Below are 108,837 nucleotides of genomic sequence, written 5' to 3'. Positions count from 1 at the left end.
AATGTTCAGGTGGCTGTTCCTGTGACGGTTCCGGTGAATGTTTCCGGGAACGCGGTGGGTGTTGTGGGTAATGCGGTTTCCTCGGGCTCCGAGGCCACGAACACCACGGTCATACCTCCGGTTCAGCAGTCCTCCAACCATGGTTCCAACCAGGGATCTGCCGGTGACGGTGGCCTCTTGGGTGGTTTGTTGGGCAACGTTCTGGAGAATGTTCAGGTGGCTGCTCCTGTGACGGTTCCGGTGAATGTTTCCGGGAACGCGGTGGGTGTTGTGGGTAATGCGGTTTCCTCGGGCTCCGAGGCCACTAACACCACTGTGGTACCTGCGGTTCAGCAGGCTTCCAACCAGGGTTCCAATCAGGGCTCTGCCGGCAACGGTGGCCTCCTTGGAGGCATTGTTGGTAACGTTCTTGACAATGTTCAGGTGGCTGTTCCTGTGACGGTTCCGGTGAATGTTTCCGGGAACGCGGTGGGTGTTGTGGGTAATGCGGTTTCCTCGGGCTCCGAGGCAACGAACACCGTGACTCCAGAACTCCCGGTTACGCCGGTTACCCCGGTTACCCCTGTTACGCCTGTTACCCCTGTTACGCCGGTTACCCCGGTTACCCAGGTTACCCCGGTTACCCCTGTTACACCTGTTACGCCGGTTACGCCGGTTACCCCGGTTACACCAGCCACATCAACTCCCGAAACGACGGCTAACTCCGCCGTTCAGCTAACGATTGCCAGTCACATCCAGCCGGAGAGCTCCAATGTTCAGGCATGGGGAGAAGCCGCACCTGCTCAGCTGGCCTACACCGGCACCGGTCTGTGGCCCATCTACCCTGCAACTGCCATTCTGTTGGCCGGTGTTGGGCTGCTCCTGTTGGTGATGCGCCGGGTGAACCCCGGGGTCTAGCGAGCAGTTGCCAGGAAAACGCGACTAGATCCGCGAACTGACCCGTGAGATATGGCGGCTTTGAAGCCTCAAAGCCGCCATATCTCACGGCTCGTTTGCAGCGATGAGCCGAAGACTCCGGCTAGCGTCCGGGCACAGCCTTTTTCAAGCAGAACCACCCCAACCGGTTCAGGCCGGAGGGGACAGCCTGCGCACGGCCAATGCAAGCCACAGTTGCACACGATCCGGCGTCAGCGCGGGGTCGTATCCAGTCAACTCAGTGATTTGCGTGAGCCTGTAGCGTACGGTGTTGCGGTGCAGGGCAAGAGCATCGGCAACAGCTGCCACAGAACCGTTGAGTCTTAGATAGCTTTCCAAGGTATCTACAAGTTCGGCCCCGTGGGCAGCATCGAACGCGGCGAGCGGTCCCAGCGCTTCAGCGGCCATATCTGCCATCGGTACGTCTTCGCTGGCAAGCAGGAGGGAGGTCAGGCTCAGCCGTTCCGGAACGTTGACCTCTAAGCCGCGTGTGGCTGCTTCACGTGCTTCAAAATAGCTCCAACGCAGTCCATTCGCTTGGGAGTATGCGCCGCCAATTCCCACCGGAGCCGTGATCTTGATGTTGTGCATTTGGTGACTTAACGCCCGGCCCAATGCGGCAGGATCACCGGCCTGTGTGGGGACCACCAGCAGCAATTCCTGTTTGCCTTCGGAGCTGATGGTTGCTGCAACAGCACTTTCCAGACCTGCTGGCAGCGTGATGGTTGCAAGAGTGGGGAATTTGTTCGTCTCGGTGCTCACTAGCAGAACAAAGTTCTTACTGGCGGGGGCGATACCCAGATTTTCAAGACGGGCAGCCGAATCTGCCGCTTCAAGGGTTCCCCGGACTATGTCGGAAATGACCTGTCCGGCGATCTGCCGCGCACTTTGGCGCCGCTGCACCAAGTTATTCAGCTCAATACTGATCAACCCGCGGGCGTAGTCAACAATCCCGTCGTCGTGAAAGGGGCGGCGGAGCCACAGCGTGCTGGAATCGCGCTTTCCAGTGGATAGCGCCACGGCATGCCAGGCGTCGTCGTCAGGGGCGGCGCCGGCAGATGTTGCGGCCACTTCCCCGCCGTACTGAGTAATAACCAAATCGGCTGCCACCATGGACGAGAGTTTCATGAGCAAGGCCGGGAGCCCACCGCCCGTCAGTAGCGCGCGTGCCAGCACCTGGTGTTCCCGAAGGAGCCGCTCCAATTTTATGTAGTGATCGGAGGAGCGCGCATCCGCAACCAGCTTTCCGATGGCGATGAAAGGAGTGCTGTAGGGAACCTCAACTACCGGAACCGCCCAACGGTTTGCCTCGGCAAGTAGGGCAGCCGGCACAGAATCATGCTCAAATCCGATGCCAAAACCAATTCCGACGGCGCCCGCCTGCTTGATCTGGCGAACAAAGGAACGCTGGGCATCGGCAGTGCCCTGCCGGGCACCCGTGGTGAGGACCAGTTCACCTCCACTGAGGAACCCCTGTGGATTTTCCAGCTCTGTCACCGCAACCCAGTCGATCGCAGAGGTGAGCGGGGTTCGCACTGAACCCAAGTTTTTTAGGTGCAGGCCGGGTGTGCCCAAAAGGTCTGCCAAGGAAAGTGCCATGCAATAACTATACAAACGCACTACAGCTAATGCCCACAGTGGTGCAGTTGGCTATTCGCTTGAATGTGGTTTCGGGCTTAGGATTTCGCATATGCGGTGTGTGTAGGCCGCGATTTCCCTTCCGAGCTAAAACTCCCACACCAAGCTAAAGAGGTTGAACACTGTGGTCCAGACCTTGCAGAACTTCATCAATGGAGAATTTGTGCCCGTCACCGGCACGGACGCCCTCAACATTGTCAATCCCACTAACGGCGAGGTTGTGGCCAAGGCTCCCATCTCCAGCCAGGCAGATATTGATGCGGCCATGGAAGCAGCAGCGGCAGCGTTCAAAACGTGGAAGCGCGCCACTCCGGGTGAGCGCCAGCGTGTATTGCTCAAGCTCGCCGACGCCGTTGAGGCTCGTAGTGAGGAAATCGTTGAGGCTCAGCACCGCAACACCGGTCAGGTTAAGACGATGATCGCAGATGAGGAAGTAGCTGCCGGAGCCGATCAGCTGCGCTTCTTTGCTGGTGCAACACGCCTCCTGGAAGGCCGTTCCGCTGGCGAATATATGGAAAACTTCACCTCGTATGTGCGCCGCGAACCTGTTGGCGTGATTGCCCAAGTAACTCCTTGGAACTACCCGTTCCTCATGCTCATTTGGAAGATTGGCCCCGCTCTGGCCGCCGGTAACACCGTGGTACTCAAGCCCAGTGACACCACACCTGAAAGCACGCTGGTCTTCGCCGACATTGCCAAAGACATTGTCCCCGCCGGCGTTCTGAACTTTATCTTGGGCAACGGGGCAACAGGCGCCGCCATGGTTGACCACAAGATCCCCTCCATGGTTTCCATCACTGGTTCAGTGCGGGCCGGCATTGCCGTAGCCAAGGGAGCCGCGGAAGGTCTCAAACGTGCGCACTTGGAACTGGGTGGAAAGGCCCCGGCCATCGTTTTCGCTGACGCCAACTTGGGTAAGACGGCGCAGGAAATTGCCGAGTACGCTTTCTTCAACGCCGGCCAGGACTGCACGGCCATCACCCGCGTGCTGGTTGAAGAGTCAGCTCACAAGGAATTTGTGGCAGCACTGGCAACAGCGTCCGAGGGTTTGGAAACCGGCAACGCCGACGACTCCAAGAACTACTTTGGACCGCTGAATAACATCAACCACTTCAACGCCGTGGTCAAGGTAGTGGCGAACATCCCCGAGTACGCCACTGTTGTCACCGGTGGCAAGCAGGTGGGCGAGAAGGGCTTCTACTTCGCTCCAACCGTGGTGGACGGCGTCAAGCAGAGCGATGACATTGTGCAGCAGGAAACCTTTGGCCCTGTCATCACCGTCCAGACCTTCAAAACGGAGGAAGAGGCGCTCGAGATGGCAAACGACGTCGACTTTGCCCTGGCCTCCAGCGTCTGGACCTCCAACCATGGCGTGGCCATGCGCCTCTCCCGCGATCTGGACTTTGGGGTGGTGTGGATTAACACCCACGTCATGCTCACGGCCGAAATGCCGCACGGCGGTTTCAAGCAGTCCGGCTACGGCAAGGATCTCTCGATCTACGGCGTGGAAGATTACACGCGCATCAAGCACGTCATGAGCAACCTGGACGCGTAGTCCAACAATGTTTAGGCGCGGCCACAGTCCCGCCAGCACCAAATTGAAAGGAATTTTCCATGAGTGATATTCAGTACCGCCTTGCCCAAAAACGCGAGATCCTCGGCGCCTTCCCCGGCCCCAAGTCACAGGCACTTAACGAACGCCGCAAGTCAGTTGTTGCTGGCGGAGTGGCTTCCACGGTGCCGGTTTATGTGGCAGACGCCGACGGCGGCATTCTCACCGATGTTGACGGCAACTCCTTCATTGACTTGGGTTCCGGCATCGCCGTAACCTCCGTTGGAGCCTCTGACGCCAACGTTGTTGAAGCGGTTCGGGAGCAGGTGGGCCACTTCACGCACACCTGCTTCATGGTGACCCCCTACGAAAGCTACATTCAGGTTGCCGAAGAACTCAATGCTCTGACCCCCGGCACCCACGAGAAGCGCACCGTGCTGTTCAATTCCGGTGCCGAAGCCGTGGAAAACGCCGTCAAGGTGGCCCGCCTAGCTACGGGCCGCGACGCCATTGTGGCCTTCGACCACGCCTACCACGGCCGCACCAACCTGACCATGGCCCTGACCGCCAAGGCCATGCCGTACAAAACGAACTTCGGCCCGTTCGCGCCGGAAATCTACCGCGTCCCCATGAGCTACCCGTACCGCGAAGAGAGCGACATCAAGGGTGAAGAGGCCGCGCGACGCGCCATCACCATGATCGAGAAGCAGATCGGCGCCTCCAGTGTTGCTGCGATCTTGATCGAACCGATCCAGGGCGAGGGCGGCTTCATTGTCCCCGCCGACGGCTTCCTGCCCACCCTGGCCGCCTGGGCCAAGGACAACGGCGTTGTCTTCATCGCTGACGAAGTTCAGTCCGGTTTCTGCCGCACCGGTGAATGGTTCGCCACGGTGCACGAAGGCGTTGTTCCGGACATCATCACCATGGCTAAGGGAATCGCTGGGGGCCTGCCGCTGTCCGCCATCACGGGCCGCGCCGATCTCATGGATGCCGTCCACCCCGGCGGCCTCGGCGGCACCTACGGCGGAAACCCTATTGCCTGCGCCGCCGCTTTGGCAGCGATCAAGACCATGAAGGAGCACGACCTCAACGGCCGTGCCGCCAACATTGAACGCATCGTCACTGACCGGTTTACGGCTCTGGTTCAGGAGCTTGGCGCCAACAACATCATCGGTGAAATCCGTGGCCGAGGCGCCATGATGGCCATTGAATTGGTTCAGCCCGGCACAGGCACAACAACCAAGGAAGTCAACGCTGAAGCAGCCAAGGCCATCGCCGGCGCCTGCCTGGCAGCCGGTGTCATCATCTTGACCTGCGGCACTTATGGCAACGTGATCCGTCTGCTCCCGCCGCTGGTCATCAGCGATGAGTTGCTCAACGACGGTCTCGACGTCCTATGCGACGCCATCCGCGCGGCGCTCTAGCAAAAAATCAGAATAAGCCCACACACGCAAGGATCCCCGGCTAAGAGAATGACTCTGGGGAGCGGGTAGGGAACAAACGACGGCGGCACTCAAGCCGAGCCTTTTTGGCTCGCCTCGAGTGCCGTTTTTGTTGGGGAGCGGGGAGCGCAGCCAGGTCCAAGCCCGCCAGCATGTCTGTGTCTTACCACTACGACTGCGTCTTGTTGGCGTGCGGAAGCAGGCGATGGGTAGGGTGGAGAGAATATTTTCGTCTCCGTACCGGCGTAGTGGAGTGGCATGGCAGCTAAGAACTTTGATGAACGATATCCGGCCATATTTCAGCCCGGTAACGAGGATTTGCCTGCCAGTATGCACTGGCCCGCGCCAGACGCCACTGTCCCTTCTAAGCTTGTCCCTTCTATGCCTGCAGCCACCGTGCCAGCCAAACTCGTCCAAGGGCCAGAGGCCGGCCACGATCCGTTGCCTGAACCTGTGGGAAAAATAGCGCCGCAAGACGATGTTGCCAGCTCATCAATCGTTGAAACGCCCACCGGCTCCACGGAGGGAGCTTCCACGGCGCAGCGTTCCTGGCGGCTTTGGGGGATGCCGGCGGTTGCCGGTGCGCTGCTGCTGGCGCTGGGTGTCATTGCTCCACTGGTGCCAGTGTGGATGACAGCTGCCGAAGGGGATGACTCCGCTATCGTGTCGGACCAAATGTGGACCTACCTCACGGCACAGTTGGCGGCGCCGATGATCGCAGGAGGGCTGGGAGTCCTTGCAACATTGCTCTTTCTCTACTCCCAGCAACACCCAACCCGCCGCACCGGGTTGCGGCGGGTTTTCGCCTTGGCGGCAGCCGCCGTGGTGGCGGGGGAGCTTATGCCCAGTTCTCGGTATACCTGATTCCGCCGGTAATTCACGTAGATACCAGTACCGACACTGGGTTTACACATAGCTATTCGAGGGCACCGGACATTGCTATCATCTTGGAAAGCATGGCGTTCGGCCCGTTGCTGGTGGGGTTGTTGATGTTTGCCGCGCTGGCCATTAGCCATAATTTCTCAAGTCGTCGACTCTATACTGTTGGCCTGCTTTTACTGGCTGCCGCAGTTTTTGCGCAGTATGCCCAACTCTTGTTCCCCCAGGTCTCAACTACCCAAGGATTCCAGGGCGCCTACCCCAGCATGCCGGCGTGGACAATCTTGGCTCCCATGCTGGCGCCAGCCTTGGTGGCGGCTGCCGGCTTGGTCATGGCTGGTGCCTTGTTGTACCCGGTTCTGAAGGAGAGCTGCCAGGGGTGCGGGACCGCGGCCAAAACGCAGGAGGAGGCCGGCGCCGTCGAGCCTTAGCAAAAGTGGAGCCCTAGTAAAAGCTGTCCACGCTACGCTCATGGAGTGCCTCCGTCCCCATGTCATGGTGCTGTGCTGAAGCGGGTGGTAGGTAGGCTGAGGCAGAATATTCTCTGTCCGGATCAGCGTAGTGGAGTGCAGTGGCATGGCGGGTAACAACTTTGATGAACGGTACCTGGCTATGTTCCAGCCCGGAGGCGAGGATCATGGCCCCATATTTGGGATCACGGAAGCGCCACAGAAAAGTGCGCCGGTGCCCGGTGACAAAGGGCAACAGCCCATGAAGGCCTTCTCGCCGGAGACTGAACCTGTTCCTGTTCCCGAACCTAAAGCCGCCAGCCCGGTTCTGGCCGAAACGGACGCTCCGGAGACAGATGCTAGCGACGCTGGGCTTGGTGCGGACATTGAAGGTACCGTCTCGGAGTCACGTTGGACTGCGAGGACCTGGGCAGTTGGGCTTGGCGCCATTGCCATAACTTTTGCTGCGGCCGCTTTCTGCCTGGTGGCAGTGGTACTGATTCCATCGGCCAGCAGCGTTGATCCGAGCACCTCTCATGGCATCATGGTGATCGCGTGGGGGTATGCCATCATCCCAGGTGCCCCGGCTCTTTTAGCGGCCGCACTTGCCCTGCTGGCGGGCATGCTTTTTCTCGGTTCCAGGCAGCACCGGCGCCAAGCTATCCCGCTGTGGGCCGGTGGGGCAATTGTGGGGCTAGTGGCTTTGAGCATCGGAATTTTTGCCCTCTTTGGTGCCACCTTGATGCCTGAAATATATTATGATCCGAGCCGGTGGAACAACCCCCGGGCTATCCCATGGCCAGCGGCTCTGCAACAGGCTACTGCCGCCTTCATTGTCCTTGGACTCATCATCCTTGCCAGCGCAGCCGTGGCGCCTCCCCGACGCAATGGCACGCCCGGTATTCCCTCCGGCAAACGTGCCGTGGTGGTGGGTGTGTTTTTGACAGCGGCAGGAGTATGGTCCTGGTTTGCTTCGCAGCTATACCCACTTGCGTTGGGTCAGGAAATCCAGATCATCGGCGGGCAGGAGTATTCGCAAACTCCCTGGCCCATGACCGTTGCGGAGACAGGTGGCTCTCTGGTGATGGTGGGTGCTGGTGTCTTATTGTGGGGTGTGCTGCTGCTGGCCCTGCGGAGCCCGCTAGAGCAGGATGCGCTGGAAGCTGCAAGCTCCCTCGAATAAGCACCCGCGAATAGGTGCCCTCGAATAAGGGCACAGCAGCTTGGTGCAAAAGCTGTTCGCCGGATGCTCTGCAATGTACAGTCGAGGCTACAAACCTCTGCGGGAACAAAGAAGTCTCCGGGGCCCCTCGAAAGGCGTGGCATGAAATATGTAGTGGGATACAGGCCTGATGAGCGGGGCGCGGATGCCATTGCGCTTGCCGGGGTCATCGCCAGGACACAGGGGGCACAACTGCACCTGGTCTACGTGGTCAACAGCGCCAAGGCACCAGGGCAGGACGTTCAGAAGCGTGCTCTGGCATTGGTGCCGGATGACGTCGAGGCGAGCTTTTCCTTGCGTGTTGCCGATTCCTTTGTCCACGGTCTCATTGACGCCGCCAAGGAGGACAACGCCGCCCTGATCATTGTGGGAGCCGCCAGTAACGGGTTGTTTAAACGCTTCACAGTGGGCTCGGTGGCCAACGGTCTCCTACACGCCTCACCCGTCCCCGTGGCGCTGGCCCCGCGTGGCTACAACCGCAGAGACCCGCTCACCCGGCTGACCGTCATGACGGGCATGCGGACGGGTTGGCAAGCCGTGCTCGACGTCGGAACTATCGCCGCAGGGCGCCGTCACGTCCCGCTGCGGCTGGTTTCCGTAGTTGAAATCGACCAGAACACGCAGTCCAGCTTTGACCAAGACAATGCGCTGAGCCCGGCCAAGCAGCATGTCAATACCGTCCTCGCCCAGGCTGCCGCCACACTGCCCAACAACAAGGTCACGCTCACGCTTGCCCACGGACGCAACATTGAAGAAGCCATTGACGGCATCGGCTGGAAATCAGGTGAGCTGGTCATTGTTGGTTCCAGCAGGCTGGCCGAGAGCCACAAGATCTTCCTCGGATCTACCGCGAACAAGATTCTGCGCTCGCTGCCGGTGCCCATGGTGGTTGTCCCGCGGGACTTCCAATCTCAGGGGATTTAGCGCAGCCGCACGGTGCGGCGGTAACTGATGAGCATGTCGGTGATCAGGATGGCCAAGGCAATCCACACAATGGCAAAACCAATCCAGCGTTCGGTACTCATGGGTTCGCCAAGGATGGTGATGGCGATGACGAATTGGACCAGCGGGGTCATGAATTGCAACAGCCCGATCCCTGTCATGGACAAGCGGCTGGCCGAGGCTCCAAAGAACAGCAACGGGACCGCCGTGATGATGCCGGAGGAGGCCATGAGCCAAAAGTGTCCGGGGCCCATCCCTGTCAGGGTTGCCTGGCCCACGAGCGTCAGAATGACCATGGCGGCAATGGCAAAGGGGGCCAAGACAGCGGTTTCAATGCTGAGGCTCGTGACGGCGTCGACCCTTCCGCCAACCCGGTTCTTGACGAATCCATAGGTGCCGAAGCTAAAGGCCAGCAGCAGGGCAATCCAGGGAAGCTTGCCATAACTAAATGTCAGCACCACAACGGCGGCGAAGCCCACACCCACGGCCAACCATTGCATAGGCCGGAGCTTTTCCTTGAGCACCAGGACTCCGATCAACACCGAGACCAGGGGGTTGATGAAGTAGCCCAGAGAGGCTTGAACCGCGCTGCCACTGGTCACCGCATAAACGTACGTGAGCCAGTTGATCAGGATCAGGACCCCAGCCACGGAGAGGGTGCCCATGATGCGCTTGTTTTTCAGGGCGGCGGCAATTTTTCCCCAGCCGCGGCTGACGGTAATGATGAGGGCGCAGAAAATAACTGACCAAAGAACACGGTTGGCCACAATTTCAATGCTGTTGGCGGGCACAAGCAAGATGAAATAAATGGGCAACAAACCCCAGAGGCCGTAGGCTCCAACGCCGTACAACACTCCCGTGGCAGCTTCGGATCGTACGGGCCTGCCTGCCTTTTTGTTGGTGCGCGATGTGTTCTCAAGTGGGGGTTCGCTTACTGTCACAAACTCCATAAGAACACCGATACGGCAGAAATGCCACGTCAGCCCGCCCACAGGTGGCAGAGAGCGTGCCTTAGTGAGGGTTTGCTCACTTTGCCCTGTTAGGTATATGCGAACACAATTAGACTGAAAAAGCGGCGCGCAATGTGCGCTTCCATATGCAACAGTTGCTTTAGGGATGTTGCGATTCACGGTTCGGAGGGACTTCTTTCTTGGCAAACTTCAGTGTCACCCGCCCATTCCGCGTTGCTGTCGTCGGCTCGGGTCCTGCGGGCGTCTATGCCGCGGATATTCTCACGAAGTCCCAGGAAGTTACTGACGGCGACGTGCAGCTGAGCATCGACCTCTTTGAATCGCAGCCGGCCCCTTACGGTCTGATCCGTTACGGCGTGGCCCCCGATCACCCCCGCATCAAGGGCATCATGAACGCCCTGCACAAAGTTTTGGACCGGGGTGACATCCGATTCTTTGGCAACGTCATGTATGGGCGGGACCTGTCCCTGGCCGAGTTGCGAAGCCACTATGACGCCGTCATCTTCGCAACAGGTGCCACCAAGGACGCCATGCTGGACATCCCCGGGGTGGACTTTGAAGGCTCCTACGGCGGCGCGGACTTTGTCTCCTGGTATGACGGGCATCCCGATGTGCCGCGCGAATGGCCCTTGAATGCCAAGGAAATTGCCGTCATTGGCAATGGCAATGTGGCCCTGGACGTGGCACGGGTCCTCTCCAAACACGCAGATGACATGCTCGTCACCGAGATCCCGGACAACGTCTACGAGGGGCTGAAAGCTTCCCCTGTCACGGATGTGCACATTTTTGGCCGCCGCGGCCCCGCTCAAGTGAAGTTCACGCCGCTGGAATTGCGTGAACTCAGCCACTCCCGCGATGTGGACATTGTCCTCTACGAGGAAGACTTCGACTTTGATACGGCCTCCGATGCCGCTATCAAGAGCAATAATCAGGTCAAGATCATGGTCAATACCCTCACTAACTGGTTAGCTGAGGAACACGACGAAACCCGCGTTCCGGCCTCACGCCGCCTGCACTTGCACTTCCTGCACACTCCGGTGGAGATCCTTGGAGCGCAGGGGCACGTGACCGGCATGCGGTTTGAGCGCAATGAGCTTGATGGTACGGGTAACGTGCGGGGCACCGGCGAGTTCATCGATTACCCGTTCCAGGCCGTGTACCGCGCGGTGGGCTACTTCGGTTCCGAGCTGCCCGAGGTGGACTTTGATTCCCGCCGCGGCGTAATCCCGAACGACGGCGGACGTGTGTTGGCAGCCGACGGCAGTCACGTGCCTGGTCTCTACGCGACAGGGTGGATTAAGCGTGGCCCGGTAGGGCTGATCGGCAGCACCAAGGGTGATGCCTTGGAAACCGTTGGTTGCCTGCTTGAGGACAGGCTCAACCTGCCCGTTGTGGAGCACCCAGGTGAAGAAGAGATAGTGAAGTTGCTGGAGTCCCGCGGTGTTGAATACACAACGTGGGAAGGGTGGAACAAGCTTGACGCCCACGAGAAGCACCTCGGCGAAAGCTACACCCACCCCGCCGGCCTCGAAGTGTCACGCGAACGTGTCAAGGTAGTTGACCGTGAACACATGGTGAACATTTCCAAGAAGTAACATCACGGGCGCCATGGTTGGGGATTGCGCCGATCAATATACCTGCCACTGCGAGCACAGAGCTGACCGCGGCCAGGGCTAAAGAAGGGTTCTGCAATGGTCTTTGGCCGCGGCATCAAAGATATAGCGCCCGAAGCAATTATGTTGGCTGGTGCGGGCCGGGCCATCCTTTTACAACTTGCCAATCCGGCCATTGGTTACGGAGTAGCACGGCATTCCAGCTTTGCCCTCGATCCGCTCAAGCGATTCCACGGCACACTGGCCTACATTTACGCCATAACAAACGGGACCCCGCAACAACGAGCCTCCATGGTGTCCCAAGTGCATAGAGCCCACCGCCCCGTAAGCTCTGCCGGTAGTGATTCTCCACATCACTACCATGCCCAGGACGGCGAACTTCAGTTATGGGTTGCGGCAACCCTGTATGACTCCGGGATGCAGATCTATAACAAAATCTTCCCGGCTTTGGCTGAAGAGGATGCACAAGCTATCTACCGGGACTACGGTTCGCTCGGTACGGCTCTGGGCATGCCCGCGAAAGCGTGGCCCGCCACCACAGAAGACTTCAAGAGCTATTGGGATGAACAGCTGGCGCGTCTGGGCGTGGATGAGACCACCCAAAATGTGGCAGCACAATTACTTGCGGCCCGGAGCGCGCCGCTGTGGATTCGAGCGGCCATGCCACTGGCCAGGTTTCTTACGGCAGGGCTGTTGCCGGCCACGGTCAGAGAGATGTTTGATTTGCCGTGGTCGGTTGCCCGGGAGCGGTGGTTAAACAGTGGCCTTGGGCTGATGCGCGTGCTGATTCCCTTCACCCCGCAGTGGATCCGGCACGCTCCCATGCGTTACTACCTCAAGCGGATCCCCGGATAACTTTTAGGGAGCGCCGGAAACAGTGGGCGTCGAAGAGCCGGAGCTCGGGGTAATCGTCTAAGGTGCGGCATGGCGGACCACCCAGTCAATGAGAGGCCGGAGCTGTTCCAAATACTCGGTAATGCGTTCTGCTGCTCCGTTGTTTTCTAGCCATTCGGGCTGACCAAGATCCAGCGTGGCGTTGAGGCTCTTGTGCTGCAGTAGTCCAGGACGGGGATGGTCCTTGGGGAAGCCTCGGGGCACAGTTTTCAGTTTTTGACCTCCAATTGTGAAACCGGCTGCCACTAACTGCTCAACGATCCCCACGAGGCTCGTGCCGCTGGCCGAGGCATCCACGGCTGCCCGGTACCGGGAGAGTTGGGCCGCAGAGGCAGAAGTGTAGCCGCCAGCCAAGGTCAGCCCCGAGGAGCTGAGATGGAGGTAGTACCCCACGTCTTCAAAGTGTGAGAGGAACATGCCTTGGGCGGTTTTATAAGGCTCTTTAGTGCGTGAAAACCTCATGTCCTGATGCGGGCGGAAGATCCTACCGGGCCCAAACCTAGGTTCCAGAGACCTGCTAAGCGCCAACAGCGGTGCCAGCACATCGGCGTCGTACTTGTCTTTGTTCTCAAGCCACCACTGAGCGTTGTTGTTACTTTCCAACGCGGCATAAAAACCAAGCGCGGCCTCGGGGATTCCGGTGAAAGTGTCCATGGTTTGAGCGTAGGGAGGCAGCGGTGCCAGTGCCAGAGCAGGACCGTAGGGCGTGGATAGCTCGCCACCTAGCGGCACCTGTGAGGGATTAGATCCAACACCTTAGGTCGGCCTAACTGGACTGAGTCCAGAACAGAGAGCATGATTGACACATGGTCACCAAAGAGCAGTCGGAAGAGATGTTACGGGCAGCGTCGCTGCGTGTGACTCGAGTCCGCCTCGCTGTTTTGGAAGCAGTCAGCTCCAATCCGCATGCCGATGCCGACACCATTATTGGTGAAGTTCGGAATGAATTGGGCAGTGTTTCCAAACAGGCCGTCTATGACGTCTTGGCAGTTCTGGTGGAGACAAACCTGGTGCACCGCATTGAACCAGCAGGGTCACCGGCACGTTTTGAAACGCGGGTGGGGGATAACCACCACCACGTTGTGTGCCGATCCTGTGGGGACATCGCCGATGTCGACTGCGCTGTTGGCCACGCACCTTGTTTGCACGCCTCCAATAACCATGGTTTCAGCATTGATGAAGCCGAGGTCATCTATTGGGGCACTTGTCCGGACTGCGCAAGTAAACGACTTCGCATTGAAAACGATCTCACGAGTACTAGGAGTGAATAGCAAAAATGACTATTGAAAATACCGCGCCACTGACAACTGCCGCAGGCGCGCCGGTTGCCAACAACCAAGACAGCCTCACCGCCGGCCCCCGCGGTCCCTTGCTGCTGCAGGACGTTTGGTTCCTTGAGAAGCTGGCCCACTTCAGCCGCGAGGTCATCCCGGAGCGTCGCATGCACGCCAAGGGTTCAGGCGCCTTCGGTACCTTCACGGTCACCAATGACATCTCCAAGTACTCCAAGGCGAGCATCTTCTCCGAGGTTGGCAAGCAGACTGAAATGTTCGCTCGCTTCTCCACCGTTGCCGGTGAGCGTGGCGCTGCCGATGCTGAGCGTGACATCCGCGGCTTCTCGCTGAAGTTCTACACGGACGAGGGAAACTGGGACCTGGTGGGCAACAACACCCCCGTGTTCTTCTTCCGCGATCCCCTGAAGTTCCCTGACCTGAACCGCGCCGTCAAGCGCGATCCGCGCACCAACATGCGCAGCGCCGAGAATAACTGGGATTTCTGGACCAACCTGCCCGAGTCCTTGCACCAGGTCACGATCGTCATGTCCGAGCGCGGCATCCCGGCTAGCTACCGCCACATGCACGGCTTCGGCTCGCACACCTTCTCCCTGATCAACGCCGAAGGCGAGCGATTCTGGGTCAAGTTCCACCACATCACCCAGCAGGGCATCAAGAACCTGACGGATGAAGAAGCCGGTGCGCTGGTTGCTGCCGACCGCGAGTCCAGCCAGCGCGACCTCTTCGACTCGATCGAGAACGGTGACTTCCCCAAGTGGAAGCTCATGGTTCAGATCATGCCTGAAGCCGATGCAGAGACCTACAAGTACCACCCGTTTGACCTCACCAAGGTCTGGTCCAAGAAGGACTACCCGCTGATCGAGGTCGGCGAGTGGGAACTGAACCGCAACGCTGAGAACTACCACGCCGATGTTGAGCAGGCAGCCTTCGCTCCGGCCAACGTTGTCCCCGGCATTAGCTTCTCCCCGGACCGCATGCTCCAGGGCCGTCTGTTCTCCTACGGTGACGCACAGCGCTACCGCCTCGGTGTGAATCACCACCAGATCCCCGTAAACGCACCGAAGAACGCCACGGCCAACACATACCACCGTGACGGTCAGGGCCGTGTAGATGGTAACCAGGGCCGCACCCCCGGCATCGAGCCGAACTCCTACGGCCGCTGGCCGGAACAGCCCGCATATGCCGATCCCGCACAGGCTATCGGCGCTACCGCAGACCGCTTCAACTTCCGCGAAGATGATGCCAACTACTTCGAGCAGCCCGGTATTTTGTTCCGCGAGAAGATGAACGAAGAGCAGCGCCAGGTGCTCTTCGAGAACACCGCCCGCGCCATCGACGGTGCCTCACAGGCCACCATCGAGCGCCACATCTACAACTGCACCCAGGCCGATCCGGCTTACGGTGAGGGTGTTCGCAAGGCAATCGAAGCCCACCAGGCTTCCAAGTAACACCTGCATAAAGCACCACAGCGGCATCTACCATTCGCATTCAGCGGAAGGTAGGTGCCGCTGTTGTTAGTTAACGGGAGGGGCTACCCCGTTGATCGAGCTTGTCCCTCTTCGGGTTCCGGCGGTTTTCGCGCCCGTTCCCCACAAATGCGCCCTGTAGACCGGGCGCAGATTTGGGAGGCGGGCGCGGTTTATGTGAAGGGGTGGGGACGGGGCGCGGCTGGTTAGCCCAGGAGGTGTTCGCGGCCGAACATTGCGGCGGTGGCGCGTGCCGAGGGGGTTCCGGCGTCGAGGTCTGCACCGGCGGATACTAAAAGGCCCACCACGGCGTCCTCGCCCTTGAACAAGGCGCCTGCCAGTGGTGATTGATCACGATTATTGCGGATGTCTACGTTGGCACCGCGGCCAATCAGCAAGGACACCGTCTCGCTGGCGCCTTTATATGCTGCCAGCATCAACAAAGTGTTGCCGTCCGGGTCTTGGACATCAATGGAGAGTCCATGGTCAAGGAATTCGGCCAGTTCAGCATTTTTGCCCTCACGGGCCAGGTCCATGGCGATGGATATCAGCTGTGCAGTCTGTTCTTCGTTGAAGGAAGGGTTGTTGGTCATTTATCCACAATATGCGATGAACCCCTGATCTTCCCCAGCAATAAGAGACGACAATTTTAAGACGCAACGGGGGGAACTCGTAGCCCTGTTAAGACATGCCGGTTAAGACATGGTGGTTATGGCATGTCTGTTGGAAGCTCAAGTCCGCCGCGGGTGACGAATTCAGAAAGCAGCGAAGGTGCGCCACCATGCTGGCGGCCAAAGAGGTGGATGGTTGATGGTGCGGGCGAGCTCCACACATCCGTGGCCCAGAAGGTCATGCCTTGAAAAGGTGGCTGTGAGTTGGTTCCCAGCCCTGTCATGGTCTCTGCCAAGACCACTAAGGAGTCCGGACCTAAAGTGTCTAATGGCCCAGCGCTGAAGCGAGGTACCGCCGTCCAGTGCCCTCCGCGAAAGGGCAGACCAGGACCAGGATGGGCCGGTTCCACGTGAAAGGGTCGCTCCGCCCAGCCTTCCGGCTCCCATGAGTGAGCCGCCTCAGATAGTGATTCATTGGCAAGGGGGGCATGAGTCAGCACGCTCGGGGACTCAACGGGGGCAGCTGGGGGCGCTTGGAGCCGGCCATCGCGCCAGTCCCGGAGCTGGTCATCAAGTTCGCGGTTATTGCTGACAGCGGACCGTTCATGGGCGGGCAGGGCCAGTACGGCAGAGGCAGCCCGGCTTCCCGGCCACGCGAAGAAGGTGTGCAGCGTAGGGGTGGAAGTTTCCGCCAGTGGTTCGCCAATGGCGTTGCCCACCGGCTGCCAATTCAAAGACAGGTGCAGTTGGGCGGCAGTTGCGCCGGTGAGTTCGGTTAGTGCGCGGCGCAAATGCCCATAACAGTGCAGTAAATCTGTGGCAGATTGGTGATCAAAGGGTATGGCCGGGTCATTTAGACGCAGCAGAAAGTGTCCGGGTGTCAGGGCGAATTTGGGCCGGCGAATGCCCCAAATTGTTGACGCAAGCAATTGTTCCCGTGCTGTTGGCACCTGGCCTCCCTGACCATAGGCATGTACAGAAAGCGTAGCCCAGCTACGGCGGGGATAAGCTGAACCCGTGCCAAAACTCCTTGCGGACATTACTCCGTTGCGTGAAAGCCGCCCGTTTCTGCGGCTATGGATCGGCAACGGCCTCTCCTCAATTGGTACGCAGTTGACAGTGGTTGCCGTCAGCCTCGAGGTGTACAACCTCACCGGATCCACTCTCGCTGTGGGGATGCTGGGACTGGTGGCATTGGTCCCTCTCGTGATTGCCGGGCTCTACGGAGGAGCCGTGGCCGATACCCATGACCGCCGCAAAGTGGCGCTGGCCTCTTCTACCGTGTTGTGGCTGGTGACGATCGGCATTGCCGCTCAGGCATGGCTGGGGCTGGGCAATGTGGGCCTACTGTACGGGTTCATTGCTATCCAATCGGCCGCGGCAGGGATGAATGGGGCTGCCCGCAGTGCCATTGTCCCGCGCCTGGTGCGGTTGGAACTCCTGCCCGCCGCCAACGCGTTGAGCATGATCGTGATGGGTTTGGGAACCACGGTGGGTCCCTTATTGGCGGGGGTGCTGGTAGCCAATGTGGGGTACGCCTGGACCTATTCAGTGGATGTGTTGACTTTCACCGCCTCCTTGTGGGCCCTGTTCCGGCTCCCTCCATTGCCTCCGCTGCCCCTGGCGGATGGTGGCACCGTGCAGCGAGCCGGAGTGCGGTCCGTCCTAGAAGGGTTTTCCTTTCTGGGCAGCCGAAAGAATGTGCGCATGACATTTTTGGTGGACATGTGCGCCATGGTCTTTGCCCTGCCCCGTGCACTATTACCGGCTATCGGAGCAGTGTGGCTAGGCGGCGCAGACCAGACCGCGGGCCTGCTGCTGGCGGCCATTGCCGCCGGCTCTTTCTTGGCAGCCCTGTTCTCCGGACCGTTAGGGCACGTACGCCGTCAAGGGTTAGCGGTGGTGTGGTCCATCACCGTCTGGGGCGGGGCGGTGGCGTGCTTAGGCGGTGCTGTTTTGGCGGGAGGGCACACGCACGACGGCGTCATCTCGCCTTGGCTTGTTGCCGCTGTGGCGGCGCTGGTGGTGGCCGGTGTAGCTGACTCCGTCAGTTCGGTTTTTCGATCCACTATTTTGCAAGCCGCCACACCCGATCACTTGCGAGGCCGGCTGCAAGGAATTTTTGTTGTGGTGGTGACGGGCGGGCCGCGCATGGGTGATGTATTCTCGGGGGCCACCGGATCCGCACTAGGCGAGGGATGGGCGGCAGTCATGGGTGGTCTGCTGTGCATCATAACCGTGTGGTTGCTGGCTATTTGGCAGCCCGGATTTGTCCGTTACGACGCCCGCCACCCAGAACCCTGAACTAGCTGCGCTAAGAGTTCCACAGTGAGTTCCGCTGAGAGCCGCACGCCTTCGCGGGGGAGAACTCAGTGCAGCAATTAGGACAGAATAGGAACATGCGACTGATTTTGATTAGGCACGGACAAACTCCCAACAATGTGCGCAGCCTGCTAGACACTGCTGTTCCTGGGCCTGGCCTGACACAGCTGGGGGAGCTGCAGGCGGCAGCCGTTCCGGAGGCGGTGGCCAAACACAATATTGACGCCCTCTACATTTCCAATCTGACCCGTACGGCCCTGACAGCGGCCCCGCTCGCTGCAGTTCGGCGCCTCTCCCCGGTGGTGCGTGACGGGTTGCGGGAAATCAGTGCGGGAAACCTGGAAATGAAGGGTGACAAGGCGTCGGTTGAAGCGTATCTGAGTGCTCTGAAGTCTTGGTTGAGCGGAGATCTCTCCGTCCGGATGCCCGGCGCAGACACCGGCTTTGATGTTCTTGAGCGCTTCGACGCAGTGGTTGAGGAAGCGGCAGCAGCTCACCAGAGCGTTGCCATGGTCAGCCACGGTGCCATGATTCGTTTTTGGGCAGGGCACCGCGGTGTGAACTTGGATTGGTCAGACCCCAAATATTACGATCTTTCCAACACGGGCATAGTCACGCTGGACGGTGAACCAACGGGCAGCACCGCTCCTGGCGGATGGCGGCTTGCGTCCTGGCACGGCGCACCGGCAGGCGGCCTGAACGGCTTGGATACTGACGGACCCACTGCTGAACTCACCACGGAGAATATAGACGCCGGGCATGAAAACAACTAAGAACTCTGATCCGGCCAAGATTTCCGCGAACAAGCACGCAACTGGGCCAGTAGCAACAGCTCATCAGGCGGGCTCCGGCACGGAAGCGCTCACACCCTTTAACACGGTGAACCTTTGGCGGATGCGGGGGATCAGCTGGGTGTGGCTAGGAACTGCGGTTATCTGTATAGCCCTGCTTGCTGTTGGAGCGCCGCTGAACAGAAGTTTGTACCACATGGCGCTGCCCTTCGCGCTGGGCATGGCCATCTTGCATTCGGCTTCGCTGGGATTGACTGCGGCACGTCCGGTGGCTGGTGTCATTGTGTCGCTGGTGCCCATGATTGTTATGCCCTTGGTGTCCAACCCGGTGGGTGCAACACCCATGCCTTTTAGCGTGGTTGCCATGATCACCCAAGTCTTGGTGATTGTTGTTGCCGGGTTGCGCACGCATTGGATGGTTGCCTCGGCCGCGTGGCTGGCCAGCGTGGGCGTGGGTGTCATTTCCAACTATCTGACCATGCCCCTTAGCCAGTCAGAAGGTGCCCAAAACAATGTGGTCATCTTCGCTGGGGTATCCGGTGGACTTATGGTGGCCGCCGTAGTTGCCCAGCAATGGCAGCATCTGGGTACGGAGCTGGCCGCTGAGCGCACAGTCAGTGCTGATGAACAGTCCCGGCGACGGCTGGCTGAAGAACGTACACGCATAGCCCGGGAACTTCATGATGTGGTGGCGCACGGGATGTCTGTTGTGGTGGTGCAGGCAACTACGGCCAGCTACCGGCACCCCGGGCTCAGCGACGAACTCAAGCAAGAATTTGATGATATCGCGGCGAATTCCCGGCGTGCCATGACCGAAATGCGCAGCATGCTTGGTTCACTGCGTAACTCTGAAGCGGGCCGCGTCCTGGGGCCCCAACCCACACTCTCGGACCTACCTCAACTCTTCGCATCGGTGAGGTCCGCAGGAATTCAGATCGCTGAACCTGAGCTTTCTGACGTGGAAACTTATGACATTGGTGAAGTCATCGCCTTAACTGCCTACAGAATTGTGCAGGAAGCGCTGAGCAACGTCATCAGGCACGCTCCCGGGGCCAGCGTAAAAACAAATTTCGTGGTGAAGGGTGGTGCGCTGCTAATTTCCGTAGTCAACTCGAGCTCGGATGTAGGGGCAGTCATGGCGCAGCTGGATAAAGGCGGCCATGTGGGTCAGGGGTTGATTGGAATGCGAGAACGGGCTGACATTGTGGGTGGCTCTGTTACGTGCCTACCAACACCCGCCGGCGGCTTCTCCGTCACAGCAAAACTCCCCTTGAGCGCCGCGGGTGCCAAGGGCACAAACAGCAGCAAGGGAAACGCACAGCCATGACCATCAGGGTGTTAGTAGTAGATGACCAAGCCATGGTCCGAGAAGGATTTGCCGCTCTGCTCGGTGCTCAGGATGATATTGCTGTGGTGGGCCAGGCCGAGAACGGCGCCATTGCCGTGGAGATGGCGGCCATCCACCGCCCCGATGTTGTTCTGATGGACGTGCGCATGCCCGTCATGGACGGCTTAGAAGCTGCGCGCAGGATCCTGGCCGATGCCAGCCCGGCTAGGCTCGGTGATCCCGCCGCCCTCGGTGATCCCACCGCGGCCCACGATCCCGCCGCGGCCGGGCCTGGCCCAGATGGCACAGATATCTCCAGTGCTCCGGCCGGGCCTGGCCCAGATGGCACAGATATCTCCAGTGCTCCGGCCGGGCCTGGCCCAGATGGCACAGATATCTCCAGCGCTCCGGCCGGGGTGACGCATGTGTTGATGCTGACAACCTTTGATGTGGATGACTACGTCTACGATGCGCTCCGGCTGGGGGCCAGCGGCTTTCTTCTCAAGGATGCGCTCGCGGAGGAGTTGGTGGCTGCTGTGCGCATTGTGGCCTCCGGGGAGGCGCTGCTGGCACCATCAGTGACGAAGCGTTTGATTGAGCAATTCGCGCTCTCACGTGCCCGGCCACAGCTCTCCCGGGAACGTCTTGACGGGCTCACCGAACGGGAACTCGAGGTGATGACATTGTTGGGGCGAGGATGGTCCAATCAGGAAATAGCTGCCGAACTTTTCATTGCACAACAAACAGTCAAAACCCATGTCAGTAAGATCCTGGCCAAACTTGAGCTCAGGGACCGGGTGCAAGCGGTAGTGCTGGCCTATGACACTGGCTTGGTGCAACCCGGGAGTTGAGGCAGCGGCTCTCACCGTAGAACCCGAACAGGCTACCGGCGTGCCCTGTCCTTTTGGGTAATTTGGCGCTGCAGATAGGCCAAAAGGTTCAATAGCTTTGTTATGCATAACTAAATTCGAAATTTTGCTCGCAGTGACCTTTCTAAGGTGTTACTTTCTTCACAGCCGCTGAGTAGTCAGCAGCTGTGGGCGGTGTCCTTGCGCCCGCGATAGAGGCCATGTCCTTCCTTGGACGGTGTGCCTTCGGGCCACAACTTTCTACGCCGGGTGCAATGCCGGAAGGCATTGAGCACCCCTGACACCTAGGAACTCAGTGAAGAGAACCTCGCCATCTAATGGCACTAAGCGAAAAATTTCAGCAGTGGCCGGAGCGGTCCTGGCTGTGGCGGTTGTAACGGGAGGAGCCATTACAGTTCCAGCCGTGGGGGCGCCGTCCATCCCACTTGACGCATCCGCTTCTGTACTCGCCGCCGGAACGGCGGAGCTGAACATCAGTGGCATCACCGTCACCGGCCAGCTAGGTGATGTCACCCGTGATGTCCTTCGCAACCCTTACGCGGTGGGGGAGCAGATTCCCTACCATTTCAAGGTCAAAAACAACCGGGCCCAGAGTGCAACAGTGGTGCCCATTTCCGGCAAATTTGTCCCATTCATCCCCGCCCATGGTGCTGGAAACTGCCGTTGGATGAACCTGAACGCAGGGGCAGAGTATGCCTGTAAAGCCCCCAAACATACCGTGACGGAAGCGGACCTTGCCGCCGGATTCTTTGCCGCGGCAACAACATGGCAGGTTGGTTCTGAAACCAAGGAACTGGCCAGCCCGCCCGTTGCCCTGAGAGCAGGTGTGCCAACAAAGGTGGGCGCGCTGAGTATTTCTGGCACTCCCAGCGATCCGCAACGTGACACTGCGGCAAATCCGTATGAGGTAGGTGAGGCACTTTCCTACAGCTTCACCGTTACCAACACGGGCGCCACAGCAGTAGACGCCGTTCCGGAATCCGGCGCATTCACCCCCTTCACCGGATCTGACGGCGCAGAGAATTGCCGTCGGCTCAACCTTGCTGCCGGTGCCGGCTACACGTGCACCACGCCCCAGCACACCGTGACGCAGGAAGAACGCGATGCAGGCTACTTCCTGCCGCGAACCACCTGGAGTGCCGGTGGAATGCAAGAAACAATTGCAACAGACCCCGTCAAACTGGGAACACCACTGGCGGACCCCTTCGCCGGCTATCTTGATGGTCCCGGCCCCGACAAGGGGGTGGGCTTCCATGATGTGGACAAGAATGGGGCACCGAGAGCTATCCGCAATGACCTCTCTGCGGGTGAGCTCGCGGGCATGGTGGAATTCGCGCAAACCCACACCATCAACCCTGCCGGCAATGACGCCGTGGACATGCCTGATCTTGTCGCAGAACGTGCGGCCCTGCTGCTGTTCACCCCTTCCGCGGCAACTACCAAGGTCAGCGTCACGGCGAAGATCAAGGGCGTTGCCGCGGGCCAGTTTGAGATGAAAAAACCTGAGGAACTACCGGATACAGACGCCACTTTTCCAGCCAATCGCCTCGCAGTCGTCTACTCAAAGCGTGCCTGGAGCGTGGAACTGCCGTGGAATGTGGTTCGCCCCGGGCTTGAACTGACGTTCAGCAACGCCAACAGCGCAACCGGGACCCTGCCGGCGTCGAACATCACCATGGCACCGGCCACGGAACTGGTCATCAACAATATTGAGTTGGGCATGCTGACAACCCCCAATATGAATGGGGATCATGCGTTTATCAACCAGCCGGCGCAATCGGCTGCGGACTATTTCCAGACCGTCCCTGTCTCAAAGTTGATCATGGCGAAGTATGAGAGTGTGCAGTTGGAGAAGGTGATCGTGGCCAATGGCAACATATATACGCCGGAAAGCCCGTCTGTCACCACGGGGGACGTCTATTCGGGGGATATGCGCGAAAGTGTGGGCAAGGCTCAGGTTTCCACAGGCATTAACCTAGCGAACTTTGGCATGACATCCGCTCTCATGAACCAGAACCAGCCGGGCCTGTTCAACCAGCGGATCATCCACCACTCGGCGGGACTGTACGCCAATGGACGGGCCGAACATGGGCTGTCCGGCGGCAACGGCATGGCTACCATCTATTCCTCCAGCGGCAACGAACTCAGCCACGAGTTGGGGCATTCCTACGGGTTGGGTCACTACCCCGGGCAGAATGGGTCCCTGCCAGGGGATGCGGCAACCATCAACGCCACACACCATGCTGATTCGGGCTGGGGATGGAATGCCTACCGTGATGCCATGCGCACAAATCTGCAGATGGGAACGTACCGGCCGGAGGGCGTGGACCTGAACGGTCTGGCATTCAAACAGACCTTCGGGGGCTCCTACAACTATTTGGTGGATGCCATGTCCGGTGGGTGGGTTGAATCAAACTACTCGAAGTACACCTTCCACACCGGCTACAGTGCCGATCGTATTCAGGAATACTTGACCTCCGTGGTTCCTGACCTGTCCTACCCCAGCGGCTACCGGGCCTGGGATGCCGGGGCTCAGGGCTATGTTGATGCGAAGGCGGCCAACGCCTCCTTTAACTACCTGCGGCCAAAGGCTACGGGTGTGCCCGTGGTGACATTGCTGGGCGGCTATGTGCCGGCCAATCCTGCCAAGGCTGTTTTGTACCCGGCTTTCCGCTCCAACTGGGGTAACACCTTTGACTACCCGGCCCCGGCTCAGAACGCACCCGCAACCACCCGGGTTTGCTGGATGGATGTGGACTTTCAGGACGGAACGGCCAAGACATTTGCACTCAGTGGGGGTATGGCAGGGGCTTCGGCCACAACGGCACTGCAATTCAATATCAACATTGCCCAGGCTGATAAGCCCACTGGCGCTGACTTGTTCTGCAAGACCGACGGCGTGAGCCGCCAGTACGGCAACCACATAGAGATTGCCACTGATTTGCCGGCCATGCCTGCTGCCGTGACCATTGGCCAGGACGCTGGTTACACAGCGGTGCGTGAGGCCGAGCTGCCGGCTCTGCAAACTGAGTTGGAAGGATTGGCCGGCAGCGATCTGCCCCGGCTAAGTGCCGCAGCCACCGTTACCCTCAACACGTGGAAGGCGGACCTGACGGAGCTAAGCCCCGTAGCAAAGGCCGTTGCCGAGAAGATCCTGGCCAGTGGCACGGCGGCAAAAAATGCTGACAAGTTCCTGCGCTACTACGCAGACACACTCGGTACGGTGGCTACACAGAACCGTTTCAAGGAGCTCTTGCACAGCACCGGGCTGGTCCCGGAGGCGGGCACTGCGGTGATTCCCGCCGGTGCAGGGATCAAGGTCGACGCCGGCAACAGCGGAATCGCTGCTGGCTACTGCCTAAAGCTTTACACCAACGCTGACGGTTCGCTGGAAGCCCGGGTGCCCACAGCATCCACGGTCAGCACCGAATGTGCCGGGGCGAGCAATGAGAAGTGGGTCATGGATGCCCGCGGGGCGGTACATAACGCAGCCCGGCCCGATCTGTGCCTGACCAGCAGAAACCCCAGCAGGCCCACCAACTGTGATGCCACGAGCGTGGCGCAACAGTGGGTTTATCAGGCTGATGGGCATTTGAACTCGGTGGCGTCCCCTGGCAATTCACTCGATTTGAACAGGGACTCCCGTCTGCCGATCCTCTACCAGAACAATGGTGGCGGGAACCAGAAATGGGTGGGCCTGAGCAAAAGCGGTGTACCCGCGCTGGCCTTACTTGATGCCTCATCCTTGAAGGTGTTGGGCGGCTTGGGGCTCTAACTTTCCGCCGCGCAACGGGCCCGCAGTAACCGTTGAGAATCTACGATTTCTAGTGAATTCTCAACGGTTACTGTGGGCCATCTTGTTTTTACCCGGATCAGCTTTGACAGGATCAGCTCAGTGGCTGGACCAGCTTGAACATGGCACCGGTGCAATCGGTGAGCCCGGCAATCCTTCCAAAGGGGGAGTCCTCGGCCGGATTAACTATGGTGCCACCCAAGGAAAGGGCCAGCGCGATGGCGGCATCGGCGTTGTCCGTCTGGAAGTACACGTGCCAGCTTGACGGGACCTCATCCGGGAGGAAGCCCGAGGCGTCCATAATGCCGGCAAGGGGCTGCTCACCGCTGACGATGTTGGTATAGCGAAATTCGGGGGTATCGCTCATGACGGAGGTCTGCACGCCAAAAATATCGCGGTAGAACGCTACAGCGGCGGGGTAGTCCTTGCTGTGCAGTTCATGCCAAGCCGCAGCGCCAGCAACTTCGTGGGCCTGAAAGCCCGTGTGCCCGCCAAACTCCCACAGCCCGATCGACGCTCCCGAGGGGTCACCGAGCATAGCCATTTTCCCCTGCTCCGGCACGTCCATGGCTTCCATATAGATCAGTGCGCCAGCGTTCTTGGCGGCATCCATGGTTGCTCCAATGTCATCCACGCGCAGGTAGGTGGCCCACATATCGGGGTAGCCCTCGCCGTCCTCGCGGCTCTGCATGAGGCCGGCAACGCTCCTGCCATCCTTGAAGGCCGTGGCGTAGCCGCCGTACTTTTCTTCATCCCCCACCTCGTAGCTCCAGCCGAACAAAGCGGTATAGAAATCTCTCGACCTGGCGATGTCTGAGGTCATCAAATCAATCCAGCACGGCGCTCCTGCGGGGAACCTTTGAGGGTTCATGGCGACTCCAAACGTCGGTTGATCTTGTGAGGTTACCCGAACACTATGCCTGACCCGTCATGCGGGCAAGGGAAAAAGCGCTCACCGTCTGAAAGTTTTCCGCAGATTTGCGGAGAGTTTAGCGATGAGCGCTTTTTAGTGCAACCGTGCTTTAAGCGGTGGCCGCAGAGGGGGAGTTCGGCTTAGCGCATGTTGACGAACTGCAGGTCCGCGTCCTCGAACTTGCGCAGCATTGCCATGACTTCCTGAAGATCATCACGGCTCTTTGAGCTCACCCGCAGTTCATCGCCCTGAATGGTGGACTTGACACCCTTGGGCCCTTCGTCGCGGATCAGCTTGTTGATCTTCTTGGCAATGTCTTGGGCAATGCCTTCCTTGATCTCGGCTTCCAGACGGTACTCCTTACCGGAGGCGTAGGGCTCGCCGGCGTCAAGGGACTTCAAGGAGATGCCGCGCTTGATCAGCTTGGACTCGAAGACATCCATGACGGCCATGACGCGCTCTTCGGAGTTGGCCTTGATCATAATTTTCTCGCCGCTAAAATCGATTTCGGCACCGACGCCCTTGAAGTCATAGCGCTGCACTACTTCCTTCTGGGACTGGTGCAAGGCGTTGGCGACCTCTTGCTTGTCGACCTTGCTGACGACGTCGAACGTTGACTCACTGGCCATGATTCCTCCGCATACCTAAAAAGCTGAATGGTTGATTTGAATCTAAGCCTAGCGCCCGAGGGGCCCAAAGCGTACGAAGTGGGGTTTGGGAGGGCGGTGGGCGCTAGCGCCCGAGGGGCCCAAAGCGTACGAAGTGGGGTTTGGGAGGGCGGTGGGCGCTAGCGCCCGAGGGGCCCAAAGCGTACGAAGTGGGGTTTGGGAGGGCGGTGGGCGCTCACAGTGTCCTTCAAGGGTTTGTTGGGTATGTGCACATTTGTTCTAGGCAAACTGGAAGTTGTTGAGAGAACCAGCATCAGGAGGATCCATGGCCACGGTTGGAAACGCGATTCCGGTTGCCGGCGCAGACGGCAGTGCAAAGGCCGGTATGAACGTGGATGCAAACGTGGGCAGGGGTGCTGTGGCGCATCGTTCTGGCACCAAACCTGCAGCGGGCCGGAAGAAGACTGTGGGGACCGCCGTCGCGGCCGTCACGTTAGCTGCAGTGACTGTCTTGAGTGGTCCGGCCCTTGTTGGTGGATCTATGGCAGCTTTTGAACCGGGCAGCATTATCGGCTCACCGCCCAATTCTGCGTCCTCGAGGATCGCCGGTGTTCACGAAGACATGGCCAGGGCGGTCCAGTTGCAACAGCTGACCCCCGAACAGGCCGCCTTCATGGAGAGCCAATTGGTCAAGAGGATCCATGGCGACGCCTGACAGTGCACTGAGAGTAGGCAGAAGCGCGTAATTTTAGGAAATTTTGACCAATTTTGGTGATTTGGCACTCTCGATTCGATTCTTGAGCAAATTCCTTGTATTGTTTTACTGCTTCCACTTCTTGGGAGCGAAAGTCAGACCTGTTGTTTGGGTATGGCTGGCCTTGGCAGATTACCCGAGTGGCCAAAGGGGGCTGACTGTAAATCAGCTGGCAACGCCTTCACTGGTTCGAATCCAGTATCTGCCACCAAACGGGAAACCCGGAACATCGCACTGAGTGCGAGGTTCCGGGTTTTTTGCTGTTGTACGTCGCGGGCGAACTACAGTTAAGTCATGGAATACGTCGTGCCCTTGATCATCTTGTTAGTTGTTGTCATTGTTGTGGTTGTGGGTGCCCGGCTCATAGGAAGCCGAAGCCGGCCAGAGCAGGACTCCACGCTGAACGGATCCTCGGCAGAGCCTAGCGCCAAGGGGCCCGCCGCCAAGGATCCCGGCGTCAAGAAAACGAGGCATGGGCGCGATATCACCCGAGAGGATGCGCAGGAAGCCAGTGCGCGGCTGACTCCGGAGACTCACCGGCGTGTGTACTCGTTGATAGCCCAGCACCAAGTACTCAATGCGGTGAAGGAATATCGCAAGGCAACGCGCACCGGACTCGGAGAAGCCGCGGCTGCCGTTGCGGCCCTGGCTCAATTCCCACAGCCTACTCCTGAACCAGCTTCCAAAGACCAAGGAATAATCAACCAGGCTCCAAGCCCCACTGCAACGGGAGGACCGCTGACCGTGGCGGACATCATCAACGCTGGACCGGCGGCTGAGGACCCCATGGAGGCGCCTAAACCTGACAGTCCCTCCGGGGAACTGGCCGCGGACTTACAAATGAAGCCGGCTGCCGCCAAGGGCCAATACCGCTACCGGGCCATCGTCTCCCAAGGCGATGAGGTGCGGGAGGTGGCCAGTACCCGGCTCAACGCGGAGATTTATGCTCAGATTCGCCAGTTGGCGCTCTCCGGAAATTACGACGGCGCAGCCCACCTTCTGCGGGACCACGCAGAAATCGGGGTGACGGACGCTCAAGAGTTTGTCTCTATGATCAGTCCGGAAGACTAGGCTCAAGCACACAGCTGCAGCCTGAGCCGTGCGGCCACGGCCGTCATATTCTCGTCAGGTGCTACAAACCTCTCAAAGTCTCGATATGCTTCGCCAGTCAACTTTGTGTCCGGATGGTGAGTCCGGCTAGTGCCCTTGGGGGAGTGCTTGAACTTTTCTATGCGCCTCGGCTCGCGTAAGCCGCGTTATTTTCTGATTGTGATTTTTGCGGTCTTAGCCTTGTTGCTTCCTTTGCTGGTGGCTCCTACCTCTGCTCAGGCTGCCGCCTCTACTGCCACTCGCATTACCAAATTTGTGGTGGGGCCAGCCACCGTGACCAAAGGGAAAACACTCAGCTATTCCGGCCAAGTGCAGCAGGCCAAGGGGAGCTCTTGGGCCAACACGGGCGCAATCACGGTCAAGATTTACTTCGATCCGGATGGTTCGGCGCCGAAGACTTTGGTGAGAACCTTGAAAACCAACTCAGCGGGTGCCTTCAAGGCGAGTGCTGCGGCGAGTGTTTCAGGCAAGTGGACTGCGCTGGTGCCCGCTCAGGGGCAATACAAGGCGTCATCCACAGGGGTAATAAACAACAAGGTTGTGGCTGCCGCCAAACCCACCTCATCCAAGCCATCCAGCAAGTGGAACTGCCCATCATGGGCGCCGATCAAGGGCAACGCACCCAGTAAGATCTACCACCTCAAGAATCAGAAGTTCTATACAAAGACCACGCCTGAGATCTGCTTCAGCACCGAGACTGCTGCCAAGAATGCCGGATACCGCAAGTCCAAAGTTTAGGACTGCGTGCTTGCTGGTTTTGCCTGCAGAATCACTGATGGAGCAGGCAGAATCAGTTTGACTGTTGGTCGTTTTCCAAAACGAAGCCGTCCTGATGGTGGATCAGCTGGCGGCCCATGCCGGAGTCCAGTTGGATCCATAGGCACTGGCGGTCGCTGGAAAGCGTCTCCACACGGCCTGCGAGGCGCCAGCCGCGGTTGTTGACAAGAGTTATTGGCTCATTGTGGGTCAGGGTCGGCCACACCTCGTTATTTTCGGGATCAATAAAAGCTCGGTGATGAAGTGGGCGTGTCATGGGATCTCCTGGTGTGAAAGTCATCGCTGCTTCCTTGTCTGCTAACTCAACATCGCCAGCCTGCGTGCTCAAGGTGAATTCTCTGTTAACTTGGTGTGTCTTTGCTCCTAAATTTCAGAGAATAAGGAGAGGTCTCCACTGTCTTTGTGCAGGCGGTCCGCACCATGGGCGCAGCAAAGGCGCAGGCGCCCTTCCTCACGCGGTGAGCGAAACCTTGGGCATGAGTGTGGGCTATCCCGTACGGTTAAGGCATGGCTACAGTTGAAATCACCACGGAAAATTTTGGTCCCACCATTGAAGGCAACGACATTGTGATTGTTGACTTCTGGGCTAGCTGGTGCCAGCCCTGCGTGCGCTTCGCACCGACCTTCGAGGCTGCTTCCGAGAAGCACAGCGACGTTGTGTTCGCCAAGGTAGACACCGAAGCCCAGCAGCAGCTTGCCGCAGAAGCAAATATCACCTCCATCCCGACGCTGATGGCGTTCCGTGAAAAGGTGCTGGTGTTTGCACAGCCCGGCGCCCTGAACGGAACACAGCTTGATTCTGTCATTGACGCCGTTAAGGCCCTTGACATGAGCGAAGTTCATGCAACTGTTGCCGCTAAGCAAGACGAATCCAGCGCCGCGGAGTAACTACCTCAAACGAGAAAGGGGGCACCTCACCGAAGTTGGTGTGGTGCCCCCTTTTCTTTTTTGTTTAGGATCGTTCCAGTTTCACGGGCTCAGCCAGCAGTGCGCTCAGGGATTCGTTGAGATCCTGCACAGCGATTCCCTTGCTGTGTTTGACGAGGTCCTCGTCTGAAGCCCACTGCTCTGTCAATACGATCTTTTCCTCGGAGTCCTCAGTGATTTCGTACTGGATGCAGCCGGCTTCTTCAACGACCTGCTCGATGGCGATCTCGAGGGCGAGCTTCACACGGAAGTACTCGTCCTCATTGGGAATGAAGGTGGCTTTTAGGTTGATAATCTCGCTCATAAAAACAGCCTAGGCGATCTTGCCTCAGGGAAGAGAAGCGGTTCCGCACTGTGAACCTCGCTTAGCCACCTGACAGGGTACCGTTCAGTGCCTGCGGTTCAGTGCCCGCGGTGGTCCTGGATGCTCATGCGTGGCCCTAAGGTTGGTTTGCGAAAGCCGCTCAGTTGCAGCATCCGCACCACGCGCTGGCGGTGACCTCGCCACGGTTCAAGCAATTCCAGCATCGTGGCGTCATCCACAGGTTTTCCCGCCAGCGCCCAGCCAACATAAGCGGCCAGATGGTAATCACCTACGGCTACATGGTCAGGAGATCCGTGGGTTCGTTGGGTGACTTCTGCCGCAGTCCACTGGCCAATTCCGGGGATGCTTTGCAACTTAATCCCCGCCTCGTCTGCGGGCAGCTGGCTCAACCGTTCCACGCCCGACGCCGAACGTAACACCCGCTGCACAGTTGCCGAACGCTGCGGTCCAACGCCCGCCTGATGCCATTCCCAAGAGGGGATGGCGGCCCATTGCTCCGGGGTGGGGGCAACCCTGAGATCAGCCGGGACATTTGGGTCAATACCCGCACCAGGAGCCGCAGAACCAAACTTTCGCAGTAGCGTGGAGTAGCCGCGCCGGGCTTCTAGGGCGGTGACTTTTTGTTCCAAAATAGCGGGTACCAAGGCATCAATCATCCGCCCGGTGGAAGGCAGGCGCACGGCCGGGTTGCGACGTCGTGCTTCTTTGACACGCGATGGCAGGGTGGCAGCAAACGTGGGGGAGTCAAACGCTGACCAGTCATCGTGGCGTCCCAGCAATGCGGCAGCCCCAGCCAAGGCATCCTCTGCCCCTGGGCCCCAGGCTCGGACGTGCAGTTCAGCGCCGTGCGTGGTGACGCCCAGCGTGGCTGCGCCAGCAGGGGTATTGAAGGCAAGCCACGCAGCGTGCGGTGTGAGCCGGACGGTGGTGTCGCCTGGGCCGCGGGCCAGGATGCCTAGCGTCTGCGGCAGGGAGTACGGGCCAGCCACATCCCACACCCCAGGGGGTGCGGAGTCGGCTGGGGTTTTCATGATTCCATGGTTGCACGGGAGTCTGACAGCAGGGTGTGCTTCCCCAAAAACGCTCCCGCAGATTCGGGGTATTTTAAGACAACGCTGCTGCAGCAGTGCGGGAGGGTTTGTTAAAAAAATGAACTCGTTCTGCAGGAGCGTTGGTAGTGAGGGTCAGCCGGGCATTCCTGAGGAGAGCCACAAAGCCAATACTGCAGCGGGGATCAGCGGTAGCAACAGGACAGCGCCGGCCAGTGCGTACCCAGTCCAAGAAATGTTGATTCCCATCGATTTGAGCCTGCCGTGCCACAACAGGGTAGCCAATGAGGCCCAGGGCGAGACAAGCGGGCCTAGGTTAACGCCAATCAATACGGCAGCCAGCCGCACGGCGGAGCCGGCCGTTGGCTCAAGCGCCAGATACGCAGGGAGGTTGTTGAACCCGTTAGCGCTTGCCATTCCCAACCCGGCGAGTTGCAGCAGGCTCAGATAGTCATTTCCTGAGCCGGAGATGCGGGCTAAGGCTGCACCCAAGCCATGGTCGTGGAGGGCTGCAACCAGCATAAATAACCCCATCGTCAGCAGCAGAGGCTGGAACGGAATCATGCGCAAGCGCAAAGCAGAACGCCGTCGAAAAATAAACACGGCCACCAGGAAACACGCAGCAATACTGGCAGGGATAGCAACGGGAACGCCTGAGACTAGTGCTGGCAGCAGAAGTGCAACTGTTGCCCCGCTGATTAGCAGCAGTGGCTTGTCTGTCTCTGCAGGAATCTCGGGCGCGGTATACGAGCCTTTAAAATCCTTCCGAAACCAAACGAGTAGGAACGCCAACGGTGCCACAATACCAACCAGCGCCGGCGCCCACATCAACTGCAGAAATCCCGCTGGACCAATATCAAGTTGCTGACGGGCCAGCAAGTTGGTCAGGTTCGAGACAGGCAGAAAAAGCGAAGCCGTATTGGCCAGCCACACTGTTGTCAGTGCGAACGGCAACGGGTGAATACGGGCATGCCGGGCCAGCGTGACCACCACCGGGGTGACCAGCACGGCAGTTGTGTCCAGAGAGAGGAATACCGTACTCAATGCGGCCAAAACAACTACAAGCAGCCACAGTGTCATGACCCGGCCAGAGAGTGAGCGCTGCGCTTGTGATCGGCCACGGCCACGGCAGGTACCAAGGCGTGCCAACCAGGCGGTGATGATGCGAAACAGTCCAGCGTTATCGGCTAGCTCCGTGACAATAGTCATGGCCGCAACAAATAACAGGATTGGTACCGTGCGTTCGAAAAGCTCTCCTGCAGATCCCCGGCTCAGAGTCCCATTGGCAATCAGGATTAGCCCAGCGGTAAACAGGGCGGGCGGCACAATGGCGCTCGCCAGCTTTTTTATGACTGCGCCGGACATTCTCTAATGGTTGCACGGGGGTTGAACGTGAGGCGGGTGCAACGCCCTCTCGATATTGCCGGAGCGAGCTGTTCCGCCTTCTCAGCAAGATTCAACAAGACGCTGCAGAGCTCATTTGATGCAGGAGAGCTCGGGTATCCACTGCTGAGTCGACAAATTAGAACGAACCCTTGCACAGGAGTTGGGACGTAATGCGGCCCCTGCTAATTTGAAAAATACGGAGCCTGTCCCGTCTCGGTCAATCCAGCAGACGCCTTGGCTCAAGATAATGGGTAGTTTCCTCTTCACCGAGAGCTAGTGCGGTCTCGGTGAGAATTTCCCGGCACGCCATAATGGCTGGGCGCAGCCGGCTGGCCAGCCGGGCGGAGGTAAACACTGTGCGCCGTGGCAGATCCGGCAGATCCAGCAGAGTCAGTGCTGGCGGGCGTCCGGTCCACATAAGATCTGGCATGAGACCCACAGCATTCCCGGATTCGATGAGCCGGATCTGGGCTTGGAGATCGGCGGTTTCAAAGCGGACATCGGGCTCAAATCCGGCCTGCCGGCAGGTTTGCTCGGCCCAGTGGCGCGATGCGGCGCCGTGCGGTTCCATGACCCAGGGCAGGCGGGCCGTGTCTGCAATGCCTGTGATGGGCCCCGTGAGTAGGCGGGACATGCCTCCTGCAACCCCCTCGTGCGGCACGGCAAGGCGGATGGCATCGGTGGTGAGCGTGACGCGGTCCAGCTCGGGGTGGAGCGGGGCGGCGTGGCCGGGATATTGCTCCGCGACCACCAAGTCAAAGTCCCGCGCCCACGTCTCATACAGCGCCGTCTCGGGTTCGCGCTGAACCACTTCAAGGCGCACCTCCGGATAGGCCTGCGCCATGGCGGTGAGCATGTTCGGCAGCAGCGCCAGGGCTGCAGATTGAAACACGGCCAGCCTCACGGTCCCTGTCACGGTGGACAGGGACGCTGAGAGAAAAGCCTCGGCGCGTTCCAGAGTCTCCAATATTTCGGCGGTGTGTGCCACGAGAATCTCTGCCTGCGGGGTTAACTGCACGCGCCGGCCCACCTTGCGCAGCAATTTTGCCCCAGCTTCCTTCTCCAAGAGAGCCAACTGCTGGGAGACTGCGGACGGGCTGTACGCCAACGCCGCGGCAACGTCAGCGAGGGTTCCGCGAAGGTGCAATTCGCGCAGCATGCGCAGCCGTTTGAGGTCCAACACGGACGCCTCCAAATAGTTTAGTAGAAATGATTAATATTCATCATAAATCACCACTTTTGCTAAATGAACATTCGCTCCATACTGGTGGTGAGAACCATTATTTCAGGACATCCCAAACAACAGAAAAGAACGCACCAGCAGCCATGACACGTTCCACCACCGCCGGCTCCGACGAGGCCACATCAGGTAACTACGCCTCCGCAATAGGGGCGCATTCCGCCGCAATCCCAGTCCCCAGTGATGCACTGGCACAGGAAACCGTTGCACTGGTCCGCCGCTGGCTCACCGAGGCCGCCAAGTTCCCCGCTGACGTCTCCGCCCAGCGCCTGGCCGGTGTGCTGAAGGACCCGAACGGGCTGGACTTCACGGTGGGATTCGTTGACGGCGTGATCCGCCCCGAAGATCTGGCTGTGGCCGGACGGAACCTGGCTATGCTGGCCCCCAAGGTCCCCGCATTTTTACCCTGGTACATGCGCGCCGCGGTTCGTCTGGGCGGGCTCATGGCACCAGTGCTGCCACAGCTTGTCATTCCCATCGCCCGCAGGGTGTTGCGTGAGATGGTGGGCCACCTGATTGTGGACGCCACCGACGCCAAGCTGGGCCCGGCCATCGCGAAGATCCGCGATGGCGGGGTGGACCTGAACCTCAACTTGCTTGGCGAGGCCGTACTGGGCGAAAAGGAAGCCAGCCGCCGCCTAACGGGGACCCTGGACCTGCTGGCGAGGGACGACGTGGAGTACGTCTCCATCAAGGAATCTTCCACGGTGGCCCCGCATTCGCCCTGGGCGTTCGAGGACGCCGTCAACCATGTGGTGGAAAAACTCACGCCCCTGTACACGCTGGCCGCCTCCTTCCCCAAGCCTAAGTTCATCAACCTGGACATGGAGGAATACAAGGATCTGGGCATGACCATCGCCGTGTTCAAACGCATCCTGAACAAGCCTGAGTTCAAGAACCTGGAGGCCGGGATTGTGCTTCAGGCCTACCTGCCGGACACCTTGGCCGCCATGATCGACCTGCAGGAGTGGGCTGCTGCGCGAAGGGCCGATGGCGGCGCTCCTGTGAAGGTGCGGATCGTCAAGGGGGCAAACCTGCCCATGGAACAGGTGCAGGCATCCGTCAACGGCTGGCCGCTGGCCACGTGGGGCAGCAAGCTGGATTCCGATACCAACTACAAGCGCATTGTGAACTACGCGCTCACCCCCGAACACATTAACAACGTCCACATTGGCGTGGCCGGACACAACTTGTTTGATGTTGCCCACGCCTGGCTGCTCGCCCAGCAGCGCGGCATCAGCGCCACCTCCGGTCAGCTCGAATTTGAGATGCTGCTGGGCATGGCTACAGGCCAGGCTGAGGCCGTGCGCCGCGACGTTGGCTCGCTGCTGCTGTACACGCCCGTAGTCCATCCCGGCGAGTTTGACGTTGCTATCGCCTACCTGATCCGCCGCCTCGAAGAAGGTGCCAGCCAGGAAAACTTCATGTCCGCCGTGTTTGAACTCTCCGAAAATGAAGGGCTGCTTCAACGCGAGCAGGAGCGTTTCCTGGCCTCCCTCGCAGAGTTGGATGACTCCGTGCCGCCCACCAACCGGGTGCAGGACCGCACCCAGCCCGCAGCCGTAGCCGCTACTGACCACTTCGCCAACACCCCTGACACCGACCCCGCACTGGCACCCAACCGTGTCTGGGGACGGGAGATCCTGGCCCGCATCCCGTCCTCCACGCTTGGCAACGAGCTCGTCGCGGACACCACCGTGACGGAACTTCACGAGCTGAACACCATCGTGGACACCGCCGTCGAACATTCCGGCGAATGGGCCGCACTGGGCGGGTCCGGGCGTGCCGCCATCTTGCACCGGGCAGGGGATATGCTCAACTCCCGCCGCGCCGAGCTCCTTGAGGTTATGGCCGCCGAAACCGGCAAGACGCTTGACCAGGGCGATCCGGAGGTTAGCGAGGCCGTGGACTTCGCCCACTACTACGCCGAGCGCGCCAAGGATCTGGAAACGGTGGACGGTGCCACATTCGTCCCCGCCAAGCTCACCGTTGTGACCCCGCCATGGAACTTCCCCGTCGCCATCCCGGCAGGCTCCACACTCTCGGCATTGGCGGCGGGATCCGCCGTTGTCATCAAGCCGGCACCCCAGGCACAGCGCTGCGGCTCCATCATGGTCCAGGCATTGTGGGACGCTGGCGTGCCGCGCGAGGTCCTGGCGCTGGTCCAGCTTGGCGAAAACGAGCTCGGAAAGGCGCTCGTGGCGCACCCGTCCGTTGACCGGCTGATCCTGACCGGCGGTTATGAAACGGCCGAGCTGTTCCGCAGCTTCCGCACCGACCTGCCCTTGCTGGCGGAAACCTCTGGCAAGAACGCGCTGATCGTCACGCCCAGCGCCGATTTTGACCTGGCGGCGAAGGACGTGGTGCAGTCAGCCTTTGGCCACGCAGGGCAGAAGTGCTCCGCCGCATCCTTGGTCATCATGGTCGGTTCCGTGGCGAAGTCGCCGCGCTTCCGCAACCAGCTCCTGGACGCTGCTGCCAGCCTGAATGTGGGCTACCCCGGCGTTGCCACCTCCCAGATGGGGCCGGTCATTGAGCCTGCCGCAGGTAAATTGCTCGGTGCACTGACCACACTGGACGCCGGCGAAGCGTGGGCCCTGGAGCCGCGCCAGCTCGATTCCACCGGCCGGCTCTGGTCGCCGGGCGTGCGCACCGGCGTTGCGGCAGGATCGAACTTCCACCTGACCGAATTCTTCGGCCCGGTCCTAGGAGTCATGACGGCCGAGACCTTGGAGGAGGCCATCGCCATGGTCAACGCGATTGACTACGGGCTCACCTCCGGGCTGCACTCGCTGGACCCCGCGGAGATTGAGCTCTGGCTGGATACCGTGCAAGCCGGAAACCTATACGTGAACCGCGGTATCACCGGTGCTATTGTGCAGCGTCAGCCCTTCGGTGGCTGGAAGAAATCGGCTGTGGGTGCTGGCACCAAGGCGGGCGGTCCCAGCTACCTCATGAGTCTGGGATCCTGGGTTCCTGCCGAAGCGAGTGCCACCGCGCCGCTGAGTGACGCGGCCCGCAAGGTCCTCGCCGCCGCGTCCTCATTGCCGGCCGAGGAGCAGGCGTTCCTGATCCGCTCGCTGCACAGCGACGCCGCTGCCTGGGCCGCCGAGTTTGGCGCCGCCCGCGACGTCTCGGCGCTGACCGCCGAGCGCAACGTGTTCCGCTACCTGCCACTGAACCCGCTGGTCCGCCTCGCCGAGGGGGAGTCCCTCTCGAAGCTGCTGCGCGTGCTCGCGGCAGGGATCCTGGCCGGGGCAACTCCGGAAGTCTCCTGCGCTGACGCGCTTCCCAGTGAGGTGGCGGCACTGCTGCTCAGCCTGCGGATTCCGGTGACTGTGGAGAACGACGCCGATTGGCTCACCACCGCGCGCCGCTTCGGAGCGGGCCGTATCCGCCTCATTAGAGAAGATTCAAGCGCCGTTTATGAGGCAACGGGCGGGCGCCCGGATCTGGCAATTTATCACGGTGCGGTGACTGAGGCCGGGCGCGTGGAGATGCTGGTGTTCCTCCACGAGCAGGCCGTCAGCATAACGGCACACCGCTTCGGCACACCAAACCACCTCTCGGACGGGCTGATCTAGACACCCGCAGCCACCGGCGAAAATGCGCGCCCGCCTCCCACATATGCGCCCCGTCTACGGGGCGCATATGTGGGAGGCGGGCGCGGAACTGGATAGATTGCTACTTTTGCGGGATGCCAGCTTGACGAAGCAGCCGTTCGAAGCCCCGGAGGTCCATCATTTCCCGCCACGTCCATCGGAAGAAGCCGGCACTCTGAGCCCGGATCTGGTCCTCACGGTTCTTTTCATCGAGGATTCGCTCTTCGAGGGACTTTCCGCCGGCCCAGTCTTGCCGCAAGTACTTGGCCCGGCCGTCAAATTCCCCGGCTTTTCGCTGCTTCTCGAACCAGAAATCAACATATGCTTCCCTGCCATCACGCAGGGTGAAAGGATGTTGCAGCTCCGGGGCAACAAACCCCAGTTGGGCCATCCGCACCCGGCTAAGAGACTCGCCGGCAGAACCGGAAAGCCCGGATGCGAACTCAATCACAGCCACGGCCCTGTTGAACGCCGATCGAGACGGCAAGGATTCAGCAGCAGTCAGAAGGTCGGATTTCAGCAGGGGAGGGCCTTGCGGTTCGTTGAGGTTCCACACGGGATCATGATCGCCGGCCGGCACGTCAGCAGGCAGAAAAATATTGCCGGGTTTGGGGTATCTGGGCAGGTGCAGGCTTGAATCACATACCGCCACAGCCTGCTCAAATTTCAGTGCGGTGATCAGCTCCAGTGTGGTGGTGAGTTTGTCCGTCAGCAGCAACGGGCCGCAGCGCACTACTGCCTCGTCCAGCCGACCCAAATGCCGTGTAATGTCCCCTCGACTGCGGCCGCCACCGGCCTGTTCCGTCACAACGTGCAGATTCGTCTGTGTTCCGGTGATCCACAAACCCCAAAGAAGCGCAGCCGTGGAGGAGCAAAACACCGGAGGCGCTTTGGTGGTCAGCGTGAACGCCGCAGCGCGCAAGCCGTATTGGGCGAACTCATCCAGCGCATGCCACTCGGCTGCTTCGGTGTAGACGCTGCGGCGGACACGAAAATACCTGCCGTTGTTGCAGAGCCTGGTGAGAAGGCGGGAATCCTGGCCGGCCAGCTCCAGATCGGAAGGGAGGATCAAGCGTGGTGTGCTCATACATTCAAGGGTTCCAGAGCGGGGCACCACATGTAAGTGGGGAGACGCTGACCTGTGGATAACTTTGACTGTGATGGCACTATGATCCGCGGCGACCGGCCGTGCAACCTCCGCGCCCGCCTCCCACATATGCGCCCCGTAGACCGGGCGCATATGTGGGAGACGGGCGCGGATTGTGTTGAAGAGCCTTGGCGGATCAGGCTTGGGCGACGCGGACCGTGTTGCCGGAGGGGTCACGGAAGGCGCAATCGCGGGGACCCCACGGCTGTTCGACGGGTTCCTGGAGCACTTCTGCCCCGGCAGCCGCTGCCTTCTCAAAAGTTGCGTTCAGATCGCTTGCGCTGAAGTTGAGCATGGGCAGCACACCCTTGGCGAGCAGGCGAGCCATGGCATCGCCGTCTTCCTGGGACCGTCCGGCATGCGGTTCGGAGAGCACAATGCCCAGGCCCGGCTGTGTACTGGTACCCATGGTGACCCAACGGAAATCGCCGTTGCTGACATCGTTCTGGACTTTAAGGCCCAGGGCGTCGCGGTAGAAGGCGATGGCCGCATCGGGGTTGTGAACGGTCAAATGTGTGAACTGAAGTGAAATGGTCATGGCACCTACGTTAGGCGTTTGCCGGGGGCCGGGCTTCTTCATTTCTGCTCGACTGGATAGCAGGTTGAGCAAGGGCATGGGCAGCACTTTGCGGTGCGCCGTGAGAGTCACCGTCCGTGCCACTGTTCCGAGCTGGGCGGGTGGCCACCCTCATGAAGCAGGGCGGCAAGGCTTCGATGGCGCTGTGGTCGCGGGACTTATAACTGCTGGGCGTCTCGCCCATGACCTCTGTGAATCGGGAACTGAATGAACCCAATGAGGTGGCACCCACGGCCATGCACGCATCCGTGACCGAAACGCCCGCACGGAGCAGCGCCGAAGCCCGCTCAATACGCCGGGTCATGAGATATGAATAGGGGCTCTCGCCGTACGCCGCCCGGAATTTGCGGGAAAAGTGTGCGGGTGACATGAACGCCTTCGCCGCGATCGTGGGCACATCCAGCGGCTGGGCGTAGTCCCTATCAATCAGATCCCGGGCCCGGCGCAGCAGTGTCAGCGTGGTGATCTCATCCCGGCTCACTCCAGGTGGTGAGGGGGCGCCTGCGGTGGAGAGCATAGTGCCAAGTTTATTATCCAAAATGCCCCCGGGAGTAATGTTCCTTGGCCGCTTCCTCCCGCGGGGTCTACGTTGGAGCTATGAAGTACGCGAACTCTGTCCTTGACCTGATTGGCAACACCCCGCTGGTAAAACTGAACAAGGTGACAGCGGGGCTGGAGGCCACAGTGTTGGTCAAGCTGGAATACCTGAATCCAGGCGGCTCGGCCAAGGATCGCATTGCCGTGAAAATGCTGGATGAGGCTGCGCGGGAAGGCAAAATCAAGCCCGGCGGTACCGTGGTGGAGCCCACCAGCGGCAACACGGGCGTGGCCATGGCAATGGTGGCGCAGCAGCGCGGCTACAAGTGCGTTTTTGTAGTCCCGGACAAGGTGGGCGTGGACAAACGCGCAGTCTTGGCGGCCTATGGGGCGGAGGTGGTGGTGACACCTACTGCGGTGGCGGCCGATTCCCCGCAGTCCTACTACGGCGTCTCCGACCGTTTGGTGACGGAAATCCCGGGAGCCTACAAACCTGACCAGTTCTCCAACCCCAACGGCCCGTTGAGTCACTATGAAACCACCGGCCCGGAGGTTTGGCGCGACACCGAAGGCAAGCTCACCCACTTTGTGGCCGGCGTGGGTACCGGCGGCACCATCACCGGAACGGGCCGCTTTCTCCGCGAAGTTTCTGCGCACCGTGCCGAGGCCGACGGCGGTGAGGTCCAGATCATCGGTGCCGATCCGGAAGGATCCGTCTACTCCGGAGGCACGGGACGGCCTTACCTGGTGGAGGGGGTGGGCGAGGACATTTGGCCCGACTCCTATGACCCGTCCGTCCCGCACAAGATCATCGCGGTCTCCGACAATGACGCCTTTGCCATGACCCGACGCCTGGCCCGAGAAGAAGGCCTGCTGGTGGGAGGTTCCTCCGGCATGGCAGTGGTGGCCGCGCTGGAAGTGGCGAAGGGGCTGGGAGCCGGGTCCGTCGTCGTAGTGCTTCTGCCGGACAGTGGCCGCGGCTACTTGGGGAAGATCTTTGACGATGCCTGGATGCAGTCGTACGGCTTCCTGAAAGTCACCGATGAACCCGCTATCGGCGACGTGCTCAAAGCCAAAACGGGCCAATTACCGGATCTGGTCCATATCCACCCCAACGAGACCGTCCGTGACGTCATCAACTTGATGGCCGAATACGGTGTCTCCCAAATCCCCGTGCTCTCGGCCGAACCTCCCGTGGTGATGGGGGAAGTGCTTGGCGCGGTGGATGAACGCACACTGACCGGCAAATTGTTCCGGCACGAAGCCAAACTGACAGATAAAATCACCGAACACATGCAGCCGCAACTGCCCATCATCGGATCTTTGGAGCCCATCTCCGCTGCCCGGGCCAAACTGCAGGACGTAGATGCGCTCATGGTCACCTTTGTTGGTGCGCCCGTGGGTGTGCTGACCCGCCACGATTTGCTGAACTACCTCAACGACTGACCATTTCCAGACGAAGGAACAAGACCATGACTGAAGGCTTCAACACCCGCGCCGTCCACGCCGGACAGACCCCCGATCCCACCACGGGCGCCGTCATCCCGCCGCTGTACCAAACCACCACGTTCGCCCAGGACGGGATCGGCAAGCTGCGCAATGGTTATGAATACGGCCGCGGCACCAACCCCACCCGTGACGCGCTCCAGGCCCAGCTCGCAGCACTGGAGGGCGGGGAGTTCGCGTTCAGCTTCGCCTCGGGATTGGCCGCCGAGGACGCCCTGATCCGGGCGCTGCTGGTACCGGGGGATCACATCGTCATGGGCAACGACGTCTACGGCGGCACCTACCGGCTCATCAACAAGGTCCTGTCCGTGTGGGGCATCAGCAACGCTGCTGTTGACATGTCCGACGCCGGGGCGCTGGCTGGCGCTGTTGCCGCCGGCGGCCCCGAAGGTGCGACGAAGATGATCTGGGTGGAGACGCCGTCGAACCCGATGATGAAAATCACCGATATTGCCGCGCTTGCGCAGGTGGCCCACGAGGCCGGAGCGCTGCTGGTGGTGGATAACACCTTCGCGTCCCCCTACTTGCAAAACCCGCTGGCACTGGGCGCCGATGTGGTGGTGCATTCCACCACAAAGTACATTGGCGGACACTCGGATGCCTCCGGCGGGGCCATCATTCTTTCCGATCCCGAGGCAGCCGAGAAGATCGGCTTTGTGCAGTTCGCGGTAGGTGCCGTGTCCGCGCCGATGGAGGCGTGGTTGACCACGCGCGGACTCAAGACGCTCGGTGTGCGCATGGACCGGCACTGCTCCAACGCCCAGAGTATTGCCGAATGGCTGCTCACCCGGGCTGAGGTTGAACGCGTGCTGTACCCGGGCCTGGCCTCACATCCAGGACACGAGCTGGCAGCGCAGCAGATGCGGGGTTTTGGCGGCATGATCTCAGTGCAGTTCAAGGGTGGGGAGGCTGCGGCCCGGAAGGTGGCCGAAGCTACCCGCGTGTTCACCCTCGCGGAGTCCTTAGGCGGTATTGAATCGCTGATGAACTACCCGTCCGAGATGACGCACGCCTCCGTCAAGGGCACCGAGCTGGCAGTGCCCGTGAACCTGATCCGTCTCTCGGTGGGAATAGAAGACATCGAGGACCTGCTCGCAGACCTGGAGCAGGCACTGAACACGCTGGGATAGCCGCTAGCCACCGTCCGCTAGCCACCACACCAGACGGTCCCGCAGGTTAGGGGCTTAATTCAGGGACGCTCCCGCACTTAAAAAGTGTGGGAGCGTTTCTGCCGTTGTGGGCGGGATGATCGGCAGGCAGGCACAGGCAGCCAAGAGGAGTTGAATCCCTGAATACACTAACTATCTGCGGGAAAGTATGTCGAAAAGGTAACAGTTTCCTGATTTGCGTATCGATTGCATATCGTTTTATGGTGGGTTATGCCCTACGGGGCGGGTGGCAGCTTTGCCCCCACGATTGCCCGGGCCTTCCTACACCGCACACCGTCATGCGGAAGGCTACGGAAACAACCTCCATATTTATAGGTTGGACGGTGGCGTGTAGATGTCCGGGGACGGGTGGAGCGCAGGTGGCCTTCGGGAGAACGCATCGATGAAGAATACTAAAATTACTCGCAACATTGCCCGTGTGCTCGCCGTTGGCGCCATTGCCGGCGGTGGTTTGGCCATAGCTGGAACAGGTGCGAACGCTGCTGACGGCAGTACTTGGGATGCCTTGGCACAGTGTGAAAGCGGTGGCAACTGGGCCATCAATACCGGCAACGGTTTCTCCGGTGGGCTGCAGTTCACACCTAGTACTTGGGCCGCCTTTGGTGGTTCAGGCGCTCCGGAAAGTGCTTCCCGGGAGCAGCAGATTGCGGTTGCCGAAAACGTACAGGCCGGCCAAGGCTGGGGCGCATGGCCCGCGTGCGCCGCCCAGCTTGGTCTGAGCGGAGGCGGCGGAGCGGCGTATTCGCCCGCAGCCGTGCCGCCAGCCCCTGCTCCGGTGGCCGCGCAATCCTCCGATGTTGCACCCCTGCAGCAGGCCCCGGTAGAGCAGGCACCACTTGAGCAGGCCCCGGTGGAACAGGCTCCACTTCAGCAGGCCCCGGTGGAACAGGCTCCCCTTGAGCAGGCACCCGTAGCCCAGGTGGCGCTCAGCGGTGAGACCTACACCATTGAATCCGGCGATACCCTCAGCATCATCGCCGAGAAGTTGAATATCACCGGCGGTTGGGAAGAGCTGTACCAGGCCAATGTGGACACTGTGATCCACCCCGACCTGATCTTCACCGGTGCAGTCCTGAACCTGCCGGCCTAAGTGCCAGAACGGGCACAGGCCCAGTAAAAAAGCGCTGGCCCGCACCCGTCCTGGGGTGTGGGCCAGCGCTTTTTGCTGACCTAAGAGGTTTGCTGTCCCCTACAGCTCTGCCGTCCCCTACAGCTCCGGCTACCCGCGGGAGGCCACGGCAGCTACCCGGGTGACGGCGTCGTACGTGTAGACGGGTTTACCGGCAATGAACACGGCCGTGGCACGCGCCATGACGTCCAAGGGGTCACCGCTCCACAGCACCAGGTCCGCGTCCTTGCCCACCTTCAGCGAGCCGATCCGCTCCGCCAGGCCCAACACGCGCGCCGGGTTGATAGTGATGGCTCGCAGCGCGGTAACCCGGTCCAGGCCCTCACGCACCGCAAAGGTGGCCTGGTGGACCAAAAAGTTGATGGGGACCACGGGGTGATCGGTAATGATGGAAATCTCCACACCAGCCTCCGCCAGCTTCCCCGGATTGGCAAGGGAACGAGCGCGCAATTCCGGCTTGGACTTGCTGGTGAACAACGGGCCAATCAACACGGGCGTGCCGCGGACGGCCAGCACGTCAGCCAAAATATGCGCCTCGGTGCCGTGGTCAATAACTAGGTCATAGCCGAACTCATCGGCCAGCCGGATCGCGGTGGCAACGTCGTCCGCGCGGTGGCAATGTTGACGCCAAGGAATCTCGCGGCGCAGCACCATGGCCAAGGCCTCTAGGTGGGCGTCGCGGGGGCGCGGTTCCGGCTTGGCCAGCCAGTTCTGCGCCTCCATAAACGCCTGCCTGATGACCAACGCCGTACCCAACCGGGTGGAGGGAGTCTGTTTCTTCTCCCCGTACACGCCCTTGGGATTTTCCCCGAGCGCAGATTTCAGGCCGCTGGGGGAGCGCAGCACCATTTCCTCAATGTAACGCCCATGCGTGTGGAGGGCCACGGCTAGTCCGCCAATCGGATTGCCGGAGCCCGGGTTCACGTTCACGGTGGTGATGCCACCGGCTAGAGCGTCATCAAAGCCTGGGTCAAAGGGATCCACGGCGTCAACGGCGCGGACTCCTGCCATGACGGGGTTGGTCATCTCATTGACGTCACTTGTGGCGCCCAGCTCGCCTTCGGGGTCCATGCCCAGATGCACATGCGCATCGATAAAGCCGGGCAGCAGCCACTGGCCCTTGGCGTCCACCACATCGGCGCCTTCCGGCACCTGGAGGGAGGCGCCCACGGCCAAAATCTTCCCGCCCTCAACTATTAAGGTGCCATCAAAAGGCTCGCCTTCCACCGGCACCACATGGGCGTTGGTGATTGCCAGGACACGTTTCTTCGCAGCTTCAGCGGCCGTGCGGATGGCGGCACTGATGGACGCCGTATCCGGCTTCTTCGCCGCGGCGGGAACAGGCCTCTGTCCAGCCTTCCCAGCTTTCCCGGCCCCAACTCCTGTGGCGGGCCGCACCGGAACCGAGCCTGGTTTCCCTGCGGGAGCGGCAGCTCTGCGCGTCACACGGCCAGGGACGAAACCGGGGTTGGGGGTGGGCTGTGAGCTGCTCATGACTGCCTTTCGCATACCAATAGTGGACTACTTACAAGCTATCGCGTTTGTTTTCGCACACGCCGGGGCACACCGCAGCCAGCGTAGGCTATCGGGATGAAAAGGAAAACAGCGCTCATTACCGGTGTTGGCCGAACCGCCGGGATTGGTGCAGCCATTGCCCGGGTGCTCGCGGCGGACGGCTGGGACTTGGTCTTGAACTACTGGCAGCCTTACGACGAACGCATGCCCTGGGGTGTCCAGACCGATGACGTGACCGCGCTAACCGCCGAGCTCGAAGCCGCGGGAGCCACTGTGTGGTCCCTGCCGGCGGACCTCGGGGAGCCGGCCGCCGTCGGGCTTCTCATGGCGCAGATTGCGCAAGACGTGGGGACGTTGGCTGGTCTGGTGCTCTCACACTGCGAGTCGGTGGATTCCGGGATTCTGGACACCAGTTTGGAGAGTTTTGAGCGTCACTTCGCCGTCAATGCAAGGGCCGGTTGGCAGGTCATTGCGGCATTTGCCCGCCAAGCCACAGCTGACGGCGGTGCCATCGTGGCGCTGACCAGCGACCACACAGCGTTCAACCTGCCATACGGCGCCTCGAAGGGGGCTCTGGACCGGATTGTCATTGCTGCCGCAAGCGAGTTGGGCGGGCAGAGGATCAGTGCCAATGTGCTCAACCCCGGCCCCGTGGACACCGGCTGGATGGATGCGGCCACCAAGGACAGTCTCACTGCGATGCAGCCCGGTGGCCGGCTCGGGACTCCCGCCGATGTGGCGCCCACCGTGGCATTTCTGCTCTCCCCGGGCGGGCGCTGGGTGAGTGGGCAGCTGATTAAGGCTGACGGCGGGTTCTCGGCGTAGCTCACCACCACTGGTGCGTGCCGTTTGCCTGGCAATGGTGCGCCACTATTGGAGCTGCGCACCATTGCTAGGCATATGGGGTGCAGTTGCAAAGCGGGGATGATCAGGAAGCCGTCAAGAATCCTCGGGACGGTGTTAAGAACCCGTAAAAACAGGCGCTGGGAGCGTTCCTTGGGTGTGCGATAGATGCAGACATCAACGCACACTGCAAAAGGGGAACTGAAAAGTGGAATTGGTTACATGGATTATTTTGGGGCTGGTGGGACTGGGGCTGCTGGTGTACCTGCTCGCGGCCCTCATCCGGCCCGAGAAGTGGTGAACGCGGCCATGGAACTTAACGCTTTCGCGCTGGCCACCCAAATCGCTGTGCTCATAGTGGCTCTCGGTGCCCTGCATCAACCACTGGGCAAATATTTGGCGGCAACGTTTAGCAGCCACAAGCACCTGGCCGTGGAGCGCGGTCTGTACAGACTCTCAGGTGTAGATCCTCAAGCAGACCAACATTGGAAGGTATATCTGCGCTCACTGTTGGCCTTTAGTGTGGTCTCGATCGTGGTGTTGTTCTTGTTCCAACTGCTCCAAGGTGTGCTGCCCTTCAACCAGGGCCTAGGCTCCGTTGATCCCTGGGTGGCCATGAACACGGCAGTCTCGTTTGTGACCAACACCAACTGGCAGACGTACGCACCGGAAACCACCCTGGGCTTCGGGGTACAGATGCTGGGCCTGGCCGTGCAGAACTTTCTCTCCGCCGCCGTGGGTCTGGCTGTCGTGGTTGCACTGATCCGAGGGCTGGTGCGCGCCCAAACCTCTAACCTGGGCAACTTTTGGGTTGATCTAACCCGCGGGGCCCTGAGGGTACTGCTGCCCATCAGCATCATTGGCGCCCTGGTACTAATCATCACCGGCGTTGTGCAAAACTGGGGCGGCACCGACATCCACACCCTTGTCACGGGCGCTCAGCAAACCGTTCCCGGCGGTCCCGTTGCCTCCCAGGAAGTTATCAAGCTCCTAGGCACCAACGGTGGCGGCTACTTTAACGCCAACTCCGCCCACCCCTTTGAAAACCCCAATGCTCTTAGCAACCTCTTTGAGGTGTTCTTGATCTTGCTGATTCCGTTCTCCTTACCTGCCATGTACGGGCGGATGGTGGGTGACAAACGCCAGGGCTACACGCTTCTTAGTGTCATGGCCGCGTTCTGGATCATATCAACGGCACTGATGGGCTGGGCGCTTGCCGCATTCGCCGGGACCGGAACCAGTCTGGGCGAAGGCCTTGAGCAACGGTTCGGTGCCAACGGAACTGCTTTGTTCGCCACCGCCACCACGCTGACCTCAACCGGAGCCGTCAACGCCGCTCACGATTCCCTGCCGCCCTTGGCAGGTGGACTGGCCATGGTGAACATGATGCTGGGCGAAATTGCTCCTGGCGGCGTGGGCTCGGGTCTCTACGGGCTGCTGGTGCTCGCAGTAGTGGCCGTCTTCATCGGTGGGCTCATGGTGGGACGAACCCCGGAAATGCTGGGCAAGAAGGTGGGCGCCGCGCAAATGAAACTGGTCGCCATTTACATCCTGGTCACCCCAACACTGGTGCTGCTGGGAACGGCCATCACCGTCTCGATTCCTGCGCTCGCCGCTGCCGCCCCGGCCGAGGGACCGCATGGCTTCAGCGAAGTCCTGTACGCCTTCACCTCGGCAGCGAATAACAACGGTTCCGCCTTTGGTGGCATCACCAGCTCCGGTCCGGCGCTGGCCACCATGTTGGCACTAGCCATGTTCTTTGGCCGGTTCCTGCCGATCGCCCTGGTGCTGGCCCTGGCCGGTTCCTTTGCCAAGCAACGCAAGATCCCCAATACTGCCGGCACCCTCGCCACACACGGTCCGCTCTTTGCGGTGCTACTTGGCGCAGTTGTGCTGATCCTCACCGCACTCACTTACTTCCCGGCGCTCGCCTTGGGCCCGGCTGCTGAAGGACTGCTCAAATGAATCTAACCACTCTCCGTGCGGCGCTGCCCTTGGCGTTGTCCAAACTCAACCCGCGTCTCATGATCCATTCTCCTGTCATGTTCACCGTGCTGATCGGGTCCATCCTGTGCACAGTTGTGAGCATCCAACAGCTCATCCTGGGGTCCTCCACAGTAGTTTTTTCTGTCAGTGTCACAGTCTGGTTGTGGCTGACTGTGCTGTTCGGGAACCTGGCCGAATCCATCGCCGAAGGCCGTGGCAAGGCCCAGGCGGACAGTCTCCGGTCGGCTCGGACCTCAGTCATGGCACGACGCCGGAGCTCGGCTTTGGTGCCCGCTGGCCAGTTGGCAGATACTCAGCAGCGCTACAGCGAAGAAATGGTTCCCGGCACCGACCTGGTGGTGGGGGATGTGGTGATTGTTGTCGCTGGGGAACTGATCCCCAGCGACGGCGACGTCATCGAGGGCCTGGCCAGTGTTGATGAATCCGCCATTACGGGCGAATCGGCACCTGTCATCCGCGAATCTGGCGGGGATAGGAGCTCGGTCACGGGCGGGACCATGGTGCTCTCGGACCGGATTGTGGTGCGCATTACTGCAGCCAGTGGCAAAACGTTCCTGGACCGGATGATCTCCCTCGTTGAGGGCGCCACCCGGCAAAAAACACCCAACGAGATTGCGCTGAACGTGCTGTTGGCATCCTTGACCATCGTGTTCGTTGTGGCCATCATGACCTTGGCGCCCATGGCGGCTTTCGCTGATGCGCTACCTAGTCCTGTGGTCTTGGTAGCCCTGGTGGTCTGCCTGATTCCCACCACTATTGGGGCATTGGTGCCGGCCATTGGCATCGCTGGCATGGACCGGCTTATCCAGCGCAATGTGCTGGCTACTTCCGGACGGGCTGTGGAAACAGCCGGGGACGTAACCACGTTGTTGCTGGATAAGACCGGTACCATCACGTACGGAAACCGCCGGGCCGTGGCATTCATTGCGGCTGACGGCATCAGCGCCAACCAGCTGATCGAAACCGCCAGATTATCTTCTTTGGCCGATGAAACCCCTGAGGGCCGCTCCATTGTGGAACTGGCCGACGGCCCAACTGATGGCGGATCTGAAAGGCTTGACTCTGGTGCACTCGGCGCCATGCAGGCGCTCAGTGCCGATGTTGAAGTTATAGAGTTCAGCGCCACCACCCGTATGAGCGGGCTCAACCTGCCTGTAGGCCACTTGGCCAACCCGGGCAGCACCGTCCGGGAGGTCCGCAAAGGTGCCGGATCCGCCGTCGAACGCTATATCAGTGAGCGCGGTGGATCCTTGCCGGCGGAAATCCACCAGGCGGTGGAAAATATTTCCGGAACCGGTGGCACCCCGCTGCTGGTGGCCAGCTATGACGGCGAGCGCGCCCAAATTTTGGGTGTTATTCATTTGGCGGATGTGGTCAAACCCGGTATGAAGGAACGGTTCGCCGAGCTTCGGGCCATGGGCATTAAGACCATCATGATCACCGGGGATAACAAGATCACGGCAGCGGCCATTGCGGCCGAGGCCGGCGTGGATGACTTTGTTGCCGAAGCCACCCCGGAGGACAAGCTGGCCGTCATCAAAGCGGAGCAGGAGTCCGGGCGTCTGGTGGCGATGACAGGAGATGGCACCAATGATGCGCCGGCTTTGGCCGCCGCGGATGTGGGTGTGGCCATGAATTCGGGTACGAGTGCGGCCAAGGAAGCGGCCAACATGGTGGACCTGGATTCCGATCCCACCAAGCTGATCGACATTGTGGGCATTGGCAAGGCGTTGCTTATCACCCGAGGTTCGCTGACCACGTTCTCGGTGGCCAACGACGTGGCAAAGTACTTCGCCATTGTCCCTGCCCTGTTCGCGGCCACGTTCCCAGGACTGGGGCTGCTGAACATTATGGGACTGTCCTCCCCGCAGAATGCCATTCTCTCCGCCGTGATTTTCAACGCCTTGATCATTGTGGTGCTGGTGCCGCTGGCGCTGCGCGGGGTGAAGTACCGGGCGGTGTCCGCAGCTCAGGCGCTATCTCGGAACTTACTGGTATACGGGCTGGGCGGCATGATTGCCCCGTTCATCGGTATCAAGCTCATTGACCTTGTTCTTTCGGCCTTCTCGACGATTGGTTAGCACTATGAACGCCTACGGACGTCAACTATTTACCGCCTTGCGCTTCCTGTTATGCACCACAGTGGTCCTGGGTTTGCTCTACCCGGCACTGGTCTTCGGGCTGGGCCAGCTCATTGCCCCGGCCCAAGCCAATGGTTCTATCGTCTCCGTTGATGGGAAAGCTGCCGGGTCTTCGCTGCTTGCCCAGCCCGTCACGGGAGAGGAGTTCTTCTACCCCCGTCCCTCCGCTGTGGCGTGGGATGCGGGGAGTTCCTCATCCAGTAATTTAGGACCGAACCAACCAGCGTTGATGGAGGCCATCGAGACTAACAGGGCCGAGGTGGCTGCCCGGGAAAAAGTGGCACCCGGCACCATTCCCCTTGATGCACTGACGGCCAGCGGATCCGGATTGGATCCGCAGATTTCGGTAGCCTATGCGCAGCTGCAGCGCCCACGGGTGGCTAGAGCAACAGGGCTAGGGGAGTCCACGGTAAGTGAACTGATCAGGGCAAACACCAACAATGCCTTGCTTGGTTTCTTAGGCCAGCCCTCGGTCAACACCACCACGTTGAACGCCGCACTTCTTCAAGCGCGGACTAATCACTAAGGTACTGCGAGAATAAGCGCTATGGCACGGGGCATATTACGGATTTTCTTGGGCGCGGCACCCGGTGTGGGCAAAACGTACACCATGCTGGAGGAAGGCCGCGCCCAAGCCGCGGCAGGGATAGATGTGGTGGCGGGCATCATTTTGGACCACGGCCGGGCCCAAACTCGTGCTCAGGTGGGAAACCTAGAAGTGTTGCCCACCGTGTGCATCCCCTACCGGGAAGCAGACTTCCAAGAGCTCGACGTCGCGGCCCTCCTTGCGCGGCGTCCAGCCTTGGCGCTGGTGGATGAGTATGCGCACAGCAATGTGCCAGGATCTGCCAACTCCAAACGCTGGCAGGATGTTGAACAGTTACTGGCAGCCGGGATAGATGTCTACTCCACCCTGAATGTTCAGCACCTTGCCTCCTTGGGGGACGTGGTGGAGACCATCACTGGTGTGCGGCAGCAAGAAACCGTCCCCGATGACATTGTGCGCCGGGCCGATCAGATCGAGCTGGTGGATATTGCCCCGGAGCTGCTGCGCCAACGCCTGAGTGTGGGAAAAATCTATGCCAGCGACAAAGTTGATGCCGCATTGGCTAACTATTTCCGGCTGGGAAACCTGACGGCGCTGCGTGAACTGGCCCTGCTGTGGCTGGCGGACCGTGTGGAGGAAGGTGTTGCACAATACCGCCAGAGCCACGGCATTGAGACCAGCTGGCCCATCAGGGAGCGGGTGGTTGTTGGCTTGACCGGTGGTGTTGAAGGGGAAGTCCTGTTGCGCCGTGCGGCCCGGATCTTGAGCCGGGTCAGTGGAGGGCAACTTCTGGCTGTGCACGTGCCCCGCTCGGACGGAGTGAGTGGCAGCGCCCCGGCCGCCTTGGAGGCCCAACGCCAACTCGTCACCGATCTTGGCGGAACCTACCACTCCGTAGGAGGAGATGACCCCGGACAAGCCCTGTTGGAATTTGCCCGTAACGTGGGCGCAACCCAAATTGTCATTGGAACCTCCCGGCGCAAGCCACTGCTGGGCGTTTTGGCACGGCCCGGCATTGGGGCAATGGTGGTGCGTAACGCCGGCGATATTGACGTCCATATGGTCCCGCACCCCTTGGGCGCCACCACCAAGCGCATGCGCAACCGTAGCGAGATTAACAAAAAACGGGTGGTCTTGGGCTTCGTTTTGGCCGCTGTACTGCCTATTGCCGTGCAAGTGGGCACGGGGTCACTGAGCCTGCAAACCACCATGGTCATCCAATTGGCAGCCACCATTGCGGTGGCGCTTGTGGGTGGGCTGTGGCCAGCCATTGTGGCAGCGGTTTGGGGCACGCTCTTGTTGAACTATTTTTCCGCCCCACCGGTGAGAACCTTGACCATCAATGACCCCGAGAACCTGCTGGCACTAGTTATCTTCTTGCTGGTGGCGGTGGCCGTGGCGCTCGCCGTGGACCAGTCAGCCAGGCGTTCGCGGGAAGCCACGCGAGCCGGTGCTGAGGCCGCAACGTTGAGTGAATTGGCCCGCGGAATCTTGGCCTCTCAAGACACCGTTCAGGTGTTCTTGGAGCAGGTCCGTGACCACTTCGCCATGACATCTGTGGTGCTCTTTAGTGGCAACGGCAGCGACTTATCCACATGGCGGGCGGAGGCCTCAGTAGGGGAGAGCCCGCCGGCCACCCCGAACGAGGCCGAGAATGTTGAAGAAATTTCGGAGCGGTGGTTGTTGGGGCTCAGCGGGAGGGTGTTGCCGGCGAGTGACCGCAGGCTGCTCAGTGCCTTTGGTGCCCACTTGATGGCGCTGGAGCAACGGGAAGCGTTGACCCTGACACAGCGGGAAAATATCCAACTATCCCAAGACAATAAGATCCGCACCTCCGTGCTGCGGGCTGTCTCCCACGATCTGCGCACCCCGCTGGCCGGCATCAAGTTATCCGTAAGTAGCCTGCGGCAAACCGAAGTGGAGTTCTCGGATGCAGACGAGGCCGAACTGTTGGCAACCATTGAACATTACACGGACAAAATGGACGCCCTCGTTGGAAACTTGTTGGATATGTCCCGGCTCAGCGCTGAGATGGTCAGTCCCGTGAGTGGGCCCGTGACCTGGACAGAGGTGCTTCCAGCGGCGCTGCACGGACTCCCGCAAGAACGAATCCATAGCGAACTACCCGCGAATATGCCACCCATCGAGGCTGATCCGGGCCTACTGGAACGCGTGATCGCCAACATCGTTGAAAACGCCATCAAATATGCTCCGGACTCTTCCATCACGGTCCTTGGCTCCATTGGCGGCAGTGGCAGCGCCACCATCAACGGCCACCCCGCCAGCGAATTGCGCATAGTGGACCATGGCAAGGGTGTCCCGGCAGCCGATGTCATGGCCATGTTCAAACCCTTCCAACGCCTCGATGACGTCTCTTACGGTCCGCAGGGCGGCACCGGTGTGGGGCTGGGGCTGGCCGTTGCGAAAGGTTTCACCGAGATCATGGGTGGCATCTTAGAAGCCGAACAAACTCCCGGCGGCGGATTGACCATGATCATCCGCATGCCACTGTCCACCGGAAGAGTGAGGGCCCAGCCGTGAGCACAGTCTTGATCGTCGATGACGAACCCCAGATCCTGCGCGCCCTCCAGATCAATCTGCATGCCCACGGGTATACGGTGGTTCCGGCCTCTAACGGAACCGCTGCATTGGCGGCGGCACAAACCCAGGCGATTGACGTCGTCGTCCTTGATTTGGGGCTTCCCGACATGGACGGGCTGGATGTGATTGCCGGACTACGCGGCTGGACCGAGGTGCCCATTATTGTGCTCTCTGCCAGGCACGGTTCGCACGACAAGGTCGAGGCGCTCGACGCCGGAGCCGACGATTACGTCACGAAGCCGTTTGGGCTTGATGAACTGCTGGCGAGGCTGCGCGCGGCCACCCGCCGGGCAGGTCCGCAGGCGGCCGAACCACTCGTAGAGACGGCGGAGTTCACGGTGGATTTGGCCAACAAGCAGGTGCATAGGGGCGGTGCCGCGGTGCGGATGACGCCCACCGAATGGAGTGTCCTGGAGCTGTTGGTGCGTAATCCCGGGCGGCTGGTCAGCCAACAGCAAATCCTGACCGAGGTGTGGGGGCCGGCGTATGCCAAGGAAACACACTACCTGCGTGTCTACATGGCGCAGCTGCGGCGCAAGCTAGAGCGCGACCCCGCCAATCCTGTGCATCTGTTGACGGAGGCCGGCATGGGGTACCGATTCGCGCCGTAGCTACCTGACAAGTTCCGGCAAGCCTGCGCGAGTGGGGCGCTTCACAGTAAAATATGTGCCGTTTGGTAGCTCATGGTCATAATCGCATTAGTAAGATTATGACTATGACGAAACGTTCGCCCCTGGCACTTGCCGTGCTTGCCCTGTTGATGGAAATGCCCATGCACCCCTACCGCATGCAGCAACTCATCACCTTGCGTGGCAAGGACAAGGTTGTTAACGTCAGCCAACGCGCCAGCCTTTACAGCACCATTGAACGTCTCACCCGCGACGGTCTGATCCGGGTCGCCGAGGTGGAGCGTGATGGCTCCCGCCCCGAACGCTCCGTCTATGAAATATCCGACGCCGGACGCGCCACCGCCCGCAACTGGCTCACGGACATGCTCTCCGTGCCTAAGCGCGGCTTTCCGGAATTCCATGCGGCGCTGGCTCATGCACCGGTGCTAGAGCCCGAGGAGCTCGCCGGGCTGTTGCGCACTCGCCGGGACGCCGTCGCCGTCGAGGCATCCGAACTCCAAGCAGAGCTGAGCGCCGTCTCAGCCTTCCTGCCCCGTGTGGTCCTGCTGGATGCCGAGCTCATTGTCCGCACCCGCGCCACGGAACTTCACTTCCTTGAGGACGTCCTGAGCAGCCTGGCTTCGGGGAGCATGAGCTGGAGCCGGGAATCCCTGGCCGCACTCTCGCATGCCAACGAACACAGCCTGTAACCACCCAGCCGTTAACCCAGCCGTCAACCCGGCGCCGTCACACTTTGCACCACGCACCAGAAGGAAACACTTATGAAATCCGCTGCTCCTCCCATCGGCAAGGCGCGTACCATCGCCCTAGTCTCACTCTTCATGGCATCGTTCATGGAACTCCTTGACGCCACCATTGTCAACGTTGCACTGCCGGACATTGAGCGCGCCCTTGGCGCCCAAAATTCCGAGCTGCAGTGGATGGTTGCCTCCTACACACTGGCCCTGGCCATCGGCCTGATCACGGGCTCGCGCTTGGGTGACATTTACGGGCGCAAGAAGATCTTCATCATTGGTCTGGTTGCGTTCACTGTGGCCTCCGTGCTGTGCGGGGCCGCCATGAACCCGGAGATGCTCATCGCCTCCCGGGCGCTGCAGGGATTCGCCTCGGCGGCCATGATTCCTCAGGTGCTCTCCAGCCTGCAGGTCATGTACAAACCCTCGGAGCGTGCAGGCGCCATGGCAGGATTTTCTGCCCTTGCCGGTGTAGCCGCCGTTTCGGGTCCCATCCTCGGAGCCATCCTGACCGACGCCAACCTCTTTGGCTGGGGCTGGCGCACCATCTTCTTCGTGAACATCCCCGTGGGCATCTTCGCTGTCATTTGTGCAATCAAGTTCGTCCCCGAGTCAAAGGCGCCCGTGCGGCACAAACTCGACCTGTCCGGCGTCGTAATTTTGGCGGTGGGCATGCTGGCCATTCTCTATCCCCTGACCATGGGGCGCGAGGAGGGGTGGCCGCTGTGGACGTTCCTGATGATGGTGTTTGGCGTGCTGGTACTGGCCGGCTTTGTGCTGCTGCAGCGCCGTGAGGAAAAGCGTGGGGGAGAGCCGCTGGTGGCCGTCTCACTGTTCAAGAGCCGGCCGTTCGCCGCTGGCATCGCCATGATGTTCTTGTTCTTCATCCCCATGAACGGCTTCTTCCTGATCCAAACCCTCTTCCTGCAGCTGGGTCTTGAATACCCCATTTTGAAAGCCGGGCTCACCATGATCCCGTTCTCCATCATGGTTCCAGTGTTGGCCGGAATTTCCGCGGCCATTCTCGCCAAGAAGATTGGCCGAGTGGTGCTGCAGCTGGGTCCGCTGGTTGTGGCCATCGGCTTTGTGGTGCTCATCTTCACCGTCCAGTCCGTGGGCGGAACCGTCACACCCTGGCACCTCATTGCCGGCCTTGCTCTCAGTGGCGCCGGGTTCGGCATGGTGGTGGCGCCCGTGGGCATCTTCGTGCTCTCCGAGGTCCCCACCAAGTTTGCCGGCAGCGCCTCGGGCCTGTTCAACACCACCAGCCAGCTCGCTGGCGCCCTAGGTGTTGCCATCATCGGCACCATCTTCTTCGATGCGCTTGATGCCAGCTCGGCCCGCAGCCAGTCGGGCGTCTTCATTGACGGCTTCACCTCTACCATGTGGATCATGGCCGGCGGCATGGTTCTTGCCGCCATTGCGGCGTCGTTCCTGCCGCGGTGGGCCTCAGAGTCGGATGCTCTGGAAGAATCAACGCTGGTTGACGTCTAGTGAACGAGGCGGGGTCCCGGCTTGCGCTGGTGCTGGCGGAGCCTGGTGCTCGCGGAGCCTGGACTGCGGCTTTGTTAGGCAGTGGGCTTACGGTTAATCCATGACGTCACTGCCTCCCCGTACCGGGTCCCTGCTCGCCATTTGCCGCGTTCACCAGCTGATCAGCACGAAGACCGGCTTTGGTGTGACAGCCATTGACAAACGTCCCGCAGAGGGGCCAATGAAGTTCAAGCGTTTTGGCGTCTTTGGTGATGCTGTGGGAGACACTGAACATCACGGTGGGCCTGACCAGGCTATTTACGCGTATTCGCAAGAAGATGCCGATTATTGGTGCGCTGAACTGGGCAGGCCCATCCCGGCCGGGCTCTTTGGCGAAAATCTGCGCACCCGGGGAGTTGAAACCACGCAGGCCGTGATTGGCACGCGGTGGCGAATTGGCACAGCACTGTTGGAGGTCACCAGCCCGCGTGTTCCTTGCGCAACGTTCGCCGAACACATGGGGGAGCCGCAGTGGGTCAAGAGGTTCACCCAGGCCGGGCTTATTGGCACATACCTGCGGGTGCTTGACCACGGAAAAGCGCAGGCTGGGGATGAGATTGTGCTTGAGCATGTCCCCTCCCACGGCATCACAGTGGGCAAGTTCTTTAGCAACCCCACCGCCCAGGACGTCCGGACCCTGCAGGAGTTGGAAGCACTTGGTGAGCTCACACTCTCCCAGCACTTCTATACCCGGTTCCCTAAGATTCTGGCCGCCGGGGCCGTTGGCTGACGGGCGTTAACGTATGCGCTTCCGCAGAGTTTGTAAGGGCCAGAGAACTGCGTGTGCTGAACCTCACGGGGGCTTCTGGGCGTTTAGGCTACCCTGGCGCCAGGGTATGCCCTACAATTTAAACATCCCCCACTCCGGTATCTCCTTTTATTTTCTGCCCAATTTTTGAGGCAGGAGCCTGAAGTGTATGGGGCCCGCAAGTTTTTGAGCGGGCAAGTAGTGTTCATAGGGGATTGCCGGCAAAGAAACGTCAAACAGTGCTGATTTTTAGCATTGGCGGCCGTACCTACGGCGTGCATTTGGCGCGAGATCCTGCCCGGGATGCCCTGTAGTGGCTGGATTTCTTCTAGTGCGGCGTTCCTCGCCGCTCGGCCCTATGAATGAGGACTTCTTGACTATGCCCGAAAACTTGACTGAAACTTCCCCCGCCGTGGAGGAAGAAAATGAAATTACTTTCGCCGATATGGGCATTGACGGCCGCGTGCTGGCTGCCCTAAGCGATGTTGGCTACGAGAAGCCGTCCCCCATCCAGGCAGCAACCATTCCGTTGCTGCTCGAAGGCCGCGACGTTGTAGGCCTGGCTCAGACCGGTACCGGTAAGACGGCAGCATTCGCCGTTCCCGCCCTGTCCCGCATGGCCGAGCTGATGGACCTCAACGGACCCACCAAGGACACCCAGATTCTGGTGCTGGCTCCGACCCGTGAATTGGCCCTGCAGGTTGCAGAGGCCTTCACCTCCTACGCCAAGCACATGGACAACTTCTCAGTTCTCCCCGTTTACGGTGGCTCAGCTTACGGCCCCCAGCTCGCTGGCCTGCGCCGCGGTGCACAGGTTGTTGTTGGTACCCCGGGCCGCGTCATCGACCACCTCTCCAAGGGCTCCTTGGACCTGTCCAGGCTGCAGTACTTGGTTCTGGATGAAGCCGACGAAATGCTCCGTATGGGCTTCGCCGAGGACGTCGAGAAGATCCTGGCCGAGACCCCGAAGGAGAAGCAGGTTGCCCTCTTCTCCGCCACCATGCCCGGTGCGATCCGCCGTATCTCCAAGCAGTACCTGAATAACCCGGCCGAGGTCACGGTCAAGTCCAAGACCACCACCGGCGCCAACACCCGCCAGCGCTACCTGCAGGTCATGGGCCCGCACAAGCTTGACGCGCTAACCCGCGTGCTCGAGGTTGAAGAGTTCGAAGGCGTCATCGCGTTTGTGCGCACCAAGATGGCCACCGAAGACTTGGCTGACAAGCTCAAGGCACGCGGCTTCCAGGCTGCCGCCATCAACGGTGACATCCCCCAGCAGCAGCGTGAACGCACCATCGAAGCGCTCCGCAGCGGAAAAATCGACATCCTGGTAGCTACCGACGTTGCGGCCCGCGGCCTTGACGTTGAGCGCATCACGCACGTCATCAACTACGACATCCCGCACGACACCGAGTCCTACGTGCACCGCATTGGCCGCACGGGCCGTGCAGGCCGTTCAGGTGACGCGATTCTGTTCATGACCCCGCGCGAGAAGTACCTGCTGCGCGCCATCGAAAAGGCTACCCGCCAGCCCGTGGACCAGATGCACCTGCCGTCCGCGGAAACCATCAACTCCCTGCGTTTGGGCAAGTTCGCTGAGAAGATCACCGAGACTCTGGCCAGCCAAGACGTTGCCAAGTTCCGCGACTTGATTGCCTCCTACGAGCAGGAGCATGACGTTCCGGCCTCAGAGATTGCCGCTGCCTTGGCCGTCCTGGCTCAGGGAAACCAGCCGTTGCTCGTCAACGATCTGCCGGCAGCCCCGGAATACCAGAAGAAGGACCGCTCCAAGGACGGGTTCGGCTCACGTGGCCCCACCCGCACCCTGACCGAGGGCAACGCCACCTACCGCATCTCGGTAGGCCGCCGCCAGCGCGTCATGCCCGGATCCATTGTTGGCGCCATTGCCAACGAAGGTGGCCTCTCCTCCTCACAGATCGGTGGCATTGACATCCGCTCCGATCACACCTTGGTTGAACTGCCTGCAGACCTGTCCAAGGATCAGTGGAAGGCACTGAGCCGCACCCGCATCAGCGGCGAGCTCATCAACCTCGAACTGGACAACGGCCGCCGCCCCTCCGGCGGAGGCGCCGGAGCCCCGTACAAGGCTCGTGAAGAGCGCACCGATCGCGGCCAGGGCGGTTTCAAGAAGAAGTTCGACGGCGACCGTGGCGGCTTCCGTGGTGCCGATCGCGGAGCGGACCGTGGCAACGACCGCGGATTCAGCTCGGATCGTGGCGGCCAGGGCCACACGGGCCACGGTGGCGGCGACCGCCGTCCCCGCCACGAAGGTGGACAGAGCTTCAACAGCAAGGGCAAGTGGTAATAACCACGCTCTAAGGCACTAAATAAGGCCGGTCACCCTCAGGGGTGGCCGGCCTTTTTGGTTTGTAGATGCCGGAATGTTCACTCATGTGACGCAACTCATTTCGCTTCCCCGATTGGCCTCTTTGGCCTTGAATTCTAGGGGTTTTTGGCAGCTATGGCAGCGCCTTTGCGGGCCGAAAGAGCCCCTGTTTCACTCGTAGGGACCCCCTGAGGCAAGTGCCGATTTCACATCTCCGGAAAGCACTGGTAAAGTATTTTCTCGTTGCCCCCCTAGCTCAGTGGTAGAGCGCGTTCTTGGTAAGAACGAGGTCACCGGATCGATTCCGGTGGGGGGCTCGCAAATGAGAAAGCTCGTGTCGAGACGGTTTTGTCCGGGGCGGCACGGGCTATTCTTATTTGGGGCGGCATAGCTCAGTTGGTTAGAGCGCACGACTCATAATCGTGAGGTCCCGAGATCGAGTCTCGGTGCCGCTACCAAAGAAAACCCGTAGTTTCAGGCTAGTTCAGCCCGAAGCTGCGGGTTTTTTTGCTGCACCCAGTCCAAGTGCAGCGAAACTGCGTGGGGCACTATCCTCTGCTGCGTGGAGTAGGCTGCCACCAGCAGTCCAGGCACGAGTGAAGGAGAAATCACGGTGAAGGTTCTAATTATTGGCGGGCACGGGAAAGTGGCGCTATTGCTAGCCCCGTTATTGAAGGAAGCTGGCGTGGAGGTTACTTCGGTGATTCGCAACCCCGCTCACATTGATGAGGTAGCGCAGTGCGGGGCAACCCCCGTCTTAGCCGACCTCGTCACCTCCTCGGTGGAGGAACTGAGTGAGCTCTTCACCGGATATGACGCCGTGATCTGGGCAGCCGGGGCTGGCGGAGGCAGTGCTGAACGTACCTACGCGGTGGACCGAGACGCCGCCATTGCCTCTATAGATGCGGCTGAGGCCGCCAACGTCCCACGGTTCCTGATGGTCTCTTACCTTGGTGCTGGGCCGGATCACGGTGTGCCGCCGGAGAACAGCTTCTACGCGTACGCGCAAGCCAAGGCGGCCGCCGACGCGCACCTGCGGGCCAGTACCCTCGGCTGGACCATCCTCGCGCCCGGAACCCTCACCTTGGATGCGCCCACAGGATTGATCGATCCCACACCGGCGGCACGCCGCGCACCGGGCGGCTCCAGCGGGACCTCCCGCGCCAATACGGCATTGGTGGTGGCAGCAGCACTGCAGGACGCAGAAACCATCCTGCGCACCATCGAATTCAGTGACGGCCAAGTGCCCATAGCGCAGGCAATAGCCCCGTAAAGTAGCTGGTGTGGAACAGCTAATACTGATCGTCGGGCTCCTTTTTGCCACAGTCGTTGCCGTGGGCTTGGGGGACCGGCTCAAACTGCCTTATCCGGTGCTGATGATGATCATGGCCGGAGCGCTGACTTTCATCCCGGGGTTCCCCGACCTGCGGATTGAGCCGGAGTTGATCCTGCCGATTTTCCTTCCACCGCTCTTATTTGCCACAGCCCAAAAGAGTTCCTGGGCGGTGTTCCGGATCCGTTGGCGGACCATCTTCTTGTTGGCGGTGGCACTGGTAGTAGTCACCACTGCCGCGGTGGCTGGCGCGGCGTGGCTACTCATCCCCAGCATCGGCATTCCCGCCGCCATTGCACTTGGTGCCATGTGTGCCCCGCCGGATCCTGTGGCCGTGGAATCCATTGCCGGGCGGGTCCACATGCCGCGCCGGCTCATCACGGTGCTGCAAAGCGAGGGGCTGTTCAACGATGCCGCCGCCATCGTGATCTTTCAGACGGCAGTGGCCAGTGCCACAGACGGGCAGCCGTTTGGGCTGGGTGTGGTGGGCCGCTTCCTGCTAGGCGCTGTCATTGCCATTGTGGTGGGCATGCTCATGGGCTGGTTGACGCGTGTCATCAGTAGGCTCATCAGCTCGTCCGTGGCCCGCAGTGCGGTGACGCTGGTGGTGCCCTTCGCGGCCTACATCCTGGCCGAGGAGGTACACGCCTCAGGTGTCATAGCCGTCGTCGTCACTGCCCTGGAAATCAAGCGCCATGCCCGGGCCGAGGACGCCACCGAACGCATCACCCGGGCAGCGTTCTGGGATGTGGTGGAACTGCTGGTGACGGGTCTGGCGTTTGGGCTGGTGGGGCTGGAAGTACGCGAAGTCATCAAGGTTGAAGGCCAGGCCATCTGGGGCATGCTTCCCCTAGCCATCGGGATCAGCCTTTTGACCATTCTGATTCGCTTCTCTTGGTTTGCGCTGCTGGCCCTGCTCTCCAGGAAGAACGAGGGTGACCTGCCGCCAACCAGCCTCAAGGACGTCGTGATCCTTTCTTGGTGCGGCATGCGCGGGCTGGCAACCCTGGCCCTGGCCCTTGCGCTGCCGGTGACGCTGCCCGGCGGAGCAGATTTCCCGGCCCGGCACGAGATCATCGTCGTGGCGTGTGCCGTCCTGCTGACCACCCTGGTGCTGCCGGGCCTGACCCTTCCCGGGCTCATGCGCATGTTGAAGGCAACGGATGACGGCGCCGAGGAACGTGAGGCGGCCAAACTCCTGGCCCTGCGCGCCCAGGAAGCAGCCGTGGCGGCCTTGCGTGACCACGAGCTAATCCGTTCCCTCCCACCCGAGAAAGTGGCTGTGGTGAAGGAAAAGATGAGACGGCTGCACGCGGAACTTCTTGATGGCTCTCTCAAGGATGAAAGCATGCAGGAGCGCCGCCGTCGTGGCCGGGAACTTGCCATCACCGTCCAAACAATTGCCCTAGACGCTGCCCGCACGGAAGTGCTCAACGCCCGCAACGAAAGCGACGCCGATCCGGAGGTTGTGGACAGGGTGCTGCGGCAGTTGGATTTGCGCACCATGATCACCCCGGAGAGCTGAGCGGCTGTCAGCTGGTGCATTCCGCCAGTGTTCTCCGCAAGGATTTGTAGGGTGGCACACAGAATCGTTTGGCTTTGCGAGATACCCTAGAGGTATGTCTAGCTCCGTTGGCAATGAAGCCGCTCCCGCACCTGTCCGCACCCGCAACATCCCCGCTGAGATCGCCCGTTCCTGGTTGCTCGTCCCAGCAACGCGCCCGGAAATCTTTGACGAGTCCGCTAACTCTCGCGCCGACGCCGTGGTACTGGATATTGAGGATGCCGTTGACCCGAAGCTCAAGGACGGCGCCCGTAACGATGTGGTGAACTGGCTGCGTAACGGCGGCCGGGCATGGGTACGCATCAATGATGTCCACTCCAAATTCTGGGCTGATGACGTCGCAGGCCTGCGCAACGTCCCCGGACTGCTGGGTGTCATGCTGGCTAAGACCGAGCATGCCGAGCAGGTCAAGGAAACCTACCACCGCCTCGACGGCAAGACCCGCGTGCTGGCACTGGTGGAGTCCGCCCTGGGCATCGAAGAAGCCAATAACATTGCCCGCGCCGAAGGCGCCTTCCGGCTGGCATTCGGCTCCGGCGACTTCCGCCGCGACACCGGCATGGCCGCAGACCGCGAAGCCATGGCTTACCCGCGCGCCAAGCTCGTGGTTGCCAGCCGTGTTGGCAATCTGCCCGGCCCCATTGACGGCCCCACCGTCGGTACCAGCCACCCGATCCTGCGCGAGCAGTCGGCCATCACCGTCTCCATGGGCATGACCGGCAAACTCTGCCTGGCCATCGATCAGACCACCATCATCAACGAAGTCATCAGCCCCACACCCACCGATGTTGCCTGGGCCACCGACTTCATGAACGATTTCGAGGCCCGCGGCGGCGTCATTCGTGACGGCTCCGACCTCCCCCGCCTGGGCCGCGCCGAGAAGATCATGAAGCTGGCCATCGCATACGGCGTCCAGCCCGCAGTCTGACACCGCCGGTGAGCGAGCAAGCCCCGCCGCTGCTGGTCAAGCTTGTCCAGCACCAGGGCGCTGCCTTGGTGCGCGGCGTGTCCTGGTCGGCGGAGGGGCCCTCACTGTCCCTCACCACGGACGACGGCGATGCGCAGCTGCCCTTGGTGCCGGGGCAGTGGCTAAAGTTTGAGGTGCTCCGTGGTGATGGCGTCCCGGCCCGGCATTGCTTGGGGTTCGCCTTGGTGAATGTTTCTGGACAGCCTCATCATGTCCCGTGCCCCACAGGCCAGCCTGCAGAGCGAGGTTTTCAGTGCGGTGCCTGTTTCGGGAAAGATGAAATGCGGTACATGCATGACTTTCACCGCAGTGGCATTGCCCCGCCCGGGCTGAAGACGTATCTGGCGCAGAGGCATTGGCTCTACATTGCCACCTTCGCGGACGGCACCACCAAAGTAGGGACGGCGTCCGAACCTAGCAAGTGGCGCCGGCTGGCCGAACAAGGTGCACTTGTGGCCCGCTACGTGGCGCTGGCCCGGGACGGGTCCGTGGTGCGGCATCTAGAAGACAGCGTCTCCACGAACCTGCCACCTACCCAATTTGTGCGTGGAGCGGCCAAGTTCGCGGCGCTCTTGCACCCCCGGCCACCCCTGCACCTGGAACAGACCAATAAGGCCATGGCCAGCGTGGTGCGTGATTACGTTGGCGGGCTGGCACTGGAGGGCTTTCATACTGTTGACGAGCAGTGGGAGCGGAGCGTATTTTCGGATGCTGTGGCGGGGCCGAGCCGGCGCGCAGCCTACCCGCAACCTCTGGATTCCGGCGCACACGGCATCAGGCTGGACTCCATGCTGGGTCTCACGGCCCTAGTTGGAGTCGATGATGTGGACGGGGAGTTCCTGCTGGATCTGGGCGCCCTGAAGGGCCGCAAGATTCGCTTCGGTGAGTATAAGAGCACGCTACCGGCGCTGCAGGAATCGCTCTTCTAATCGCTGGCCGCTCCCACCGCTCGCAAGCTCGTGGCGGGCCCCTCGCAGCCGTGGGCCCACTCGGGTTCCTGAACTGTAGACTTAGCCCTGTGCTAAACGACTTTTGGGAAACTGCTCCGCCCGCTTACAAATACGCTGTTTTTGCTGGCATGGGGCTGACGTTCATCGGCATTGTCATCATCATTCTCGGTGCCATTACATCCACCGCATCTATGACCTACATTGCGCTGCCCTTCATTGGCGTGGGACTGCTAGCTCACATGGCGTCGCTGGGACTGCGAGGACGCAACATCCGCAAGGAGCTCAAAGCCGGGGAAAAGCGCGAAGCCGCCAGAGAAGCTCAGAACCGTAACAAGAAGAAGTAATCCGGCAGCCAAGTAGATTCATCCGTGAGATAAGGTCGCTTTGAACACCCAAAGCGACCTTATCTCACGGATGAATTTCAACTCACGGCTGGCGGCAGTCAGAGCCTAGTGTTCCACAGACTCCGGGGCGCTCACAGCACTGCGCAGAGTCCACGCACACATAACAGCCGCGCAGACCATGAGCACCACGCTCACCATAGCCACCGTGCCTGAGCCGGAATCGAAGGCATGTTTGGCGGACTCCAGTAAGGCTTGTCCCTGTGGGGCTGGCAACGTGCCAGCAACATCGATGGCCCCGCCCAGGGTCTGCGAAGCAGTGTTGGAGTCGGCAACGGAAACGCCGTCCGGAATGAGAACGTTCATCCGGTAGGAAGCGGCAAGGATGCTGCCCAAAATGGCGGTCCCCAAAACAGAACCAACCTCATAAGCAGTCTCTGAGATGGCCGAGGCCGCACCAGCCTTGGCGGGAGGCGCAGCAGAGAGGATGAGATCGTTGGAGATAGTTTCCGCGGTTCCTACGCCAGCTCCGAGAACGGCGAAGGCGATCATGATGCCAAGAACTGAGCCATCGGTGTTCAACCACACAATCAAAAACGCTACGGCGTTCAGCGCCAACCCGGTCACTACCAGCCATGAAGGGCGGACGTAATTGGCTAGTTTCGCTGAGAGCAAGCCGAAGATGACGGTGATGGCAAGGCCAGGAACCAGCATGTAAGCGGCATGGGTGGGTGAGAGCCCCAAAACCAGCTGCAGATGCTGGGTGATGAAATACAAGAAGCCCACCAGTGCAAAGATGCTGAGCAAGTTGGCGCTCACACTGCCGCTAAATACGGGATTTTTGAACAGACTTACATCCATCATGGGATTCGCGCGGCGCATTTGGCGCCGGACAAAGACCACGCCTAAGCCAAGCCCCACCACAATCAGTGCCACGTTGATCACGGACAGGCCTGATTGGGCAATTTCCTTGATACCGAAGATTGTTGGAACCATGGTGCCGAAGGAGAGCAGAATGCTCCACACATCAATGGTGCCTGGGTTCGGGTCCTTGGATTCGGGCACAAAAATGGGGGCCAGAATCAGTAAGGGGATTAGCACGGGAACGCTCATGAGGAACACCGCACCCCACCAGAAATGCTCCAGGATGAAGCCGCCCACAATCGGCCCCAACGCCGCACCGCCGGAGAAGCCGGCTGCCCAAATGGCTATGGCTGTGCGTCGCTGGGCCGGGTGTAAGAACACATTGCGAATCAGAGACAGGGTTGCTGGCATCAGCATGGCACCAAAAAGACCCAACAAGGCGCGGTAGCCAATCAAGGCCCCTGCGCTGGGGGCAAAGGCTGCAAAAGCCGAGACCACAGCAAAGCCGGTGCTGCCGATCAGCAAAAGCTTCCGTCTGCCAAACCGATCAGTCATGCTGCCCATAGGAACCAGCAGCGCAGCCAGGATCAGGGGGTAAACATCAATGATCCACAACAGCTCGGACGCTGATGGGGTCAAGGCAAGGGAGATGGAAGGGATGGCAAAGCTCAGGACAGTGTTGTCCACGGAAACCAAGAGCACCGGGAGCATGAGCACAGCTAGAGCTATCCAAGCGCGGATGCCAGCGCGTGGAATGCTCGAGGAAGGACCGGTTTTTGGTGGTGTGGAAGTCAAAGCCATACCTCCTATTGTATACCGTCTGGACGGTCTACTGTACCGTCTGGACGGTATTTTGTGTCACTTCTTGTAAGGTGGTCACATGACTAAACAAACTTCGGCGCGGGAACGGGTCCTGGCTGCCTATGTTGACCTCCTGATCAGTGACGGTCCACAGGCTGCCACACTTGACGCCGTCGCCGCTTCCGCCGGTGTCTCCAAGGGCGGGTTGCTGTACCACTTCAAAAGCAAAGAAGCGCTCGTTGAAGGTCTCCTTGCTCAGCTTCGAGAATACGCCGAGCAGGACTTTGCGGCCATGGACATAGATCCCGAAGGATGCGCTAGCTACTATGTTCGCACCAGCGTCTTTGGTGGCACTGTTTTTGACCGGTGCATTGTTGCGGCCCAAAGATTGATCCAAAGCGACGAGGACAGCGTCCAGCAGGCCTTTGTTGACCTGCACGCCCGCTGGTTTGAGTTGATTCTCCGCGATATTGGTGACCCGGCGGTGGCCAGGGCCATCATGTTGCTAGGCGATGGCCTCTACTACAACGCAGCGTTGTTTGGCTTCCCAGCTGGTGTGAAAAATTTCCCCTCCGGTGTTCAAAAACAGGATCATGGGCAGGAAAACGTTGATCTTGATTCCTTGTTGTCAATCGTCGCCAAGATGCGCTCCGATGCCCGGTCTTAGTGTGCGTCCAGCGCCCTGCGGGCTATACCCTTAAGATCATGACCATCAACCCAGAGCTGCAGGGCCGCAGCTATTCACTCGGTGAACCGTACAGCGTTGGCAGGGAGTCCATTCGGGACTTCGCCAGGGCCGTCAAAGCCACCAATTCAGCCCATTTTTTCGTGTCCGAAGCCCACACCCTGGGCTACGCGGATCTGGTTGCTCCTCCCACCTACGCCATTATTGTGGCCCAACGTGCCGATGCGCTGTTGATCAACGATCCCGATTCAGGGATTGATTTCTCCCGCGTGGTCCACGCCGAACAGCGTTTCACGCATCACCGCCCCATTGTGGCAGGAGATGAATTGCTGGCGGAACTGCATGTTGACGGCGTCCGTGCTATGGGTGGAGGAGCCATGATCACCACCCGTGCAGAAATTTCGACGGCGGACGGCGAATCCGTTGCCACCACCGTTTCAGCAATCCTGGTTCGCGGGGAGGAGCAGTAATGAGCGCAACAGTAAACTTTGCAGATCTTGCCGTGGGCGCCCAGATCGGCGCACGCTCCCTTGAGATCAGCCGTGCAGACTTGGTCAAGTACGCCGGCGCCTCGGGTGACTTCAACCCTATTCACTGGAACGAACGCTTTGCCCGTGCGGTAGAGCTGCCAGGTGTCATTGCCCACGGCATGTTCACTATGGGTGCGGCCGTGCAGTTGGTGACCGACTGGATCGGTGACCCGGGCGCCGTTCTCTCTTATGGGACGCGTTTCACCAAGCCTGTTCCCGTTGCGGACCTCGATGGTGCGCCAGGAGCTCAGGTGGAAATTGTTGGTGTGGTGGGCGCTCTGGATTCCGACGCCGGGACCGCACGCATTGATCTCACTGTCACCTTGGATGGCCAGAAAGTTCTCGTCAAAGCCCAAGCAGTGGTTCGGGTGGCGTGAGTCAGGTTTCCGCTTGGCGCAACGGTGTCATCACCGCCTACGCCGGTTCCGGGTTGGTCTTCGCCAGCTGGGTTTCACGCATTCCCGCCATCCGCGACGACCTTGGGCTGACCCCCGGGGAGATCGGGCTGATGCTGCTGTGCATGTCGCTGGGATCCTTTGTCTCAGTGGCGGTATCTGGCCTGGTGGTGCTGCGCCTGGGCTCAAAACTAACTTCACGTGTTGGCAGTATTATCCAAACCTTTGGTGTCATTGTCATGGGTCTCGGTGCCACGGTTTTTTCAGAAACACTCGTGGTGGGGATTGGGCTGGTGTTCGTGGGCCTGGGAACGGGCAGCTGGAACACGTCCTCCAACATTGAAGGTGCAGCTGTTGAGCGGGCCCTGGGCCGGCACATCATGCCGCGGCTGCACGGCTCCTTCAGCATCGGCACCGTGGTGGGAGCAGGGCTGGGTGCGCTGGCCGCGTCCATGCACGTTCCCGTGGGCCTTCACCTGTCAGTGATCTCCATTGCCGTGTGCATTGCAGTTTTGATCGGCACCAGCCACTACCAAGCGGACAGGCTGAATTCCTCCTCCGGCACGCTGGTTGAATTGGACAGCTCAGGAGCAGTTCCCGGCACCGGGCCCCTTCCCGTCATCACCGCCGGAACCACTGGAGCAGGAACATCTGGAACTGCCACAACAGGCAGTGCCGCCACAGCAGGCCAGGCAAAAAAAGCAGCCGAGGCGAAAATGGCTGGCAAGGCGAAAATCGCCGCGGCCTGGCGTGACCCACGCACCTTGATGCTGGGCGCCCTTGTGCTGGGCCTTGGCCTGGCCGAAGGTGCTGCGGGGGACTGGGTGGCCCTGGCCATGGTTGACGGCTACGGATCAACGGCCGCGATTGGTGCTGTTGGTTATGGCATCTTTGTGTCAGCTATGACGGTTGGTCGCTTTGCCGGAACAGTGGTTTTGGACAAGTACGGCCGGGTGATTGTGCTCCGAGTTGGCGCGGCATTGGCTGTTATTGGGTTGGGGTTATTTGTCTTTGCGCCAACCGCCGAGATTGCGCTGGGCGCCCTGGTGCTGTGGGGTCTTGGCTCCGCGTTGGGCTTCCCGGTAGCGATGTCTGCTGCCTCAGACGATCCAGCCCACGCCGCAGCCCGGGTGTCAGTGGTTTCCACTGTGGGCTACGGCGCCTTCCTCGGCGGCCCGCCGTTGTTGGGTCTGCTGGCAGAGCACGTGGGTGTTCTGCATTCGCTGCTGGCCGTGCTGGTGATGCTGGTGGTTGCGTTCTTCCTCACCCCCGTGGTGCGCCGGCCCAAGTACCTGGACGAGGTCAAGCTCCCCGCAGGGAGATAGTGTGGAATGGTGAATGCGCAAAAGACCCTCAGCTCCCTGACCACCCTTGACGTGGGCGGCCCCGCCCGCACCTTTGTTGTGGCCACCACTGAAGCGCAAATTATTGACGCCGTCCAAGCCGCGGATCACGCTGGTGAGCCGCTGCTCATTATTGGCGGCGGTTCCAACTTGGTGGTGGCGGATGAGGGGTTCGAAGGCACGGTGGTGAAGATCGCCAGCGAAGGTTATGTGGCTGATTCAGAGGATTCCTGCGGCGGCGCCTCGGTGGTTGTTCAGGCCGGGCACAACTGGGATGATTTTGTGCATCAAACCGTTTTGCACGCATGGAGCGGTCTTGAGGCGCTCTCTGGAATTCCTGGTAGCACTGGTGCCACTCCTGTTCAGAATGTGGGAGCCTACGGATGTGAGGTGGCCCAAACCATAGCCGCCGTGCGCACCTGGGACCGGGAGAACAACGCCGTGCGGACCTTCACCAATCATGAACTCAACTTCAGCTACCGGAACTCGCTCTTGAAGTCCGCCACCCTTAACGGTTCTCCTCGCTTTGTGGTCCTCACAGTGGAATTTCAGCTGCTTTTGGGCCGGATGAGTGCGCCCATCAAGTATGCCGAACTGGCCAAGCGCCTTGAGGTGGAGCCTGGCAAGCGCGCCAACTCCCTCGAGGTTCGCCGGACCGTGCTGACCCTGCGCGCTTCCAAGGGCATGGTCCTGGACGCGGCCGACCGTGATACCTACTCCACCGGTTCCTTCTTCACCAACCCCCAGGTCGCGCCGGAGCTGGCTGCCGCCCTGCCCGCCGACGCCCCTCGCTGGCCGGCCGGGGAGCTGGTAAAGCTCAGCGCGGCCTGGCTGATCGAACAGGCTGGGTTCTCCAAGGGCTACGGCCTTGCCGGTGAGCTGAACCTCGCTGACGGGAGGTACGACGCCGGGACCCCGCCTCGTGCTTCCCTCTCCAGCAAGCACACTCTCGCCATTACGAACCGTGGCGGGGCTCGCGCCGAGGACATTTTGATGATTGCGCGGACGGTGCGGGACGGCGTCGTGCGTAAATTTGGTATCACTTTAGTTCCCGAACCGGTGCTGGTGGGCTGCTCGCTTTAGCGCCCTGCGTGGGCGAGCCAGCCCATTCGTGCGCCCACCCCATACCCCAGTAGGGGGTTAAGACGGCTCCCTGGTGTGATGTGGACTGCGGCATATTTTCCTAGTGTTAATGGAAAGATTCAGCTTTTTCTATTGACACGGTGTTCCTTCGGGTAGGCCAGTGTAAGGAGCCTCATGACGTCGGCAACACTTGATAGCCCGGAAGTACTGGACGGACCCTCCACAGTGAAGGTTGCCAGAAAGCGGCCTGTGCGTGACCGCCACACCACGGACTTCATCAAGCTCACTGAAGAGGTGCGTGCTACCGGCCTCATGGCCCGCGATGTCACTTGGTATGTGACCCGCTTCATCCGTCAAGGTATTGGCTACCTGATGGTCCTGGCACTGTTCCTGACATTGGGTCAGAGCTGGTGGCAGATTCTCACAGCCGTGCTGTTGGGCTTCATGTGCACACACACTGCCTTCATCTCTCACGATGCCGCACACCGCCAGGTCTTCGCCTCGGCTAAGAGCAATGCCTGGCTGGCCCGTATTGCCGGGAACCTCTTTGTGGGCATGAGCTACGGCTGGTGGATGAACAAGCACGGCAAGCATCACTTGAACCCCAACAAGATCGGTGTTGACGGAGACATTGACCCCGGGGTTGTGGTGTTTGATCCCGAAAACGCAGCCAAGCGCACCGGCTTCGCCAAGTGGTTTGCCGCCCGTCAAGGGTACTTCCTCTTCCCGCTGCTGACACTCGTTGCCCTGGATCTGCACGTTGCCTCCATCAAGCGCGTGCTTGACCGCAGCGAGATTGTCCCGCAGCGCAAGGCGGAGATCGGCTTGCTGGCTATCCGCTTGGTCATCCTGCCTGCTCTCACCATTGCCTTCCTCGGTTGGGGAATCGGCTTGGCCTTCGTTGCAGTGCATGTCATGACTCTGGGCTTCTACATGGGTGCCTCCTTCGCCCCCAATCACAAGGGCATGCCGCTGGTTCCCAAAGACGTGAAGATTGACTTCATGCGCCGCCAGACCCTGATGAGCCGCAACATTTCAGGCGGCTGGTGGGTTGATGCCGGAATGGGCGGTTTGAATTACCAGATCGAACACCACCTTTTCCCCACCATGTCCTCCAGGAACTTGAAGGCAGTCCAGCCCATGGTCCGTGCCTACTGCGCCGAGCGAAACATCACGTACACCGAAACCACCTTGAGCCAGTCGTACATGATCGTGATGCGCTATCTGAACCGTGTGGGTCTGGGCCAGCGTGACCCCTTCGAATGCCCCATCACAGCGAACATGCGCACCTCCCGCTAGTCCCCAGCCGCTCCCACCCCTCGCAAGCTCACGGCGGGTCCCTCGCGGCTGTGGGCCCAAGCGCTCCCACCCCTCGCAAGCTCACGGCGGGTCCCTCGCGGCTGTGGGCCCAAGCCGTAGAGTGGGTGAATGGCCCCGAACGTCACACCCACCCAGATCGCTCGGCTGCGGCTCGCCGCCCAAGGAATTATCACAACGTCCACCAGTCCCAGCCCGGGGCCGGTGGACGTTGTGCGTTCCCTGACAGCGCTCCAAGGTCAAGACTTCCCGGGAGCCCTGTGGTCCATTGGCCTGCGCTCACCCGCAAGTACCCGCGCCAGTGTGGAGGCCGCGTTCAACAGCGGCCAACTTGTTAGGTCCTGGCCTATGCGCGGCACCTTGCATGTGAGCGCCGCCGAGGACCTTGGCTGGATCCTCTCCCTGACGGCAGAACGCATGTACAAGAGCCTTGCCACCCGCCACCGCCAGCTGGACATTACTGCCTCGGACATCGCCCACGTGCGCGAGCTTGCCCTGGCGCTGCTGGAACGCTCAGGCGGAAAGGCCCCGCGCGAACAACTCCTAGCCGCGTTTGAACAGGCAGGGCAACGTACAAAGGACCAACGCGGCTATCACTTCCTGTTCGTGCTCTGCCTTGACGGAACCCTTGTCCAAGGGCCCATCAACCTGGGCGGCAATGGCAACGGACAGTACTTTGTCAGCGCAAAGCAATGGATTAGGAACCCGCGGGTACTGCCACGCGAGGCGGCACTTGCGGAGCTGGCCCTGCGATATTTCCGCGGCCATGGCCCGGCAACTATGAGGGATTTTCAGTGGTGGGCGAAGCTGACACTCAAGGACATCAACGCCGCTCTGGAGCAGCTCAAGGATCAGCTGGTCACGATCGAATGCAACGGCACACGCTATTGGCTGGCGCCGGAAACTGCGGAGCTGCTGGGCGGTAAGGGGCTGCGGGGGAGCGTTCCGGGGGCGCGCTCAGTGCTGCTGCTTCCCGGCTTTGACGAGTACCTGCTCGGTTACACGGACCGCAGTGCAGCCCTGGCCCCGCACCATGCGCCGCTAACTGTGCCGGGCAACAACGGGATGTTCAAGGCTACGGTGGTGGCCGGAGGGCAGGTCGCCGGAACCTGGCGCAAAGCGCAAAGTGCCCCCGAGAAACAAAGGCAACTGGCCAGCGTCGTGCTGCCGGAGCTTTTTGGAGAGTTGACACCAAACCAGCACAGGGCGCTGGCGACGTCAGCTGCGGCGTATGCCCGGTGGTTAAAGCCCTGAGCCTCCCCTGCGTGAATCACGGCGGGGAGGCTCACGGCGTAGGAGTTAGAGCGTGCCCACGGCGATCTTCAGCATGCGGCGCAGCGGCTCGGCGGCACCCCAGAGGAGCTGGTCTCCCACGGTGAACGCGCTGATGTACTCGGGGCCCATCTCCATCTTGCGGATGCGGCCTACCGGAATATCTAGCGTGCCGGAGGCGGCAACAGGCGTCAGATCTGCCATGGAAGCGTCCTTGGTGTTCGGAACCACCTTGGCCCACTCGTTGTCGTTGCCTAACAAGGATTCAATTTCAGCCACTGAGAGGTCCTCGCGAAGCTTCAGAGTGAGAGCCTGCGAGTGAGAGCGCATGGCGCCGATCCTTACGCACAGGCCGTCCATGATGACCTTATTCTCGGCAGTGGTGCCCAGGATCTTGTTGGTCTCAACCCCGGCCTTCCATTCTTCCTTGGACTGGCCATTGCCCAAATCAGCGTCAATCCAGGGAATCAGCGAGCCGGCCAGAGGGACACCGAACTGCGAGGAATCCACGCCCTCGCGCTGATGAGCCAGAACCTTACGGTCAATTTCCAAAATGGCCGAGGCCGGGTTGTCCAACTCGCTGGCAACCTCAGAGTTGAGCGTGCCGAACTGATTCAAGAGCTCGCGCATGTGGCGTGCGCCGCCGCCGGAGGCAGCCTGGTAGGTCATGGAGGTGCCCCATTCCACCAGGTTGTTCTTGAAGAGCCCGCCGAGCCCCATGAGCATGCAGGAGACGGTGCAGTTGCCGCCCACGTAGTCCTTCACTCCAGAGGCCAACCCCGCATCGATGACGTCACGGTTGATGGGATCCAGCACAATGATCGAATCGTTGTTCATGCGCAGGGTGGACGCTGCATCCATCCAGAGCCCGTCCCAGCCGCGGTTGCGCAGTTCGGAGTGTACGCGGGAGGTGTAGTCCCCGCCCTGGGCGGTGACAATAATAGGAAGTTTGGCCAACGTATCAATATCAAAGGCGTCTTCTAGATTGCCGGAATCACCGGCACCGGTAATGGTGGGGGCCGAGCCGCCAGCATTAGAGGTGGAGAAGAAGACAGGGTTGATATCGCCGAAGTCGCCTTCGTCCTGCATGCGCTGCAACAGAACGGAACCGACCATGCCGCGCCAGCCAACCAGTCCGACGGACGGATTGCTGGCAGAAGAAACGTTGTTATTGGTCATGCCTCCCAGTTTAGGCGGGAGGGGCAAATCGGGTGAAGTCGGTGTCACCACGTGAACACGTTCATGGCTGCGTTCCACCCTGCCAACAGCATGTGTCTTAAATACGGCTGGTGTTTGGCGCTGGGGTTTTAAACAGTGGGTGCGGGGGCTCAGAACAATTGTTCTGAGCCCCCGCACCCTGTTGACTAGGAGTAGCTACACATTAGTGGCTTGAGCTCCTGCGGCGGTTGAGCATGAACAGTGTGGCACCGGCTGCCAGCAACAGAGCTGCCAAGCCACCGATCCCCACATTCTTAGCACCAGTGCTAGCCAGATCATCGCCACCCGTGGCGGGCGCCGTAGTACTGGCCGCCGTGGTGACATCCGTTGCAGGAGTAGTCACTGTGGCCGCTGTGATAATCAACGGTGCACTAACCTGCTGCAGCTCACCATCAAAACCTTTACCGTCAATGATGATCCGGTGACTTCCTACAGGAACATTCGCCGGCAACTGCACGCTCAGCCGCACAACACCCTGAGCATCAGCAGTAGCCGTGCCCAATATCAACGGCTCCGAATGCAGCGTGAACGTTGCGCTGCTACCGGGCAAGAAGTTCTCACCGGTAATGACAAGCCCACCACCGGCGGCAACAGAATCGGCACTGAGATCAATCCCCGGAGTTGCCGGTTCCTGAGACGGACTCTGGCTAGCGGTGGGGCTAACCGAAGCCGTTACACTCCCAGTAGCAGTAGCAGTAGCAGTAGCAGTAGCGCTCGCCGAAGCACTCGGTGTAGCAGTCGCGCTTGGGCTGGCAGTCTCTGTGGGAGTTGTGTCCGGGGCGGCTTCTAACACTGTGGTGCCGAGCTTATTCCAGCCGGTGGTGCTGGGAGCGCCAGTCAACGCTAATTTGATACCGGGAGCATTGTTGCGAGTTTTGTCCACAATTGCAATGGCGAAGTCATAGCTCCCAGCGGGGACGTCGGTGGGTGCAAAAACGGTGCTTGTTGGGTAACTAGTTCCCTTGATCCAAGAGCCAGGATTAACGTCAGACTGTATCTGGTAGACAGGTTCGCCAGTGACTTTATTCAGCAGCGCGTAGGAAACCTGGTACTTGTTATTCCACTGTGGGTTGTCGTTAGGCATCCGGCCCCAAGCCGTATTGGTCCAACTTGAGGAGACTGTGGCCTGGCGTGCGCCAAAGGGAAGAACTGAAGGCATGTTTACGGTGCCAGGTGCTAGTCGGTAGCCGCCGTTGATGGCGAAGTCCTGCACCAAGTCAGGGTTGTCCACTACCCAAGTTTTCACGTCAGGCTCGTGGCGCAGATCCAAGTAGTTGGCGTGCAGTTGCTTGGCGTCGGCTACAACTCGCTCCAGCATGGGGCGGTAGGGCTTGGCTCCGGGGACCTTGAAGCTATCATCGCAGGAAGTCTCCCTGATAGTGAAGTTCTGGTAGCAGTTTTCCCCCACCAAAATGGTGTTCGGGAAGCGTGAAGAAATAGCATTTTTTTGATCCTGAGGGAACCACAGGGTGCTGCCCAAGCTATCGCGGCGCATGATGGATCCCTTGGCGATCTGCTGATCCAATTCTGTGTAGCTGAAGGCCGGAGCGAAGTTCAGCGCCAGTAGAACATGCGAGAAGGATTTGCGGTAGAGGTTACCCAACCATTGCAGGACCGGTTCGGCGCCAGCCGTGGGTCCAGCTTGGTAGTTGTGCATTTCTCCCCAATGCCCAATGGTGTTCGTATCGACAAAATCGACCTCTTCGGGATTATCAAAGCGTGCGCCGAAGGCGGCCATGAAGTTCTCAAACTTGGCCCGGAAAATGGCATTGTTCACATGCGGGGTTTTGAACGATGAATTTGAAGGGGCTCCGTAGCCTGTGGCTCCCGCATCAAAAACGAACTGGGGTGTTGCCTGTTGGTGGGTATCCTGGCTATCCACAAAAACTCGGAAAGCGAGGCGTTGGCCGTGGTCTTTGGCCTGCTTAATGAAGGATTTGAAGTTCTCGTCTACATCCCAAGCGTATTTCCCTTCCGCGGGTTCTAGACGTGACCACGGGATGCGCAGATATACCACGGAAGACGCAGCAGAGTTTGGTCCAACCTCGCCCCAAAATGCGTTGGCGTCTGCCAATGCGTGGTCAAACTCTTCGGCGTACGCCATCCAGCCCATACCCGGGTTGCGCAGGACGCTTGTCACATCGCGTTCAGGGGTAACGGTGGACATGGTGGCAACAGCGGGGGGAGCTGTTGAGTCAGCCAGCGTCGATGGGACGGCTACAGCAGCCTGCATGAACGAGCACGATATCAGGACGGCTGTCAGTGCTCCAGCCGCCTTCAAAAAGGGACGTTTCATAATCTTCCTATCTGTTATATTTCAGGTGAACCACGCCGATTGAACCAAGAGTCACTGGAGCACCAGCTAAGGGAATCGCATCGCTTTCGCAACGGAGATATCTGTTAGGTAGTGGAGAAAAGTTGGCATGCAGTGGATGCGGCCAGTGGCAGTTGGGTCGTGTCTACTTCCCAGCGATCCCGTGCCTCCCAACCAAGATCTTCAAGTGCGTTTTTGGTGTTCCAACGCTCCGTGGAATCAAGAGAGACGCCGTGGTAAATACCAAAGCCCGGGGATCGGTTCAGTGCTGCGTCGATCAGTGTCAAAAGATCTCCGGTGGAGAGCCACGTGTGAGCGTACTGCCGCTCTATCAAAGGCCAGCCGGTCAAACCAAGTCTGAGGCAGGAAACTGCGTCACCTTGTGCGTTTTGATGAAGGCGGGCCAAAGCCTCCACGGCGATTTTGCTTGCACCATAGGAGCAACAGGGACGTGGTGCATGGGCCGGATCAATGTGGTGAACTCCGTCCCGGTAGTCCAAACCGGTGGCATGAATGGAACTCGCAATCACCAGCTTCCGTACAGCAAATTCTCGTGCCGCGCTGAACAGATGGCTCATCATTGAGACGTTGCCAAACGCCTCCCCCACCGAGGCGGCAGGGGAGGCGTTGGCAGCCAGGTGGAGGATTGCGTGGCAACCCTCCACCGCAGACCGGGCGAAGTTTTGATCGGCGAGATCACCGACCACTACCTCGTCTTCTGTCTCAAAAATGGCCGGGTACGGATCGAGAACGGTTCTGGTGGTGATTCTGATCCGGTAGCTACGGCGCAATTGCTCTAGCAGTAGACGTCCCACCGTGCCATTTCCTCCAGTGAGGAGAAGAAGAGGTTTCAACGCTAAGGCTTCCTTTCGATTACTTGCTAATACCCACTGTCATTCCTTCAACAATGCGCCGGCCCAACCAAATGAACAGGGCCAGAACGGGGGTGACTACCATGACAATGCCAGCGAAGAGCCCGCCCCAATCGGCGCCATTGAATTGTGCCTGATCAAGGAAGGCCAACAGGGCGATCGGCAGTGTCCGGTTTTCTGACGTGGTCAGTAGTACCAGCGAGAACAAGGTTTCGTTCCAGCCGCTGATGACAGCCAGCATAAACGCGGTGACCAAACCAGAACGAGCCAAAGGAAGCACGATCTGGATAAAGGTGCGTATTCCGGAGGAGCCGTCAATAGCAGCGGCCTCCTCTATTTCTACTGGCAACGAACGGAAGAACCCAGCCAGCAGGAACACGGTAAAAGGAATACCGAGCCCCACCATCACTAGAATTAGCCCTTGAATACTGTTGATCATCTTCAGATGGGAGATGTCCTGAAACTTGGCCATCATGATATAGACAGGGACCAGCAGAACCTGACCGGGAACTCCCAGACCCAGCACAAACAGCAGGGTGAATGTGGAGGAGAGTTTACGGGTTGACTTGGCCAATACATATGCCGCGGGTGCGGCAATGGCAACCACCAGGAGCGAAGAAATTAAGGTGGCAATGACCGAGTTAATGGCGGCTGTGCCAAACCCCCCGGTATTCCATGCAGTGCTGTAGTTTTCCCAGAACGGGACCGCTGGTATACCCAGCGGGTCCCGAGCAATATCCCGCGTGTCACGTATGGAAGTGAGTACCATCCAGACCAGAAGGAAGATATTGAAAGCTACCAGCAGCCACACCACTGCCCTGCCCACGTAGCCGCCGAGGCTAATTCGGTCCTTCCGTGAGGACCTGCGCCGTGTGGGTGTCTTTGGAGTGTGGGAGGCCTTCGCCGTTTCAGTTCGAAGCGGGGGCTGAGTTATGACTTGGTTCACGAATTCAACCTTGCTTCCTAGATTTCAACGGCGTCGCGACGCAACATGCGGCGCAGCCCGATGGTGAGAACAGTGACGAGAACCAAGCTGACAATTGCTGATGCGGCAGAAATACCAAACTCACGATCGCCACCGCTGCCAAACGCCGCCTGGAAGACGTACAGGGCTGTTGACCAGGTGCTCGTGGGCGGTGGTTTTGCTGTGGAACCGCCGAAGACCAAAATCAGCTCAAAGACTTTCACTGAACTCATGGTCCACAAGACGGCACACACAGAAATAACATCCCAAGCAAGCGGAAGCGTCACGTGACGGAACTTGGTCCAAGGACCAGCGCCGTCCAGTCCGGCTGCCTCATAGTAATAGGCCGGGATTTGGTCCACAGCGGACATGATGATGGTGGTGAAGTAGCCGGTGGCACTCCAGATCATCACGATCATGATCATGTTGAATAGATTGTCTTGAGCCAGCCACTTGGGCGGATCCTGAACGCCTACCAGCAACAAGAGTTTGTTGACAGGGCCAGAAGGGCTGAAGAGGAAACCGGCAAAAATACCGAAGACCATGGCATTGATCAACGTAGGAAAGAACAAAACGCTGCGAACAAACTTCTTGCCCATCATGTCCCGCAGGATCATGGTTAGGCCAAAAGCGAAGACAAACGTCACGATTCCAACAATGAAGAGAATCTTCAAGGTGTTAATGATGGATCCAATGAAGACCGGATCCTTAGATAGCCGGATGTAGTTATCCAGGCCTACCCACTTGAGCTCGTTAATCCCATCCCATTCATTAAGGCTCAACCAGCCAGCAAAAATGATAGGAACGAGGTAAAACAAGATCATGAGTATCAGTGCTGGTGCCAACATTGGCCAGAACAGCCGTCGCCGGCTGCGTTCAATTGCGGACATGCCGGCACGTGGGCGTGCAGTGTTGCGCCCACGTGCCAGCGGAAGAACAGGGGTAGCCATCAGTTAGCCCTTGGCGTTCCAGTAGGCCACCATCGCGGACTTTGCTTCCTTGACATACTGCTCTGCTGTGAGCTTGCCCAAGAAGAGCTTCTCGAAGCTTGCGTTGAAGCCCTTGTCAGTGATGTCACCGGAGACTCCATCGTTGGGGAGCCTGGTGGGGTTCTCAGCCAGGATGGTGGCAACGTCCTTCAAAGTGGCGGGAGCTTCGACATCGGGGCGAGCAGAGAGGTTGTTCGCTACCGAGGAGATCTGGCCCATGCGGTCCTTGTTAGCGAAGTAGGCAATGAACTGCTTTGCTGCATCGGTGTTCTTGGCCTTCTTCGGCACTGCAAAGCCGAAGGCGATGGAGTCGTTAGCTGTAGAGGACGTTGCCGTAGTGGTGGGGAAGTTGAACGCGCCGTACTCAAAGCCTTCTGCGGCGTACTTTCCGGTTTCTGCCGGAGCCCAGCTACCCATCAGGTAGTAGAGGGCCTTGTTGGAAGCCCATGCGTTCTGCTGTTCAGGGTATTTGGAAGCGTCGTAACCCTTGATGATGTAGCCACTCTTGATGAGTTCTTCGATTTGCTTTGCAGTTTTCAGCACTGCGGGATCATCAAAGGATGCACCGGTCTTGTCTTCAACCAGCTTGGCGAAGGAACCGTCACCTGCATTGCGGTTCATCAGGTAATCAAACCAGTAGCTGTTGGCCCAGGTTGCGTCACCATCTGAAGCGATGCAGGCAATGTCAGCGGCTAGTGCTTTCTTGCAGTTATCCAGCAATTCGTCCCAAGTCTTGGGCGCGTCGGGAGCAACCTTGTTGGCCTTGTTGTAAAAGACTGACACGTTAGAAATGGTGTACGGCACCATGTAGGTTTTCACATCGCCACCATAGGTGGGCAGAACATCGAAGTACTTGGCCGGAATGACGTCGCCAACGGTTTTGCCGTCTTCGCCGGGGACGGACTCTTTGAGTACCGGGGCAAGATCTTCAAGCTGGTTTGTCTTTGCCAGGGTCGGGCCGAGGCCGTCGTAAGCCTGGTCAACAAGGTCTGGGACATCGTTGGAGAGCAGGCCGGCAGTGACTTTGTCCAAAACCTTGCGCCCTTGCCACTGAACGTTGACCTTGATCCCAGTGTCCTTCTGGAAAGCATCTAGGGAGGTCTTCAGGACCTCAGCCTGAGGCTCGGTCTCTGTCCACATGGACCAGTAGGTCATTGACTTCTCGCCGTCGCCACTGCTTACAGCGTCGGTGGTGGTGCATCCGGAAGCCGTGAAAGCGACTGAAGTTGCCAAGAGGGCGCCGGTGGCGAGTTTAAGCCAAGGCTTAATCTGAGTCATGGAGTGTCCTTCAAAGTAGTTGTGTGAGTCAGCCTCTGCAACATCGCTCGGCTTGTGCTGTGAGTATAGTCACAAGATACAGTAAGTTGTCAAATATAATTACACACTTACAAAAGTGAATCCTCTTGTATGGATAACATCTCCCGAGGCGGTTACAATCACCATGTAAGTGTCAATTCTTTTGACAATTCTTGATCTGGTGAGCCCAGAATGCCACATTCTGTGCCCGCCAGTGAGGACTGGCCGCACAAACTGGCCGTGCGAACTGTCCGCGCGGGCAGGACAGAAGCTCTTCTGACTAAGGGAATATGCGTGAAGATTACTAAGATAGAGACCTTTCAAGTTCCCCCACGCTGGTTGTTTCTCAGGATGGAGACTGAGAGCGGATTGGTGGGGTGGGGTGAACCCATTGTTGAAGGGCGCGCCGAAACAGTTGCGGCGGCAGTGGCTGAGATGTCTGACTACCTCATTGGCGAGGACGCCTCCACTATCGAAGACCATTGGCAGGTCCTGACTAAGGGTGGCTTCTACAGGGGTGGGCCTGTTCTTTCCAGTGCGGTGGCGGGGATTGATCAGGCACTGTGGGATATCAAGGGCAAAGCCTTAGACGTCCCTATCTATGAATTGCTGGGTGGTCCCGTGCGAGAGAAGGTACGCATGTATACCTGGATTCAAGGTGCCAGTCCGGAGGAACTGGCCAATTCCACCCGTGAAGCCATGGCTGAGGGTTTCACAGCAGTGAAATTCTGCCCGGCTGGCAAGCTGGCCCCTCTTGATACGGCAGCGAGCATTCGCAAAATGGTGAAATCACTGGCCGCTGTGCGCGAAGCAGGTGGCGAGGAACTTGACATCGCTTTGGATTTCCACGGCAGGTTCAGCCCGGCCATGTCCCGCCGGGTGCTGCCCCTCATGGAAGAATATTTGCCCATTTTCGCCGAGGAAGTGCTGGTTCCGGAACTCTCAGGTGATTTGTCCCTTATTGCTCAAGGTACATCCATACCGTTGGCGGTTGGCGAACGCCTCTACTCCCGCTGGGACTTCAAAACCGTTTTGGGTAAAGGTGTCAGTGTGGTCCAGCCAGATTTGAGCCACGCTGGCGGTATCTCTGAAGTGCGCAGGATTGCAGCCATGGCGGAAGCATACGGTGTTCAATTGGCGCCGCACTGCCCGTTGGGCCCCATTGCGCTTGCCGCGAGCCTGCAGGTTGACATTGCCAGCCCGAATTTCCTGCTTCAAGAGCAGAGCAGGGGTTCCGGGTATCAGGAAGGCCCGGACCTTTTTGACTACCTAGAGGAGCCAGAGGTCTTCAATATGGGAACCGGTTACATTGCTCGGCCAGTAGCCCCCGGGCTGGGTATCGGAATTGATGAAGAAAAAGTCCGGCATGCCGCGTTGAACCCGCATCGCTGGCGCAACTCCATCTGGCGCCAAAATGACAACTCTTTCCTTGAGTGGTAAGCCATGCCTCGTGAACTAACAGCGGTCTGCTTAGGTGGTCCTCGAGCGGAACTGGGTGAAACGCCTAGGGTTGATTCACGCACGGGTAAACTCCTCTGGACGGATATTACTGGCGGATTTGTCCATGTGGGTGGGGTAGTCGGAGACAGTTTTGAGTTAGAGCGCACCCTAGCCGTGGAAGGCATGGCCGGCCCGGTTACACCCCTGCCGGGGGAGGGTGCCGGCTGGGTGATGGCGCGTGAGAGCGAACTCGTTCACCTCGCCCAAGACGGCACAAGGTCAGTACTCGCCGAGCCGGAAGCCAACCGCCCAACAGCCTTCAATGACGGCGTAGCTGACACAGAAGGCAACCTGTGGGTCGGTTCCATGAGCAGAAACGGTGCCGCGGGACAGGGAAGGCTGTGGCGCTTTGACTCCAGCGGACATGGCACAGTGGCGCTGGGCGGGATCGGGATCTCCAACGGGCTGGACTTCACCGCGGATGGTCGCAGCGCCTACTACGTCGACACCAGTGCACGGACCCTACGCCACTTCGACATTGACCCGCGCACGGGGATCCAAGGTAGTACTACCCTTGTTTCGTTCGCTCCAGAAACAGGAGACCCAGACGGGCTGGTGGTGGATAACGATGGCTGCATTTGGGTGGCGCTGTGGGATGGGTGGGCGGTGCACAGGTATTCGCCCAAGGGTGAGCTTTTGGACGTAGTCCAGGTCCCGGCAGCCCGCCCAACAGCGGTAGCGCTTGTAGGGAATCTGTTGGTTATCACCAGTTGTAGCGGCTGGCTTGATGAAGGCTGGGAGCAAGAGAGCCCTGATGCCGGGAAGCTGTTCGGTGTCAACGTTGCTGTCTCCGGGCCCTCAGCACGGCCTTACCGTGGCCCCCTGAAAATCTCCCTCCAGAACGATCAAGAAAAGAAAAGATGATTGATGTAGTAGCTGTGGGCGAAACCATGGCTGTGGTTACCCCGACCTTGGCTGAGCCACTGGAAATGGCCTCCGGCTTTTCAGTGGAGACCGCTGGGGCAGAATCGAACCTTGCCCAGTGGCTTGCAGATTGGGGGCACAGCGCTGCCTGGGTCAGCCGGGTTGGCAATGACCCGCTGGGTCGGAGAATAGTGCGGACGCTGAAAAATCATGGCGTTAACACCACCTATGTAAGCGTGGATCCGCAGGCACCCACCGGTGTGATGTTCAAAGACCCCGGAATAAACTCAACCACCGTGCACTATTACCGTAAGAATTCTGCTGCTGCACTCATGGGCGCTGGCACGGTGGAATCTCTGCCGTGGGGATCGTTTCGTCTCCTACACCTCACCGGCATCACCCCCGCGCTGTCAAGCTCGTGCGCGGCCTTGGTCCAGATGCTCTTTGACCGGGCCAAGCGAGAGCGCGTACCGGTGTCCTTCGATGTCAATTACCGGCCGGGGCTTTGGGGTGTCCAGGACGCACAGGCGGTTCTACTGAACTATGCACGGCAAGCTGATTACACCTTCGTTGGATTGGATGAAGCACAGGTACTGTGGCCAGGACTCGGATCCGCGGACGATGTGCGCGAACTGATTCCAAATGCGGGGACGCTGATTATCAAAGATGGAGCCCTAGGAGCTACTGAGTTTAACAGCCAAGGCTCCACCTTCGTCCCGGCGCCGCTTGTTCAGGTGGTCGAGGCAGTGGGTGCTGGTGATGCGTTTGCGGCGGGTTACCTTTCTGCCGTACTCGAAAATGGACAGGCCCTCGAGCGGTTGCAAAGAGGACATCAATTCGCGGCGCGGGCGCTCGCCAGTACCCTTGACTTTCAACCCTCGAGTAAAGAAGGCAGTAAGTAGTGAGTAATCAGTTCTTTGACCAGATGTTCGCCAGCACCCCCGTCATGGCAATTTTGCGAGGCTTAGGAACACAGCGAACCCTGGAAGTAGCCACTATGGCGTGGAATGTTGGCGTGACCTCGGTGGAGATACCCATCCAAACTACTGAAGACCTCAAAGCGCTGAAAGCGCTGGCCTTGGCCGCTGAAGATCGCGGACTGGTGGTGGGCGCAGGAACGGTACTCAACCGCACCCACGTAGAACAAGCTAAGGACGCTGGTGCGGCATTCACCGTCAGTCCTGGCGTGAACGTGGATGTGATCCAGGCATGCGCCGATGCTGGTTTGGCTCACTTGCCCGGAGTGGCTACCCCCAGCGAGATCCAAGCGGCCATGAGTCAGGGCCTGGAATGGGTCAAAGCCTTTCCCGCTAGTGTGTTGGGAGTGGACTGGCTAAAAGCCATGGGAGGGCCCTTCCCCGGCATTAAGATTGTTTCCACCGGCGGTATGGACGCCCACAATGCCCGTAGCTTCCTGCTCGCAGGAGCCCGGGTTATTGCAGTAGGATCCGCATTGGAAGATCCACAACAACTTGGACAGCTTGCGGAGCTGATGCGCGAAAGGGCTGACATGCCTGAAACTCTTTCAACGGATAGCAATAATGGTCACTGAAGGGGGCTCTCTGAAAGGGCTTCGAGCCACTAACACCCGTCAAATGGTGGAGTTGTTATTGATTGACGGCCCGCTCCACCGGGCCGAGTTGGCTCGGCGTATACGCACATCGCGAACAACCATCACCAACATCACCAATGAGTTGTTGGAGAGAAACGTGGTGCTGAACCTCAAACCGGAGCAAAAAGCGACTCGCGGGGGGCACGAACTAGTAGCTATCAACCCGTTGGCAGGGTTTAGTCTTGGCATTGATTTCACTCTTGAGCAGGTCGCCATTAGCGCCTCTGACCTCTCCGGAAATACGGTGTCAGAAACTATCTTCGCGGTGGATGCGCAGAGCACTGCCGAATCACGGGTTGTGGCTGCTGCTTCTGCGCTGGAAACGTTATTGGATGAGGCAGGTATTGACGGCACCAAGATCGTGGGGGTCGGTGTAGGTGTTCCGGGACAAATTGACAGACGCACCGATATGGTTGGCGTTTCCCTCCCGGGACAGCCATGGTCAAAGCTAGATGTACGCAGTATTTTGGCCCACCATCTGCCCTACCAGATTTTTGTGGAAAACAATTCACGCTTGGAAGGCTTCGCTGAAAAACGGTGGGGTGCCGGCCAGCACAGTGCGAATGTCTTGTACTTGAGTTTTTCCAGCGGAGTGGGCATGGCGTTGTTCGCGGAAGATCAGCTCTTTCGAGGAAGTATTGGCGCGGCCGGGGAAATTGGACACATGTCCACAGACATCAACGGCGCAACCTGCCCCTGCGGCAACCGTGGGTGCTTGGTGCTGCGCACAGGAACGGCCCATGTGCTGTCATTGTTGAGTCCTGTCTTGGGAGAGAATGCGGACTGGGCGCACGTGCTGGAGGAGACCACAAGGTCTAATCCCAGCTGTCTGGCAGTCCTGGACGAAGTTGGCGCCGTGGCGGGCCGGTTCTTGGCGGGGATTGCCAATTTGCTCGATCCAGAGCTAATGATCATTGGCGGCGAGCTTGCGCAGGCGGGGGAACCGTTCATGGCTCCGCTCATAGCAGCCCTGAAAACTCATACACTCCCGCTGACAAGTTCTCACGTCGCCGTGGTACAGGCTGCTTTGCCTCCCGGTGCAGCAACAGGTGCCCGGGGTGGCGCTGCGCTGGCCATCATGGAAATGGCAAAAACGTCAACGATTGACACATTGGGATATCTCTAAGGCCCACTGAAAAATCTCGCCAGTACCGGAACCGCGCATTACTCAGTGGGCCGGGGGAGACCGCGCTGATTGCGAAGGCGCGCTGCTTTTGCTTCCTTGATCAGCTCCCGCAGGCCAAGAACAAAGAAGAGGCCTAGGCCCCCCAGCAGTAGCAACAACAACACCACGCCAATCCAGTCAGATCCGCTAGAAGGCTTCACCCCGGCATGCGCTGAGCCTGCAATCATAGCCCAGCTCAAGGCAGTAAATGCTAGGGCTCACATTCCTGTCCAGAGTACGTGGCCAAGCACTGAAGTCAGAGGAATGCGGCCGGCCCTGCTAGCGCCTTATTCTTCCGGCAGATAGCTATAGAGCTCGCCATTAGCGCCTTGCGCTAAAATCCTTTTTTCGCCGGCGGCGAGAGCTTTCGCATACTGATCCATGGCAGCGATGTCTCGCAACTGCTGATCGAGGGTTTCTTTGCGAAACCAGAACTTGATCGTGCGCAATACCACTGTGGCGGCCTCCTGAAGGCTATTCCGGGGCTTCGAACTCAGTTTCACCCTTAGCCCACAGGGTGATCCGGTATTCAGTGCCGTTCTTCGAGGTGTGCCAGCCTTCCGCCGGGGTTGCGCCGCGGAACGCCCACTCGCTGCCCAATACGGGCGCCTGCGTGTCTCCGGTGACGTCGGTGTTGATGACGGTCACCACAGCCACATTGCAATGTTCGGAGGTCTGTTCAAAGATCTGGCCGCCACCAATGACCCACACCTCATTGCCGCCGGGGGAAAACTGAGCCTCAACCAGGGCCTCCTCTACCGAGTCAAGCACGACGGCGCCGCTCGCCTCAGGTGTTCCCGCCCACCCCTGCCGGCGGGTCACCACAATGTTAGTGCGATCCGGCAAAGGGCGGAACTTATCCGGGAATGACTCCCACGTTTTGCGGCCCATGACCACGGGGTGGCCCAACGTGACCCGCTTGAAGTGAGCCAGATCCTCGGGCAAGTGCCACGGCATGCCGCCGTCGGCACCAATCACACCGGTGTTGGTTTGGGCCCAGATCATACCAACAATGGGCTGGGTGAAACGGTAGGTGGCGGGTAGTTCTCTCATACGGCTATCGGTGCCTTAATCGCGGGGTGGTGCTGGTAGTCAACCAGTTCAAAGTCTGCAAAGTCGTAGTCAAAGATGGAATCAGGTTTCCGGGTGAGGCGCAGTTTTGGGTACGGGAACGGCTCACGGGAAAGCTGCTGGGCCACCTGCTCCACATGGTCGTCGTACACGTGCACGTCGCCGCCAGTCCAGATGAATTCGCCCGGGTCCATGTCCAGCTGTTGGGCCACCATTAAGGTCAAAAGTGCATACGAGGCAATGTTGAAGGGAACGCCCAAGAATGTGTCTGCCGAGCGCTGGTAGAGCTGGCAGGAGAGTTTGCCGCGGCCATCCTCCGTGGGGGCAACATAGAACTGGAAGAAGGCGTGGCACGGCGGCAGCGCCATGTTTTTGAGCTCGCCCACGTTCCAGGCCGAGACAATGTGCCGGCGTGAGTCTGGGTTCTGACGCAGCGACTCCATGACAGTGGCAATTTGGTCAATGTGTTCACCGTCTGGTGTGGGCCATGAGCGCCACTGGACGCCATAGACGGGACCCAGCTCACCGGAATCGTCCGCCCATTCATTCCAAATCTTCACACCGTTTTCCTGCAGCCAGCGCACGTTGGAATCGCCGCGCAGGAACCACAGCAACTCCATGGCGACCGACTTGAAATGCACCCGCTTGGTAGTGATCAGCGGAAAACTCTCACTCAGGTCGAACCGCAGCTGGCGGCCAAAAACACTACGGGTGCCGGTGCCTGTGCGGTCCGACTTCACGGTGCCATTGGCCATCACGTCGCGGAGCATGTCTTCGTAGGGCGTCTCAATAGTCACGCGCACCAGTCTACTTGGATCGCTGGCTGAGGCGACCCTGGAGCAGTGTGATGAGCATCTTCCCCTCCAGCCCGGCCCGTGTGCCCTCGTTGATGAGATGGTCCACGGCGGCCATTACTTCGAGCGCCCCTGGCGGTGGTTGCTCCTGTGGCGGGCTTCGGTCTTGGCCGCTCGCGTCCGGTTCCTCGTGCCGAGGCTCCGCCACCACTGTTCCCTGGCGCCGGTTCGTGGCGACGAGTCCCGTGCCCTCGAGTTCCTTATACGCCCGGGCCACGGTTCCCGCAGCCACGCCGAGGTCTGCGGCGAGGCTGCGGACAGTGGGCAGCCGGGTCCCGGGCACCAAGTGGCCTACAGCAATGAGCGAGGAAATCTGCCGCTGGATTTGTTCATACGGCGGAGTTGCCGTCTCCAGATCAATGACTATGCCGGCGTCCATGAGGCTACCGCTGGCCCGGACTCGCGCCATGGGGGGCAAGTTCGGCAGCGTCCAGGCCGAAGTCCGCAGGGGTGAGCTTGCGGATGGGGTAGATGGCAAGCAGCACGCCAACCACCAGGCACAGGGTGCCCCAAGTGCGCATCTCGAAACTCGGGGCCGAAGGTAGAGGTGCCAGCGGCATCATGATCAGCACCATGCCGAGGGTGGCGTACCAGCCACCGGTGATGGTTCTGGCAATCCTGAACAGGGACCGGCGGCGCAGGGCCTCATCCAGGACCCGCGGTGCGTCTGTCAGGGGTGGGCGGGCGAGCACAAACCTCAGTGCGGCGGCGCCGGACAGCAAAATGGCCAGGGCCATGGCGCACGGGATGAGGTACATGGCTGCCGGGGTGTCGAGACCATCCCAAGTGTTCCGCCCGCCGGTGATGCTGACGTGGCGTGCGTGCAGAACCGCCAGCAGCAAGCCGACGGCGCTAATGGCAAAAGCGGCATACAGGGGCCAGAGGATCGCGTGGCGCAGTGGTGTTCGTGGTGTTGCGGCCGTGGTGTAGTTGCGCCGCATCACCACCTCCAGCCAGAGATACGCCAACGGCATCAGCACAAAAGGTGTCAGGAACGGGCCCATACTGCCGAGCCAAAAACGTAAGGCGTATCCCAAGAGCGCACCGATAACAGCCGTGGGGGCCAACAGCACGTACGTGGTTCCGCTGAACCTTGATGCGGCCAATACATTGCCCAGACCTGATTCAGCAGTGCGGCTGAGCCCGAAGATGCCCCGGTAATCGGGATCATTTGGCGCTGGTTCCAGTGCGGGTGGTTTCCAAAAGAACATGGTGACCAGAACAGCCATGTTGACAAGGCCCAGCCAGTTTACAAACGAGTCGATGTCAGAGCCGGGGACCGGCTGGATCAGGTAGTTGCCGGCCACTGCGGCCAGCCCTGAGGCAACCGTTGCCGAGACCCGCAGCAACCTGTTCATACCGATGATCCGCAACGTCTTGTTTTGCTCGGCCGATAAGTTGGCTAGGGATCGCCGTGAGGCAACAAGGCGCATAACAAGAAGTGTCCCGGTGCCCAGCGCAGCCAGGGTGAGGGACAATGCCAACGCGAGGGGTCCGCCGTCGATCCTTCCCGTGGTCCACGCCCCGACTGCACCGGGGACCGGCGCGTTCACTGCCTCGAATCCACCGGCCCTGGCCACGAAGGGGATCACGGCGGCTGTGGCGAGGAAGATGGCTAGCGTGGTCCAGCCGAGCGCCGTCGGCACGTAGTCGCGGACGCGGCGGAATTCCAAAGCGGCCACCCGCTTGGCGGACTTTGGCGCCGGCCACGTAGCCTGCCCGATGGCGTGGACGGCAATGATGGCCAGTACGGGTCCCAGAAGTGACGGCCAGGGAGTTACGGACCAAGGGCTGTTGTGGGCGTTCGGTTGGGCGAAGTTGTACAGGCCGGCGCGGCCGGCGCTGCCCAGGCTGCTCAAGGCCCACGCAATGACGCCAGTCCAATAGGCGTGGTTGCGCACATGGTCCAAGGATGGGCCGTTGCGGGGTGACCAAACGGCGAAGCGCAAGACGGAGTAAATAACAACGCAGAGCACTGCAAGGGGCAGGCCGAATGACACCAGCCCCTCCATAAACGTAGGTGCGAGTGGATTCGGATTCATGATTCCCCCATGACTCGACAATCTTTGTACCGAGTGTACGGTACAAAGATTGTCCGGGGGAAGACTATGACGTCGGGATCAGTCCTCGTAGGGTTTATGCTGCTCGAGAGCCACGATGGTGCCGGGCTCATCCAGCGAGATGTGGGCTACAAGGACTTCCCCGGGAGCAAGGTGCGGGTCAAGAAGCGGCAAGGAAGCCCCCAACTCCTGGGACATATGCGTTGCCAGCACAGCCAGAACGGTGGGCAGCACCGGGCGGTGTGTGCACACAACGGTGGCCGAAGACCGCGTCAGTGTCTTTTCCATGACTGCCGTGACCTTGGCCGGGTTGCGCAAGTGGTCCGCCTCAGTCAGCCACGGCACCACCTTCACCTTGGCCTTCGTGGCCTGGGCGTAGGGGGAGATCGTGGAAATGCAGCGCAGCCAATCGCTTGTGTAAATGCGGCCGGGGTGCCAGGCCATGAGCAGCCGTTGCAGGAACATGGCCTGCCGTTTACCAGTGGCAGCCAAGGGACGGTCACCCTCAGCCCGCGTCCAGGCCGAACGGGGCTTCGCCTTTGCATGGCGGAGAATCAGCAGCGGCCATGTGTTCAAGGTGGAGGATTCGTACGCGTCCACCAAGGCCTCCAAGGGTTGTAAATCTGAGGGATTGGAGAGCAGCCCGCGGGCCTTGTTGGGGCTGCACCAAATGACGGCGTCCACTTCCTTGCCATCGGGGGTGGGAGGCAGGTCATCAACAGCTGCCGCCCAATAATGCACTTCCTTGCGGCCGGGCTTCACGGTGTAGCTGATCGATGGCAGGGGCCTGCCCAGGGTGATGGGCAGGCCTACTTCTTCATACACTTCCCGGACAGCGCACTCGGCCAGGGTCTCGCCCTTATCTAGTTTGCCTTTGGGCCAGGACCAGTCATCGTAGCGTTGCCTGTGGATCAAAAGAACTTCAAGCTTTTTTTTCTTGACTCGCCAGCACAGAGCGCCGGCTGCATAGATCGAGACAGCTATGTCCTCGGTAATCGGGCCATCGAGATGTTCAGCGTTGCGCATTAACGGTGCAGTGCAGATCGCGAACGTGACCGGCTGGCGAGCAGCCATGACTGAACATCGAGCAAGGGGTTTCCTTCGTCATCAAGGTGGTGGCGTTTCCATTCGCCGTCATTATCCAGATGCCAGCTGGCTGTTCCGGAATCGAGGTAGCGGCTCAAAAGGGAGGTTACATCCGCAATGTCTTCACGGTTGGACAGTCTCACCAGAGCCTCAACGCGGCGATCCAGGTTCCGGTGCATCATGTCGGCAGAACCAATGTACACAATGTTGTTCTCGCCGCCCCCATTGGCAAAAGTAAACACGCGGGAGTGTTCCAGGAAGCGGCCCAGCACTGATCGCACGGTGATGTTCTCGCTAAGTCCGGGCACGCCAGGGCGCAATGAACAAATACCGCGAACAATCACACCTACCTCCACACCGGCTTGCGAGGCCCGGTACAAGGAATCGATGATGGCTTCATCCACCATGGAGTTGACCTTGATACGTACCTGCGCCGGCAGGCCGGCCTTCTTATTGGTAATCTCGGCATCAATGAGGTCAATGAGCCCGCTTCGCACTGAACGGGGGGCCACCAGAAGCCTGTCAAAGGAGGTCTTGGGTGCGTATCCGGAGAGTTGGTTGAAGAGCTTGGAGAGGTCTTCTCCCACCTGATTATCAGCCGTCAGCAGACCCAGGTCCTCGTAGTACCTGGCCGTACGTGGATGGTAGTTTCCCGTGCCAATGTGGCAGTAGCGGCGCAGCCCATCCTGTTCCTGGCGCACCACCAGGGAGAGCTTGCAGTGGGTCTTGAGCCCAACAATGCCGTACACAACGTGCACACCGGCCTGCTCCAGTTTCCGGGCCCAAGAAATGTTGGCTTGTTCATCAAAACGGGCCTTGATCTCCACGAGCGCCAAAACCTGTTTGCCGGCCTCTGCGGCATCCACCAGGGCATCAACAATGGGGGAGTCGCCGGAGGTGCGGTACAGGGTCTGTTTGATGGCGCGCACCTTGGGATCAGTCGCTGCCTGTTCCAGGAAGGCCTGGACCGAGGTGGAAAACGAATCGTAGGGGTGGTGCAACAAGATGTCACGACGGCGCATGGCAGCAAATACGTTGGCCGCCTTCGAGGTCTCTGAGGCATTCAAATCACGGGACGTGTGGGCCACATGCTTGGGGTAACGCAGATCTGGCCGGTCAATGCTGCCGATCATGGAGAGTCCGCGCAGGTCAAGCGGTGCGGGCAGTGAGTACACCTCCGTTTCATCCACATCAAGCTCGCGAACCAACAGCGCCAGGATGCTGGGGTTGATATCGGTGGCCACCTCAAGGCGCACGGGCGGGCCGAACTTGCGCCGCAACAGCTCCTTCTCGAGAGCCTGCAGAAGGTTCTCGGCGTCGTCTTCTTCTACTTCGAGGTCTTCGTTACGGGTGACCCGGAAGGTATGGTGCTCCACAATCTCCATGCCCGGGAACAACTGATCAAGGTGCTCTGCAATGACTTCTTCCAGAGGAATGAAGCGGGCCACCCGTCCGGGGACTGTCCCCGCGCGGACGCCATCCAAGGAAACGAGCCGTGGCAACAGGTCAGGGACCTTCACGCGTGCAAACAGTTCCTTGTCGCTGACAGGGTTACGCACCACCACTGCCAAGTTCAATGACAAACCGGAAATGTAGGGGAACGGGTGTGCCGGGTCCACGGCCAAGGGGGTCAGGATGGGGAAGATCTTCTCGGCGAACATCTTGGCCAGTTGCACTTTGGACGGATCATCAAGTTCATCCCAATGGACCAGATGGATGTGTTCGTACGCCAACGCTGGGCGGATCTGATTGGCAAATACGTGGGCGTGGCGTGCCTGCAACTCATGGGCGGCTTCGCTGATCTGTTCAAGTACTTCCATGGGACTGAGCCCGGCAGGTGATGGTACAGCTAGCCCCGTTGCAATGCGCCGTTTGAGCCCAGCCACACGAACCATGAAGAACTCATCCAGGTTGGAGGCAAAAATGGACAAGAAATTCACGCGCTCCAGCAAATGCACGTCGGGGTCTTCAGCCAGTTCCAGGACCCTGGAATTGAAAGCCAGCCAACTCAACTCCCGGTCTAGGAAGCGGTCGGGGCTGACATCACCCTCGGGTGCCAGTATGGGCTCAAATTCAGGAATTTCAATCCGGTCCTGGGTGGCTCTGGCCGAGGGTACTTCGCCAGCTAGAAAGCGCTCCCTGCCATTTGCTGTCGCAGTGTTCAGAGAGCCCTTGAATTCGCGCTTCATCGATAAGTCCTCGGGGTCGGTACTTTTGGTCTAAACGGTACAAGCTTCGCTGCAGGCACCCGCCGGTTAGGGGGAGAGCGGGCCGTACATGACGTCGGAGTCCCACTTGGTGAAACCTAGTTTGCGGTACAGCGACACTGCCGCCTCATTGTCTGCATCTACGTACAGCATAATGGCCCGGAGCCCGGCATTTTGCAGGTGGTCTATACCCTGCTTGGTCAGGATCTTGCCCAGGCCGAGCCCCTGCGCATCCGGGATGACGCCCACTACATAGACCTCTCCCATAGCGGCCTGACCTGCCCGGGCCGGATGAAGCTTGGTCCAATGAAACCCCAAAATTTCCTGCGAAGCATTCACGGCCAGAAAAAAACCAGCAGGATCAAACCAAGGCTCGGCCATGCGCGCCTGCAAATCAGCCAGCGTCAGCGCGCCTTGCTCGGGGTGGTGGGCAAAGGCGCTCGCGTTGGCTGCAACCCAGGCGCCCTCATCCTGGTCAGGGACAAATGTCCGCAGGCTCACGCCGTCGGGCGCAGGGTACTCCAGGGTGGGCTGGGGTTCAGCGGATGAGGGCGCCTGCCGGACCAGGCGCATGCGCCAGAGTTCGCGAATGGCCCGGAAGCCGTAGCTGGCCGCTAGATCGGCAGCTGCTTCATGGTCTCCGTGGGACCATGCCTTGATGCCGTGCAGCCCGCGTACCTCCACCAATTTATCGGCGAGAATGGCGCCAACCCCATCATTTCGGTAGGCGGGGTGAACCACAATTTCCAGCACGCCCTCGTTGCCGTTGAGCACCACCACGGCAACTCCAGCCAGGTCTTCGCCAACGGTGGGGGACGCGTCCTCCGGGGCATAGGTGAGCAAGGTCAGGACACTTTGGGGGCTAGCGTGGGCGGATTTCAGCTCCACGAGTGTCTGCTCAGAGAACGGCGGGTTCCCGTCGGCATCTTCGGCAGCAGCAATCACTGTCTGGATTTCTTGCAGAAGTTCGGGTCCGGGGGCACCTGGAACTACTGTTACCGGCCAGCTGTCAGTCTTTGCGGGGCTCATGCTCACAGCCTAGTGTGCCGGGCTGTGCTATTGCGAGAATCGCTGCCAGGTAACGTGTCGAAATGCTGCTTGGCGTGGCCGCGAGTTTGCAAGGCGGTGCGAAGCTGGCATAGAGTTTGAGAGCAGTAAGGCTCACACACAGTGCGTCACTTGCTTGTTTTACCTGCACGTCTGGGGGGATGCACCAGTGGGGTGTCCTCGATACGTTCGATCCGTATGTCCTCCACTCAACCAGTAAGGCCCGTTTCCATTTCGCGGAAACGGGCCTTACTTTTTTGGGGATTAGCGGCCAAAATGTGGGCCCGCTAGTTCCAGCCGGCCAGTGCCGGCTCAGGCGTGGTGCGCCATGTCTGCGGCGCGGATCTGGGCCACTAGAGGTTTTCCTTCGGTGTACCGGCCAAGATCGGCCAATGCCTCATCCACCATGCGGCGGGTTTCTGCGCCCAAGGAGCCGGCCACATGCGGTGTCAGGATCACATTGGGCAGGTCATACAGTTCGTTATCGGCCGGCAGTGGCTCCGGATCCGTTACATCCAAGATGGCCGTCAACCGTCCTGTACGGCATTCGGCAAGTAACGCGTCAGTGTCAATGAGGTCCCCACGCGCCGTATTGATGATGGTGGTGTGATCGGCCAAGGCAGCGAGCTCGCGCGCCCCAATCATGTGATGGGTGCTGGGCAGTGATGGCGCATGGATGGAGAGCACATCCACTTGGCCAAGTAGATCCTCTAAAGGCAGGAGCGTGGCGCCAGCGGCAGTGACTTCAGCCGGGTCAGCATAAGGATCAGCCAGCAAAATGGTGACGTCCTCTAGCTGGCGCAGCAGGTCCACCACACGGCGGCCTATCCGGGAATAGCCCACAATTCCAATGGTGCGGCCAAGATTCCCCAATTTCCCGCGGGACGCGGCGAAAGAAAGCTCGCCGCGGTGATTGCGGCTGTCGTTAGAGAGCACCTGCGCCCGTTTTCCCGCGAGAATGATGCTTGCAAAGGTGAACTCTGCAACGGGGATGGCATTGGAATCCGCGCCATTGCACACCGTGATCCCACGTTCCCACAGGGCGGGTGTGGCAAAGGTGCGTACAGACCCGGCGCAGTGGAAGACGGCTTTCAAGGCGGGGAGGCGTTCCAAAGCTGGTGCATCCAGCAAAGGAACTCCCCAGCTGGTGATGAGGACCTCTACTTCGGGGAGTTGGTCTTGAATCTCCGGGTGGTCCAATGAATCCGCCCAAAAAGTTCCACAGAGCGAGGCCAGCGAGCGAAGCCGGTCAAGCCGAGACACATCAAATTGTGTGGCGAAGGTATCTGCACTCATGAGGATTAAGGCAGTGGGAAGCTGTGTCATGGCGGAATGGTTCCTTGTGCAAAGGGGATGGCTTCTAAAAATGGGTTCATGCACTCTGGCGATGGAATGTATCTGCGCTTCAGGCGTCCGTCATGGAGCTCTCAGACTGGCGGGAAACACTGAGCCGGTAACCCACGTTGCGGACGGTGCTGATGAGGTTCTCGTTCTCACTGCCCAATTTTGCCCGCAGCCGCCGCACATGAACATCCACAGTGCGGGTACCTCCGTAATAGTCGTAGCCCCAGACTTCGTTCAGGAGCTGCGCCCTTGTGAAGACGCGCCCCGGATGCTGGGCCAGGTACTTGAGCAGCTCGAATTCCTTGTAGGTAAGATTCAGCACGCTTCCATGTACCCGGGCTGTGTAGCTGTCCTCATCGATGACGATTCCGGCGGCCTGAATTTCCTGATGGGTTTCTTCTTCGGCGATGGTTGCTCGGGTCAGAGCCAAACGAATCCGAGCCTCCACCTCCGCCGGCTTGGCCGTGTCAAGAATGACGTCGTCAGCAGCCCACGTTGCGCTCACAACAGCCATGCCGCCTTCGGTAAGGATAAGCAGCAGAGGGACGCTGATGCCAGTGGCTCGGAGTAATTGGCACAGGGACCGGGACCCGGCCAGATCGGTGCGGGCATCAACCATGATGAGCTCGGTGGGGCGGGCATCAAGGAGCGCTGTGGGAACGGCTGGCAGAATATGAATCTCGTGGCTGAGTAGTTCAAGCGCAGGCAAAACATCCACGGAAGTTCCGTGGATGTTGGTCAGCAATAATATCTGCGACATCTCTTCCTAAACAAAGTGCTCATTTAATGCGCATCTTTGGGCCTCGAACCAGTTGCAAAGCCTGCCTGGCATGAGCGTAAAAAACTAAAACGCTCCGCCACAGGTTTGTTCCACAGTGTACCGGCAGAATAGGGCAGGATTGATGTGTGAAGTCATCTATAGCCGGACTTATTGGAATCATCGCTTTGGCACTGCTGGTTGCCGGGCACTCCCTGGGCCTTGAATACGCTGTGGGGGTGAGCATGGCTCTGGCCGTGACGTTTGGTTACGGATGGCCGCATTATCTGGCCATCCCGGCCAAGAAAACGTTGGGCACCGTGATCGCCTTGACGGGTGCTTTGGCGGCCTTGACCGCTGGACTGAGCGCGGGCAAGGACTACCTTTCGTGGACAGCCATCTACATTGCGCTCGGTTTCGGCGCCATCATGGTGGTGCAGCTGATCCGCGGCACGGGTCAAAAGCGCCGTTTGGAGTCCACCTTAGGTGCCGGTGCCGGTGTGGCCATGGCCGGGTTTGCCTGTGGCTGGGTGGCGTCCTTTAGATTCCTGGGCGAGCCGGGGATGACGGCCATTGTTGCCATCAGTGCCGCTGTTGCGCTTCTTGCCGGGATGCTCCCCTGGCCGGATAGGGTCGCGGCCCCGCTGGCCATAATCTTGGCGGTGCTGGCGGGACCTTTGGCGGCGCTGGTGTTCTCCGATGTCCGGATTGTGCCGGCCGCCGTCCTGGCTATTGTGGTGGCCTCCATCATTGCTGCATTTAGGCGGCTGCGGACTCTGGGCACACAGCTGGCCGGGGATGCCATGCGAGACGCCCGAGCCGCCGATGAGTTGATCGGTGAAGTCAGCGTCCACATAAGTGCCGCCGAAACTCCCGTCCAGACAGCAACTGAAGCGCCTGCCGAAGCAGCAGCCCAAAGTCCCTCTGAAACACCAGTGGAATCTCCAGCTCAGGCACCCCTCGAAGCACCCGCACTAACCCCAGGGCGCATTTTTGGTGAGGTAGCCGCTGCCTTGGCGCCCATCGTGTCCATCGGCTCAGTCGTGTACTTCGTGGAGAAAATCCTGCTGTCATAAGTGAGCGAACCCCTACCAGCTAAACGGCCTTCTAGACGCGGTGCCTGCGAATGAGTCAGGAACGCTGCGCAGATCATTGTAGGATGGCATTATGAGCGTACTTGCCTTGGAAATTTTCTTCATCTGCCTGTTGGTTGTGGCCGGAGTGGCCATGGCCTGGTTTGCCGGACTGGTGGTGTGGCGCTTGTTCAAGGGCCAGCAGTAATTCGCCATGGCCATTGAAATCCCCACGGACCTCACTCCGGAACTGGTGCCACTTTCGTGGCTGCTGGGCACTTGGGAAGGTGCCGGGCGGCTCGGTGCCGGCGAAGAGGATTCGGAACACTTCACCCAGACGGTGACCTTCAGTTCCAATGGGCTGCCCTACTTGCAGTACACGGCCCAGTCTTGGCTAACGGATGAGAACGGCGCCACTTTGCGTCCCCTCTCCGTGGAAACTGGCTTCTGGCAACTTGACCGCGCCTTGAACGAATCCGACGGTGGCCCGGGAATGGTCCCGGCGGACATTGTCCCGGCTCTGCGTACGGCGGACGACGTCGAAGCCTTGCGCAATGCTGACGGTGGATTCGACATCATGGTGAACATTGTTCACCCCGGCGGCATCTCGGAGCTGTATTACGGCGCCATCAAGGGACCGAAAATTCAGCTTTCCACCGATGCAGTCATGCGCGGTGCTGGCGCCAAGTCCTACACCGCCGCTACCCGCATCTTTGGCCTTGTCAACGGTGACCTTTACTGGCGCTGGGACGTGGCTGCACAAGGTAGGTCGTTGGACGCGCACGCTTCCGCGGTGCTCCATAAAGTTTCCACCCAACCCTAGGTACCTGCCCTCCGCCCAGGGTGCTCGCTGGAATAGGCTCCCAAGAGAAGGCGTTGCAACCGGTATGAGCTATTTGAGTCCTTTGTTGAACCGTTCCGGCGCCGTGGCAGCAGGCGGCCTTGATGCCGGCGTTGCCGCCCACTATGGAGATCCGAACCGTGAGCAACGGCTTCTGGCCGGATACCTGGGGAAGCCGCCCAGCGCCGTCGTGGATCTATCTCACCGCGGAGTGGTGACTGTCAGCGGTCCAGACAGGCTCAGCTGGCTCAATACCCTCTCCTCCCAGGAACTGAAAAACCTATCTCCCAGGGTCAGCACCGAGTTGCTGATACTGACCGTCCAAGGACGCATCGAGTACGACGCGCGGGTGGTTGACGATGGCGAAACCACCTGGCTGATTGTGGAGACTGCCGAAGCCGCTCCGCTGGCCCAGTGGCTCACATCCATGAAATTCATGCTGCGCGTGGAGATTACCGATGTTTCGCCAGACTGGGCCGTGGTTGGTTCGGTAGCCGAGGTTCCTGAATGGTCAGACCGTACGGTGTGGCAGGATCCCTGGCCCCATATATCTGCCGGTGGCTACAGCTATGCGGCTGTGCCTGAGACGGAGCATCCCGGCCTGGAACGTTCTTGGCTTGAATACCTGATCCCAGCCGCGGAACTGGTGGAGGCGGTGGGTCAGCGCCCGCTGGCAGGAGCGTGGGCTGCAGATGCACTCCGTGTGGCTGCGTGGCGACCCCGGAGGGGCGCGGAAACTGACGAGAAAACCATTCCCCACGAGTTGGACTTGATCCGGACGGCAGTGCACCTGAATAAGGGCTGTTACAAGGGGCAGGAGACGGTTGCGCGCGTGCACAACCTGGGGCGGCCTCCGCGCCGATTGGTGTTCTTGCAGTTAGATGGTTCGCTGCACACCCTGCCCGCGGTGGGCAGCGAAGTCTTAGTGGACGAGCGTGTGGTTGGCACCGTGACCTCCTCGGCGCAGCACTACGAGATGGGGCCCATCGCCCTGGCTCTGATCAAGCGTTCCGTGGACCCGGAGGCCGTCCTGATTGTCAATGACGACGGCGAACAGTACCCGGCCAATCAGGAAATCATTGTTGCCACTGACGCCGGACAGGTGTTGGGCCGTCAAACAGGATTCCTGAGGGCTCCTCGCTAAACCGGGCTCCTCGTTAGACCGGGAGGCGCTGGCTTTCTGTGCCAGCTGAAGTCCCGGCCGCAAAAACTTTCATCACAAGATCCCTTCGGGCGCTAGTGACACGTTGCTATTCCATGTGGAATAGTTGAGCTGGAACAATGCTGGGGAAGGCCGCGGCACTAACGGAAGAGGCGGGTGGGCATGGCTGAGCTAAAACACTTGACTCCTTTGGCCATGGCGGCTCTGGGGTTACTTGCAGATCGTCCCATGCACCCCTATGAGATGTACCAGTTGTTGATTGACAGGCATGAAGAGCGTCTGCTGAAAATTCGACCAGGAACGCTGTATCACGCAGTGGGCCGGCTGGCGGATGCGCACATGGTGGAAGCTTTGGGGACCGCCCGGGACGGTAAACGCCCCGAACGCACCACATACGCGTTGTTGCCGGCAGGGCGGCGCAGGCTGAGCGAGGTGTTGTGCGAGGACCTCGCGCAACCCGCCGAGGAGTATCCGCGGTTTCCTCAGGCACTGTCAGAAGCACATAACCTGCCGGCTCATCTCGTTATTGACCTGCTGGAGCAGCGCCTGCCAGTTCTGGATGAAAAATTGGCCATGTTGGGTGCGGATAGGGAGTTGGCCAAGTCCCGCGGGGTTGACCCGGCGTATTGGATCGATATCCGCTACCAAGAACATATGGTGCGGGCCGAACTGGATTGGGTGCACGGGTTCATCGCACGGTTGAAGCAGGCCGACCTCTCGTGGCCGGGCACAGGGTAAAGACCTTATTCATCAGCGCCGCGAAGCATCAATAATTAGCCAGCTGGGCCCCAACGGACGCCAGTGCTTTGAAACAAATTTCGATACTTAAGGAACAACCCATGGAAACCGTGGCAAAACCGTGGCCCGCGTTATGGGCGCTCGTTCTGGGATTCTTCATGATCCTGGTGGATTCAACCATCGTCTCGGTGGCCAACCCCAGGATCATGGAGGGCTTGAACACTGACATCAACTCAGTCATCTGGGTCACCAGCGCGTACCTTCTGGCGTACGCGGTACCGCTCCTGGTAACAGGGCGATTGGGAGATAAATATGGTCCCAAAAACCTCTACCTCGTGGGTCTGACGGTCTTTACGCTCGCCTCACTGTGGTGCGGACTTTCCGGAGACATTGGCACATTGATCCTGGCCCGTGTGGTCCAGGGCCTCGGTGCAGCGATGATGACCCCGCAGACCATGGCTGTCATCACCCGCATCTTCCCCCCTGACAAACGCGGTGCCGCCATGGGGCTGTGGGGTGCTACAGCCGGAGTCGCTATGCTGGTGGGCCCCATCCTGGGTGGCGTTCTTGTTGATGGGTTTGGCTGGGAATGGATCTTCTTCGTTAACGTCCCTGTGGGTATCATTGCGTTCGCAATGGCCTGGCGCTTGGTGCCCAAGCTGCAAACCCATGACCACACTTTTGACATGCTGGGCGTGCTGCTGAGCTCAGTTGGTCTGCTCCTGCTGGTCTTTGGCATCCAGGAAGGAGCCACTTACAACTGGGGCACCATCAAGGGCCCGCTCAGTGTCTGGAGCCTTATCATCGCAGGGATCGTCTTCCTGATTGCTTTTGTCTGCTGGCAGGCCATCAATAAGGGTGAGTCACTGGTTCCGCTGCACTTGTTCAAGGTACGTAATTTCTCTCTCGCTAACATTGCCATCACCTCCATGGGCTTCAGTGTGACGGCCATGAGTCTGCCGTTGTTCTTTTATTACCAGCTGGTCCGGGGCATGAGCCCAACGCAGTCCGCACTCATGATGGTGCCCATGGCTTTGCTCTCAGGTATCTTGGCCCCGTTTGTGGGCAAGCTTATAGACACCGTCAACCCACGCTATGTGGCCTTCGCCGGTTTCATTCTGATGTCTATCTCGCTGGCCTGGACGGCGTCCCTGATGACCCCGAACACGCCTATTTGGCTGTTTCTGCTGCCAAGCGGGTTGTTGGGCATTGCCAGCTCCGGCATTTGGGCTCCGTTATCCACCACGGCCACTCGCAACCTGGGGCCCCGTGAGGCTGGTGCCGGGGCTGGGGTGTACAACACCACGCGGCAGATCGGCTCCGTGTTGGGAAGCGCGGCCATTGCAGCATTGATCTCGGCCCGTCTGGCGGTTGAAATGCCCGCCGGTGCGGGTGGGGGAATGGCGGGGGAATCAGGACCGTTGCCGGAATCTTTGCACGCTGGGTTCTCCGCCGCCATGGCCCAATCAACTCTGCTGCCGGCGGCCGCTGTACTGCTAGGTGCGGCCGTGGTCATCTTCTTCGCCAAACCCCGTGAAGTTTCGGCTATTTATGCCGAGTTTGACCACTCTCAAGAGAAATCCGGGTCAGTAGACCAGCCACACTAAAACCCACGGCCACGGCCAGGGAATGCGCCGCAGCGTTGTTGATATCTGCCCGCCACTGCACTATCAATCCAGCAGAGAGCGCTTCGTGGGCGGCAATGCTAGTGGCCAGGTGTCCCAGTCCCTGGCGGCGGGAGTCCGGGGCCACCAGTGTGCCCAGCTGAGCCAGCAGCCCTTGATACTCGGTGTAGGCGCTACAGGCGAGAGGGCTGGCGTCGGGCGTTCCTGACTCCATGACCGTGAACTTGTGCTCTCTGCTGGAGAGCGCCACATCGTTGACGTCATCTGGCGGGCACAGTGATTCAAGCGCCGCAGATTCAAGCTCCCCGGTGGAAACGTGGACGGTGTGTGCAGGCTGGTGTAAGTCCAGCTCATCCGCGTAATAGAGGGCCTGCGTGCCCAGACCCCGGCCGCCGCTCTGTCTGGTCAGCCGCAGCATGGTGGAGTGATCGCTGAGCTCATCGTCACTGTAGGCGGCCGCAGCGGCCAACAAATGCGCAGGACCCCTGAGGACTGACTGGTCCCAGAGCCGCAGGAATGTTAGTTCGGGCCCGTCGACGGCGCGGGTGAGCCTGCCGTCCCTGCGCTCCGACAAGAGCGAATCGACAGGCAGCCCGAGGCCCCGTTCCCAGGCAAGGAAAACTATGGGCGCTGAACTTAAATCGAAGGTCATGGTTCAACGTTAACGCCCCGCGAGAGTGAATGTAGAGCGGATGGTGCGGGCTGGCTAACACTCGAGTGTGGCCCAACTCACAAGACGCGCGGTTTTAGGGTGGAGCCATGCGCAACTGAGCCGGAAAGTAGGGTGTTTACCACTCGCGTTTTAGGGAGCGTGATCTCCCTGCGATAGCTGTGCACAATGTGCCTACTATCAACTCTCTGGGGGAGTGAACTGCTCCCCGAAAGTTGTACTGAACAATTCAGTTCCTTACTTTGGGGCGCAGTTCAGCTGCGGCACATTTTTGGTTCCACACTAGGATCGGTCAGCCGAAGAGGATGGCCGCCTCGTCATAGCGGTGCTGCGGAACCGTCTTCAGGTTCCCCAACGCGGCCTCGAAGGGCACGTGCTCAATCTCGGTGCCCTTGAGCGCCACCATGGTGCCCCAGCGGGCTTCCACAACAGAGTCCACGGCAGCCATGCCCAACCGGGTAGCCAGAACGCGGTCAAAGCTAGAAGGAACGCCGCCACGTTGAATGTGGCCCAAGATAGTGGCGCGAGTTTCAATCCCCGTGCGGGCTTCGATCTCGGGGGCGAGCTGTTCACTGATGCCGCCCAGGCGGGGACGGCCAAAGGTGTCCAAGCCCCGCTCGGAGTGGGCGGAGTCCTGATGGTCCGGAACAAACCCTTCCGCCACCACTACCAAGGGTGCACGGCCACGTTCGTGCGCTTCTTTCACCCATTCAACAATCTGGTCCATGCTGGTGTTCTGCTCCGGGATCAGCACAGCGTGCGCTCCCGTGGCCATGCCGGCATGAAGGGCGATCCAGCCAACGTGGCGGCCCATGACCTCTGCGATCATGCAGCGGTGGTGGGATTCGCCCGTGGTGCGCAGGCGGTCAATGGCCTCCGTGGCAATCTGCACGGCAGTATCGAAACCAAAGGTGTAGTCCGTGGCGTCCAGGTCATTATCAACAGTCTTAGGTACACCGACGATCTTGAGCCCAGCATCGGTCAACCGGCGGGCGGCAGCAAGCGTACCTTCGCCACCAATGGCGATGAGTGCGTCAACACCGAGACGTTCCATGTGGGCTTTGATGACTTCGGGGCCACCGTTGCCTTCAAAAGGGTTGGTGCGGGAGGTGCCCAAAATGGTACCGCCCTGCTTGGATATGCCGCGCACCATCTGACGGGGAAGGTCCATGACGTCGCCTTCAACCACTCCGCGCCAGCCATCACGGAAACCAACAAATTCATGTCCGTAGCTCTTGATGCCCTTGAGCACGATTCCGCGGATCACAGCATTCAGGCCAGGGCAGTCTCCGCCGCTGGTGAGAATTCCAATCTTCATGAGTAATAAAGTCCTTTGAGGGATGGATTCAATGGGGTTTTTGAGCGCACCATTGAGCTCCTCTGTAGATCATTCTAGACGCTCATGTGATCCCGGCAACTTCAGGCCCAATCAGTGGACGCCACGCTGCTTCTTCATCCTGGTGAACAAATTGATTGCGCCGCCGGCCACCATGGCCACGCCGGCACCCAGCAGCAGCCACATGGCCGTAAGTCCCGGGTCCAAATTCAGGTGCAGTTGGGTGCTGAGAATCAGCAAAATCCCAAGGACAAGTACGACGGCGCCAAACACGATCGTTCCCACGCGGGCCGGGTGCCGCCCGGCTTGTGGGACGGTGGGCAAGTCAGCTGTGGCAGCGGTTTTTGAGCTGTTCTTCGGTTCGGTACTGCTTGCGTGTGCACGGGCGGGGGCCTGTTCTGATAGGGGCAGTGGCGTGGAGAAGTACCCGGCAGGGGGCGGTGAGACGGTGTTGGCTGTGCCCTCGGGGCTCTGGGGCGGTTCTATGGGATGGGACATGGTGTTCTCCGCGATTTCTCTCAAGGGACCCTGTGTGAGGTTCTGCTGGTTTCTGTCCGGGTGATTCATGGTGTTGGAACCACGTGGATCTCAATGTTGGAGGCTACGCCTTCCAACGTGATTGCGAGCCCGTAGCCTGTAGCGTCCAGGTTGATGTTGCTCGTGGTGTCTTTCACCAAGCCACTGCCAGTTGTTTTGCCGTCCACGGTCACAGCCGCTGCAGCCAGTTCACTCTTCACACTGACGGGGATATTCTCCGGCACCAGGATGGTGACGTTGGATGCCACCAAACTCAGGGGTATCCGGACATTCTCCGTCAGAGGTGAGTCACCGCCGGGCTTGGCCGCTCCATTCCCGGCCGCTCTATTCCCGGCGGGGACAACCCCGGTCAGGTCAATGGTGCCGTTGCCCATCAGGACAGTGCGGCCAGTTTGCGCGGCACTGATGGTGGCGGGAGACCAGTCGGCATTGCTGAATGAGGTGATGTTTGGCTGGGGCAAACTCAACGCCCCGGCCACTACCAAAGCAATGACAGCGAACGTGCCGAGTCCGCCCGCAGTGCGGCCGGCAATCCCAGCCACCACAATGCCCACGCCCGCCACAATGGCTGCTGCAGCCACGATGATGGCGCGGGGGTGCGTCCCCAAATCGATGACGTTGCTCGCGTTCAACAGCAGGAGTGCAGCCACCACCACCGCGGCAAGGCCCAGCACCAGCAAGCTGCTGGCAAAGCCGAGCCGGGGCGTCTTCTTGGCAGGGGGCTTGGTTGCCTGTTGGCCTTGGCGCTTCATGTACTCGTCGGCGCGCGGGGTGAACGTGCGGGCATAAACATCTGTGGGCTGAGGTTGGGGCGCCGCAGAGCTTGGCCACGCTTGCCCGTACCAGGGTTGGCTGGCATTGCTGCCCCGCTCGTCCCTGCCACGGTAGGAAAACCAGTAGATGGCCCACACGATGCCGCCGATCCAAATGATCGGCCAGAAGAACCAGCCGCTGTTGCTGTCTTGGAACGTCCCGCCTCCGGAGCCGCCCAGCCCCAATAGTGTGGCTGCGGCGGCTCCTGTCATTCCGGCCGACCAGTGGCCTCGGCCCACCTCCTGAACATGGATGCGACCGTCCGGTTCGGGCAACAACGCCCACGCCACACCGTAGGCGAGCAGCCCGATGCCGAAGAACAGGGTCAGCACAACGGCAAGGCCACGCACGATCACGGGGTCGATGCCCCACTTGTCGGCTAGCCCGCTGCACACGCCACCCATCCAGCGGTTGGGCCCGCGCCGGATGCCCAGGCCGCGGATCCATTGGAAGAATCTGGCCGAATCGGGGTGAGGCAGCGGGGGAGGGGCAGCGTGGCCAGATGGCTGCTCTGGGGAGTGCTCCGGACTGTCCTGGGAAGTATTCATGCTTCAATCCTGCCCTCTGCGGGGTCGCGGCAACATGAGGTGTCACCCTGAAAGAACCCTGAGGTATCCCCGAGAAACACTGCGGCAGTCCCCGGGCCGTGCTTGGATTACTGCATGAGCGTAAAGATGTACCGCACACAGGCCCGTGTAGTTGCCGGAGTTTGTGGCGGCCTGGCCGTGCACCTTGGCTGGAATGTACGGATGGTGCGGGGCATCATGATCGGTGCCAGTTTCTTCTTTGGCGCCGGGATTGTCTTCTATGGGTGGTTGTGGCTACTGGTTCCTTTGGAAGGCGACGCCCCAGAGCAAGGCGGCAGGCTATTGGACGCTGACGGTAACCCACGGCTGGCGTTGTTCCGTCCCGTGCCCGAAGCGTTTGAGAAGGATAACTCTGGCAACAGCAACCCGGCCCGCAAACCGGTTCCGTTGGGGTTTAGGGAGGTGGCAATCGGGGGAGCACTGGTCATTGCGGCATTCATCATCTTCGGGCAGCAACAAGGCTGGGATTTGCGTCTTGGCACTTTGATCCCGCTCCTGGTCATTGTTTTGGGCGCAGTGTTGGCGTGGATGCAATTGGATGACACCCGCCGGGTGGGATTGCTCAGCGCAACTAAAATGAACACGCCCATTGCCATGCTGCGTCTCGGTGGGGGGCTGGCCCTTGTTATTACCGGGCTGCTCGTCATTGTTGCCGGGTCCGGCTCATGGACGTTGCTGTGGTCCTCCGTGGTGGCCTCTTTGGCTGTCCTTGCAGGAGTGGGGCTCGTCCTGGCTCCGTGGGCCTTGAAGTTCTGGCGTGAATTCCAGAGCGAAAGGGCCGGGCACATCAAGGAGAGCGCGCGGGCCGAAATTGCGGCCCACCTGCACGACTCAGTGCTGCAAACGTTGGCCCTGATCCAGAAAAGTGCCCACTCGCCGGCTGATGTGACACGGCTGGCCCGTGCCCAAGAGCGCGAACTGCGAGAGTGGATTTATCAGGACAGCACCCATAAGTCCGGGGCCTTGGTGGAGCGCATCAAGTCGGTCTGTGCTGAGGCTGAGGATATTTACGGGCAGGCAGTGGAAGTGGTGGCCGTGGGAGACACCGAGTTGACGGAGCGTGGTAACGCACTGGTGCAGGCGGTTCGAGAAGCCGTTTTGAACGGTGTCCGGCACGGTGGGACGGCAGTGTCTGTGTATGTGGAAGCAACGGCAAAGGGCGTTGATGTGTTTGTGAAGGACAGAGGGGCGGGCTTTGATGTGCGGACGGTTGCCGCAGACAGGCTGGGAGTCCGGGAGTCCGTCGTCGGGCGCATGCAACGCAACGGTGGGACGGCTGAGATCATTAGCTCGGTGGAAGGCACCGAAGTACGGTTGCACCTGCCCTATGAAGCAACTGCCACGGAGGAAGCCAAATGACTATGCCGGCAACACCCATTACGGTCGTGATTGTGGATGATCACGCCATTTTTCGCTCCGGATTGAAGGCCGATCTGGACCGGGACATCCTCATTTTGGCTGAGGCCGCCACAGTCGAGGAGGCGATTGCAGCAGTGACCCACCACCAGCCGGATGTGGTCCTGCTCGATGTGCACCTGCCGGGTGGACGCGGCCAGGGCGGGCGGGAAGTCATTGCTGGCTGCACGTCGCTGCTGGCCGGCACCAAGTTCCTGGCGCTGAGCGTCTCGGATTCGGCCGAAGACGTGGTTTCCGTCATCAGGTCCGGTGCGCGCGGTTATGTTACGAAATCAATTTCCGGCGCCGAAATTTCTGATGCGGTGCGGCGCGTGGCTGGCGGTGACGCAGTATTTTCACCCCGGCTGGCCGGCTTTGTGCTCGACGCCTTTGGCACAGCCGAGGTGGCCGTGGAGGACGAGCTGGACAAACTTTCCGCACGCGAGTTGGAAGTCATGCGTTTGATTGCCCGCGGCTACTCATATAAGGAAGTGGCGAAGGCTTTGTTCATCTCCATCAAGACCGTGGAGTCCCACGTTTCGGCCGTACTGCGTAAGCTGCAGCTCTCCTCACGCCATGAGCTGACCCGCTGGGCCGCAGACCGCCGCCTGCTCTAACAACCCAAAAGCGCGCCCGCCTCCCACATCCGCGCCCGGTCTACGGGGCGCATAAGTGGGAGGCGGGCGCGCTTTTGCCGCCAGCCAGAGGCAGAGTGGCTTAGGGCTTGGCTGAGCCCAGGAACTCCTGCAGGCGTCGAACGCCGGTTGCGAGATCGTCGTCACCCAGGGCGTAGGACAAACGCATGAAGCCGCTGGGTCCAAAGGCTTCACCGGGAACCACGGCAACTTCGGCCTTGTCCAGGATCAGTGCGGCCAGTTCAGCCGAGGTGGCGGGCCGGATGCCACCAATTTCACGGCCCAGCAGTCCGCGGACGTCTGGGTAGGCGTAGAAGGCGCCCGTGGGGGTGGGGCATTCCACACCGTCGATCGCATTCAACGCGGCCACCATAGCCTTGCGGCGGCGGTCGAAGGCAACCTTCATTTCATCCACTGCGGTCAACGGGCCAGAGACTGCTGCCAAGGCGGCCATCTGGGAGACATTGGCCACGTTGGAGGTGGCGTGCGATTGCATGTTGGTGGCCGCCTTCGTCACGTCCAGGGGCGCGATCATCCAGCCAACGCGCCAACCCGTCATGGCATAAGTCTTGGCAACACCATTGAGAATCACCACTTTGTCGCCCAACTCCGGGACAGCCGTGGCAATCGAGGTGAATGGAACACCGTCGTAGGTCAGGTGTTCATAGATCTCATCAGTGATGACCCAGAGGCCCTTGGACGCGGCCCAAAGACCGATCTCTCGGGTCTGTTCTGCCGAGTAAACGGCACCTGTGGGGTTGGAGGGCGAAACAAACAGCAGCACCTTGGTGCGCGGCGTCAAGGCGGCCTCAAGCTGATCCACCGTGACAAGGTAGCCCTGCTCCGGGCCAGCGAAAACCTCCACAGGAACACCGCCAGCCAGGCGAATGGCTTCAGGGTAGGTGGTCCAGAACGGGGTGGGGATAATGACCTCATCACCCGGGTCAAGCAGGGTGGCAAAGGACTCATAAACTGCCTGCTTGCCACCATTTGTTACGAGCACCTGGGCCGGATCCACCGCGTAGCCTGAATCGCGCAGCGTCTTTGCGGCAATGGCACTGCGCAGTTCCGGGAGCCCTGCAGCCGGGGAATAGCGGTGGAATTTAGGCTGGCGAGCGGCAGCAACCGCCGCCTCAACAATGTAATCCGGTGTTGGAAAGTCGGGCTCCCCAGCACCAAAGCCGATGACGGGGCGCCCGGCGGCCTTTAGGGCCTTGGCTTTGGCGTCGACAGCCAGGGTAGCGGATTCCGCAATTGCGGCGATCCTTGCGGAGATACGGCGTGCGGAGGCTTGATCAGCGCTCAATTCGGCAGACATCAGCATTCTTTCTTCGGTGGGAGGCCCAAAATATAAACTTCGTCAGTGAC

General features: G+C 60.0%; 97 protein-coding genes, 3 tRNA genes and 1 pseudogene. 62 read left to right on the top strand and 39 right to left on the bottom strand.

Annotation, left to right across the window (positions count from 1 at the left end):
• Nucleotides 1–897: pseudogene (locus ABIB48_RS09845) on the top strand (hypothetical protein); the annotation flags it as partial.
• Nucleotides 898–1,065: 168 nt separating this feature from the next.
• On the opposite strand, the gene ABIB48_RS09840 reads toward ABIB48_RS09845, so the two are convergent.
• Nucleotides 1,066–2,514, bottom strand: a complete 1,449-nt coding sequence (locus tag ABIB48_RS09840; protein ID WP_354212867.1) for a PucR family transcriptional regulator — start codon at nucleotides 2,512–2,514, stop codon at nucleotides 1,066–1,068.
• Nucleotides 2,515–2,677: 163 nt separating this feature from the next.
• Here ABIB48_RS09840 and ABIB48_RS09835 point away from each other — a divergent pair, with 163 nt between their 5' ends.
• From ABIB48_RS09835 to ABIB48_RS09810, 6 genes are all read left to right on the top strand, one after another.
• Entirely contained in the window at nucleotides 2,678–4,108 is a 1,431-nt protein-coding gene (locus ABIB48_RS09835) for an aminobutyraldehyde dehydrogenase (RefSeq protein ID WP_110105458.1), read from the top strand.
• A gap of 59 nt (nucleotides 4,109–4,167) precedes the next feature.
• Nucleotides 4,168–5,529 carry a 4-aminobutyrate--2-oxoglutarate transaminase gene (gene gabT / locus ABIB48_RS09830; protein WP_110105459.1) on the top strand — a complete coding sequence of 454 codons (1,362 nt, stop codon included), beginning with the start codon at nucleotides 4,168–4,170 and terminating at the stop codon, nucleotides 5,527–5,529.
• 399 nt (nucleotides 5,530–5,928) lie between these two features.
• Nucleotides 5,929–6,411, top strand: coding sequence for a hypothetical protein (locus tag ABIB48_RS09825; RefSeq protein ID WP_354212866.1), 483 nt, complete (start codon nucleotides 5,929–5,931; stop codon nucleotides 6,409–6,411).
• 92 nt (nucleotides 6,412–6,503) lie between these two features.
• Nucleotides 6,504–6,857: a hypothetical protein gene (locus ABIB48_RS09820; RefSeq protein ID WP_354212865.1), complete on the top strand. Its 354-nt coding sequence runs from the start codon at nucleotides 6,504–6,506 to the stop codon at nucleotides 6,855–6,857.
• 145 nt (nucleotides 6,858–7,002) lie between these two features.
• On the top strand, nucleotides 7,003–8,058 hold the full coding sequence (locus ABIB48_RS09815) for a hypothetical protein (RefSeq protein ID WP_354212864.1): 1,056 nt from the start codon (nucleotides 7,003–7,005) through the stop codon (nucleotides 8,056–8,058).
• Between the two features lie 141 nt (nucleotides 8,059–8,199).
• Nucleotides 8,200–9,021, top strand: a complete 822-nt coding sequence (locus ABIB48_RS09810; protein WP_354212863.1) for a universal stress protein — start codon at nucleotides 8,200–8,202, stop codon at nucleotides 9,019–9,021.
• Here the strand turns inward: ABIB48_RS09810 and rarD are convergent.
• Nucleotides 9,018–9,980, bottom strand: a complete 963-nt coding sequence (gene rarD / locus ABIB48_RS09805; RefSeq protein WP_354212862.1) for an EamA family transporter RarD — start codon at nucleotides 9,978–9,980, stop codon at nucleotides 9,018–9,020. The genes ABIB48_RS09810 and rarD overlap by 4 nt on opposite strands.
• 209 nt (nucleotides 9,981–10,189) lie before the next feature.
• Between rarD and ABIB48_RS09800 the strand changes: the two genes are divergently transcribed.
• Together ABIB48_RS09800 and ABIB48_RS09795 are read left to right on the top strand one after the other, a co-directional pair.
• A complete protein-coding gene (locus tag ABIB48_RS09800; protein WP_354212861.1) occupies nucleotides 10,190–11,605 on the top strand; it encodes an FAD-dependent oxidoreductase in 1,416 nt (471 codons plus the stop codon).
• 96 nt (nucleotides 11,606–11,701) lie between these two features.
• Nucleotides 11,702–12,478: an oxygenase MpaB family protein gene (locus ABIB48_RS09795; RefSeq protein ID WP_110105464.1), complete on the top strand. Its 777-nt coding sequence runs from the start codon at nucleotides 11,702–11,704 to the stop codon at nucleotides 12,476–12,478.
• A 57-nt stretch (nucleotides 12,479–12,535) separates the two neighbouring features.
• On the opposite strand, the gene ABIB48_RS09790 is transcribed toward ABIB48_RS09795, so the two are convergent.
• Entirely contained in the window at nucleotides 12,536–13,171 is a 636-nt protein-coding gene (locus ABIB48_RS09790; protein ID WP_354212860.1) for a DUF2461 domain-containing protein, read from the bottom strand.
• Between the two features lie 152 nt (nucleotides 13,172–13,323).
• On the opposite strand from ABIB48_RS09790, the gene ABIB48_RS09785 reads away from it, so the two are divergent.
• Complete coding sequence (locus ABIB48_RS09785) at nucleotides 13,324–13,788, top strand: Fur family transcriptional regulator (protein WP_179442483.1); 465 nt, start codon at nucleotides 13,324–13,326, stop codon at nucleotides 13,786–13,788.
• A gap of 5 nt (nucleotides 13,789–13,793) precedes the next feature.
• Nucleotides 13,794–15,260, top strand: coding sequence for a catalase (locus ABIB48_RS09780; protein ID WP_110105465.1), 1,467 nt, complete (start codon nucleotides 13,794–13,796; stop codon nucleotides 15,258–15,260).
• Nucleotides 15,261–15,484: 224 nt separating this feature from the next.
• On the opposite strand, the gene ABIB48_RS09775 is transcribed toward ABIB48_RS09780, so the two are convergent.
• On the bottom strand, nucleotides 15,485–15,871 hold the full coding sequence (locus ABIB48_RS09775) for an ankyrin repeat domain-containing protein (RefSeq protein WP_110105466.1): 387 nt from the start codon (nucleotides 15,869–15,871) through the stop codon (nucleotides 15,485–15,487).
• A 116-nt stretch (nucleotides 15,872–15,987) separates the two neighbouring features.
• Nucleotides 15,988–16,839: a hypothetical protein gene (locus tag ABIB48_RS09770; RefSeq protein ID WP_354212859.1), complete on the bottom strand. Its 852-nt coding sequence runs from the start codon at nucleotides 16,837–16,839 to the stop codon at nucleotides 15,988–15,990.
• Between the two features lie 67 nt (nucleotides 16,840–16,906).
• On the opposite strand from ABIB48_RS09770, the gene ABIB48_RS09765 reads away from it, so the two are divergent.
• From ABIB48_RS09765 to ABIB48_RS09745, 5 genes are all read left to right on the top strand, one after another.
• Nucleotides 16,907–18,193 carry an MFS transporter gene (locus ABIB48_RS09765; protein WP_110105468.1) on the top strand — a complete coding sequence of 429 codons (1,287 nt, stop codon included), beginning with the start codon at nucleotides 16,907–16,909 and terminating at the stop codon, nucleotides 18,191–18,193.
• Nucleotides 18,194–18,288: 95 nt separating this feature from the next.
• On the top strand, nucleotides 18,289–18,984 hold the full coding sequence (locus ABIB48_RS09760) for a histidine phosphatase family protein (protein ID WP_110105469.1): 696 nt from the start codon (nucleotides 18,289–18,291) through the stop codon (nucleotides 18,982–18,984).
• The gene (locus ABIB48_RS09755) at nucleotides 18,971–20,329 is read left to right on the top strand and encodes a sensor histidine kinase (protein WP_354212858.1); all 1,359 of its coding nucleotides are present in this window, start codon (nucleotides 18,971–18,973) and stop codon (nucleotides 20,327–20,329) included. Before ABIB48_RS09760 ends, ABIB48_RS09755 begins: the two co-directional genes overlap by 14 nt.
• Nucleotides 20,326–21,180, top strand: a complete 855-nt coding sequence (locus ABIB48_RS09750) for a response regulator (RefSeq protein WP_354212857.1) — start codon at nucleotides 20,326–20,328, stop codon at nucleotides 21,178–21,180. Before ABIB48_RS09755 ends, ABIB48_RS09750 begins: the two co-directional genes overlap by 4 nt.
• 361 nt (nucleotides 21,181–21,541) lie before the next feature.
• The gene (locus ABIB48_RS09745) at nucleotides 21,542–24,973 is read left to right on the top strand and encodes a M66 family metalloprotease (protein ID WP_354212856.1); all 3,432 of its coding nucleotides are present in this window, start codon (nucleotides 21,542–21,544) and stop codon (nucleotides 24,971–24,973) included.
• Nucleotides 24,974–25,085: 112 nt separating this feature from the next.
• Here the strand turns inward: ABIB48_RS09745 and ABIB48_RS09740 are convergent, their stop codons facing one another.
• A complete protein-coding gene (locus ABIB48_RS09740; RefSeq protein WP_354212855.1) occupies nucleotides 25,086–25,862 on the bottom strand; it encodes a VOC family protein in 777 nt (258 codons plus the stop codon).
• A gap of 182 nt (nucleotides 25,863–26,044) precedes the next feature.
• Entirely contained in the window at nucleotides 26,045–26,533 is a 489-nt protein-coding gene (locus ABIB48_RS09735; RefSeq protein WP_110105474.1) for a YajQ family cyclic di-GMP-binding protein, read from the bottom strand.
• Nucleotides 26,534–26,837: 304 nt separating this feature from the next.
• Between ABIB48_RS09735 and ABIB48_RS09730 the strand changes: the two genes are divergently transcribed.
• The 4 genes from ABIB48_RS09730 (at nucleotide 26,838) to ABIB48_RS09715 (ending at nucleotide 29,114) form a co-directional block, all read left to right on the top strand.
• Nucleotides 26,838–27,227 carry a hypothetical protein gene (locus ABIB48_RS09730; RefSeq protein WP_110105475.1) on the top strand — a complete coding sequence of 130 codons (390 nt, stop codon included), beginning with the start codon at nucleotides 26,838–26,840 and terminating at the stop codon, nucleotides 27,225–27,227.
• A gap of 165 nt (nucleotides 27,228–27,392) precedes the next feature.
• Nucleotides 27,393–27,477 (top strand) — tRNA-Tyr (locus ABIB48_RS09725).
• 83 nt (nucleotides 27,478–27,560) lie between these two features.
• Nucleotides 27,561–28,337, top strand: coding sequence for a hypothetical protein (locus ABIB48_RS09720; protein WP_146213002.1), 777 nt, complete (start codon nucleotides 27,561–27,563; stop codon nucleotides 28,335–28,337).
• 198 nt (nucleotides 28,338–28,535) lie between these two features.
• Nucleotides 28,536–29,114 carry a sunset domain-containing protein gene (locus ABIB48_RS09715; protein WP_354212854.1) on the top strand — a complete coding sequence of 193 codons (579 nt, stop codon included), beginning with the start codon at nucleotides 28,536–28,538 and terminating at the stop codon, nucleotides 29,112–29,114.
• Nucleotides 29,115–29,166: 52 nt separating this feature from the next.
• On the opposite strand, the gene ABIB48_RS09710 is transcribed toward ABIB48_RS09715, so the two are convergent.
• Nucleotides 29,167–29,433 carry a hypothetical protein gene (locus ABIB48_RS09710; RefSeq protein WP_354212853.1) on the bottom strand — a complete coding sequence of 89 codons (267 nt, stop codon included), beginning with the start codon at nucleotides 29,431–29,433 and terminating at the stop codon, nucleotides 29,167–29,169.
• A 227-nt stretch (nucleotides 29,434–29,660) separates the two neighbouring features.
• On the opposite strand from ABIB48_RS09710, the gene ABIB48_RS09705 reads away from it, so the two are divergent.
• Nucleotides 29,661–30,041, top strand: coding sequence for a thioredoxin family protein (locus tag ABIB48_RS09705; protein WP_110105479.1), 381 nt, complete (start codon nucleotides 29,661–29,663; stop codon nucleotides 30,039–30,041).
• A 64-nt stretch (nucleotides 30,042–30,105) separates the two neighbouring features.
• Here ABIB48_RS09705 and ABIB48_RS09700 read toward each other — a convergent pair whose 3' ends face one another.
• The 4 genes from ABIB48_RS09700 to ABIB48_RS09685 all read right to left on the bottom strand — a co-directional run bounded on the left by ABIB48_RS09700 (nucleotide 30,106) and on the right by ABIB48_RS09685 (nucleotide 34,023).
• Nucleotides 30,106–30,384, bottom strand: coding sequence for a putative quinol monooxygenase (locus ABIB48_RS09700; protein WP_110105480.1), 279 nt, complete (start codon nucleotides 30,382–30,384; stop codon nucleotides 30,106–30,108).
• A 98-nt stretch (nucleotides 30,385–30,482) separates the two neighbouring features.
• Nucleotides 30,483–31,436 (bottom strand): DNA-3-methyladenine glycosylase family protein, encoded by a 954-nt coding sequence (locus ABIB48_RS09695; RefSeq protein WP_354212852.1) that lies wholly within the window; start codon nucleotides 31,434–31,436, stop codon nucleotides 30,483–30,485.
• A gap of 153 nt (nucleotides 31,437–31,589) precedes the next feature.
• A complete protein-coding gene (locus ABIB48_RS09690; protein WP_315915222.1) occupies nucleotides 31,590–32,819 on the bottom strand; it encodes an SLC13 family permease in 1,230 nt (409 codons plus the stop codon).
• Between the two features lie 238 nt (nucleotides 32,820–33,057).
• Complete coding sequence (locus tag ABIB48_RS09685) at nucleotides 33,058–34,023, bottom strand: LysR family transcriptional regulator (protein ID WP_110105482.1); 966 nt, start codon at nucleotides 34,021–34,023, stop codon at nucleotides 33,058–33,060.
• 143 nt (nucleotides 34,024–34,166) lie between these two features.
• Between ABIB48_RS09685 and ABIB48_RS09680 the strand changes: the two genes are divergently transcribed.
• Complete coding sequence (locus ABIB48_RS09680; protein WP_354212851.1) at nucleotides 34,167–37,664, top strand: bifunctional proline dehydrogenase/L-glutamate gamma-semialdehyde dehydrogenase; 3,498 nt, start codon at nucleotides 34,167–34,169, stop codon at nucleotides 37,662–37,664.
• 100 nt (nucleotides 37,665–37,764) lie between these two features.
• Here the strand turns inward: ABIB48_RS09680 and ABIB48_RS09675 are convergent, their stop codons facing one another.
• The 3 genes from ABIB48_RS09675 to ABIB48_RS09665 all read right to left on the bottom strand — a co-directional run bounded on the left by ABIB48_RS09675 (nucleotide 37,765) and on the right by ABIB48_RS09665 (nucleotide 39,923).
• Entirely contained in the window at nucleotides 37,765–38,769 is a 1,005-nt protein-coding gene (locus ABIB48_RS09675; protein WP_354212850.1) for a hypothetical protein, read from the bottom strand.
• A 196-nt stretch (nucleotides 38,770–38,965) separates the two neighbouring features.
• Nucleotides 38,966–39,367, bottom strand: a complete 402-nt coding sequence (locus tag ABIB48_RS09670; protein ID WP_354212849.1) for a VOC family protein — start codon at nucleotides 39,365–39,367, stop codon at nucleotides 38,966–38,968.
• A gap of 10 nt (nucleotides 39,368–39,377) precedes the next feature.
• A complete protein-coding gene (locus ABIB48_RS09665; protein ID WP_179442481.1) occupies nucleotides 39,378–39,923 on the bottom strand; it encodes a helix-turn-helix transcriptional regulator in 546 nt (181 codons plus the stop codon).
• A gap of 80 nt (nucleotides 39,924–40,003) precedes the next feature.
• Here ABIB48_RS09665 and ABIB48_RS09660 point away from each other — a divergent pair, with 80 nt between their 5' ends.
• The 3 genes from ABIB48_RS09660 (at nucleotide 40,004) to ABIB48_RS09650 (ending at nucleotide 43,708) form a co-directional block, all read left to right on the top strand.
• Nucleotides 40,004–41,389, top strand: a complete 1,386-nt coding sequence (locus ABIB48_RS09660; protein ID WP_110105485.1) for a cystathionine beta-synthase — start codon at nucleotides 40,004–40,006, stop codon at nucleotides 41,387–41,389.
• A gap of 2 nt (nucleotides 41,390–41,391) precedes the next feature.
• A complete protein-coding gene (locus tag ABIB48_RS09655; RefSeq protein WP_281268037.1) occupies nucleotides 41,392–42,579 on the top strand; it encodes a cystathionine gamma-synthase in 1,188 nt (395 codons plus the stop codon).
• 421 nt (nucleotides 42,580–43,000) lie between these two features.
• Nucleotides 43,001–43,708: a transglycosylase family protein gene (locus ABIB48_RS09650; RefSeq protein WP_354212848.1), complete on the top strand. Its 708-nt coding sequence runs from the start codon at nucleotides 43,001–43,003 to the stop codon at nucleotides 43,706–43,708.
• 129 nt (nucleotides 43,709–43,837) lie between these two features.
• Here the strand turns inward: ABIB48_RS09650 and ABIB48_RS09645 are convergent, their stop codons facing one another.
• Complete coding sequence (locus ABIB48_RS09645; RefSeq protein WP_354212847.1) at nucleotides 43,838–45,241, bottom strand: amidohydrolase; 1,404 nt, start codon at nucleotides 45,239–45,241, stop codon at nucleotides 43,838–43,840.
• A gap of 96 nt (nucleotides 45,242–45,337) precedes the next feature.
• On the opposite strand from ABIB48_RS09645, the gene ABIB48_RS09640 reads away from it, so the two are divergent.
• The 18 genes from ABIB48_RS09640 (at nucleotide 45,338) to ABIB48_RS09555 (ending at nucleotide 64,550) form a co-directional block, all read left to right on the top strand.
• On the top strand, nucleotides 45,338–46,087 hold the full coding sequence (locus ABIB48_RS09640; RefSeq protein ID WP_354212846.1) for an SDR family oxidoreductase: 750 nt from the start codon (nucleotides 45,338–45,340) through the stop codon (nucleotides 46,085–46,087).
• Nucleotides 46,088–46,313: 226 nt separating this feature from the next.
• Nucleotides 46,314–46,406, top strand: coding sequence for a K(+)-transporting ATPase subunit F (gene kdpF / locus ABIB48_RS09635; protein WP_211315095.1), 93 nt, complete (start codon nucleotides 46,314–46,316; stop codon nucleotides 46,404–46,406).
• Between the two features lie 8 nt (nucleotides 46,407–46,414).
• Nucleotides 46,415–48,070, top strand: coding sequence for a potassium-transporting ATPase subunit KdpA (gene kdpA / locus ABIB48_RS09630; protein WP_354212845.1), 1,656 nt, complete (start codon nucleotides 46,415–46,417; stop codon nucleotides 48,068–48,070).
• On the top strand, nucleotides 48,067–50,193 hold the full coding sequence (kdpB, locus tag ABIB48_RS09625; RefSeq protein WP_354212844.1) for a potassium-transporting ATPase subunit KdpB: 2,127 nt from the start codon (nucleotides 48,067–48,069) through the stop codon (nucleotides 50,191–50,193). Before kdpA ends, kdpB begins: the two co-directional genes overlap by 4 nt.
• Before the next feature lie 4 nt (nucleotides 50,194–50,197).
• Entirely contained in the window at nucleotides 50,198–50,779 is a 582-nt protein-coding gene (gene kdpC, locus ABIB48_RS09620; RefSeq protein ID WP_354212843.1) for a potassium-transporting ATPase subunit KdpC, read from the top strand.
• A 21-nt stretch (nucleotides 50,780–50,800) separates the two neighbouring features.
• Nucleotides 50,801–53,341 (top strand): DUF4118 domain-containing protein, encoded by a 2,541-nt coding sequence (locus ABIB48_RS09615; protein WP_354212842.1) that lies wholly within the window; start codon nucleotides 50,801–50,803, stop codon nucleotides 53,339–53,341.
• Nucleotides 53,338–54,012, top strand: a complete 675-nt coding sequence (locus ABIB48_RS09610; protein ID WP_354212841.1) for a response regulator — start codon at nucleotides 53,338–53,340, stop codon at nucleotides 54,010–54,012. Before ABIB48_RS09615 ends, ABIB48_RS09610 begins: the two co-directional genes overlap by 4 nt.
• 104 nt (nucleotides 54,013–54,116) lie before the next feature.
• A complete protein-coding gene (locus ABIB48_RS09605; protein WP_354212840.1) occupies nucleotides 54,117–54,719 on the top strand; it encodes a PadR family transcriptional regulator in 603 nt (200 codons plus the stop codon).
• A 72-nt stretch (nucleotides 54,720–54,791) separates the two neighbouring features.
• Nucleotides 54,792–56,258, top strand: a complete 1,467-nt coding sequence (locus tag ABIB48_RS09600) for an MFS transporter (RefSeq protein ID WP_354212839.1) — start codon at nucleotides 54,792–54,794, stop codon at nucleotides 56,256–56,258.
• 100 nt (nucleotides 56,259–56,358) lie between these two features.
• On the top strand, nucleotides 56,359–57,027 hold the full coding sequence (locus ABIB48_RS09595) for an MOSC domain-containing protein (RefSeq protein WP_354212838.1): 669 nt from the start codon (nucleotides 56,359–56,361) through the stop codon (nucleotides 57,025–57,027).
• 397 nt (nucleotides 57,028–57,424) lie between these two features.
• Complete coding sequence (locus ABIB48_RS09590; RefSeq protein WP_110105497.1) at nucleotides 57,425–59,371, top strand: DEAD/DEAH box helicase; 1,947 nt, start codon at nucleotides 57,425–57,427, stop codon at nucleotides 59,369–59,371.
• Between the two features lie 266 nt (nucleotides 59,372–59,637).
• Nucleotides 59,638–59,709: transfer RNA gene (locus ABIB48_RS09585), tRNA-Thr, on the top strand.
• Nucleotides 59,710–59,773: 64 nt separating this feature from the next.
• A tRNA-Met gene (locus ABIB48_RS09580) sits at nucleotides 59,774–59,850 on the top strand.
• Nucleotides 59,851–60,005: 155 nt separating this feature from the next.
• On the top strand, nucleotides 60,006–60,665 hold the full coding sequence (locus ABIB48_RS09575) for an NAD(P)H-binding protein (protein ID WP_354212837.1): 660 nt from the start codon (nucleotides 60,006–60,008) through the stop codon (nucleotides 60,663–60,665).
• 10 nt (nucleotides 60,666–60,675) lie between these two features.
• The gene (locus ABIB48_RS09570) at nucleotides 60,676–62,250 is read left to right on the top strand and encodes a Na+/H+ antiporter (RefSeq protein ID WP_354212836.1); all 1,575 of its coding nucleotides are present in this window, start codon (nucleotides 60,676–60,678) and stop codon (nucleotides 62,248–62,250) included.
• 94 nt (nucleotides 62,251–62,344) lie between these two features.
• A complete protein-coding gene (locus ABIB48_RS09565; RefSeq protein ID WP_110105500.1) occupies nucleotides 62,345–63,217 on the top strand; it encodes an HpcH/HpaI aldolase/citrate lyase family protein in 873 nt (290 codons plus the stop codon).
• An 8-nt stretch (nucleotides 63,218–63,225) separates the two neighbouring features.
• Nucleotides 63,226–64,185: a DUF2797 domain-containing protein gene (locus tag ABIB48_RS09560; RefSeq protein ID WP_315915244.1), complete on the top strand. Its 960-nt coding sequence runs from the start codon at nucleotides 63,226–63,228 to the stop codon at nucleotides 64,183–64,185.
• A gap of 89 nt (nucleotides 64,186–64,274) precedes the next feature.
• Nucleotides 64,275–64,550, top strand: a complete 276-nt coding sequence (locus ABIB48_RS09555) for a DUF3188 domain-containing protein (RefSeq protein ID WP_110105501.1) — start codon at nucleotides 64,275–64,277, stop codon at nucleotides 64,548–64,550.
• Between the two features lie 105 nt (nucleotides 64,551–64,655).
• Here the strand turns inward: ABIB48_RS09555 and ABIB48_RS09550 are convergent, their stop codons facing one another.
• Complete coding sequence (locus tag ABIB48_RS09550) at nucleotides 64,656–66,212, bottom strand: MFS transporter (protein ID WP_354212835.1); 1,557 nt, start codon at nucleotides 66,210–66,212, stop codon at nucleotides 64,656–64,658.
• A gap of 79 nt (nucleotides 66,213–66,291) precedes the next feature.
• On the opposite strand from ABIB48_RS09550, the gene ABIB48_RS09545 reads away from it, so the two are divergent.
• From ABIB48_RS09545 to ABIB48_RS09515, 7 genes are all read left to right on the top strand, one after another.
• Entirely contained in the window at nucleotides 66,292–66,879 is a 588-nt protein-coding gene (locus tag ABIB48_RS09545) for a TetR/AcrR family transcriptional regulator (RefSeq protein ID WP_110105503.1), read from the top strand.
• A 38-nt stretch (nucleotides 66,880–66,917) separates the two neighbouring features.
• Nucleotides 66,918–67,367 (top strand): FAS1-like dehydratase domain-containing protein, encoded by a 450-nt coding sequence (locus ABIB48_RS09540; protein WP_110105504.1) that lies wholly within the window; start codon nucleotides 66,918–66,920, stop codon nucleotides 67,365–67,367.
• Nucleotides 67,367–67,804 (top strand): MaoC family dehydratase, encoded by a 438-nt coding sequence (locus ABIB48_RS09535; RefSeq protein ID WP_110105505.1) that lies wholly within the window; start codon nucleotides 67,367–67,369, stop codon nucleotides 67,802–67,804. The genes ABIB48_RS09540 and ABIB48_RS09535 overlap by 1 nt, the downstream gene beginning before the upstream one ends.
• The gene (locus tag ABIB48_RS09530; RefSeq protein ID WP_354212834.1) at nucleotides 67,801–69,147 is read left to right on the top strand and encodes an MFS transporter; all 1,347 of its coding nucleotides are present in this window, start codon (nucleotides 67,801–67,803) and stop codon (nucleotides 69,145–69,147) included. Before ABIB48_RS09535 ends, ABIB48_RS09530 begins: the two co-directional genes overlap by 4 nt.
• Nucleotides 69,148–69,153: 6 nt before the next feature.
• Nucleotides 69,154–70,248, top strand: coding sequence for a UDP-N-acetylmuramate dehydrogenase (locus tag ABIB48_RS09525; RefSeq protein WP_315915248.1), 1,095 nt, complete (start codon nucleotides 69,154–69,156; stop codon nucleotides 70,246–70,248).
• Between the two features lie 174 nt (nucleotides 70,249–70,422).
• Entirely contained in the window at nucleotides 70,423–71,547 is a 1,125-nt protein-coding gene (locus tag ABIB48_RS09520) for a fatty acid desaturase family protein (RefSeq protein WP_110105508.1), read from the top strand.
• A gap of 129 nt (nucleotides 71,548–71,676) precedes the next feature.
• Nucleotides 71,677–72,819, top strand: coding sequence for a winged helix DNA-binding domain-containing protein (locus ABIB48_RS09515; protein ID WP_354212833.1), 1,143 nt, complete (start codon nucleotides 71,677–71,679; stop codon nucleotides 72,817–72,819).
• A gap of 45 nt (nucleotides 72,820–72,864) precedes the next feature.
• Here ABIB48_RS09515 and asd read toward each other — a convergent pair whose 3' ends face one another.
• From asd to ABIB48_RS09485, 6 genes are all read right to left on the bottom strand, one after another.
• Nucleotides 72,865–74,016 (bottom strand): aspartate-semialdehyde dehydrogenase, encoded by a 1,152-nt coding sequence (gene asd / locus ABIB48_RS09510; protein ID WP_315915251.1) that lies wholly within the window; start codon nucleotides 74,014–74,016, stop codon nucleotides 72,865–72,867.
• A gap of 202 nt (nucleotides 74,017–74,218) precedes the next feature.
• Nucleotides 74,219–76,351 carry a DUF4832 domain-containing protein gene (locus ABIB48_RS09505; protein ID WP_354212832.1) on the bottom strand — a complete coding sequence of 711 codons (2,133 nt, stop codon included), beginning with the start codon at nucleotides 76,349–76,351 and terminating at the stop codon, nucleotides 74,219–74,221.
• Between the two features lie 104 nt (nucleotides 76,352–76,455).
• Entirely contained in the window at nucleotides 76,456–77,223 is a 768-nt protein-coding gene (locus tag ABIB48_RS09500; RefSeq protein WP_354212831.1) for an NAD-dependent epimerase/dehydratase family protein, read from the bottom strand.
• A 19-nt stretch (nucleotides 77,224–77,242) separates the two neighbouring features.
• Nucleotides 77,243–78,187, bottom strand: coding sequence for a carbohydrate ABC transporter permease (locus ABIB48_RS09495; RefSeq protein ID WP_211315096.1), 945 nt, complete (start codon nucleotides 78,185–78,187; stop codon nucleotides 77,243–77,245).
• Nucleotides 78,188–78,204: 17 nt separating this feature from the next.
• A complete protein-coding gene (locus ABIB48_RS09490) occupies nucleotides 78,205–79,155 on the bottom strand; it encodes a carbohydrate ABC transporter permease (protein ID WP_110105513.1) in 951 nt (316 codons plus the stop codon).
• Nucleotides 79,156–79,158: 3 nt separating this feature from the next.
• Nucleotides 79,159–80,472, bottom strand: coding sequence for an ABC transporter substrate-binding protein (locus ABIB48_RS09485; RefSeq protein ID WP_110105514.1), 1,314 nt, complete (start codon nucleotides 80,470–80,472; stop codon nucleotides 79,159–79,161).
• 312 nt (nucleotides 80,473–80,784) lie between these two features.
• On the opposite strand from ABIB48_RS09485, the gene dgoD reads away from it, so the two are divergent.
• Genes dgoD through ABIB48_RS09460 form a run of 5 tightly spaced genes read left to right on the top strand, consistent with a single transcriptional unit; the run spans nucleotide 80,785 to nucleotide 85,592 of the window.
• The gene (gene dgoD, locus ABIB48_RS09480; protein WP_110105515.1) at nucleotides 80,785–81,930 is read left to right on the top strand and encodes a galactonate dehydratase; all 1,146 of its coding nucleotides are present in this window, start codon (nucleotides 80,785–80,787) and stop codon (nucleotides 81,928–81,930) included.
• A 3-nt stretch (nucleotides 81,931–81,933) separates the two neighbouring features.
• On the top strand, nucleotides 81,934–82,854 hold the full coding sequence (locus ABIB48_RS09475; RefSeq protein WP_110105516.1) for an SMP-30/gluconolactonase/LRE family protein: 921 nt from the start codon (nucleotides 81,934–81,936) through the stop codon (nucleotides 82,852–82,854).
• Nucleotides 82,851–83,756, top strand: coding sequence for a sugar kinase (locus ABIB48_RS09470; protein ID WP_110105517.1), 906 nt, complete (start codon nucleotides 82,851–82,853; stop codon nucleotides 83,754–83,756). Before ABIB48_RS09475 ends, ABIB48_RS09470 begins: the two co-directional genes overlap by 4 nt.
• Entirely contained in the window at nucleotides 83,756–84,406 is a 651-nt protein-coding gene (locus ABIB48_RS09465) for a bifunctional 4-hydroxy-2-oxoglutarate aldolase/2-dehydro-3-deoxy-phosphogluconate aldolase (protein ID WP_315915255.1), read from the top strand. Before ABIB48_RS09470 ends, ABIB48_RS09465 begins: the two co-directional genes overlap by 1 nt.
• Nucleotides 84,407–84,449: 43 nt before the next feature.
• Nucleotides 84,450–85,592, top strand: a complete 1,143-nt coding sequence (locus tag ABIB48_RS09460; RefSeq protein ID WP_170120916.1) for an ROK family protein — start codon at nucleotides 84,450–84,452, stop codon at nucleotides 85,590–85,592.
• A gap of 38 nt (nucleotides 85,593–85,630) precedes the next feature.
• On the opposite strand, the gene ABIB48_RS09455 is transcribed toward ABIB48_RS09460, so the two are convergent.
• The 11 genes from ABIB48_RS09455 to ABIB48_RS09405 form a co-directional block, all read right to left on the bottom strand.
• Nucleotides 85,631–85,819: a hypothetical protein gene (locus ABIB48_RS09455; protein WP_110105520.1), complete on the bottom strand. Its 189-nt coding sequence runs from the start codon at nucleotides 85,817–85,819 to the stop codon at nucleotides 85,631–85,633.
• A 99-nt stretch (nucleotides 85,820–85,918) separates the two neighbouring features.
• Complete coding sequence (locus ABIB48_RS09450; protein ID WP_170120917.1) at nucleotides 85,919–86,086, bottom strand: hypothetical protein; 168 nt, start codon at nucleotides 86,084–86,086, stop codon at nucleotides 85,919–85,921.
• A 19-nt stretch (nucleotides 86,087–86,105) separates the two neighbouring features.
• Nucleotides 86,106–86,684 carry a dihydrofolate reductase gene (locus ABIB48_RS09445; protein WP_354212830.1) on the bottom strand — a complete coding sequence of 193 codons (579 nt, stop codon included), beginning with the start codon at nucleotides 86,682–86,684 and terminating at the stop codon, nucleotides 86,106–86,108.
• Nucleotides 86,681–87,499, bottom strand: a complete 819-nt coding sequence (locus ABIB48_RS09440; RefSeq protein WP_110105664.1) for a thymidylate synthase — start codon at nucleotides 87,497–87,499, stop codon at nucleotides 86,681–86,683. The genes ABIB48_RS09445 and ABIB48_RS09440 overlap by 4 nt, the downstream gene beginning before the upstream one ends.
• A 10-nt stretch (nucleotides 87,500–87,509) precedes the next feature.
• Nucleotides 87,510–87,965: a GntR family transcriptional regulator gene (locus tag ABIB48_RS09435; protein WP_502914121.1), complete on the bottom strand. Its 456-nt coding sequence runs from the start codon at nucleotides 87,963–87,965 to the stop codon at nucleotides 87,510–87,512.
• Nucleotides 87,940–89,598: a hypothetical protein gene (locus tag ABIB48_RS09430; protein ID WP_354212829.1), complete on the bottom strand. Its 1,659-nt coding sequence runs from the start codon at nucleotides 89,596–89,598 to the stop codon at nucleotides 87,940–87,942. The genes ABIB48_RS09435 and ABIB48_RS09430 overlap by 26 nt, the downstream gene beginning before the upstream one ends.
• Before the next feature lie 78 nt (nucleotides 89,599–89,676).
• Nucleotides 89,677–90,642 (bottom strand): NUDIX hydrolase, encoded by a 966-nt coding sequence (locus ABIB48_RS09425; protein ID WP_110105523.1) that lies wholly within the window; start codon nucleotides 90,640–90,642, stop codon nucleotides 89,677–89,679.
• A complete protein-coding gene (locus ABIB48_RS09420) occupies nucleotides 90,642–92,891 on the bottom strand; it encodes an RNA degradosome polyphosphate kinase (RefSeq protein WP_354212828.1) in 2,250 nt (749 codons plus the stop codon). The genes ABIB48_RS09425 and ABIB48_RS09420 overlap by 1 nt, the downstream gene beginning before the upstream one ends.
• A 66-nt stretch (nucleotides 92,892–92,957) precedes the next feature.
• The gene (gene mshD, locus ABIB48_RS09415) at nucleotides 92,958–93,938 is read right to left on the bottom strand and encodes a mycothiol synthase (protein WP_110105525.1); all 981 of its coding nucleotides are present in this window, start codon (nucleotides 93,936–93,938) and stop codon (nucleotides 92,958–92,960) included.
• A 330-nt stretch (nucleotides 93,939–94,268) separates the two neighbouring features.
• A complete protein-coding gene (locus ABIB48_RS09410) occupies nucleotides 94,269–95,282 on the bottom strand; it encodes a hydroxyacid dehydrogenase (RefSeq protein WP_354212827.1) in 1,014 nt (337 codons plus the stop codon).
• 79 nt (nucleotides 95,283–95,361) lie between these two features.
• Complete coding sequence (locus tag ABIB48_RS09405) at nucleotides 95,362–96,060, bottom strand: winged helix-turn-helix transcriptional regulator (RefSeq protein ID WP_110105527.1); 699 nt, start codon at nucleotides 96,058–96,060, stop codon at nucleotides 95,362–95,364.
• 146 nt (nucleotides 96,061–96,206) lie between these two features.
• Between ABIB48_RS09405 and ABIB48_RS09400 the strand changes: the two genes are divergently transcribed.
• From ABIB48_RS09400 to ABIB48_RS09380, 5 genes are all read left to right on the top strand, one after another.
• On the top strand, nucleotides 96,207–97,133 hold the full coding sequence (locus ABIB48_RS09400) for a permease (RefSeq protein ID WP_110105528.1): 927 nt from the start codon (nucleotides 96,207–96,209) through the stop codon (nucleotides 97,131–97,133).
• A gap of 211 nt (nucleotides 97,134–97,344) precedes the next feature.
• Nucleotides 97,345–97,953: a nitrobindin family protein gene (locus tag ABIB48_RS09395; protein ID WP_110105529.1), complete on the top strand. Its 609-nt coding sequence runs from the start codon at nucleotides 97,345–97,347 to the stop codon at nucleotides 97,951–97,953.
• Nucleotides 97,954–98,017: 64 nt separating this feature from the next.
• Nucleotides 98,018–99,115, top strand: coding sequence for a CAF17-like 4Fe-4S cluster assembly/insertion protein YgfZ (ygfZ, locus tag ABIB48_RS09390; RefSeq protein WP_354212826.1), 1,098 nt, complete (start codon nucleotides 98,018–98,020; stop codon nucleotides 99,113–99,115).
• 180 nt (nucleotides 99,116–99,295) lie between these two features.
• Complete coding sequence (locus ABIB48_RS09385) at nucleotides 99,296–99,871, top strand: PadR family transcriptional regulator (protein WP_354212825.1); 576 nt, start codon at nucleotides 99,296–99,298, stop codon at nucleotides 99,869–99,871.
• A gap of 101 nt (nucleotides 99,872–99,972) precedes the next feature.
• Nucleotides 99,973–101,478: an MFS transporter gene (locus tag ABIB48_RS09380; protein ID WP_354212824.1), complete on the top strand. Its 1,506-nt coding sequence runs from the start codon at nucleotides 99,973–99,975 to the stop codon at nucleotides 101,476–101,478.
• Here the strand turns inward: ABIB48_RS09380 and ABIB48_RS09375 are convergent.
• The 4 genes from ABIB48_RS09375 to ABIB48_RS09360 all read right to left on the bottom strand — a co-directional run bounded on the left by ABIB48_RS09375 (nucleotide 101,417) and on the right by ABIB48_RS09360 (nucleotide 105,400).
• The gene (locus ABIB48_RS09375; RefSeq protein ID WP_354212823.1) at nucleotides 101,417–102,148 is read right to left on the bottom strand and encodes a GNAT family N-acetyltransferase; all 732 of its coding nucleotides are present in this window, start codon (nucleotides 102,146–102,148) and stop codon (nucleotides 101,417–101,419) included. The genes ABIB48_RS09380 and ABIB48_RS09375 overlap by 62 nt on opposite strands.
• Nucleotides 102,149–102,458: 310 nt before the next feature.
• The gene (locus ABIB48_RS09370) at nucleotides 102,459–103,484 is read right to left on the bottom strand and encodes a 6-phosphofructokinase (RefSeq protein ID WP_110105533.1); all 1,026 of its coding nucleotides are present in this window, start codon (nucleotides 103,482–103,484) and stop codon (nucleotides 102,459–102,461) included.
• Nucleotides 103,485–103,595: 111 nt separating this feature from the next.
• The gene (locus ABIB48_RS09365; RefSeq protein ID WP_146213006.1) at nucleotides 103,596–104,000 is read right to left on the bottom strand and encodes a hypothetical protein; all 405 of its coding nucleotides are present in this window, start codon (nucleotides 103,998–104,000) and stop codon (nucleotides 103,596–103,598) included.
• 65 nt (nucleotides 104,001–104,065) lie between these two features.
• A complete protein-coding gene (locus ABIB48_RS09360; protein ID WP_354212822.1) occupies nucleotides 104,066–105,400 on the bottom strand; it encodes a PspC domain-containing protein in 1,335 nt (444 codons plus the stop codon).
• Nucleotides 105,401–105,514: 114 nt separating this feature from the next.
• On the opposite strand from ABIB48_RS09360, the gene ABIB48_RS09355 reads away from it, so the two are divergent.
• Complete coding sequence (locus ABIB48_RS09355; protein WP_354212821.1) at nucleotides 105,515–106,798, top strand: ATP-binding protein; 1,284 nt, start codon at nucleotides 105,515–105,517, stop codon at nucleotides 106,796–106,798.
• Nucleotides 106,795–107,451 (top strand): LuxR C-terminal-related transcriptional regulator, encoded by a 657-nt coding sequence (locus tag ABIB48_RS09350; protein ID WP_110105537.1) that lies wholly within the window; start codon nucleotides 106,795–106,797, stop codon nucleotides 107,449–107,451. The genes ABIB48_RS09355 and ABIB48_RS09350 overlap by 4 nt, the downstream gene beginning before the upstream one ends.
• A gap of 100 nt (nucleotides 107,452–107,551) precedes the next feature.
• Here ABIB48_RS09350 and ABIB48_RS09345 read toward each other — a convergent pair whose 3' ends face one another.
• Nucleotides 107,552–108,787 (bottom strand): pyridoxal phosphate-dependent aminotransferase, encoded by a 1,236-nt coding sequence (locus ABIB48_RS09345; protein ID WP_110105538.1) that lies wholly within the window; start codon nucleotides 108,785–108,787, stop codon nucleotides 107,552–107,554.
• Nucleotides 108,788–108,837 lie beyond the last annotated feature (50 nt).

The organism is Arthrobacter sp. UYCu511, assembly GCF_040547105.1.
Classification (GTDB): domain Bacteria; phylum Actinomycetota; class Actinomycetes; order Actinomycetales; family Micrococcaceae; genus Specibacter; species Specibacter psychrochitiniphilus.
Note: the sequence above shows the minus strand (reverse complement) of the source record. Positions and strands in the feature narration are given on the sequence as shown.

Coding starts and splice junctions, on each gene's coding strand:
- ABIB48_RS09840 (WP_354212867.1), bottom strand. CDS start 2,514: ATGGCACTTTCCTTGGCAGACCTTTTGGGCACACCCGGCCTGCACCTA.
- gabT (WP_110105459.1), top strand. CDS start 4,168: ATGAGTGATATTCAGTACCGCCTTGCCCAAAAACGCGAGATCCTCGGC.
- ABIB48_RS09825 (WP_354212866.1), top strand. CDS start 5,929: ATGCCTGCAGCCACCGTGCCAGCCAAACTCGTCCAAGGGCCAGAGGCC.
- ABIB48_RS09820 (WP_354212865.1), top strand. CDS start 6,504: ATGGCGTTCGGCCCGTTGCTGGTGGGGTTGTTGATGTTTGCCGCGCTG.
- ABIB48_RS09815 (WP_354212864.1), top strand. CDS start 7,003: ATGGCGGGTAACAACTTTGATGAACGGTACCTGGCTATGTTCCAGCCC.
- ABIB48_RS09810 (WP_354212863.1), top strand. CDS start 8,200: ATGAAATATGTAGTGGGATACAGGCCTGATGAGCGGGGCGCGGATGCC.
- ABIB48_RS09795 (WP_110105464.1), top strand. CDS start 11,702: ATGGTCTTTGGCCGCGGCATCAAAGATATAGCGCCCGAAGCAATTATG.
- ABIB48_RS09790 (WP_354212860.1), bottom strand. CDS start 13,171: ATGGACACTTTCACCGGAATCCCCGAGGCCGCGCTTGGTTTTTATGCC.
- ABIB48_RS09785 (WP_179442483.1), top strand. CDS start 13,324: ATGGTCACCAAAGAGCAGTCGGAAGAGATGTTACGGGCAGCGTCGCTG.
- ABIB48_RS09780 (WP_110105465.1), top strand. CDS start 13,794: ATGACTATTGAAAATACCGCGCCACTGACAACTGCCGCAGGCGCGCCG.
- ABIB48_RS09775 (WP_110105466.1), bottom strand. CDS start 15,871: ATGACCAACAACCCTTCCTTCAACGAAGAACAGACTGCACAGCTGATA.
- ABIB48_RS09760 (WP_110105469.1), top strand. CDS start 18,289: ATGCGACTGATTTTGATTAGGCACGGACAAACTCCCAACAATGTGCGC.
- ABIB48_RS09755 (WP_354212858.1), top strand. CDS start 18,971: ATGAAAACAACTAAGAACTCTGATCCGGCCAAGATTTCCGCGAACAAG.
- ABIB48_RS09750 (WP_354212857.1), top strand. CDS start 20,326: ATGACCATCAGGGTGTTAGTAGTAGATGACCAAGCCATGGTCCGAGAA.
- ABIB48_RS09740 (WP_354212855.1), bottom strand. CDS start 25,862: ATGAACCCTCAAAGGTTCCCCGCAGGAGCGCCGTGCTGGATTGATTTG.
- ABIB48_RS09735 (WP_110105474.1), bottom strand. CDS start 26,533: ATGGCCAGTGAGTCAACGTTCGACGTCGTCAGCAAGGTCGACAAGCAA.
- ABIB48_RS09730 (WP_110105475.1), top strand. CDS start 26,838: ATGGCCACGGTTGGAAACGCGATTCCGGTTGCCGGCGCAGACGGCAGT.
- ABIB48_RS09720 (WP_146213002.1), top strand. CDS start 27,561: ATGGAATACGTCGTGCCCTTGATCATCTTGTTAGTTGTTGTCATTGTT.
- ABIB48_RS09710 (WP_354212853.1), bottom strand. CDS start 29,433: ATGACTTTCACACCAGGAGATCCCATGACACGCCCACTTCATCACCGA.
- ABIB48_RS09705 (WP_110105479.1), top strand. CDS start 29,661: ATGGCTACAGTTGAAATCACCACGGAAAATTTTGGTCCCACCATTGAA.
- ABIB48_RS09700 (WP_110105480.1), bottom strand. CDS start 30,384: ATGAGCGAGATTATCAACCTAAAAGCCACCTTCATTCCCAATGAGGAC.
- ABIB48_RS09695 (WP_354212852.1), bottom strand. CDS start 31,436: ATGAAAACCCCAGCCGACTCCGCACCCCCTGGGGTGTGGGATGTGGCT.
- ABIB48_RS09690 (WP_315915222.1), bottom strand. CDS start 32,819: ATGTCCGGCGCAGTCATAAAAAAGCTGGCGAGCGCCATTGTGCCGCCC.
- ABIB48_RS09680 (WP_354212851.1), top strand. CDS start 34,167: ATGACACGTTCCACCACCGCCGGCTCCGACGAGGCCACATCAGGTAAC.
- ABIB48_RS09675 (WP_354212850.1), bottom strand. CDS start 38,769: ATGAGCACACCACGCTTGATCCTCCCTTCCGATCTGGAGCTGGCCGGC.
- ABIB48_RS09670 (WP_354212849.1), bottom strand. CDS start 39,367: ATGACCATTTCACTTCAGTTCACACATTTGACCGTTCACAACCCCGAT.
- ABIB48_RS09665 (WP_179442481.1), bottom strand. CDS start 39,923: ATGCTCTCCACCGCAGGCGCCCCCTCACCACCTGGAGTGAGCCGGGAT.
- ABIB48_RS09660 (WP_110105485.1), top strand. CDS start 40,004: ATGAAGTACGCGAACTCTGTCCTTGACCTGATTGGCAACACCCCGCTG.
- ABIB48_RS09650 (WP_354212848.1), top strand. CDS start 43,001: ATGAAGAATACTAAAATTACTCGCAACATTGCCCGTGTGCTCGCCGTT.
- ABIB48_RS09645 (WP_354212847.1), bottom strand. CDS start 45,241: ATGAGCAGCTCACAGCCCACCCCCAACCCCGGTTTCGTCCCTGGCCGT.
- ABIB48_RS09640 (WP_354212846.1), top strand. CDS start 45,338: ATGAAAAGGAAAACAGCGCTCATTACCGGTGTTGGCCGAACCGCCGGG.
- kdpA (WP_354212845.1), top strand. CDS start 46,415: ATGGAACTTAACGCTTTCGCGCTGGCCACCCAAATCGCTGTGCTCATA.
- kdpB (WP_354212844.1), top strand. CDS start 48,067: ATGAATCTAACCACTCTCCGTGCGGCGCTGCCCTTGGCGTTGTCCAAA.
- kdpC (WP_354212843.1), top strand. CDS start 50,198: ATGAACGCCTACGGACGTCAACTATTTACCGCCTTGCGCTTCCTGTTA.
- ABIB48_RS09615 (WP_354212842.1), top strand. CDS start 50,801: ATGGCACGGGGCATATTACGGATTTTCTTGGGCGCGGCACCCGGTGTG.
- ABIB48_RS09605 (WP_354212840.1), top strand. CDS start 54,117: ATGACGAAACGTTCGCCCCTGGCACTTGCCGTGCTTGCCCTGTTGATG.
- ABIB48_RS09600 (WP_354212839.1), top strand. CDS start 54,792: ATGAAATCCGCTGCTCCTCCCATCGGCAAGGCGCGTACCATCGCCCTA.
- ABIB48_RS09595 (WP_354212838.1), top strand. CDS start 56,359: ATGACGTCACTGCCTCCCCGTACCGGGTCCCTGCTCGCCATTTGCCGC.
- ABIB48_RS09590 (WP_110105497.1), top strand. CDS start 57,425: ATGCCCGAAAACTTGACTGAAACTTCCCCCGCCGTGGAGGAAGAAAAT.
- ABIB48_RS09565 (WP_110105500.1), top strand. CDS start 62,345: ATGTCTAGCTCCGTTGGCAATGAAGCCGCTCCCGCACCTGTCCGCACC.
- ABIB48_RS09550 (WP_354212835.1), bottom strand. CDS start 66,212: ATGGCTTTGACTTCCACACCACCAAAAACCGGTCCTTCCTCGAGCATT.
- ABIB48_RS09545 (WP_110105503.1), top strand. CDS start 66,292: ATGACTAAACAAACTTCGGCGCGGGAACGGGTCCTGGCTGCCTATGTT.
- ABIB48_RS09540 (WP_110105504.1), top strand. CDS start 66,918: ATGACCATCAACCCAGAGCTGCAGGGCCGCAGCTATTCACTCGGTGAA.
- ABIB48_RS09535 (WP_110105505.1), top strand. CDS start 67,367: ATGAGCGCAACAGTAAACTTTGCAGATCTTGCCGTGGGCGCCCAGATC.
- ABIB48_RS09525 (WP_315915248.1), top strand. CDS start 69,154: ATGGTGAATGCGCAAAAGACCCTCAGCTCCCTGACCACCCTTGACGTG.
- ABIB48_RS09520 (WP_110105508.1), top strand. CDS start 70,423: ATGACGTCGGCAACACTTGATAGCCCGGAAGTACTGGACGGACCCTCC.
- ABIB48_RS09515 (WP_354212833.1), top strand. CDS start 71,677: ATGGCCCCGAACGTCACACCCACCCAGATCGCTCGGCTGCGGCTCGCC.
- asd (WP_315915251.1), bottom strand. CDS start 74,016: ATGACCAATAACAACGTTTCTTCTGCCAGCAATCCGTCCGTCGGACTG.
- ABIB48_RS09505 (WP_354212832.1), bottom strand. CDS start 76,351: ATGAAACGTCCCTTTTTGAAGGCGGCTGGAGCACTGACAGCCGTCCTG.
- ABIB48_RS09490 (WP_110105513.1), bottom strand. CDS start 79,155: ATGGCTACCCCTGTTCTTCCGCTGGCACGTGGGCGCAACACTGCACGC.
- ABIB48_RS09485 (WP_110105514.1), bottom strand. CDS start 80,472: ATGACTCAGATTAAGCCTTGGCTTAAACTCGCCACCGGCGCCCTCTTG.
- ABIB48_RS09475 (WP_110105516.1), top strand. CDS start 81,934: ATGCCTCGTGAACTAACAGCGGTCTGCTTAGGTGGTCCTCGAGCGGAA.
- ABIB48_RS09470 (WP_110105517.1), top strand. CDS start 82,851: ATGATTGATGTAGTAGCTGTGGGCGAAACCATGGCTGTGGTTACCCCG.
- ABIB48_RS09460 (WP_170120916.1), top strand. CDS start 84,450: ATGGTGGAGTTGTTATTGATTGACGGCCCGCTCCACCGGGCCGAGTTG.
- ABIB48_RS09455 (WP_110105520.1), bottom strand. CDS start 85,819: ATGATTGCAGGCTCAGCGCATGCCGGGGTGAAGCCTTCTAGCGGATCT.
- ABIB48_RS09445 (WP_354212830.1), bottom strand. CDS start 86,684: ATGAGAGAACTACCCGCCACCTACCGTTTCACCCAGCCCATTGTTGGT.
- ABIB48_RS09435 (WP_502914121.1), bottom strand. CDS start 87,965: ATGGCGCGAGTCCGGGCCAGCGGTAGCCTCATGGACGCCGGCATAGTC.
- ABIB48_RS09430 (WP_354212829.1), bottom strand. CDS start 89,598: ATGAATCCGAATCCACTCGCACCTACGTTTATGGAGGGGCTGGTGTCA.
- ABIB48_RS09425 (WP_110105523.1), bottom strand. CDS start 90,642: ATGCGCAACGCTGAACATCTCGATGGCCCGATTACCGAGGACATAGCT.
- ABIB48_RS09420 (WP_354212828.1), bottom strand. CDS start 92,891: ATGAAGCGCGAATTCAAGGGCTCTCTGAACACTGCGACAGCAAATGGC.
- mshD (WP_110105525.1), bottom strand. CDS start 93,938: ATGAGCCCCGCAAAGACTGACAGCTGGCCGGTAACAGTAGTTCCAGGT.
- ABIB48_RS09410 (WP_354212827.1), bottom strand. CDS start 95,282: ATGACACAGCTTCCCACTGCCTTAATCCTCATGAGTGCAGATACCTTC.
- ABIB48_RS09405 (WP_110105527.1), bottom strand. CDS start 96,060: ATGTCGCAGATATTATTGCTGACCAACATCCACGGAACTTCCGTGGAT.
- ABIB48_RS09395 (WP_110105529.1), top strand. CDS start 97,345: ATGGCCATTGAAATCCCCACGGACCTCACTCCGGAACTGGTGCCACTT.
- ygfZ (WP_354212826.1), top strand. CDS start 98,018: ATGAGCTATTTGAGTCCTTTGTTGAACCGTTCCGGCGCCGTGGCAGCA.
- ABIB48_RS09385 (WP_354212825.1), top strand. CDS start 99,296: ATGGCTGAGCTAAAACACTTGACTCCTTTGGCCATGGCGGCTCTGGGG.
- ABIB48_RS09380 (WP_354212824.1), top strand. CDS start 99,973: ATGGAAACCGTGGCAAAACCGTGGCCCGCGTTATGGGCGCTCGTTCTG.
- ABIB48_RS09375 (WP_354212823.1), bottom strand. CDS start 102,148: ATGACCTTCGATTTAAGTTCAGCGCCCATAGTTTTCCTTGCCTGGGAA.
- ABIB48_RS09370 (WP_110105533.1), bottom strand. CDS start 103,484: ATGAAGATTGGAATTCTCACCAGCGGCGGAGACTGCCCTGGCCTGAAT.
- ABIB48_RS09365 (WP_146213006.1), bottom strand. CDS start 104,000: ATGTCCCATCCCATAGAACCGCCCCAGAGCCCCGAGGGCACAGCCAAC.
- ABIB48_RS09360 (WP_354212822.1), bottom strand. CDS start 105,400: ATGAATACTTCCCAGGACAGTCCGGAGCACTCCCCAGAGCAGCCATCT.
- ABIB48_RS09355 (WP_354212821.1), top strand. CDS start 105,515: ATGAGCGTAAAGATGTACCGCACACAGGCCCGTGTAGTTGCCGGAGTT.
- ABIB48_RS09350 (WP_110105537.1), top strand. CDS start 106,795: ATGACTATGCCGGCAACACCCATTACGGTCGTGATTGTGGATGATCAC.
- ABIB48_RS09345 (WP_110105538.1), bottom strand. CDS start 108,787: ATGTCTGCCGAATTGAGCGCTGATCAAGCCTCCGCACGCCGTATCTCC.